The organism is Paenibacillus sp. P3E, from assembly GCF_001909045.1.
In the GTDB taxonomy this organism is placed as follows: domain Bacteria; phylum Bacillota; class Bacilli; order Paenibacillales; family Paenibacillaceae; genus Paenibacillus_AQ; species Paenibacillus_AQ helianthi.
The window spans coordinates 1-83,744 of record NZ_LVWH01000159.1; the positions used below are offsets into that span (position 1 = coordinate 1).

The window sequence follows — 83,744 nt, forward strand, 5'->3', positions numbered from 1 at the left end:
ATTTATATAATTGATTATTATTATTCATATATAAAGGAGGGATTCCCCTGGAACTCACACAATTGGAATACTTCATTACCGTCTCTAAATTTGAGCACATGACCCTGGCCTCCAAGGCCCTTAACCTGACCCAGCCTGCCTTAAGCCACGCCATTTCGAAGCTGGAGGATGAGCTCGGGATGCCGCTGTTTGACCGGAGTGGCCGGAATATCCGGCTCAACCGTTACGGGATACAGTTCGCCAAGCGGGTAGAAGAAGCTCTGCGGAGTATTGAAGGGGGGATTCAGGAGATCAGAGAGTGGGCTGACCCGGATACCGGCCTAATCTCCATTTCCTATCTGAATATTCTGGGCGTTGATTTGGTTCCAAACCTGGTGAAGGAATATAAACAGCACCATCCGAAGGTGCGTTTTGAATTATTTCAAGGCAGCCTTGGGGATCTGGATGAGCATTTTGACAAGGGCAGTTCGGACCTGATGATTACCTCGAAGGAATCCGCAATAATGAAGCACGAATGGCTGACGATTCAGAAGGTGCCGCTGTTTATCGTCGTTTCCACCCAACACCCTTTTGCCCAGCGGACTTCCCTCCGTTTGACCGAGTTGTCTGGTGAACCTTTTGTAGGTCTCAAAAAAAACTGCGGCTTAAAAGCCACGCTCCACGCACGTTTCGAAAATACCGGCTTTCAGTTGACCTCTACCTACGATGCCGAGGATCTGGTTACAGTCGCCGGCTTCATCAAAGCAGGACTCGGTGTATCCGTGCTTCCGCAAACGCCGGGGCTGATGCTGGAAGGGCTCGTATGGGTTCCCATAGCCGAGGAAGGCTGGGAATGGGAAATTGGCCTCAAATGGAGAAAAGACCGCTACCTCCCGGCAGCGGTCAAACCTTTTATTGATTTTATCGAACAGCGGCAGGCTCCATGCTAATTCAGCAGGTTCAGCTCCCGTGCCCGGGCAACAGCCTGCGCACGGCGCTTCACGCCAAGTTTGCCGTATAACCGGAACACATGGCTTTTTACCGTTCCTTCGGTGATCCCAAAGCGGGTGGCGATTTCCTTATTGGAGAGTCCGTCAGATAGCGAGCATAGGATCTCGTGTTCCCGGAGCGTCAGCGGTTCCATCAACGGTTCAGCCTGTGCTGCAGCTAACAGATCCACCGGATGCTCAACAGATAAACCGGGTATTAAACGATCCGCTTGCGGGTCAGGCCCGGTTGCACCTGCTGTGGAAGGACCCGCCGGACGGGAATCTTCAAGGGCCTGCTGATACACCATCCGGGTGATCATAAAGTCAAGCAAGGTTTGCAGCTCATCCGTAAAGGCTCCGGCGATCAGATGATTCTCCAAATATACAACAGACCTCTCCACTCCCCCAGGGAAGAAAACAGGCAGACATAAAACGGATAAAGACTGGTTACCCATGATGTATGGATCAGCTGCATAGGAACTGACTGAAGCATTAGTAAGCAATACCGGCTCTCCCGTCCTCATTACGTAGCGAACCACCGATTCTGCATATCTGTCTTGCGGATTCTCCGCTGAGCCGCTTCGGGCAACAATTATATATTCTTCCTCGCGGCTGCCAAAAATATATCCTTTCACCGCTCCCGAATAGCGGAGCGCCGACTCCAGTAAGCTGTTGAGTCTGTCTCTCCAGTCCGAGCGGCCTGCTCTTTCAGCAGAGCTGGACATTTGCCGGAGCAGCTCTTTTCCGTTGTCTGAATACACCGCCCTTTCAGCGGGTCCTGTGGCCGCACCCACCACCAGCTGTTCCATGGTCCTCCCGGCTACCGGTAACTTCAGATCCGGATATGCCTGTCCAAGCTGAGTTGCCTTGGCGGCAGCCCCCCAGTGCAGATAGGCCATGCAGGCATCCTTTAACAATCCGTCAGCTCCCGTGACCGTTCCGGCCGCCCGGTAAAATGCTGACGCCCTTTCGCAGGATATGCCCTCCAATAGCCCGTTTTTTTCTTGACGCGCAGCTGCAATAGCCTGTTCATAGCCCTTGGCTGCTTCGGTGTGATTCCCGTTCAAATGCTGCATTTCCGCCTTGATCAGCACATAAGCGGAATATCCCTGACCGAAGTAGCCTGTCCATGATTTCATCACATGCCATTGCTTTCGGAGCTTGCTGCGGATATGCCTACGTTTTGCCGGAGGAGACTCTGCATACAGCGCGGCAAGCGCCAAGGACTGGTACACATGCTGCTTGCGCACCTGCATCCGGGTCTGCCGAAAGGTATTGAAGCTCCCCTCTTGTGCCCAGTCCAGCGCATCCCGGAAACGACCTTCGAGATAGGCGATTTCCATTTGACACGTGCAGATGTAGAACACTTCGTTATTCAGCACTTTACTGGAGCGGCTGCCATGGACGGGAACCGGGGATTCATCACCTTCAGCAGCCAGTCCCTGCAAACGGGCCACGTATGCTTTGGAGATTTGGAAGATATTCAGGGTGACCGTATCCACCAGCTTGCCTGCAAGGCCCTCATATTCTGTAATCAACGCAGATAATGCAGCCGGACCTCCGGTATGGTTCGTCACCGAGGTTAGCATGGCAATACTGACAAACGGTAAATTGGCTGCTTCCATTCCATGCTTCACCGACTGCCGGAAATGCTGCAGCCCTGCCTGCGGCTGATGCTTTAATAGGGCCAGCCCCCTGATATAGTCCAGTCTGCATCTTAAGTCCACGCTTTCAAAAGAAGAGGCAAGCTGTACAGCTTCTTCGATATAAAAAGCACCAGTTTGTGCAAAAGATAATTTATTCCGCATGAGCACTAAACCGTAACCGGCCAGAATATAGGCAAATGCTTCATTGTTCCCCCGGCTTAGCCCAAACCGTACAAACCGGGAAAAGAGTACCGCCGCCAAAGACAGGCTTAAGGTAAAGGCGGAGCTCGCAATTGACATTACCAGCTCAGACAATGCTATATAATGAGGGTCCCGGTTGACGGGAAGACGCTGCAGCACATTACGGTGCTGATATAAGACTTTCTGCGCCAATGCCACCTCCGTTACTACAGCAGCGGAGGAGGGTTTCACTGGCAGCTTCCAGCCCCACTCCGCCAGCGCCTGCCGTCCAACCTGCACGGCCTGTTCATCTTTCTTCAAGTAGGCACACATGGCGATCCGGATGCGGTAGATTCGGGATCGCTCAAGCAGATCTGTAGTTGCGGCCAGCAGCCGTTCGAGCCGCACGGCTGCACGCTCGGTGTAGCCGCACATATATTCACATTCAGGCAGTTCCAGCAGCAGCCTGTAAGCAAGCGATCCGGGAACGGCTTCCTCCTCCCCGAGCAGATGTAGTCCCGTCTCCAGAAAATACAGCGCTGATGCAAACGCCGTAGTCGCCTTCGACTTCAGTCCTGCATGCAGGTTCAAAGCGGCAAGCCCGTTTCTTTCGGTCTCATCTTCCATTTTCACAGCGCCCAAATTCAAGTGGTGTACCCGTTCAAAAACAGAATACGCGATCCCGCCCATATCCTTGCTCATGCTGCGTCCAATTGCCAAATGCAGGCCTGCCTGCTCCGTGACCGGTATGATGCTATATACAACTTCCTGCACCCGGTCATGTAGAAAAGTATATATAGAATCATCCGTGCCCCCCCGGTCAGCATCCTTCTCCAGGTTGATCAAACCCTCTGCCTCCGCAATGCGCAGCAGAGATAGCGTATCTTCCACGGTATATCCGCTCATTGCAGAAATCGCCGACACACGGAAACGGTGACCCAAGGCTGCGGCTATCCCCAAAAGGCCGATGGTGTCCCCGGGAAGCTGCCGGATGCGCGCCTCCAGGAAATGTAGGAGTCCCGGCGCTTCAGGCAGCTCTGCAATGGCTTCGGTATCCCAGACCCAAAGGGCCTGCTCCTCGTCATAGTACAGCTTGTGCTCACGGTACAGATTGTCCATCAGCCTGTGAAGGTACAGCGGATCACCTGCGGTCCGGTGATACACGAGCTCTGCGAGCTGCCGGATGCGTGAGGTATTTTCCTTCAATAACTGGGAGAGAAACTGTCTTACATCTTCGTATATCAGGGCTTCCAATTGAATATGCCGGATATGCAGCGGCCTGCCCTGCTGCTTCGGAGATAATACCTCATCCAGCCATATAGCAGAGGCGGGATATCCATCTACACTATCCAACCGTTCCTCAATCGTTTCCGAGCGAAAGGTTCCAATAACCATTAACCCGTACATTGCCAAATCTTCAGCAAGGATATACAGGAAATCGAGTGTATCCGGATCAGCCCACTGCAGATCATCCAGGAATAGTACTAGCGGCCTTTCCTTACTGGCAAAAGCGCCGATAAACATGGGGAGCAGACGGCGGAAACGGACAGCAGCCTCCACTGGCGGCAGCGCTTCTGCCTGAAATACCCCTCCAAACAGCCCGGCAGCATCAGGAAGGAATTCCGTGATAACACCCGCTCCCTGGCCCAAGGTCTCTCTCAACTGAATACCCAGCTCCGCTGCCCTATCCGGTGTTTCGCTCCATACTTGTTGCAGGAGTCCGCGAAGAGCCTGTAAAATCGGGGCAAAAGGCATCTCCCGGTTCATTGGATCGCATTTGCCTGTGACAAAGCGGCCCCCTTCACGGAGTACTGAAATATATAACTCCTCGATCAGCGCCGTCTTCCCGCTCCCTGAGCGGCCAGTCACCAGTACAAATGCCGAGCTTCCGCCGCAAGCCTGCTCATAAGCAGCATGCAACTGATTCGCCTCCAGCTCCCGCCCATACAACAGCTTCGGCAGCCGGAACCGGCTTGCACGGTCGGCCAGCCCAATCTCAAATGGAAGGAGTTGGCCTGTCCCTTCGTACGCGGCAACACACTTCCGCAAATCGGCAAGCAATCCATAAGCGCTCTGGTACCGCATTTCCGGTGACTTGCTCATAAGCCTCGCGATGATGTCCTCCAAAGGACCCGCCAGCTCAGGCCGGTACTCATGCAGCGGTCCGGGGATGGCCGCCATATGCAAATGAACCCAATCTTCCCGGTGCTTCGCCTGAAAGGGCAGGCGACCGGCAAGCATCTCGTAGAATATCACACCAAGCGCATACAGATCACTGCGTTCATCCGGCTTATACTCCATTCTGCCCAACTGTTCAGGGGCCAGATAGGCGTAATCCGCGTTTCTATTCTCGATTAGAAAAGCCTCTCTTAAGTCCAGGGCCAAACGGACCGAGGACGGATTAAGGCGGCCAATCATTCTACTCTGATGATGAATCGTCCGGACCATCTTCGTTAATGCTTCAGCAATATATAGAAAGGAGGATATCTCCATAATAGTACCTTCTATTATTTTCGCCAGCTTGAACCCTTCTTCGATTGGCATTTTGTCATTCCCCCAAGTAGTCCATACGTCGCTCCCGCAATCAAAACAAAGTAAGTAATTATACCTATTCTAGCATTTAATTAAAATTTAACGAGCCTTTTTTAAACAGGAAAGTTGTAGGATAAGCTGCAATGGGGGTATAACGCACAGCAGCGGTTCTCCAGTGAAGGGAGAACCGCTGCTGTGCTGATCTTTTGCATATTCCGTAAGAAGTAGAACTATTTATGCTCCTCCTGCCCGCCCGGCTTCATCTTCAGCTTGCGGTAATCACCCGGAGTCACCCCTACAACCCGTTTGAATACCCGTCCAAAGGTGATGGAATTGGCATAGCCCAGCTTCTGTCCGATATCCTGCAGATTGTCGCTGGTAGTGGCCAGCAAATATTCTGCCCGCTGCATCCGCAGCTGGGTCAGAAAATCCACAAATTTCATGTCAAATTCCTCTTTGAACAGGTGGCTTGCATATTTGCCTGAAATCTGGAACCGGTCGCTCAGATGCTTAAGCGATAAGTCAGGATTGTCAAAATTCTCTTCAATATATACCTTCATCTCGCTGATCATCGCACGGTAGCTTTTGGACTCATTGACCGAAACATAGATGCGGTAAATCTCCGCGAGCCATTTCAGCATGACGGTATGGACCTGTTTCAAAGTCGTTTCCGCTTCGATTTCGCTGTAATATCCCTGCAGGCTCGGCTCGCTGAAGATTCTCTTCAGGCTGTCCGAGAGCTGCCCCAGCTCACGGTCGAGCATCTGGATCAAGGTATGGAGCATCATATGAATCTCTTCGTCCTTTACCTGATCTTCGCTGAACCAGACGAACAGTTCATCCAGCTTCTGCCGCCAATTTTCGTCCGCGATGCGGAATTCCCGCACAATCTCACCCAGCATCTGCAGATATTTATAGGACTGCAGCGTGGAGCGGTCCGGCAGGTTATCACTTAGCACAACCCTGTCCTTACCAAGTGACAGCTTGTGCTGCAGTGCCATATCGGCCGCAGAGGATGACTTGGGAATTGCTGAAAGTTCATCTACCACAGGACCGATCCCGATGGCCAGCGAGAGCCCCAGGTTGTCGCTGACCCATCGAAGGCAGCGCTCCGCAAGGTTCTGCAAACGGGTCTTGTCTATTGTGGAATGATCGCCGGAGCTGACCATCAGCCCAATCCGGTTGCTGCTGACCCATTCGCCCCAGCCTTCGAGCCCTTCTTCTCCCGCAAGCTCCTGGAACAGATTCATAAGTGTCAGCTTGAGCAGATTCTGATCCTTGGCAGGATATTTATGGCGGAAATCATCGTATTGATTGATTTCTGCCGCAATGTAGGCAAATTGCATGGTTGCCCCGCTGAACGGGCTGAAGCGTTCCAGCCTGTCCTCCAGGGAGGCAATCTGTTCCCCCTCCAGCAGATCCAGAAACAGCTGGCGGCGCTGGACCAGCAGATTCTCATCATGCTGTTTTTGATAATCCATGGTCTGATGGATCAGGGTTTCGAGGGCCTGGTCAATCATCACCAATTCGTTCCTTGAGGTGACATCCATCCCCTCTTCCCGGAACTGCAGTGCCTGAATCCGGTTCATCATCGCCTGGATCGGACGATAGTTTTTGCGGGTAATATACAGGATGTATAAGGTCCCCAGCACCACAGTCAGAACGCCGATAATGATCCAGATATATGAAACTACAGACATCCAGGCGAACAGCTCACCGGCAAGGATGCCGCTCTCGAAGGTCCAGCCCACATTGCCGGCAGGTATCCGGGTGAGAACACTGCTGCTCAGGATTTCTTTTTCCCCATGAGCCGTATAGACAAGTTGGCCTTGATCGTTGACCACACGCATGAAAGACACTTTGCTGTTCGTCATATCATCAATCATCCGTTCGATCCGGTACATGCTGAGATTGACGACAATGACACCTTCGGAGCCAAAAGGAAGCGGCAGCTGCTTGTACATACTGATGACTTGTGAGGTTGGATCGGAGCTGAACAGCCGCAGGCTGCGCACATCACTCCACTCGCCGGTGCCCGCCTTGGTCAGTGCCTGGTTCAGATAATCCCGGTCTGCAAAAACATCGCTGTCCACCAGCCCGTTCAGGGTAAGCACCTTCCGGTCGAGCTCCCTGTAAATATAGATGGAGTCAATCAGCTGATTACGGTAAATCATGCCCCGCATATCCTTTACGGTATTATACAGCCGGGTCCGGTCTCCCTGATCGCTCTCCCCGCTTAGATAATAGCCGTAATCATGATTCGTCTCCATCTCTTGCAGCACAGCCAATTCCACTTCGCTTAAGGCATTCTGTACGGAATCGACAACGTAGCCGGTAGAGATACGGTTGGCCTTTTCGGTCTCACTGCGTGAAAGCTCACCTACAATGAGAAAGGAGAGAAAGATGAGAATCGATACTGTCAGCAGAAATATAGGGAAGTAAGAGAACATCATCCTGCTGGACCAATTTCGCTTCATATGAACCCCCCCGCCCCTCTTCACTTGAATACCCGAGAGATGCATCAGGAGCTTGGCCATTTACAAGTTCGGTGACACTCTCGCAATTCTGTTAATCCAATATAACATGCCCGCCCCGATTAGTGCACTGACAGTGCAGGCCAGATACATCACCTGGGGTCCGCCTGTACTATACAAATATCCGTTCAGCAGGTTGCCCACAATTCCCCCAAGACCTGAAAAGACCATATTAAATACGCTTTGCCCGGTAGCCTGCATTTTCTTACCTGCTGCGTTCGCCACATATTCAACCGCAGCGACATAGAACAAGCCGAAGGACAAGCCGTGCAGCACTTGAATGCCGATCATAACCATAGGAATCGGGAACAGCCATTGAATGGCCCACCGCAGTGCGTAGAAAAAAGCGGCCAGGAGCAACGTACGTTCATACCCGATTCGGCGGAGGATTTTGGCAGCAAGCAGCATGGAGGGGATATTGGTCAAGGAAGCCAGCAAGAGCGCGGTGCCGACCATCGAATAGCTGCCTCCGGCATCCTGAAAGGCCAGAACGAAAAAGGAGTTATAGGCGGTAAGCGTCTGATTGACAAAAAAGCAGGCTACCAGAAACATCACGAACAGGCGGTTCCCCAACAGTTCCTTAAGTCCCTGGGACAACGAAATCGTGGTCGCATTGTTCTCCGTGGTGCGGGGTAAGCTCAATACAGTAACAGCACCTGCAAGGCTGAGCACCAGAAATGGCATCCACAACTGTGTAATCCCGAACTTTGACAGATAGAATCCCGCGGCATAGCCGCCCAGCGCTGTACCCAGGCTGCCCATCATGCGGATCGAACCATAGGAGGTCCTCGCCTTGCGCGCTGCCGAAACAGCATAAGAATCGGCAATCGGGCTTTGCGTAGCCTGAAAGACTATGGACAGGATATACACCATTACGATCACTAAAAAATACTTAAAGCTATAAAAAAAAGAAAGGCAGGCCGGTACAGATATGCTGAGAATAAGCACTAGCTTCGTCTGCCGGTAGCGGTCCACCAGCATGCCCCAGACAGGCTGCACCAAAATGGATAACAGCGTTCCTATCGACATTAGTGCGCCAACCACTTCAGCCCCTACCCCCTGATGAACAAACAGGGTTGTCAAATACGGATTGAATAATCCACCCGCGAGGCCTGACAACAAATACACCATACGGAGCTTAATCAGCTCCATTCTGGCTTCCAAAGATATTATCGCCGCGTTCTCCATGTGGCATTCTTCCTTTATTGTTGTATTCGCAAAAGATAGACCTCCCGCCTGGCTTGAGGTCTATCCGGATGGTTTTATGGAGTGAGCGGGTCCAGCTGCAGTGTGAAATTCATCTGTGAGTCCCCGTCTTCTGGACGGTACAAATAGATAATCTCCAGCAGCTTTGCTTCCTGATCCCAGTAAATCACAGGGTCTGGAGCGATTGCAGACACCTTGCAGCCCAGATTAGGCAGCGCCCAGATATCAGGGGTAATCTCCGTCGATGCAGGGGAGAGTCCAGGTCCGCTGATTTCGAAATAAACCTCGATCTCCACGTCTGTATTCAGGTGAACGTCTACCGAAAGCCAATCCTTTTGAACCGCCGCCTCAAAAATCATTCCCCGCAAATGGCTGTTCCAGCCTTTGCCCTTCTCCCGGCGTAGCAGCCGCAGGTAGCATTTCTCCCCGTCAGCATTCAGCCAGTGGATGGTCGCCGGATGCATCTGTCCGTTCGTGTTCCGGCTGCCGGACATCGCTCCGATCATCCGCTTGTTTTCAATCCAGGCAGCTGCGGTGCACAAATTGCGGTTCTCCCCGGGTTTATCCCGTTCACAGAGCTCCCGGAACTGTCTTTCGGTCCGGCGGTCTCCGGCATGCCTCTTGAACTGCGGCAGCAATTCTTCCGGAAGGTCCACACCCACCATTGCAATCAGCGGGTCATGGCTGGTCTCGCAATTCACCGCAGTCATATATTCATAGCCCTTGCCTAGCGCCAGATACAGGAAGACACCGATAGAGCTGTGGCCGACCAGTTCCATCTCATAGGCCCGCCCGAAGGGGCCGGACAGATTCTCCAGAATCGGATTATAGAACTGTGCGATATTCGCCCAGAGTCCATGCTCAAGCTTGCCTCCGGTCTCGCGGATGACAGCAGTCTTGCCGTACACCCTCCACATCCCCAGCACGGTCAGATCGACACCGTAATAGGTAGTCGTATTGAACTCCGCCAGCGAGTTGAATTCCCCGTAAGCAGACAGCATATCTGCCGCTTCCCGGTCCGCATGCCCCATCCAGGCAGCATCTGCAAAGCGGTATCCGTAGTAGTGGGTGATGAAGATATGCATAAGCACAATATTGGAGTTCATGGGAATGGCATCGGAGAACCGGCGGTCAATCGAAGCACCCACGGCTTTCCGCATCGAGTCATCCATACGGCGGACTAGAGCCTTAGGCATCAGGGACTCGAATTCATCCAGAATCACCGCAAAGGTGCAGGCAATGAATTCACGCCAGTTCGGATCATAGCTTTTCCATACCGGCGGCAGCACCTCATCTACCGCGTTCCGCAAGGCTTGTCGGATTGCCTTATCCTCGAGACCGGCTGCCGCCAAATTTCCTTGCCCGGCCAGTTGGCCGGTTAGTTTCTTGCCAACCTTCTCCACCGTCTCACTCAGAAAGAAGGCGAAGCCTGGGGCGAACTTTTTCCAGTCATAGTTGCCCGCAGGGGGTGAACCCGCCTCTGGTGAAGTGCGGAAGGTACCGTGGTAAATTTCATCCGGACAGTCGAACTGCAGATCCATCACCCGTTCCAGTACGCCATATGCCCGCTCTGCATCACCAGACGCATTTCGGATCAGTAAAGCCAGTGCATAATGTCCGCTGCTGCGGGTATTGTGTTTGTCCGGCTCTTCTTCGTCCCGGAGCAGCTCCATCGCTCCGTCGTAGAGCGGGTCCATCATTTCAAGAGATTGAACCAGCAGGAACCGCTGCTGATCACTAAGCCGTTCGATCATGGCCTCAGTCATGTTGTGCTCCTCCTTCGCTTTAGCCTTTGACTGCTCCGACCATCATTCCGCTGATGAAGTAGCGCTGCAGGAACGGATAGACGATTAGAATCGGAAGGGTTGTGAAAATAACGCTTGCTGCCTTCAGGCTCTCCGGCATCAGCTTGTTCATGCCAAGACCTTCCTGCTGCATCAAATCGCTGACCTGATTATTCTGAATCATCTGGTACAGCTTGAGCTGCAGCGGATAAAGGTCCGTATTATTGATGTACATCAAGGCATCCTGGAATCCATTCCAGCGGCCTACGGCGTAGAACAGGCTCAGTGTAGCCAGCGCTGGAAGCGACAAGGGAAGAATAATACGGAACAAGGTCCCCAGATGGGTAGTCCCGTCAATCTCCGCCGCTTCTTCCAAGCTTTTGGGAATGCCGTTCAGGAACGAGATCAGAATAATCATATAGAAGGGACTGATCAGACCCGGCAGCACCAGCGCCCAGACCGTATCCAGCAGATGGAGATTACGGACCAGAATGTAGTCGGGAATAAGACCGCCGCTGAAGAACATCGTAACGACAATAATCAGCATGAACCATTTTCGTCCCCGCAGATCCCTTTTGGAGAGCGAGTACGCAACGGCTATCGTCATGGCCATAGACAGTGCTGTAGCCAGAATGGTCAGAAAGATCGTGAAACCAAGGGAACGGATCATGGACATATCGGAGAACACCTGGGTGTACGCTTCAAAGCTGATTTCCCTGGGGAAAAAGCTGACCAGTCCCGCCATAATCGGACGGCTGGAGCTTAAGGATATCGCAATAATATGAATAAAAGGCATTAGGCATAGGATCACAACGAATGTTATTAGCAGGATATTAAAGACATCGAATATCCGGTTAGCTGCGCGTTCACTCATTTTTTTCTCCCCCTCATTCTCTGTTTATTCCGGCTCTGGACTAGAGTATGCTCTCATCCGCCAGTTTCTTGGATGCATAGTTCGATGCGAGCAGGAAGAACAGCCCTACCAGTGCTTGGAACAGGCCTACGGCTGTTGCCAGTGATATTTGACCGGACTCGATACCGACACGGTATACAAAGGTACTGAGCACCTCGGAATAATCCCGGACAGCGACATTCCCGATAATGAACGGACGGTCGAAGCCGATGGAGATCATGTTGCCCAGATTGATGATGAGCAGCGTAGCTATAGTGGTTTTGATGCCTGGCAAGGAAATATGCAGAATCTTCTTGAACCGGCTGGCTCCGTCTACCTCTGCTGCCTCGAACAGCTCTTTGTTGATTCCGGTCAATGCCGCCAGATACAGGATGGTTCCCCAGCCCGCGCTCTGCCATACGCCGATTAGAAGGTAGGTGACGAGCCAATAGTTCTTGTCTGATAGAAAAGGAATGGCATCTAGACCCATACCGGTCAGCAGATTGTTAATGAACCCCGATTGGGTCCCGAACACCTGCAGTACAATGCCTCCGATAATCACCCAGGAAATAAAGTGGGGGACATACAGGATCGTCTGGGCTAGCTTTTTGAACCAGGTTATTCTGAGCTCATAGAGCATGATAGCCAGAATCAGAGGTGCGGGAAACGAAACGATCAGATCCAGCAGATTGAGCATCAGCGTATTGCGCAGTGCCTTGAAGAAGTTGTTGTTCTGGAACACTTCCCGGAATACATCCAGGCCTACCCACTTACTACCGCCAATCCCCTGAAAGAAGTTAAAGTCCTTAAAAGCGATCTGCACCCCATACATGGGTCCGTATTTAAAGATGATAAAGTAAATGACCGGCAGCAAAAGCAAACTATACAACTGCCAGTGTCTGCGTAAATAAACTGAATTCCTCACAGCCTTCACTCTCCCTCTTCCGTCCTGCGGCAGCGGATGGCAGGGAAGCCGGAAATGGCTCCCTCTACCGATACTTCGCCGTCATTCAGCTTATTTTATTTGGAGCTCATTTCTTTGTAAGCTGCAGTACGTTCGTCCAGAATGGCCTGGCCGCCGCTAGCCATATAATCTTTGATCATTGAATCGTAATTGCTGTCGAACTGATCCGGCTTAATCATAGTCATTTTTACGATAATTTCCTGGAACTTGTCAGCCAGTGCTGTACCGTATTTCGCTTCCGCTTCGATCGGGTGATCGAATTTCACAGGCTGAATGTTGTCTGTATTCGAGATTTCCACCGACTTCTTCATATCTGCCTGATACTTCTCTGGTGTCTGTGCAATATAAGCCGCTTCATTCTTGGCATCGTCTCCGGCATATTTACCATTAACAATGATGGCAAGGTCACCGAAGTTGTAGATCCGGTCCATCGCTTCCTGAGTCGCATCCGGTTTCACTACAGGCACACCGTCTACAAGTGTATAGTTCTCATTCTCTACACCGAACTGCATGTCGAAGAGGTTCGTACCCGAAGCCATCCAATCGAGATATTTCAATGCGGCTTCAGCATTTTTGCTGGATTTCGGGATCATGACGTACATAGCATTTGGCGCATATGCCGGCTTGGCATGTTTGCCCTCCGAGTTAGTGAATGCATCAACAGGTGTGATCACTGCGCCAGGCACATTGGCCTGCAGATTTTCGTACCCGCCATTTGCTGAGAAGTACAATTCACCTGCATCCTCTGTATAGAAACCAAGCAGACCGTTCTGCAAATTCTGCCATAGCTGCTTCTTGTCTTTATCGAGACCGAAGTCTTTGCTTATAAGGCCTTCGTTATACAGCTTGTTCATGAATTTCAGACCCTCCTTGAAGCCCGGAAGCAGCGTTGGATAATCATTGGAGCCAAGCTGCTGGGTCAAGGTATACTTCTGCTCATCGGTGAGCGGCTGGACGAAGGACCAGAGAAGCGGCTCATATTGAGCGGATGCCAGACTTACACCAAATGGAATCACCTTACCTCCGGTATTGCCCGGGTCTTTATCCTTAAATGCTTTGAGTGTCGTGTAGAGTTCATCTGTTGTCTGCGGCACCGGCAATCCAAGCTTGTCCAGCCAATCCTGGCGGATGTAACCGGCATATTTGCCCAGTACAAGTCTTCTGCCCGGAAGCGCGAATTGCTGTCCTTTATATTGTCCGTAGGCTAACGTGTCCTCGCCCAGAAATTTCTTAAGGTTCGGAGCATTCTTATCCAGCAAGTCCGTAAGATCTGTCAAACCGCCCTGCTCGGCATACCGGTTGAAGGTTCCTGAATCGTAGGTGAACACAATGTCCGGCACTTCACTTTGGCTGGCCATCAGTACATTTAGCTTCTGAATTTCTTCCGAACGCGGCACCGGCACGAACTGGACATCAATATTGTTCGGCTTGCCAAAACGTTCCTTCACCAGCTTTGTCAAATAACTGTCGGTGATGGTGTAGCCGGCGGGTGAGTTCCCCCGGTCGAACAACTCTACTTTTAATGTAGTAGGCTTGGATGAATCTGACGCCGCATTCCCGCTGGCTGCATCCTCCTTGGAAGAACATGCGGATAATAGCATAGAGGAGATTAATACGACCGCCACTGTGGGACCTGCCCATTTCTTAGACCATCTTGTTGTCATTCTCTCATCACCTTTCCCCTTTTGATGTTATTTAACATGTCATCGAGTGTTTCACCATTGGTGTTTGACGCCTTCGATGTCACCTAGTATTACATACGAATGCAAATACGCACAATAAACCATTTTCTGTTGATAAATACGGGGATTCATGCGCTATATATGTAGGAAAACATAACAAGTAAACAATAATCGTTAAAGTAAACTGCATTCCGCACACCAAAAGGATGCACATCCCGCCTGCACTTTTCCCTATTGTGTGCCCGCTCTGGAGTACTTATGCCAGTGATGTAAGGTATTTGCCCACCCCATCCCATTAGTTCACACAGTTCAGGCCTTGGGAAGCACAAAAAGCCTGCCCGAAGACAAGCTGCTTGATGATCTTTTAGAATGAAAACTTCTGTCCTACAAAAAAGCCAATGGATACAAACAAAACCGTCCAGACAGCCGCTCCAATACAGCATAATAAAAAATACTTTTTAAACGGCATCGTCGTAATTCCTGATATGTATCCGGCCGCATGTCTTACTCCAGGAATGAAATAAGAAAAAAAGATTGTCCAGACTCCATATTTTGCGAACCATCTTTTTACCTTCCGATATCGTTTGGGAGTCAATCCAACCCACTTACCGCATTTGTGAATAATACTGTAACCCAGCTTTCTTCCAATGGTATAGCTGATGGTCATCCCTGCTACGGACCCGATAAAACTAAACAGTATCACAAGCACATAATTCAACACATGTACAGAAGCTAAATATCCAACAAACACCATTAGTGTCTCATCGGGTATGGGAAGACCTACTATTCCGAGTGCGAGCAAAACTACGATTGCCGCATAACCGAATTGTGAGATGAATTCCGTAACCATCTCCATGAATTCACTTCCTAACCGTTATCTTTTTTAATGATGGAAACCGGATCCGGCTAATCATTAACAAAGAAAGGGCGCCAATTAATGCAATAATCACAGGCGGCTCCATATGATGATTGGGAACCGAAAAGAAAGATAGAATCACTCCGGCCGCTGTAATCGGCAACCCTGTAAATTCCGTACTGGATGCAGATACATTAAATCGGGCTAATCGGAGAGCACCACAAATGATAAATACAATAGCCGCAGCCCCGCCTCCCCCACGCAAATCACCTGACTGGTGCAGCAGGATCAGAAAAACAGGCGCAGCCCCAAATGAAATCAGATCTGCCAATGAATCGAGCTGCTTACCGAATTCACTCGGACAATTCATTAATCTGGCTAACAGACCGTCAAGCACATCAAAAAAGGCTGCCAGCAGAATTAGAAAAAATGCAATCTTATAATAGGCTTCAATCGTAAATATCAACGAAGCTGCTCCAGCTCCTAAATTGAATACAGTGCAAATCGAGGGTATCCATTTCCATATCATGATGATCTACTCCTTCTAAGAACCTTACTTATCTCCAATCTCTTGATGAAACTTATATCCTGCACCGATGACCGTACGAATATAACTCGATTCATACCCAAGCTTCGCTCTCAGTTTCTTAATATGTGTATCCACAACCCGATAATCCCCATCAAAATCTATACCCCACACCCGATTGATGATCGCCTCTCTGGAAATCACCACATTTTCATTATTCATAAGCAGTAATAACAGCTCATATTCTTTCGGTGCCAGCTCAACCTCTCTGCCATCCACCTCCAGTTTGTGGGCTAACGTATTTAACATTGCGGACCCGAATTTCATCATATGCCCTTGCGGCTTATAATTTTCAGTTGCACGTTTCATAAGCGAGTTCGCTCTGGCGATAAGTACCTTGGGACTAAACGGTTTGGTCACATAATCATCTGCTCCAAGCTCAAAGCCATGTACCTTATCATGATCGGCTGATTTAGCTGTGAGTATGATGATGGGCACTCCTGAGCGGCTGCGAACTTTCCGGCATACTTCAAACCCATTCATCTTAGGCATCATTACATCGAGAATGATTAAATCCGGGTAGAACGAATCGAAATTATCTAACGCATCCTTTCCGTTCTCTGCTTCAATAACCTCCCAGCCATCCTGAATGAAATAGTCTGATATAATTTCCCTGATTCGGGTCTCATCTTCAACAATAAGAACTTTCTTGCTCATCGCATTCCCTACTTTCAATCTTGTGACTAGCGTTTAATTGCTGAAATGGATGATAAAACGGACCCCATTCTGCAAATTTTCCACTTCATAGTCGAAGCCGTGCATGCCCAAAATCTGCCCGGCAATCGAAAGGCCCAGCCCTGTCCCACCGGTCTTGCGGCTGCGTGAAGGCTCTACCCGGTAAAACCGTTCCCAAATCAGATGAAGCTGATCTTCTGGTATGGTCTCACCAATATTATCAACATAGAGCTTAGTACTGGTGTCGCTATGAATTTCAATGGTAATCACACTTCCTTCTTCGGCATGACGAATGGCGTTCATAATCAAGTTGATAATGACTTGTTCCATCCACTCCTGATCAGCCAGTACATGCAGTTCATTCACAGGCACAACTATAATCTCCAGTTCCTTCTCCTTGAGTAAATACACCAGCTTGTCAGCAACTTTCTCCACCAGTTCACTGAGCAAAAACATCCGTTTCCTCAGCACTATGGTTCCTGACTCCAACCTCGCCAAATCCAGCATATCCTTAATTAGCATCTCCATCTTACCCGCTTCTTCGATAATGACTGACATATAATGCTCGCGTTTATGTACATTCACTCCATCCTGCAAGCCTTCCGCGAAGCTTTTGACAATACTCAGCGGAGTCTTTAATTCGTGCGAAGCGTTGGCAAAAAAACTCTGCTGGAGCACTTCGAGTCTCTGTTTCTGCTCAATATCCTCTAGCAATTTGACATTGGCGTCTTTCAGTTCACTTAGCGCACTGTCCAGTTTCTGCGACATCAGCAGCATACTGTTCGACAGGCTGCCTAACTCGTCATTTTGACGAATGGGGGATACCGCCGTAAAGTCGAAGTTAAGCATCCGCTTCGCCATCTGATTCAGGGCGATCAGCGGTTTGGTTACTATTTTTGAGAAAAACAGGGATAAGATGAGAATCAGAAAGAAGCCCCCAATTCCCAAATAGATATAGAATTCACGAAGTGCATCATTGGTATCGCTAATTTCCTGGATGGAGGTAACCGAGAACAGGATTTCCAGCTCTCCATTATTTTTTAACAGAGGCTGCAAAATGATAACATTGTTCGTTCCACTCCAGGATTCAAACCATGGGAACTGCTGCATCTCCATATGGTTCAGCCGCTTCTTTAATTCACCGGATAACGGGAATGTCTCGGACAACGCCTGCATGAGCAGACCTTGCCGCTGATTCCAGATTTTAAAGTAAGGCAGTTCAATATTGCTTACCGTCCCTGACACCTGAGAGGAAACCTCTCCCTCCTCCTCACCGATCACTTTAGAATCCGGTATGTACATTTTTTCGGGATAGAGCACGCTGGTATTCTCTTTCCCCCGTTTCTCTACCTCACCCCAGAGCGTGATCCGATCCCCTTTCTGAATATTCGCAGCTCTGAACTGGTCTCCATGCAGAGTCATAAACAGGGATAAAGAGACCATCATTTTCTGACCGTCATCCTGCGTGATAAGCATATGGTAAGGATCATCAACGACCACTTTTCCATCGATATCTATGATTGCCAGTTGGCTTCTGTTCCGGGTCATGAATTTGAGTATTTCACGGGAGAGCTGATCGGAGCTCCACTCCTTACGGGTATAATCAGAGGCAAACTTCGCCAGATGCTGCTCCACCTTATTTAATTTATGATTCTCGTAAAAGTCATTGAAGAGCAGCAGTTGCGAGAGAATGATCATCATATAAAAAAAGGCAAAAAACAAAACAGTTATCATAAAGAGTTTGAACGTAATACTCTTGTTTTTCATAAATTCTCCTTGTACTTCAACTCTATAAATCTATTATACCTAATTGGTTTGTTCGCTATGTGTCCAAAATAAAAAGCCCTTCAGAATCGTTTGAAGGACTTCTTCCCACAATTTCGTACCCTTTTTGGAGCGTTCCACAAGATCGACGTCGGACAATTCAAAGATAGATTTAAGCAGTTACTTTGGCCTACACCACTTTTACCTGAAAGGCTTCAACACTGACTTGATTCCCGTTCATCGTCAAGGCTCCATCGTAATATCCCCGGTCCCCGTTCGGCTTGCATTTATAATCCCCCGAGCATCCGCAGACGAAAAACTTGGTGGTGGCAAATCCAGGGTAGATATGGTCAAGCTTCCGGTAAAATAAATGTCCATGATGCGTAAAAATGGCGAGTACCCTGTTTCTTGCTTTTGGAGGGATGGCCATGAAAAACTTGCTGGTTTCCGACTGGCTCAGCACATGGCTCGGCTCCACAGTAATCCCGGCAATCTTCAAAGGCCAATGAAAATCAATCACATAAAAGTGCTTGTCATCCAGCTTCTTCAGCAGCGCCAGGCTCGCTGGACTGAACTGGCCCAACGCGCAATCGAGCCACACGTACTTCACTTTGCCTTGCGTTCCCGGAAAGTTCATTTGTCCGGACACAGCGCCCAAATATTTGGTGAATAACGGCAGGGTACTCGCCTCCCAATTGCCTATGGATGCTTTGTAAGGAATACTCCCAAGCGTGCTTAATACAGTGTCCTTGAAGTCCTTGTAATACGCATCCGCATGATTCCCATGATCCGCCCCCGCCTGGGCATTGTCGCCGCCGAATATCACAAACCCTGGTTTTACACCACTGACCGCTTTGGGCATAAGGGTTCTTAAATATGCCGGAGCTGTTCCCATATCCCACATGACTGTCCCCGATCACCGCAAAGCGGATAACCTGGGCTTTGGCCGGAGGAGTGGCTGCTGCTCGCTTAACCGCAGTTCTGGAGGGAAGAAGTCTTGCGGGGGCCGGTGAAGCCTTCTTTTTCATCATGTCTCGCCTCTCTCAAATGGTTTAGTCAGATATAATAGTATTTATATTCAATACTGAATTACATATCTTGGACATAAGAGAGGCTTTTCAGCGTTCGGATCAAGGAAGCTTCTGCAAAAAATCTGCAATTTGCTCCATATAGCCTTTGACCGTGATTTGTCTTGGCGCGAACAGGCTGATCATCACGGCCCGCAGCCTGGAATCCGCCGTACGGGTAGTCAGCATGGAGTGCTCTGCACCGGGAAAGACCTTGACCGTGAGCAAGGATGGGCTCACCTCTCTGCGGTACACCTCCTCCGTTTCCCTCCAGTCTACATTCACATCCTCTTCCCCCAGCAGGAGGAGTACAGGAGAGTTGAAGTGCTGCAGATCGTCAGTCGCATCCGCTCTGAAGTTCTTGCCCACGAAGGTCCAGCGGTCCCGGGACATCACATCCTCCTGATTCGCTGCTTTTACATATTCTTCGTACGTTGCATTCTTTGCCAAAAGCTCCTTGATCTGCTGTTCATACGCTATCTGTGCGGAAATTTCATCCCCGGAATAACCGTCCTTCGCCATTTGCATCCGCGTATTGTACTCCCCCTGAGTTAACCAGTTGATCGCTGGAGATACCAGAATACTGAAGGCAAGCGGCTCCTTCCCCGCAAGCTTCGGAATCACCCATCCGGCCTGGCTGGCTCCCCACACACCTATCCGAGATGGATCAATCATCGGCTGTGTTCTCGCCCAGGCCAGCGCCTGGCGTGCTTCTTCCACCCGGTCATCGATGCTCTGATCGAGCCAATTCCCTGCTGATCCGTCAATGCCTCTCTTGTTCAGCGACAGCGAAGCATAGCCCTGTGCAGCAAGCCGCTCCCATAGCGGCTTATATCCATCCCCGTGGGAAGCATTAATCGGCCCGTCACCGTGAATGAACAGCACAAGTCCCAGCTTACCGGAAGCGTTCTTCGGCAGGACAAGCGTACCTGTCAACTTGCCTTGGGGAGAGTCGATCTCAATGGACTGCTCCCTCATGTCAAAGCTGTTTTGCTGGAATACATACAGCACCGCGCCCGTACAGAGCAGCACAATAACCAGGAGTAATCTTCCTATTATTCTTTTCATAAGGACTCCTCTCCGGCTCTATGCTCTGTGGGTTCGAGCGGCAAAATCATATATTCCCATTTCCATTCACGAACAAGAACATACAGCAGCAGACGGTGCTGCTCCTCTTGCGTATGGAAGGAAAATTGTTCATATAGCCGCTTGGCACCTGCATTGCTCCCGGAGACATGGAGGCTCAGGAAAGTCCATTGCGGCTGGCAAACCGCATAAGCGTGCGCCCATTGCAGCAGCAGCTTGCCTGTCCCCTTCCCGCGATGCAGCGGATGGACAGACAGATCGGCAATATAGCATTCTCCGTCCTGCGGCTCATGGCTCAAAACGTGTAACGCTGTCAACAGCTTGAACACCTTCCACCTCCCGAACCGGGCCAGTTCCCGCATCTCTGAAAGTCTTGCAGATGGAGGTGCCGCCGCAGTATCAACGCCTGCACCCGGTTTCCACTTGAGGCACAGCGTTCCAATCACCGTTTCTTCATGTATTGCTACCACACGTTGACTCGACTGTTCTCCCGGAAAGGCATCCAGCAGCTCTTCGAACAAGAGAGCCAGATCGCCTTCCCCCATCCGGGTTAAGGGAGAAAATTTGCCGCTGAACGCGTGCACAAGAAGTTGGCTGACCTGCCGGTTGTACTTGGCCTGCATCGGTTCAATAGTGAAGGAGGATTTCATCATGCGGATACCATCCGCTGCAGCAGCTCGTAATGAAGCTTATCCTGACTGAACAGGGAGAGATACGATTTCTCAATGAGGATCAGAGGTCCTGCGGAAATATAGGCATGCTCTGCCGCATATTCGCCAAACCGGGCGATCTGTTGAGCCAGTTCATCCTCCCGGGACACCTGAAACGGGGAGCACAGATACTCTCCTGCAGCCAGCACCAGATCTACCGTTTCCGTGGCTTCCATGACTTCCGTGCAAAGTACAGCGGAACCGGTGCCTTCATACACATAATGAATGTCTGCTTCAAACAGATTAAGGGCAGGCTTGGCATACTCCGCAAGTTGTCTCGCCTGTAGGGCAGACTGTTCGTTAAGCTCGAACCACCACATCAAATTTACGGATTCCCGCCGCACTACCCGGTAAGCCGTAGTATCCTGGCTGAAATCATCGTGCTCATGCAGTACCTTGCCAATAAAATGCTCAAGCTGCTGAAGCCGGAGAATCTCGGATTGCGTATCTTCCAAAGAGTTCTGGAGCATTTGCCGGACCTCATCCGGCCCAAAGTCTGTCATACATTCCTTGACCGTCTGGACCGGCAGCCCCAGCTTCCGCAGCAGCATAATATGGGCCAGCCGATAGATCTGGTCGATGCTATACCTACGGTACTGGTTGCCGTCAGTATAAGAAGGCAGAAGTACACCCTTTTCTTCAAAATAGCGGATCTGATGCACCGACACATTCATAAGCTTGGCTAGTTCACTGATGGTGATCTCACTCTTCATTAACTTCACTCCCACCGTTCTGGATATCTGTAAAGATACACCTTAGGTCAGACCTAAGGTCAAGAGTGGAACATCCTACAGCCATTCCTCCGTCAAAAGCTTCTTTAGCAGTTCAACCTGCTCCTGCCCTAAGCGATCTATGATCTGCCGCTCCATCTCTACCTTAATCTCCAGCATGCTGCGGCATGCCTCAGACCCTTTTCCGGTTAGAGTGATATGCTTGTCCCGGGCGTTGCCAACGACCTGGGCGATCTTGACGTATTCTTCGGCAAGCAGGCCGTTGATGCATTTCTGTGCGCCCTGCCGGGAAATATGGATTAATCGGCTGACTTCCGAAATAGATAAAACAGTATGCAGGTCAAGCATGGCCAAAATATGAGTTTCGGTCTTATTAAGCGGGTAGCTGCTCCGCCCGTTCACCTCTTCCCGCAAAGCCTTATGCTTTTCGCTGATTAAGTCAATTAAATTCAGGTTTTGTATATAATCCTTCATCTGTTCGGGCCTCCAAATATACAGGTGATTTAAGTGTATCACTTTCAGGGAGTTTTTTGTCAACTTGGTTGACGATTAATTCGGGGTCTGTTACTATGATCGCAGTCACAAAATTATATTTCAAGGGAGTTTGGGCAATGGGAAAGAATAAAAAAGAGGCTTTGATCTTTACGGCAATCATGTGTACGTTAATGGTGCTCTTCATGAGCATTTATAATGTAGTTCTCTCCACTGGCTGGACCAGCAGCGTCATTACAGAGGTAGCCATCGGCTTTGTCCCCGCATTAATTGTCGGCCTGTTCATGGATGTGGTGGTAGTCAGCAGAATAGCCAAAGGAATCGCGTTCAAGCTCGTCAAACCGACAGATCCAACACTCAAAAAAGTACTTACCATCTCCTTCTTCATGGTCTGCGGCATGGTGCTATGCATGTCCTTATACGGTACCCTGGCACACTACGGACTTAGCGGCAACTTCTTCGCCCATTACTTTTCAACGGTGGGACTCAATTTCATCTGCGCGCTGCCCCTTCAGCTCATAGTAGTCGGTCCGCTCACCCGGTTCCTGTTCATGCGGATTTTCCCGGTGCCGGCTCATGCGGCTGCATAACCTGTAAGCTGTAATTAAAAGGTAAGTCAACATTCGAGATTAAGGAAGGAAAGATCTCATTGATTCATGATTACAGTTGAGTACGCCACACGTAAAAAGGACCTGGTTAGGAATTAATTAACCAAGTCCTTTTTTTGCGCCCAGCTCTACCATGCATACCAACTGATCTCTATCGTTCATCTCTGTACACAAGGATTGGGTTTGAATGGTAGATTTATTATTTAGAATAGGGTGTTATCCCCTTTGTATACAGGTTATCCATTAGCCCGAAAAATTCCTCCGGCGATAAATCCTTTTCCCGCTGAAGCCATAGACGAAATAAAGAAAGTGATGTGGAGATGTGAAACTCAATCAAGTAGGGCGTTATGGAATAGTTTGACGGCAAGCTTAAATCCAGTCTGTCAAGGGTCATTTCTCTTTTTAGGCGTTCTAAAAAACGAAGACTTCCATAGTCCCCCAAGAGCGCCTTAAGCACCGAGAGATGTTCCCTGTCTTCCAAACAATGAAGCGCATTCTGAACATTGTAGGTAGATAGCTCATTATTCGCCAATTCTTCTTTGATATAGCTCAATAAATCATTCTCAACAAAGTCTAACAATTCGTAAATATCCGTAAAGTATTGATAAAAGGTGCTGCGGTTATATCCCGCCTTATTCGCAATCTCCTGAATGGATATTTTTTCAATCGGCTTTTGACTATATAACTCACAAAAAACATCTATGAAGTTTCGTCTTGTTTTTTCCGTGATTTCGGGCTGCTTTTTCATTTTACACTCCTATCGAGAACAAGAATATCATCCGACAAATCATAAAAAACTGATGGTTGATCAAAGAATAATAAAGATCTATGATCACATTATACAACATGTTGTCGGATGATTAAAAGAAAATGCTGAAAAATAGGAGTGGTTTTATGTCAGCAAAACAAAATAGAGTTTTAATTTTTGGTGCAGGTGTTATAGGGAGCGCATACGCAATCAAATTCATTGAAGCAGGGATTGACGTTACTCTGTTTGCACGTTCTGACAGGTTCAAAACATTGAAAGAAAATGGCCTGCAATATTATGAAAAAGGTGCGGTTAAGTCTATAAAAGTAAATGTCATTGATACGCTTGAACATGATGATGTATATGATTTTATTTTCGTTACCGTCCGTTACGATCAATCCGAATCAGCGTTGCTGGCACTTAAAGACAATCAAAGCAAAAATATTGTTACAATGACCAACAATTCAATTGGATTTTCTTCGTGGCTGGATATTATTGGAGACCGGCTTTTACCCGCTTTTCCTGGTGCCGGCGGACAGATTAAAGAGGGGATTTTGTATGCCCGGTTCCCGCCAAAGATTCTGATAGCTACTAAGTTTGGAGAAATAAGCGGTGAAGTGACCGAACGTGTAGAAAACCTCGTACAATTATTTAAAACAGCAAAGCTTCCCTGCACAATTCATAAGGACATGAAATCATATCTGATAACTCATTCCGTATCGGACATTGCGTTGCTTAGTGTTCTACATGTAGGAAATAAGATAATCGACGAAAAAACAGTTAGAACCAGAAAAACGGCACACCAAATAACCCTCACTCTAAAAACGTATTTAAGGGCCATCCAAAAAGCTGGCGTTGCCATTCATCCTTCTGTATTTAAAATGGTGCTTATATTCCCAAATTGGGTGTTGGATTTGTTCTTTATGATCTGGCTGCGGACAAAAATGGTGAAGGATATGCTGCTGCCGGATTATGCGAATAGTGCCAATAAGGAAATTGTGCAGCTGAATAACGATTTATTGAAGTTTTTAAATCAAAATGATATCGATCTGGAAATACATGCTTAGTGATTTCCGTTCGTTCCAAATAAGCATAACCGTGCTGAGCTAACGGGAAACATTTTTTCAATAAAACAGCGGCAGTCAGGGACTTCATTTGTCGTCCCTGACTGCCGCTGTTTCTTTTATTAGGGGGCCATCTATTTGCAGGAGATGAATCCCAATCCTACTTACCTGCCAGTCTGCTCCTGACCGCTGCCGCAGCTCCGATGGCACCAGCTTGATTACCCAAGACCGCCTGCCTGATGATTACCGGTTGATGCGGAGTGTAACGGCTTACCCGGCCGGCAATTTCCTGGACATATCCAGCATTCTTCTCCACCACTCCGCCTCCGAGAATGATTAGATGAAGGTCCAGAGTGATCGTTATGTTCTTAATGACAACCGCCATCTGGTCATAAGACTTGTTCAAAATCTGCACAGCAGCTGCATCTTCCTGTGCCGCTGCTGCAAATACATGCTCCGCCCGGACCGGTCCGCTTCCCGCGATTTGCCGGATCAGGGAGAAACGGCTGTCCTCAAGCAGATAATCGGCGGCCTTCTGGCCAATCCCTGTACCGGACACAGCCATTTCAAAAGGCCCAAATTCACTGTTCTCCGAATCGGCAGAAGCAAGGTCTGCTTCCGGTTCAAGAATCAAGTAACCAATCTCACCGGCCGAAAATCCGGCCCCCCGGTACAGCTGCCCGTTCAAAAACATAGCTCCGCCAATCCCCGTTCCTACCGTAATCATCATAAAATCCTCAGAGCCGGCGGCGGCTCCGGCAGCATGCTCTCCAAGCGCCGCCATATTCACATCGTTATCAAGCACAATAATCCCCGGATAATGGGCTGCGATGACCGGACGGATATCTATGGCAGGCCAATTCAGTGCAGGGGCACTGGATAGAATCCCTGTGGATTCATTCATCACCCCGGGAAACCCGATGCCAATTCCGCTGAGTGAGGCAAGACCGCCTCCATTTGCTGCGCAGAACTGCCCCAATTCATCAAACAACCAGGCGAAGAACAGCCGGGGATCACGCGTAAGTTGCGTCTCAAGCTTATGCTGCGCCAGGATATTTCCTTCTTCGTCAACCAGGCATAACAGCGTTTTGGTTCCGCCCACATCGATTCCGGCACTATGAATGTTCATTCCAGCAACCCTCCAGATTCTATTGATTATGTCTAAAGCGTCCATTCTTCACGGAGGCGGCGAAAGGCAGCTTGCACCGCAATCTGAATGGCTCCGGTAACGACATCCCTCTCCCGGTGGCATGAGACTGCCAGGCGCGGTTTGCGGTCCAGCCCGGTTAACCGCGCTTCCAGCCGGTGAAGTAATACGTCTCCGTTGCTGCCAAGTCCTCCACCCAAAACAATTGAATCTGGAGCGATTACAGCGCAAATATTGGTTAATGCCTCTGCCAGCATTCCACTATACGCGTCCATTACGGACTGTGCCACAGGATCACCCTTTCTGACCTCTTCGAACAATCTCTCGGCAGAGATTCCGGGTTCAGAGCTGTAGGAATCCGGCTTCTTGTCCTGCTCCCCTGTTATAGCGGAGGTAAGCCTTAGAAGTCCCTTGGCAGAAAGAACATCCTCCAGCCTCCCGGCACTGAGCCTCATATTGGCTAATTCCCCTGCTCCTCCGCCCAGGCCGCGGTAGATTGCACCATCAATAATGATGCCTCCCCCGGTTCCTTCGCCTAACGAAAAGTATAAGAGTGAGCCCCCTCCTCCTGCGGCATCGCCAGTTAAGGAATGCTCCGCGAGTGCCGCCAGATTCACATCATTTTCAGTGATGACAGGGACGGGAAAAAGCCGGGTTAAGTTGGCAAGCTCCAATGTAGTTTCAAGGCCCTTCAGCGGTGAAACCAGCCTAGACACTTCACCGCCGGCAGGGTCCACGACCCCGGGAATTCCGATCGCGGCAGCCTTAATCCTGTCCCATGCTACACCGTATTCCTTAAGCAGCCCTTCCAGGCTTTCAACCAAAAAGGTCTGGAACTCTATATCTGTCAGGCTTCCTTCAGGCATTGCCAGCTGTTGGTACTGGACGATCTGCCCTCCCATATCAGCCAGCGCCATCCTGATCCGTGTAGCCCCCAGATCAACGCCGGCTACATAAAAGCAATGGGTATTGAATTCAAGCCAGGTTGCCTTTCTCCCCTGGGAGTTGTCGGCCCTGCCCGTCTCCCTGACCAGTCCACGCCCGATGAGATGAGTGATGGCTGAGGATACGGTTGGTTTGCTTAACCCGGTCTGACGGCTGAGATCGGCCCGTGATTGCGGTCCCCCGCCTATAATCTCATTCAGAATCAGCAATTCATTCAGATTGCGCATGGCTCTCGGCGTACCTGCAGATTGGTTTTTCATTGTTCATCCTTTTTGGTATAGTTAGTTAATTTTATTAACTAACTATACCTGCTAGCCCTATATTTTTCTAGCCCCCAAGAAAAGTATTTATTTCTCTTAGCTCCTTGGGGGTTTAGGTTCTTCTAATCTTTCACAAAAATCCCTCTTTCATCAAGCCATATAGAACAATATCACTCATCGCCTTAATGCCGGATTCGAAGCTGACCGGATGATTAGCAATATACTCATAATCCAGCAGCTTTCTCAGGGTTTCATTCAGCATGAGCTTGAGAATGACCGTGTCCACCTTCCGCAGCTCCTGATGGTTCATCCCTTCCTGCACCAGCTCAATGACACCATCCCAAATCGTGTCCAGGTGGTGGTTCACCTTCCCGTAGAGCCGGGGGTAATAACGCTGAAGGTCATCCATATGCCGGATAATGGTGCCTATCGAATAGGCATCAGGTATGTTTTGAAAATAGAGCCTGATCTTCTCCTGAACAGAAAGTTCTGCATCTTCCAGGATATCCGTATCCGATTGGGTAATTTCCGTAAACACAAAATCTATGGTTTTCTCTATCATTTCATCCTTACTTGAAAAATAGGCATATACGGTGCGTTTACTCGTACCCAGCTCTCTTGCCAGGTCCTCTGTCGTAAACCTCGTGCCTTTGGCGCCAAAACATTTTAAAATTTTAAAATAGACGTTATTGTCCATGCCCTTGCCCGTCCCCCCTTCCTCTAGCTTCCCGTTACTACCTTAACACTTAGGTAAGGATACGCGGAAGGGGTTTTACCATACGATATAAATAATACGGTTTTTTCTCTATCGTATCCGTGATCTGGTATCCCAGCCGCTCATATAGCTTGATGGCCCGGAGGTTCTCTTGCTTGACCGTCAGGGAGCATTTCCCGTAGTTGCTCAATCTGGCTTTTTCCTCTGCAAAATGAATTAATTTCGAACCGATTCCGTATCCCCGGCCTTCCGGCAAGGTTGCCAAAGCTCCGATGTGATATTCATCCGCTCTTCCCTCATTCAGGCTCACCATAGACCACAAATCCTGCAAATGCAGCAGCGAATGCTTGACGAGCTTCCATTTCCGCATTTTGATTAGCTCCCGGACCGTGGGCCACACCAGCTTATCCATCACCGATACCGGGTAGCAGGTAATCATCCCTATGGTTGTGTCATCCAGCCTGGCCTCAAAAGCATATTGATGGCTGAAACGGTTTTTTCCGAGACCCCATAATTGTTGTAATGTGCTCTCAATTAAGGTTTGATCTATCGATCCAACCAGCGGATAAGCCATATAATCCAGTGCCATACCCATCAGTCTGCCTCCGGACGCCGATTTGGGGTTGCCATTCATAATTGTAATATTATCCATAATAAACGTTCCTTTCGATTCCTGTATTTCGGTACCCATATGGTTTTTATAGTACCACAATACGTGAACCCATTCCCCTTGTCAAATAGCGCCTGTGTCACGTCCAATCACTCTCACACCAACATACATATTTTATGAATAGAACAAATACGTTACAAGGAGCTGATTACTGTGGCCCAGATTCTCGATTTCAGTAAAAGTGTTGCCGCCAGCTTCAGCCAGTCGATCTCGATCCCCATTCTTGCATCGCCTTCAAGCAATACGCTCGCTCAATTCGGTTTGGCAACAGGGCAGGGAGGCAATGTGTGGCTGAGCGCGTCCGTCGGTGTCCAGAATACGCTGGGAAGTCCGGATTTGCTGTTCACTATTTTACGGGGAAGCACGGCGGTGTTTACGATTACGGCGAGTGCGCTGAATATCAACCAATATGACCCGATCAGCTTCTCTTTTGTTGACAGTAACTTGACCGCTGGCTATTTCGCCTATACCCTTACCGTTTCGCAGATGAATTCCTCTGTTCTGAACAGTGCAAATCTGGTAGGCCCCGTGTTATTTTCGGGCCTGTCCCTGGTGTGACTGTCATGACACAAATTATTGATCTGGGTAAAAGCATCCCGTCCAGCTTCTCTCAGTCCACCTCTTTATCTGTATTAGCTTTGCCAAGCAGCATCATTCTTGGACAATTCGGGTTGAATGTTGCCACAGGAGGATCGGTTCAGCTTGAAGCCACTATCGGTCTGCAGAGCACCGGCACTAATTCCCCGGATGTTATCTTCACTCTCGTACGCAATGCGGTGCAGATCAGCACCTTCCGGTCCAGCGGTACCGCTGTGAATGCCTTTGATGCGGTGAAATTATCTTATGTAGACTCCGGGCTGACTTCGGGTTACTACGCTTATGCAATAACCGCGTCTTCTGTATCGGGTGGAAATATCCCCAACGTCGTCGGGCCGATTGTATTTATGGGTTTATCCATTCTTTAACCCCCCTCACAGAGGGAGTTTTTCCTCTCTCTGTGTTATACATATTTTGGAATTTCGGCATAGGACAAAATGAATCCACATACTTTTTACCAAATGTCTTTAATCAGGCCGGAAGGAGTTCATGCGATGCCTTTCACAACGGGAGCGGTATACAATCCTCCAACAGGCTCCACCCATTTGGACCGGATTCAAATCTCCTGCTTAAACGATTCCATTATTTCCCCCATTAATCTCACCTTGCAGATTTTTCAGTTCCGTGGAGCGAGCTTCACACGTGTTGCTGTCGGAGAAACCCTTTTCCAGCTTAATCCCCAGCAGCTTGTTGCCCAGACCTATTCAGTTACGCTTGCCGATTATTATGAGGTCCAAGTCAATTTCTACAGTGCAGTAGACACCATTATTAACATCTTTGCGCTGGATGCGAGCGGAAACACTCTGGATCGGATTCTGCAGCCTGAACTTACATATATTGACCGGTTATCGATTATTTCTACCTAAAATGAGGTGATCCATTGGCTAACGTGAACATAACTGCCGCTTTGCCGGGGAATCATATCGAGCCCTCGATAGCGGTAAATACGCTGGACCCGAATATTCTGTGTGTGGTCGCGGTGGAAGACAGTACAGGAACCGCATTAACAGGCTTCTACCGTTCGATCGACGGAGGAGCAACTTGGTCAAATACCGTATTGCCGCAAGCACCAGGGTACATGAGCGCAGAAGCCCCGACAATCGATTATACGTTTCCCGACACATTCATCGTGGCGGTTCATTACTTCAATGAATTTATGGATGGAACGATTGCTACCTACACTTCTTTTGATAACGGAATAACGTTTAATCCCCCGGTCATTGTACAGCAAGGGTTTGGATTATATGTTCACAATGATGAACCTTATATCGCTGTTGACCGTTCTCCCTCCAGTCCCTACCGGGGAAATGCATATGTAGGCTATACGCCCATTTACGACCTTTCCCAGAACTCGGCTATCTTTTTCCAACGTTCTCTGGATCAGGGACTCAGTTGGGAACGGCCGCTGCGCATATCCGATCCCAGAGGCGAGCTTGACCGGGCTGCCCTTGCCGTCGGACTCGCCGGAGAGCTGTATGTCGGTTATATTCAGACCCGCTCCAACCTCCCGACGAATGCATATATCAGAGTATCTCTGGATGGGGGTGTTTCCTTCAACCCTCCTGTGATCCTGGGAGCTACGTTCATCGCCAGTACAGTTCCAGTGCCGAGTCCTCTGCCCGTGCCGAATTACGCGTTCCGGGTACAGACGAACCTCAGCTTGGGGACCGACATATCCGCCGGACAGTTCGGGGGGTTTGTGTATGCGGTCTGGAATGATTTCCGTCTGGGCTATGCGGATGTCTTTTTTTCCCGTTCTCCGGATGGATTGCTGTGGTCCTCGCCTATTAGTATCACAGGAGCACCGGCGGGCTCACAGAACTTCTCCCCTTCCATTACCGTCTCCCCCTCGAACGGAACCATACGGGTGATTTATTACACCAACCGGGTGAACGGATTTCTATTGGATGTTTTTGTCGCTGAGTCTTTCAATGCCGGCGTTTCCTTCGCCAATCGGCGGATATCCGATGTTTCCACCAATCCAAACGGCAATTCTCCCACGCCTGTTCCGCTGATTGGCGACTATATTACTGCAGCTACCAAATTCCCGGATACGCTGGCCGCGGTCTGGAACGATTCGAGACTGGGCAAGCAGGATATCATCTACGGAAATTGAGAACTTCACACGAATTTGCGCGTTAATTTGTGGGATCCAGGACATACTATGCCAGTAAGCAGAGACGGAACTGCCGTCTTTTGAAAGAAAAATAAAAGGCATAAAGGAGTATGTGTATGTCAGGGATATTAGGCGGAAATTCAAAAGATGAACCTATGCATTACGGAGAAATATACGGTGTATGGCAAGCTTCAATGGTTGCAAAGGGATCCATCTCCTGTTACCGCGCATATCTGAATCATGCGGGTGACCATGAGCTGAAAAAAATCCTCGGCACCTTGATTGATCAGGCTGAACTGGAAGTAAGCGAATGTGATAAACTATTGACAGATAACGGTATCGGCACTGCTCCGGCACTGCCTGACAGACCGCAGGTCAAGCTCGAAGACATTCCTGTGGGAGCAAGATTTACAGATCCCGAAATTGCAGCCAAAATTGCAGCGGACGTCGCCACTTCATTGGTAGCCTGCAGCCAAGTAATGGGACAAAGTATCCGTGAGGATATTGGGGCTTTATTCGCCAAGTATCACATGACCAAGGCAGCCCTTGGTGTCAAAATTCTGAAGATGACTAAAGAAAAAGGCTGGCTTATTCCTCCGCCGCTACAAGTGAAAAGACATGAAACTGTGAACGCCTAACAGCAGTAGCCCTTTCTATCCAAACCGGATAGAGAGGGCTTTTTAAATTCCACACTTGTAAATCCCCCGTAAAAGAAAGGCTTAATTTCCAATCCGGCGGCTACAATATACATATTCAAATGATTGGGAGGTCTTTTGTGAAGAACAAGGATTGGATTGTGAATTCTGCGGCAGAGCATAAACCTATTCATCTGGAGGGCCTGCATCATGTCCCTCACAGCAACTGGGCATACCTCTATGACAAGGACACCTTCCATTTGCGTGTCCGGACCCAGAAGGAGAATGTGAAGCAGGTCTTTGCCCTCACGGGCGACAAATACGATTGGAAGAACTATCATCATGAGCACAGGATGCAAAAGATAGTAACCGACCAGCTCTTTGATTATTGGGAAACGGCTGTAAAACCCAAAAATAAGCGCTTCTCTTATGCCTTTCGCTTTCATGCCGGAGAAGAGACCGTCTGGATGACAGAAGAAGGAATCTTCACCAGGCAGCCTGAACCGCCGGAGGGATACTTCGAAAGACCTTATATCCATGAAGTGGATCTGTTTAAGGCTCCGGAATGGGCCAAGTCTGCCGTATTCTATCAGATCATGCCCGACCGGTTCGCCAATGGCGACCCCGGAAATGATCCCGAGAGTATTTCAGCATGGGGAGATGCGCCTACGGTTGAAAGTTTCTTCGGAGGAGATCTTCAAGGAATCATAGACCATCTGGATCATTTGGCTGAGCTGGGGATCACGGCTATATATCTGACCCCCATCTTTGAAGCTCCAAGTAACCATAAATATAATACAACCGATTACAGGAAGGTGGACCCGAATTTGGGTGACCTTGCGGTACTGAAGAATCTGGTCCAAAGCGCTCATGCCCGGCAAATCCGTGTTGTGCTTGATGCCGTGTTTAACCATATCAGTGCACAATCATCCCAATTTCAGGATGTGATTGAACATGGACCACACTCCCCCTATGCCGGCTGGTTCCACATTCATGAGTTTCCTGTGAAGGTAACCGATGGGAAGCCCAACTATGAGGCGTTTGGTTTTTTTGCTGAGATGCCCAAGCTGAATACGGCAAATCCTGAGGCCCGGAAATATCTGCTGGATACCGCTGCGTATTGGATGAACGAAGTAGCTATTGACGGCTGGAGACTGGATGTGGCCAACGAAGTTGACCATACCTTCTGGAGGAACTTCCGCAGGCTTGTTAAAACCATCAATCCCGACGCTTTTATCATTGGAGAGGTGTGGAGTGATTCTATGCGCTGGCTGCACGGAGATCAATTCGATTCGGTCATGAACTATCCGCTTGCAAGGCGTTTGATTGAATATCTGAATAACGGTGACATTGACGCTCAACGCTTTGGAGCCCAGATTAGCAACCTCCTGATGCGTTACCCGCAGCAAGCCAATGAGGTATTGTTCAACCTGCTCGCGAGTCACGATACTCCGCGGATTCTCACACAGCTGGGCGGGGATGCAAGAAAGCTTAAGTTGGCTGCAGCCTTCCTGTTCACTTTTACCGGGACTCCCTGCATCTTGTATGGCGATGAAATCGGTCTTGAGGGGACCGGTGATCCGGATTGCCGCAAATGCATGATCTGGGAAAAAGAGTTCCAGAACCGGGAACTGTTCGAGTGCTACCGGTCTCTGATCCGGCTGCGCGTAACGTTCCCGGCTTTGCAGACAGGCTGTTTCCATGTCCTGAGGGCAGACCCGGGGGAACGTGCTTTTGTATATGAACGCATGGATGCGCATGCACATTTCGTCATTTCACTGAACCCCTCGGAACAGCTTGTTTCCCTGTCCCTTCCGCTGGAAGGAGCATTTCAGGATGTAACCAATAAGGAACAAGTGATTTCAACAGGAGGAAGCTTGCAGCTCCATCTTGAACCTTTCAGTTACCAAATTCTGATCAAGAGGTAAAAGCAGCCCCCGTCTGAACCGGAGACAGCGCGTGGGTATGGTCGAGATAAATAAAAGCGTTGTAGCGCTTCGAAAGGATAGAGGGTACGTAATTGCCCCGCTCCCGTTCCGGATGGTAGACCACACCAATAGCCCGGTGTCCGATAACCTTCTGGTCCAGTACGGTCTCTTCCTGACTGAACAAGAGCAGCTTGTCTTCTGCCCCATCCCGGTGCAGCAGCTCCTCCCAGCTGTTCTTCAGCGCTGGCGGAACCTGCATTTCCTCCGCTGGAGCTCCCCAGGCTCTCCCCGCAATGACCGTCCCCCGGTACGTCCCGAAGCCAACGGCATATACGGTGCTTCCATATTTTTCACGCAGCAATTGTCCTACATTGACCATCTGGTCCTGCGCCATATCGGTTGCCCGGGCATCACCAATATGAGTGTTATGCTCCCATACCACTACCCGGGCACCCTTACCATGGAACTCCATCAGCTTCTCCAAGGCTGCAACCATATGGCGGTCCCGGATGTTCCATGAATCGGAGTCATGACGTATCATCGTCCGGTAATAGGATTCCGCCCCCTGTACAGTCATCGCATTGAGCTCAGCGCTTAATGCATTCTCGCGGTCAGCCGGATGGGCCTGCTTCCACTCATCCTGAAGTTTGCTTAACAGCGAAACCACCACCTCCTCGCAGCCCTCTCCGTATAAAGACGCTGATATCCCATACGATTGCCCCTCCCTGCCGTAAGGTTCAAAGCATTCAAAAGCATGCATAGCCGCTTCCAGGTCCGGGCTGCCTTTAGAAGTGAGATATTTCAGGATTTCATCCATTGATTCCCAAAGACTATACATATCTATGCCGTAAAAGCCAACCTTCTCTGATTCCGGCCGCTCTTCATTATAGCTGCGCAGCCATTCCGCCAATTCCAGAATTTCGCGGTTCGCCCACATCCAGGAGGGCCATCGGGTATAATCGCTGAGGGCCTCCCTTGCTTGGTCTGCCGCATCCGGATACCCTTTGATATAGCGGTTAAGCGTATAGCAGGATGGCCAGTCCCCTTCTACCGCAATGAACCGGAAGCCTTCTTCTGCGATAAGACGTTTGGTTAGCCCGGCACGAACGCTGTAGAACTCTGAGGTGCCATGCGATGCTTCTCCGAGCAGAACATAACTTGCGCTTTTGGCCTCAGCGATCAGACTGTCATACGATTCATCGCTGCCCCAAGGCTGAGCGAGCTTCCGTATGGATTGCATAAGGGTTGAATCATTCATTCGCCGTCATCCTCCAGTTGTAATTTCATTTTTGGATTCCATTAGTTTCCGGTTTCCTCCACTCCTGCCCGGACAGGCAGCTGCCTCACATAGCGGTCCGACTGTTTCATCCGCTCCATAATATGGTCATAGTCTGCCTTGTAGGGAGTGATATTATCGATGCGCTTAAGCGTTCTGATGGAGGTCGCTTTCCCATCCTTGAAGCCTTCCTTGCCAGGAACAAAGAGCACCTCATCATTAAGAAACGAGCCTGTGGGCAAATAATAGCGCATGCCGATAATATTATGGTCTGTATTGACCAGATCCTGCCCAAAAGCCGTAAATCCTTCCGCCTTCAGATCAATGCCCATGATATTGGCTACTGTCGGAAGAATGTCGGTCTGGCCTCCGGTCCGGTCTATGATTCTCGCGCTGAGCTGTCCCGGCAGGTGAATCAGCAGCGGCACATTAAAGGTGCTAATGTGCTTATGGTAGGGAATGTTCAGGGCATCGCTGATCTTTTGAGGATTATAATTTTTCTTATTGAGCCCGAAATGATCCCCGTATACAACAACTACGCTGTTATTCCATAACCCGGATTGTTTAAGCTTATCGATAAAGGTCCCAAGGGCATAATCAACATAATGGATGGCTGTAAGATAATTTCCGAGGGTATTGCCGTCTAATGCCGCATTCAGCTTCAGACGTTTCCTGTCTTCCGGGATCGTATAAGGAGAGTGGCTGGAGGCGGTCACCAATTGGGCATAGAATGTTTGATGCTTCAGCGCCAAAGCGTTCAGCTTGTTGAAGGCTACGCGGTAGAGTTCCTCGTCCGAGGCCCCGAAACGGTTAAACTTTTCTTTGCGATAATAAGGCTGGTCATAATAGGGGTCGAAGCCCAGTGCCGGGTACAACTGATTCCGGTCCCAAAAGCTCACATCATTCACATGAAACGTATTCGCGGTATATCCCCGCTTATGCAGCAATCTGGCCAGACTGGGAAACTTCCGGTTCCCATATTTCGAAGACATGGGTGTTCCCCCCACCGGGTAGATGGAGGTATTGGCGGCGAATTCTGCATCCGACGTATTTCCACGGCCAATTTGTTGAAATATATAGGGGAAATATAAGCTTTCAGACGCCAGTTCATTCAGTACAGGAGTCAGAGGCTGTTCTTGAACAGATTGATTCAGCAAGAAGTTCTGGAAGGATTCCAGCTGGATGATAATGAGATTGTATCCTTGTCCCGCTCCAAAATAGGCTTTGTAGCCGTCCCCGCTCCGCATGGCAGCAAGCTGCTCCAGACCGGATTCAGGCTCCGCCCTCTTGTAGGAATGCCAGAAAATAAGCGCAATACTTACAAGAAATACTGTCCCCAGCATAGTTGCTTTCCGGATAGAGAACTTTCCCAAACGATTCGTCTCTCCTCTCCTTCCTGATCAGTTACCGCGCCCGCTGGCGTTGCCATGGATTCTTCATGCCTCTCCCGGATTTGAAAGGATTATTATCCTTAGGGTTTCCGCCTTCACTGGGCTTCACTGCGAACAATGTCAGCAGCCCCCCCAAGGTCCCGACAGCTGCCATCGTTCCGAACAATACCCAATGTCCTCTGGTCATTAGAAGGGAAACAACGGGCGGACCCAGAGCTACCCCGATGAAGCGCATACTGCTGTACAGAGACGTAATGGTCCCCCGGTTCTCCTTTTCGATACTCTCCGTAATCAAAGCGTCCATGCAGGGCAAAGCCACGCCAATGCCGATACCGCTGAGACTCAGGAATCCGACCATGAAATAAATATTGCTGTTGAAGCCTGTGATGACCATAGCTGCTGTCAGCAGCACCATGCCTCCGAATCCCAGCCATTTCATCAGCAGCTTGTTCTGGCCGATAATCTTACCGCTGCCATAAGAAGCCAGACAGAGCAGGGCCAGTGGAATCGCCAGAACGAAACCTTTGGCGGAGCCGTGAAGGTTGTATTTGGCCTCCAGGGTTTCCGATAAGTAGAATAACACTCCAAATGTTACGAACATGCAAATCCCGCCGACTGCAAAAATCGAATACAACCAGCGGCCTTTTTCATGCAGAATCTCCTTGATTCCTTTTAAAAACTGTCCCAGCGCTTTTTTCTCGGCCTGCCCTTCAGATTTTGGCTCCTTCACAAGAAATATCATTAGGACAAAGGAGACCAGACATAGAATCGGGATCGCAATAAATGGAGCATACCAAAGTACCGTTCCCAGATAAGCGCCTAGAATAGGACTAAGCACTTTGCCGAAGGTGTTCGAGGTCTCCACGACACCCAAGCCTCTGCTGACTTCTTTCTCATCCTTGAACAAGTCCCCGACAAAAGGAATAACGATCGGGAAGGCTCCGGCAGCCCCGATTCCCTGGACAAAGCGCCCGCCCAGAATAACCCAGTATGCAGTGGACCCCTCCAAAAACCATGCGGCGGCAACACAGACGGCCCCGCCTAGAGCAGCAATGATCAAGCTTGGCAGAATAACCTTTTTGCGCCCAAATCGGTCGGATAAATATCCCGCAATCGGAATCATCAGGATCGCTATTAGTCCGTAAACGGTGATAATCATACTGACCTGAAAAGCGCTGATCCTGAGCTCCCCGGAAATTTGCGGCAGAATAGGCAGCAGCATGGAGTTGCCTAATGTCATGATCAGCGGGATGGAAGCAAGTGCAACCAGAGCCCCTTTCTTTCCCTTCATGGTAGAACCACCTTTGTTGTTATTCACATGTTGATATTGTGGTTTCTTGCGCAGGAAATCATACGCTTTGCTTCCTTGGGAAATTTCCAACTCTGTGACAAGATGCAGAATAAACATGCGGCATCAGGGGAAGATACCTCACAAGAAAATTACTTTTTAGGGGATTTTCCATTTGTATTTTTATAAAGAAGGTCCAGTTCCGGGACTTGCTCCGTGGCGTGTTCCTGGAATAAATTGCTCATGTCAAACTGCTTTCCAATGATGTGGCTACGGCAAACAAGGCCTTGTCCTTGTAGCAGAGCAGACTCAAAAAGGCCCCCGGTTTTTTCGGCGGGCCTTCATTTGTTGTCCTATAACCAGTCCTTACAGAATATGCTAGCTACAGAATAGAGTAAGGAGGGCGGGCACTATTAATGTATTCATAGGTTATATTTTTTTGGGGCTGTCGCTTTCAGCACCGATTGGACCGATTAACGCTGCACAATTGGACAAGGGTATCCGGGGAGGATTTATGCACGCCTGGTTTGTCGGGCTTGGAGCCATAAGTGCAGATATCATTTACATGCTTCTGGTCTATTTCGGTATTATCCATCTGCTCGATGCTCCATTTGTCAAAGCGTTTTTATGGTTATTCGGATTTTTTGTGCTGGTATACACAGGAGTGGAGAGCATCAAAAATGCAGGCATCATCGAAGCCTCAGAAATGAGAAGCAGTGAGGCCTCCCTTTCCAAATCCTTTCTGGCCGGATTCCTGATGTCTTTATTCAATCCGCTCTCCATCCTGTTTTGGCTGGGCATTTACGGCTCCATCCTGGCAAAAGCCGCCAGCGAGTATCCGATGCATCAGCTGCTGATGTACAGCGGTGCTATTGTACTGGGAATTCTGCTCTGGGATGTGTCCATGGCGGCAGCCTCCAGTGTCTTCCGTAAATTGCTGACTGCCCGTGTGCTTAAGGCGATCTCAGTGCTGTCGGGACTTTCGCTGGTCGGCTTTGGCTTCTATTTTGGGGTACAAGCCATGCGGCTGCTATTTTTTCATTAAAAGCTTACTTTTGCGCATACGCATGCGGATGCCTTTAATTTTGAACTGCGGGCCTCCATCCAGTCTCTGAAACTCTTCTTCCAGTTTCTCCGCAGGACGGTGTCCGGAGGAAGAGGCCTCTCTCTTCTTGCGTACCTTATGCACGATAAGATCACTTGCCGCGATCAGGGCCACCAGCAGCAGACTGATGTAGAAACCGGGCCGGCTGATCTCATGGAAAAGCGTCCCGGCAACTGCCGCACCAATAAGCACCAGACCTGTCCAGCGCTTAAATCCGCTTATTTTGGCTGGCTTGAGCAGCTTCCCTGATGACAGCAAAATAAAAGCCCAGTTGTACAAAAGCATTAATCCGGCAGCTGTAGTGATGTATTCATATACCTTTCCCGGCAGCAGCAGGGACATCACTATCGCTGCGATTAGTCCCACGGAGATCAGACACATGGCCAGCAAAGGATATTTACCTTTTAACTTCCGCGAAAAAAGCTGTGGCGCATCCCCTTCCTGCGCAAGGGTAAGCATCATCGATGTCACCGCATAGAGCGAAGCGGTCATAGTCGAGAATCCGGCGATAATCAGCACACCATTGAACAGATGCGGTATAAAAGCCAGATGATCACTGGCCAAGGCAAGCACAAACGGACTTTCCTTGGGATTAAAAGCATTTAGGGGCACCATGGTCACAACGAGGCCAATCGATACAACATATACCGCAGTCAGCAGCAGCAGCATCACTTTTCCTGCTTTTGGCGCTTCTTCAGGCTTGTTCAACCGGTAAGACATAATACCCAGTACCTCAATACCGCCGTAAGCATAGAAAGCAAAGATAAAAGCAGACCACAGGCCAATACCCCCGGCCGGAAACAATGCCGTATACGTAAGCGGAAGTTTAGGTGTATATTTACCGCCCCCGATCCATCCCGCCAGCAAAGCCGCCGCCAGCACCATAAACATCAGAATGGCGGCCACCTTGATGACAGCCAGCACATTTTCAACACGGTCAAAGCCCTTATTTCCGAAGAAAACAATTAGCAGACCCGTTAAACCAAAACCTGCAGCAAAGATCCACATCGGCACGTCCGGAAACCAGAACCGGGCAAAGATCGACAAAGCCGTAAGCTGGCTCCCCATAATCAGCAGCTCCGAGAACCAGTAGACCCAGCCACTGGCAAAACCCGCCCAGCTTCCAAAGGCTTTTTTGGCATAGGAACGGAATGATCCTTGCTCTGGATGATCTGCCGTCATGCGTGATAACGCATCAAAGACTACATAAGTTCCGGCAGCAGCTAGAAGGTAAGCCAGTAAAACTGCGGGTCCTCCTATGGAGATTGCCAGACCGGAACCCAGAAAGTAACCGGTACCAATGGTACCCGCAACGCCGAGCAGGCTAAGCTGCCACCATTTCAGTTTTTTGTCGTCTTTAGCATGACCGGAAGCTTTGTCCAAATGAATTCAGTCCTCACCTGTTTGGAATTTTGAGACGCTTACCGTCTTTAGGCTACCCACACCTTTTCAATTTCATTAGGTGGACAGGCATTTATCATTCCAAACCATGATGCTATGATGTACGCAGGAGGAATAGCTCTAATGGACACTAGCAAATATGAGAACCTTGTTCCGAAAGTCTTTCTGTTCGTTGACCGGAGATGTTTCCCGGACTGGGAGATTGGCCGCAGCCTCATTGATTTTCATGATCTGACATTCATTCTGGAAGGCCAGGCAGATTATTATATCAACGGAGAGAAATTCACTGTAAAAGCGGGCGACATGCTCTATGCACCTCCCGGCAGTATCCGGGAAGCCCGAACCTGTAAGGAATCTCCGATGCATTCCTATGCCTTTAATTTTTTCTGGGAAGGCCCGGATAATCCTATCCGACTTCCCTTTGAGACGGTAACCAGGAACTGGAGGACCAAAGAGATCCTGGAAGATATCAGGGAATTCTCGCATGTGTGGATGGGCAAACAGCCTTTGTACCGGATGAAAAGCCGGGCCATCTTCCAGTTGATCGTATACCGGCTGCTCAGCATCGCCCACCATCATCAGACGCCAATTCTTGATCCTAGAGTACATAAAGTAATGGCCTATATCATGGATCACTATGCTGAGGATGTGACGATTGCAGATTTGGCTCAGGGGGTCGGCCTCAATCCTGTCTACCTGGGCAAGCTGTTCAAGCAGAACACGGGCTTAACCTGCAAAGAATTTATGAATAAGGTGCGGGTGAATAACGCGGAGATGATATTGTCGGCAGGCGGTTTTAATGTGTCGGAAGTTGCGGAGCATTGCGGATATCATGATGTCGCTTATTTCAGCAATGTCTTCAAGAACATCAAGGGCTATCCTCCGTCATCCGCCTTAAAATAACGGAGGACCCCGGGCCGGCCGGGTATCCTCCCATGGCTCCGGCAGCCCTGCAAGACTAATGTCTGCGCTGTCCTGTATAAAAGCTCTCTTCCGGCCCCAGATACGAATAGGGCAGCGGAGAAGCGCACAACACCAGCTTTTGCAGCACCAGACCGGCATCCAGTCCGTAGAAACGGAGGGTATGCATGCCTTTTGACAAGGTATGACGGGTGGCTGTGGTATGAATGTTATCCATCACGGCGCGGCACCACGGCTCATTATCATGATTGCCGCCCTCATAGCCCACCGGCAGGGTATCTGCAATCACCGGCTTTTCCCCATCAAAGCCTGCCGCATATGTCAGTCCGCTGGTCATGGACAAGTTGTTCGTCGGCGCGGTATAGGCGGTCAGGGTATAATCCCCGTCCTGACCGAGCAGAATCCGGTACTCCAGATAAGGTGCCTGCTCCGGCTGGGCAAAAGATATACCGTCCGGATACATTTTTACCGAAGATAAAGTGCGTCCGTAGTTTCCGATAATCTTCCACTCGGCCCCGGACTTCGACACGCGGCTTATCGCATGCTCCGCTTCTATCGATACGACATGATGGGCTTCAATAAAAGTCATGGGCGGCACATCCTGAATGTCGGTCCACTCCGTGGATGCCTTCACCTTCACGGTTTCTCCGGCACCTGAAAGAGTGATTTCACCGGAGGCTGCCCCGTATACCCTGTCCCAGTCCACAGAAATTCTAAGTGTCTCCCCGGTAACAATCCAACCTTCGGTCTTCTCCAGCCTGATCCAGTCCGCGCTGCTCTTTGCTTCAAAGGCAAAGCCTTCTGCTCCGCCATTACTGATAGTAATGTCATAGCTCTCTTGCAGCAGATTTGTAAATACCGGAAGGCTGGCCATCCCCGAAACATAGGCCCGCTCAGTACCCTCCACATCAACGATCATCTGAGGTCCAGTAGCAGGAACGATGGTGCTCACATCCGGGTACTTCCACCCTTCCGCATCCCAGTTGACATACCCCACATGAGCCGAGCTCATCATCCCCTGCCATTTCCCGCTTGCCATACCGCTGTTATAGGCCCGTTCCAGCTCCTTGTCCCGCCCGGTCGCTTCATGAACGAGCTTCGCATAGATATTGGCAAGCACACTGCCCCGCTCCAGGTAAAGGCTGTTCAGTCCCGCATAAATGTTCATCTTCACCACATTAGCCGATGCTGCAGCAGGATAATAGACAAGCTGATAGTACGCATCCTTATGCGGTTCCGGGATCCGTTCATAAATGGCTTCTGCCGCCTGCTCAAGCTCTATGGCCTGTTTCAGGACCCGCCCGGCCTCATGGTAATGGTGCAGACTAAAGGTTGCAGGGGTTATGATTTCCGGTTTGCGCCGGCCGTTCATCCGGGTGTAATCCGATAATATCTGCGTAATTCCTTCCACCGTTTCTGCTTCCAGGGCATGGCCGAACTGCTGCTTCACCCACCGCCCTGTGTATTCTGCAGTTCGGTTGATTGCCCCGGTTCCCCAAGCGTCGAAGTCATACGCCAAATCCAGAAAGTACGATATCGGCAGCTCCATAGGCTTCAAATCCCCAACATTGACGATCCACACCTCACGGATGCCGTAATCGAATGCCATGGACATTTGCTCCCAGACCTTATCCAGCGGAGTCGTATTCACCCACTCATAGGAATGGGGACCCCCGTGATAGTCGAAATGGTAGTACATGCCCCAGCCTGCACTGCGGTGATGCTCGTGTACCGCAGGGATTTTGCGGAGATTGCCGAAATTATCGTCAGCCAGTAGAATTGTAACATCCTTCAGAACATCCCAGTCCTTCAGGCCTTCCACATCGGGTGTACCGTACCAATATTTTTCCACTTCTTTGTAGACTGCCAGAATTTGCGGGGCATGCTCCAGATGATATTTCTTCAATAATCCTTTCTGCGTACGGATAATATCCTTAAGCAACTCGATATTCTCTGCATCGGAGCCCTCCAGCGCAGAATCACTTTCTCCCCGCATGCCTAGCGTGATCAGGTTATGAAAGTTTTGGTTGCGCTTGATTCCGTCTTCCCAGAAATCTGTGATGGCCTGTCTATTCCGGGCAAAATCCCACAGGTTACTTGTTCCGTACTCCTTGTATACCTTCTGCCATTCACTGCCTGCCCGGAACAGCGGCTCATGATGGGAGGTTCCCATGATAATGCCGTATTCTTCGGCATGCAGGGCACTCGCGATTGGGCTGCTTTTACCATTCAGGCTGAATTCAGCGCTCCACATGGCCGGCCATAGATAATTCCCCTTCAGCCGGAGGATCAGCTCAAATACCTTGTCGTAGAACTCTTCATTAAAGTCGCCAAAAGCCTGAGTCACCCAGGAACCCAGAGACGGCCAGTCGTCATTCAAAAAGATGCCTCTGTATTTTACAGAGGGTTCCTTGGAGGTAGTATGGAGCAGACGGGTTGAAAGCGCCAGCAGCGGCTTCTTCTCCGGGACCACATCTGCCCAGTATACCCAAGGGCTGACACCTATCTTTTCAGAAATCGAGTAGATGCCATAGATCGTCCCCCGCTTATCGCTGCCCGCAATAACGAGCGCCTGCTCCACTCCCTGAACCGGGTGTTCTATCACCTGAATCCGGTAGCATTCCCGCTTGCCCTGAATGGAGGATACATCCAAGGTTCCGTCTGCAATCAACTGGTCAATCAGCCCATTTGTGCCGATCGATCCGGCGATGATGGCGGTTCCATCCAGCTCTCTGATTTCTGTACAGATGTCCGGCTCCAGTCCGCACACCAGTGCAATATCAGCGGCAAAAGACCCGGCCACCCGGCGCAATCCGGCATAATCCTCTCCGCTGGGGTCAAGGTATATCTTGGCTGCGTTCCCCTCCTTCACAAAGGTAAATTCCTCAACAGTTATCATTACAATGTCTCCCCTTTTATCATGAGCTATCGCTTCCATTTTTATATAGGCACATTATATAGGGAAAGCGATTTCAGGCTCCATGGGCAAACTAGCAACTTTTTGTAATTACTAGACAGAAGTTTACACAAAAAAACGGAGAACCCCCACAAGCACATCTCTCTTGTCAGGGTTCTCCGTATAGCTGAGCTTCACGCCTATATATCCATATCTTTGCCTGTATAATCCACGAACATGAAGCGGCCTTGCGGTGCAACGCGCTGCTCGATCAGGCGGATAATCGCCCGGATACGCATGAGTGAGGCTGCCCGCTTCAGATGAAATATTGATAATGGAAGGCTGACATGCCTCAACCCTCCCTGTGTTTGTAATGTTTCCACCATAGTTTGTGACCAGTCTACCATACCCGTACTGTGAAAAGGCTGTAAGCATGGATGGTAACGCTATCAGAGGTATTTATACCTCTCATTCCGACTGGTAGCCCATTTTTGGCCAGATCAGAGGTATTTATACCTCTCATTCCGACTGGTAGCCATTACCATAGCTCGTTATCTATAAATGAATGAATATATTCGTAACGGCAAACTCTATTGCTGCCATGGGCCACCACGGGTCTGAACTTCCCTTTTTCACATAAAGAATTCATGTGTTTTTTGACTGTGCGCGGATTCACTCCAAGTTCATTCACCAAGTCAACGGGTCGCAAGAAACCGTTCCAACGGCTTGCCAACCGCAGAATCTCCCTCTCCAGCCTAGTATACTGGCGGCCTTCCTCATCAGTACTCTTCAATAAACATGGAGTAAGCAACGATTTGAATAAAGAGATAGTCAGCTCCGGCATCGATTCCAAATCATCGTAGGGAACCGCGACTACACGATAACCCGCAATTTGCAGATAAGTCTCTCTATTTATTTCCTGCCGGTATCGGGTACGGTCCGTATTTTGCACATGAGGCCCGTACCCTTTTATCTCAATGGCAAACTTCACCTGCCCCGGCTTCCATACCAGATCAACAAAATAAGGCCGGCCGCGCCAATCCAAGACCTCATACTCCGGATGAAGATTATCCATATGACCAAATAGGGGCCACCATACCCTCTCCACAAACATTTGCTCTCCATGCCGATGCCCGCGCTCCAACCGGTCCAGACGTTCCCCTGTTCTCCGGTTTTTATGGTACTCCAGCCATTTATGATGTTCTTCGGCAAATCCCATTTTCTGACCTCCACCTCTGCACAAAAAAATCCCGCACCCCAATATGCCATGGAGTACGGGACGTTCTTCGTCCGTTTTTTTAGATTATAGCGTTTCGTGTTTTCCCTCGTCAATGACCTCCAACGTTGTGCTATTTTTTATTTTATTTACTTTTTCAGCAAATAGCTCAGCTCTATACTTCGCGGGGTAGTGCGGCATAATAATCCATTAATATTGGAGAGGAGTACCACCTTTTTGAACCCATAGCTTTCATACAATATGTTCTTTATATACTCCGCCGGTTCTTTGGCCATTGTCTGTGAGATCACTATGAATTCGCGGTCAATTTGTGGATGGTGCCGCAAGTTGCCGAGAAGGGTGTCCTCCAGATTACTGGATATTCCATTCTGGATATGGAGCTTGGGTTTGAGCTTCAGCGGACTTATGATCCTGTTAGGCAAACCATATATATTCCCGGTTGGATTGACTTTTTTCATCCGATCCAATATCAGCTCTTCCCTGACTGCAGCGCGGTGTTCGTCCAGCTTCTGCCCGAAGGAAGCCCATGTTCTCACCTTCTTGGCAATCCTGGCTGCCTGCACCATCATCATTGCTGTTCCTGAAGAAAAACATCCGGAATCCACCACAGTGACCTTTCCCTTGGGGAAATGTTTGGCCGCCGCTTCAGCATTTCTATAAGAAGGAGAAATTTCAGCAGACATGCTTATATACACCACCTGATCAATCCCGCCAACGGATGGAGTAAAGAGCTGTATGAAATCTTCTACCGCTGGAGCGGCAATACCCGGCACTTTCCCCGTCTCCATGACGAGACTGAGAATATCTTCGGTCTGAATATCCACAGTATGCCTATAAATCTGAGCGTTGTTAAAAACAACATAAACCGGAGCGATGCCTATATTCAATTGTTCGATCATGCCTGGTGGTAGTGTGGTCAGACTATCCGTGAAAAGATGTAACATGTTTCCCCTGCAATCCCCTTCTCATGTCTATATTTGTCCGCCTTATTGAGCGCGGAGTGAGGTAATCTGTCTCGCTAAATAGGCAGGCGTATACGGCATGTCATTGCGCAGCCAGGCAACGATAGTACCAATTAAGGCAGCTGAGCCATACCAGACGGCGATATCCTTTTGAATCGTTACATTCGTTTGGCTGACACCGATCTCTTTTTCGTTCACACGTGCTGAAATCATTTCGGCCATCAGACTGAACAGGCGGTCCGTAAAAATCGTACTCCGCCTTGATGTAAAGACCACTTTGTAGAATTTTGCATTCTCCGCGATATGCTTCAACAGGCTTTCCAGAACCGGCCAATCCTCCTGGATTCCCGTCTCCGATTTCCTCTTGTAGTTGCTGTGCACTACCTGATTAATGTCCTCGACCATATCATCTGCCAGCTTTTCCAGCATGTCCGGAATATCCCGATAATGCAGATAAAAAGTAACACGATTAATTTTGGCCCGCTCTGCAATGCGGTTTACCGAGATTTTCTGGACATCCATCTCTTCCAGAAGTTCAATAAGGGCATTTCTAAGCAATTCACGGGTGCGGAGTACACGGGGATCTGTCCGGGGGGTTGTATTTTCCATCTGCTAATCTCCATCCTTTACCTTTGAATAGGCAAACTACACTTTTTAATAAACTGTAGTTTTTCATTCCGAAAAGCTACAGTTGGCTCGAAATCGTAAACTAATGAACACTTTTCCGGAAATCGTTGCTTGCTTGCATGAAAATTTCATCTATAATCATCTTTATACACTGTAAACTATACAACACTTTGTAAATTTAGTCTATGACCGGCGATTTGAAAGGATGGAGTAAAATGAGTAGATCGACAGAAGCAATAGGCAGTTCCGTGAAAAAAGGACCCATTTTATTTATTATGATCTTGGGTGCCTTTCTCGCGACACTGAACCAGACGATCATGAGCGTTGCTGTGCCCGAATTGATGCATGATTTCAATATCACAGCTGCAACGGCTCAGTGGCTAACCACCGGTTATATGCTCGTAAATGGTGTTTTGATTCCGATTACGGCCTATTTGATGCAGCGGTTCACGACCCGTGAGCTTTTCCAGGCCTCGATGTTTATATTCTTAGCCGGAACGGTCGTATCCGCCCTCGCGACGAGCTTCCCGGTTCTGCTGACCGGGCGTATGATTCAGGCAGCCGGTGCCGGCATTATAATGCCGCTGCTCACCAATGTTATTTTAGCCCTTTTCCCGCGTGAAAAGCGGGGAGCTGCCATGGGAATGGTAGGATTGGCGATTATTTTCGCTCCAGCGATAGGACCCACTCTGGCCGGATATATCCTGGAGCACTACTCCTGGGAAACCATGTTCTACGGAATGCTGCCGCTAACAGCAATTGTCATCATCTGCGGGTTCATTTATTTGAAGAATGTATCGACACGCTCGTATCCCAAAATTGACATGGTCAGTGTCATTCTCTCCACCATCGGCTTCGGAACCTTACTGTACGGCTTCAGCCGTGCCGCCAGCGCTGGATGGTCAAGCGTGGAAGTCCTCCTGTCTTTAACTGCAGGCGTCATATCGCTGGGCTTGTTCACCTGGCGCCAGCTGGCTTCGAAGGACCCGCTGCTTGATCTGCGGGCTTTCAAATACAACATGTTCTCCTTGACTACGGTTATTAGTATCGCGGTTACTATCATCATGTATGCGGATATGATGCTGCTGCCTCTGTATCTGCAGAATGCACGCGGCTACACAGCGATGGAGTCCGGTTTGCTGCTGCTTCCCGGCGCACTTATCATGGGACTGCTTATGCCGGTCACCGGCAAGCTGTTCGACCGGTTCGGGGCCAAATGGCTTGCCGTCATCGGTCTGCTGATCACCATTCTGACAACCTTGAGCTTTGTGAACCTGACGGATTCGACCAGTTACATGTACCTGGTGTTCATGTCCACCGGACGCCGGATCGGGATGGCGCTGCTGCTCATGCCTATCCAAACTTTAGGGTTGAATCAATTGCCGTCCAAGCTTAACGCGCACGGCACCGCTATCTCCAATACCGTAAGACAAGTGGCCGGCGCCGTCGGAACTTCACTGCTCGTCACCGTGATGACCAGCCGAACCACAACACACATGATGGATATGATGGCCGCTGGTGGTAAAGGCGCCACTAAGGAGCAAATGATTACTGAAGCTTCCATCCAGGGTATCAATGATGCCTATCTCGTCATTGTGGGCATTGGTATCATCGGCTTACTGCTCGCCTTCTTCATCAAACGTGTGGGGCAGGAATCCGGTCAAGAACCTGAAGTACAGCGGAACAAGGCTGTTGCCGGGAAAGCCTGAGCAGAGTTGATATCGATCAAATCTGTACGCCTCAATCTTAAGCGGATTCGATCCGCTCATTCGCAAAAACCCCTTCCGCCATGCTTGGCGGAAGGGGTTTTGCTACAGAATTGTACTGTTAAAAGCCAGAGCTTAATTTCCACTTTTGACGCATTTTATCCGTTTGAAAATCCTCCAATGTAAGTTTAGAGCCATCCTCGGATATAGCCAAAGCCATATTATGTCGGACAGAGAGTATGGCAACTGATCCATCCTCATTCTTGTTGACTATCCAGCGCTGATTATTATAGCCCAGATAAGGATAGAGCTGTAACGTATTATGCTCCGTGTCCAGATCAAGCGCCTGTCCCGAGGACGTACGGATGGAATAGGAGCCTGCTTCATCTCCGGTTGGCACAAATACCCATTTTTGATCCGAGGCTTCATTTGCACCCTGTACATTCACTGCTTCTCCATTCACCAGATTAGCTGTATAAATAGATTTCTGGAATGCTGCGTTCACCAGGCTTGATGTCATCAGGTTCGCCGGTTCTCCACCGTTCATATTCACATTCTGATATGATGCATATCCGCCAAACACATGAAGTCCAAAATGGCCTTCCGCAAATGTTCCGTCCTTCAGATCCATTATTTTCAGCCCTCCCACATATACCACGATATGGGGACCTTCTGCCTGTATCTTTATTTTATAGGTTTGACCCGGCTGGATGAATGTTGGGACTTTCGCCAGTACCTGCCGCTCTTCGAATCGTCCATCGATTTTGTAGAACAGGCGGACAGCTTTCATGTTAGGGTCCAGATTCAAGTAATAGCCACTGCGGCCATCCTCACTGGCACGGAACAGAAGTGAGCCTGCACCACCGGATTCGCCAAGCTTCATGTCGGCTTCATACGTAAAATTACCCGCCTGCTCTTGGGCAATATCATTCGCATCGCTGGAATATTTGCCGCGGATTCCATCCCGGCCTACGATCCATGACGCCATGGACATGTCCTTGCTCCAGCCACTGAGATTGGTATGAAACTCGCCGCCGAAGACTTTTACCACAAGGCTGGCAGATGCCTTTCCATTCGGAGTGGATACCGTAATGACGGCCTCCCCTTCTTTCTTCGCCTGAAGGGTTGCTTGGGAATAGCCTGCTGCATGAATGCCAGCCACCTCTTCATTGCTCGACATCCACTTCAGCGGGTGAACACCGTTGCCCGGCCCGTTCTCTACTGTCGCCTGCAGCATCCTGTTTTGCCCGATCTCCATTTCAAGGTCACCCGTATTCATTGCAATCCGAGTAGCCGAAACGCTGTCTGAATTCCATACCGATCCAAGCTTATTCACTTTCAGCGAAACCACCTTCACCATGCCGCCTTGGGTATAGAAGCTCATTGCCCTGCTGGCCGGATCAGGAAAAATGACTTCAGAGAAAACCACCTTTCCCCCATTAGCAAAAACCTCAATGGAGGATTCATCCACCAAAATCCGCAGCTTGATCCGCTTGTTCTCCGGTGTCATTGCCGCTTGATGCCTTGTACTAAAGAGGCTGGAGAAATCCGTTACCCCGGAGGCCGACCGGTCAACGAATAATTGGCCTTCACCCACCCTATAGCCGACAATCGTCTTCTGATTTGCCCCCTCGCGCACGTTAAAACCAAACTCCGATACTTCACTGCCGTCCGGAATCTCCAGTTCAGCTTCAATTTCATACGCACCTGACACCAAGCCTTTCAGCAGGTTGGGAGAAGAAGAACTGACCGTCTTATCAGCTGTAGTGAACAGACTGCTGCGCAGAAGCTCCATTTCCTTGACCGGACTCTGGGCGAGGCGAAGCCCCTCATGAGTCATGACCAGGGTAACCTCTCTTGGAACCGTCAGCTCTCCCTTCCAGCCTGAAGTCGGGAAAGCGAACGGATAATCCCAGTTGGACATCCACGCCAGCATCACTCTGCGTCCATCCGGCATGTCCGAGAAAGACATGGATGCATAATACTCTTTGCCAAAGTCTGTCCTCAGCACTTTTCCTGCCGGGTTATCATTCACGAATTTACCCTCAGCAGTCAGATTCCCTACAAAATATTCCGAATCCGAACCTCCTGTTGCCGGATTTGCACCTGTACTGATCATGAGAACCCATTTCTTCTCTGATGTTCCCTGTACGGTCAGCGGGAATAAGTCAGGGCATTCCCATACACCGCCGCGAACATAATTCCCATAACCCCAATTATCGGTCAAGGTCCAGTCCAGCAGGTTGGTTGATGTGAAAAAACGGATATGATCGCCACCGGACACCACCATCACCCAGCGATTATTCCCGTCATCTCGGATCACCTTGGGATCGCGGAAATCCCAGCCTCCCGGGTCCTCTCCGTTCTTGCCGGGGTTCTCAATCACAATCGGCCGATCCTTGGCATATTCCCACGTGCGTCCCTGATCCATGCTGTAGGCAAGACCAATACGCTGGTTGCCATTCGGGCCATCCGGATTATAGGAGGTATAAAAGGCAATCAAGCCTTTACCGCCCGAATTCGTGAACAAGCCTGATGCATTGGTTACATCCGCTATTGCAGCTCCCGACCAGATATGCCCGTAATCATTCCATGGAAGTGCAACCGGCAGGCGTTTCCAGTTCAGCATATCCTTGCTGACGGCGTGAGCCCATGTGCCTCCATCCTGATGGAAAAGATGGTATTCCCCTTCGAAGTAGACCAGCCCGTTCGGGTCGCTGGCGGAACCGCGGTTCGGCGAATAATGATATTGGGGACGGTAGGTTTCATTATAATAACTGTTAGCCTCCGTAAGATACGTATTCTGAAAGTAAGCGCTTCCCATTTGTACAGCAAGTCCGGCGTTTCCGGTTGAATACGAATTATCCGATACATCGATTGCTGCCGGAGTATATCCGTCCAGGAAAATTTGAATCCGGCTGCCCTTTGCCTTGACTTCCACTTCATGCTTCGCGCCCGTTTGGCTCGAATAAGCTCGCTCTGAGCTTGCAATTGCAGTTCCGTCAGCTTTCGTCAGCTTTACACGGACCTGATTCCCTTCCTTCACAAGTGTGGCTTCATAGCCACGGGTTCCATCGGCAGAGGAGCGGAAAGCAAGCGCTGCAACCGCATCAGAACCCAAAGAGATTGTTCCTTCGTATACAAAATCAGCGGCTTGGTTGCTATAGATTCGCTGTGCCTTACCTTGTTCCACAGACGTTCCTTTTAAGCCTCTAAGGTCAGGCTGCCACTGTCCTTTATTTACAAGCACTGTACCCAGGTTTCCTTTCAGATCGCTAACGGTTATATTTTGGAACAAGGCAGACCCATTCCGGACGTGCAGTCCAAGACGGCCTGTATGGTATGCACTGTCCTGAATATCAATCACAGGCTTGTACTGATCCCCCCAATACACCTTCAGCGAGGTCCCTTCGGCCTTTACCTTGAGATGATAAATCTCTCCTTCCTTGAGGGAAACCTGATGTTCTTCATTTAATCTGCCTGCCCCACCCGCCGCATCTTTTATACGGATCGTACCGGACTCTGGTGCAATTTGCAGCATATATGAATTCGATCCATCTTCATTCGAACGGAAGATCAAACTAGCCTCCGCTTTCATATCCTTGATCATGACGTCGGCCTCATACAGAAAATCATCTACCACCGTTTCAGAGATGGCCATCACGTTTTCCTGCGGATCAGATGTCAGCAGAAGTCCATCTGCGGGTTCTTCCCACTTGCCGGTTCCTTTTACTTGCCAACCCGTCAGATTTGTATTTACATTGGTAGCGTTCTCAAAAATAGAAAGACCCTCCTTTTCCGCTTTTCCTGTGCCACTCTCTGCCAGTGCAGCCCCGCCTGTATCAGGACTAGCAGCGTAAACTCCTGAGGAAGCCATAATGATTCCTATAACCATCAGAATGCATAGAAATGCTCTGGGTTTCTTCTTCATCTTTTGCCCTCCATTTCTACTCTACGTATTCTTCCACCTTCCATTCATAAGTAAAAAGCTGGCCAGCTACAGAGCATAACTGGCCAGGATACCTATTGAGTTGTTATAAAGTGGAAGCCTCATTATTCCATGCTGCAAGCCCCAAGGCCAGAGCCCCGCATAATCCCGCCTGCTGGCCAAGACCCGGTGACACAATATACTCATCGATGTGTTGCAGAATAGCACTTGAACTGACATAACCGTTCAGATTGCGGAGCACAGCCTGCCGGATCAGCGGGAGCAGCTGCAGCTGCTGCATCACGCCGCCACCCAAAATAATTTTGTGGGGAGACAGAAGTAAAATGGCATTGGTTATCGACTGGGCGATATAGAAGGCTTCCATTTCCCAAGCGATATGGCCGGGAGGCAGCTCGTGGCCCTTTTTCCCCCATCTGGCTTCTATGGCAGGACCTGCCGCCATCCCTTCGAGGCAGTCCCCATGGTAAGGGCACACGCCTGCGAATTCATCTTCAGGATGCCGTCTGGTCAGTACATGCCCTCCCTCAGGATGTACAAGACCATGTATGGTTTTACCTTCCGAATACACGCCGACACCGACACCCGTGCCCACGGTATAGTACAAACAGCTGGATAATCCTTGCGCAGCACCCCATTTAGCCTCACCATATGCGGCTGCATTGACATCGGTATCCCAGCCGTACGGAACTGGAAAGGCCCGCCGTAAAGTCCCCAGCATATCGTAATTCTCCCAACCCGGCTTAGGGGTTGTCGTAACGTAGCCGTAAGTCGGACTCTCCGGGTTGATATCGATCGGACCAAAGGACCCCACTCCGATCGCCTCTACCTGTTTGTCTTGAAAATATTGAATCACCTGAGGGAGAGTTTGATCTGGATGCCCGGTCGGAAGGCTGAGCCGGTTCAGAATTTTCCCGCTTTCATCCCCAATCCCGCAGACGAATTTGGTTCCACCTGCTTCAATTGCTCCTATACGCATCCTGTTAACCCTCCGATTGCTGGTTATCGCCATCCGCGGCAGGCAGATTCAACTTGTAGATTTCCAGTGAAAGGAACGGGGTCTCTTCATTTTCTGCAAATGCAGCAACGCCCGCTGATTCAGGCTTAGGAAAAATAAGATCCGTAATGACCGCCTGACCTCCATTGCTGAACACTTCAACCGAAGTACGGTCCACAAAAATGCGCAGATCATTGATCTCACCCGGTGCCTGTAGTTCCGCCGAATGACGTCCGGGGAACCACTCATGGAAATCTAGCCGTCCTGAAGTCTGACGGTCTACATATAGCTCTTCTGCCTTCGCATCAATTCCGATTACGGTTTGTTCTCCAGCCCCGGCTCTTACCTTGAAGCCTGCAGACATACCGCGGGTGAACCTCGCAGCGATCTCGTAAGCATCAAGCTGGAGATCGGCTAATGAAGCGTTGATTTCCTGCACAGTAACATCTTTGAGTGAAAGAACAGGGGTGCGGACCACCTCCAGTTCTTTGACCGGCTTCTGAACGAGCAGGATTTTTCCTTCTCTGGATTCAAGGTACAGCTCTCTTGGAAGGGTCATCGCCCCACGGAACTCTTCTGCGGGTGTCTGTCTGGCATACATCCAGTTGCTCATCCAGCCGATAAACAGACGTCTTCCGTCTTCTTCAGGCACATCCGACCAGCTTACCCCTGCGTAATTGTCCCTTCCATAATCAAGCCAGCGGACGTGCTCGGAATCCTCATCCGGAGTAAACACTGCTCCATCGAAATCGCCGGTGAAGTATTGTGTTCTTGAGCCTTCCACAAAAGCGGGGTCTGCTCCAATACTCACAAGCATCACCCATTTGGTGTTCGCTGTGTCTCCATCCACGTGCAGCGGGAACAAGTCAGGGCATTCCCACACACCGTCATGTGACCCCGTGCCCTCACCAAATTCACTGGCAAAGGTCCAATGGATCAGATCTGGAGAATGATACAGGCAGACCGTTTGACCGCAAGCGACGATCATTACCCATTGCTTAGTCTCCTGGTGCCAGAACACTTTTGGATCACGGAAATCAATGAAAGTATCATGTTCAAGCACCGGATTGCCTTCGTATTTGGTCCAGGTTCTGCCGTTGTCATGGCTGTAAGCGAGGCTTTGACGCTGAACGGCCGGTTTCCCTTCCGGCATGTCAAGGTGATGCGTAAAGATGGCTACCAGCCCTGGCTTATCTTCAAAAAATCCGGTCGTATTGTTCCAGTCCACAACAGCACTTCCCGAGAAAATCATGCCCAGCTCATCCGGAAAGAGTGCGATAGGCAGCTCCTCCCAAGTAATAAGGTCCTTGCTGACGGCATGGCCCCAGTGCATGCTACCCATGGTCATTCCACCCGGATGGTGCTGGAAGAACAAATGATATTCTCCTTCAAAAAAGACCATTCCGTTCGGGTCGTTCATCCATTTGGCTTGGGGCGAGAAATGATAGACACCCCGGTATTTTTGTTTTGTAATAGCTGACATTATGGCTCTCTCCTCTACTCCACTATCTATTTTTTATTTCTTCGTTGCTCTGTCATAACCGCCTTGTTTAATTTTCAGCCATTCCTGCAGGCCAAGTCGGTCCAATTCCTTCAGATAATCATCCCACTGTTCATCCACTTTGCCGTTCTGGTACCACTCTGTACGCATTCTGAGAACGTAGGCGAACAGATCCGTTTCAATCGTCGTCAGGCGGTCCAGCTCTTCAATCGAATTAAATACGCTTGGCATTACGTTCTCTGCCTTCATCTTCGGCGCCATGATGTTTTTGATAATATCTAATCTGCCCTTGGCATCATCCGGCATGGTTGTATATTTGCCATAGTAGGAATCAAGAACGGCCAGAGGCCCGCCGATACTTGTTTTCTCGCGAAGCTCAACAGGAGCGGCACCTTCGAGCGGCAGATGCGTCAGCATGCCTTTGGCTTCATCAAATTTGAAGATGTTCTGCTGTGTTTTATCCCCATAGGTGCCCCAGTTGTCCTGCACGGACTGGACCGGATCATACAGCTGATCCACCCATTTCGCCGTCGTTTCCAGGTTTTTATTGGAGCTCGTAAGGACCATTTTACCGCGGCCAAGGCCAAGACCATTGGTTCTCGTTACATTCACTTCGCCATCCGGGCCAGCGAGCGGCGGCATCACTTCATAGGTATCGTTGGCCCCAGAGATGTTAGCCTTATCCCAGGAGAAGTACAATCCGTATCGTTGATCCTTCCCTTTGGCTAGATACGTACTCCAGTCCTGCGTATAAGCCTCAATATCAATAAGTCCATCCTTATACAGCTCATTGATAAAAGAAACAGCCTTCTTGTAGCCTTCATCCGCCGCTGTAAATATCACTTTTCCTTCATTGCTTACCACCGCATGATCGGGATTCTCCCCCAGTCCGAAGGAAGCAAAGAGGAAGGCCAGATCTTCCGCGCCCGGCTTGTTAATAAAGGACAGCGGGATTTCATCCGCTTGGCCGTTACCATTCGGGTCCTGCGTCTTGAACGCGATCAGCACTTTTTTCAGCTCATCCGTCGTTTTTGGCATCTCAAGGCCCAGCTTTTTCAGCCATTTGACATTGATCCAGGGCATGCTGTCTACAGCCTGAATTCTTTCTTTTCCGTTACCAAGCTCTTCAATCCAGGGAAAGGCATAAATATTGCCGTCCGGCGCCGTGATCATGCTCTTGTATTCAGGAGCTTGTTCCAACACCTTTTTAAAATTGGGCATATTCTTCTCGATCAGATCGTTCAATGGAATAATGGTACCGTCTTTAGCAAGTTTGAGCAGCTCATAATCACTATAGTCAGCATTGAAGATAGCATCAGGGAGATCACCGCTTGCAACAGCCAGGTTTCTTTTTTCCACAAACACGTCTTTGGTGAAGTTTTTCCAGTTGATATGAACATTTGTTTTTTCTTCGAGACGTTTATTGATCAGCTTTTCGTTCGGGTCGGCCGGTGCCAGGGGGGAGCTTTGCGTAATAAAGTTCAGGGTAACTTTGCCGCTTGGGTCCTGTTCTTTACTAGCCGCATTTCCTCCGCCGCCACCGCTGCATGCCGTAAGCAACAGGATAGAGGCAAGTACAGAGGCAGAAGCTGCTTGGGTTACCACTTTTGATTTTGTCAGTTTTTTCATGGGAACATGACCTCCTGAGTAGGATGAATGCAAATCTGTATCTATGTTCAAGTCCATCCCCTATTTCAGGGAACCGAGCATGACACCTTTTTCAAAGTACTTCTGGAAGAAAGGATACATAATGATGAGCGGCAAACTGGAAACAACGATTGCAGCATATTTGATGATTTCAGACAACCGTTTCATTTCTGCCATCGCCAGCTGATCACTGATCATACCAGGATCTACCTGGTTCTGAATCAGGATGGAACGCAGAACGAGCTGCAGCGGATGAAGGTTCGGATTATCCAGATAAATCATGGCATCAAAGTAGGAATTCCACTGGCCCACAAAGGCATAAAGAGCAAGCACAAAGATAATGGGTTTCGAGAGCGGCAATACAATCCCGATGAAAATTCTCATTTCCGATGCCCCGTCCACATTGGCCGCCTCCCTCAATTCATTGGGTACGCTCTTGAAAAAGGTTCTGGAAAGGATAATGTTCCATACGTTGACTGCTCCGGGAATGATCACTGCCCATACCGTGTCAAGCAGCCCCAGGTTTTTGACCAGCAGATAAGTTGGAATAAGTCCCCCGCCAAAAAACATCGTGATAATGAACAAGGTCATAAAAAACCCTCTACCTTTCAGCCTGTCATCCGACAGGGCATAGCCTGCACAGATCGAGACCAGAACGGTAAGTGTGGCAAATGCCACGGAGTAAAAAACAGCGTTTCCAAACCCGCGGATCATAGCCGGATTTGTAAGGATCATTTTGTAGCCGTCTAATGACCAGTCCGAAACTTTGAATGATAATCCATGACTGAGCAATACCGATGGGTCCATGAAGGATGCAATCACCACATAAACGAGCGGAAGCACCACTACCAATACAGCGAGCGTCAAGAACGTGGCATTCAGCGCGAGAATAAAGCGGTCCAGCCGGGAATGTCTTATGAACATGAACAGGTACTCCTTTCTTAGTAAAGGCCGTCGCCCTCATTCAGCTTCTTCACAATAAAGTTCACCGTAATGAGCAAAACAACGTTGATGAGAGAGTTGAACAAACCCACTGCGGCTGAGTATGCGTAATCGCCTGACTGCAAGCCTATTTTGTAAACATAAGTCGGAATGATCTCGGAGGACGGCAGGTTGGTTGCCGTTTGCATGAGATAAGCCTTTTCAAATCCGATCGACATGATGCCCCCCGCCGCAAGAATAAACACAATAGCCATTATCGGGCGAATGGTTGGAAGATCAATATGGCGTATTCTTTGCAGAAGATTGGCTCCATCCAGATTCGCAGCATTATGTAACTCAGGGTCAACGTTGGCAAGAGCCGCCACATAGATAATTGAAGCCCAGCCTGCACTTGTCCAGATATCCGAAAGAATGTAGATCCAGCGGAAATACTCAGGACGGGACATGAACATTACAGGTTCACCTGTAGCCCAGGTAAAGATCTGGTTGATTGGCCCTGTCGGAGACAAGAAGATAAACAGCATACCCACCACAACCACTACGGAAATGAAGTTAGGCGCGTACAGAAACAACTGTATATTCTTTTTGACAGCAGACCTCCTGATCTGATTCAGCATCAAGGCCAGCAGAATGGGAACGGGAAAGCTCAAAATCAGACCGAAAAAACTTAATTTAAGCGTATTCATAAAAATCTCTTCAAAATTGGGGGAAGAAAGAAACTTGTTGAAGTTGTAAAAACCTACCCATTCACTGCCCATGATTCCTTTGATCGGGCTGAAATCCTTAAAGGCGATGATCGCGCCATACATTGGACCATATTTAAAAATCAGGGTCAGGATTAGCGCCGGTGCGAGCATTAAATAAAGAAAGTAATGTTTCTTCATAAAATTTAATAAGGAGCTCGAAGATTTGGGCACCGTACTTCTAGCATCCGCTTTCATTGTGTTTTGCAATGCCTTTGCCTCCATTCTTTTACACATTTAATTTGTGATGCACATATGAGCCCAACGTTTCAGCTGAACTTAAGTCCTGCTGCATTTACAATTTATCAGAGAGTTCACCATGCGTCAATACAATATGTAAAATTATTTTTGTTCATTTGACAATAAAAGGACTCCAAAAAGGTCCATTTCGCATTAAAAAATTATATAAAGAGGAATTCAGGCAGTAAAAATGCAGTTTTAATCACGATATACTCATAACTAGTTATTATTTTCACGTTATTTTTGAACATGGATTAGTTTACATATGTAAAATTATTTGTTCATTTGTAAATTTGAATATTGCTATTTTTAGAAAACTATTATACATTTAAGGAAGTTAAGACGATGAAAAGAACACGACATAGAGGTGAATGTACAATACATGGCTAGAGATAGGGTAACCATACAAGACATCGCTGATGCTTTGGGAATCTCCAGAAACACGGCCTCCAAAGCCTTAAACGGAACGATAGGCATTCCCGATGAAACCAGAAATAAAGTCATTAAACAAGCGAGAGAAATGAAATACAAGCAGTTTTCCTTTATGGAGGACGAAAGCAAGTTGTCCAAGAGCTCCAGAAACATCGCTTTATTAACAGAGAACTTGCCAAACACTTCCCATTTTGGATCGACCCTGATCAGCGGTTTGGAAAAATGCATCAGCGACGAAGGGTATAATTTATCCATTCACATCATCCGGGATATCGATCAGCAATCGCTATCCCTTCCCAATAATTTTGATGTGTCCAATGTGGACGGGATCATCTGTATTGAGCTGTTCAATCTGGAATACAGCAAGCTGATTACAAGCCTTGAACTTCCAACCATCTTCATCGATTGTTCTGCTCATGTCTGCTACCCTGAATTTCAAGCGGATGTGCTGTTGATGGAGAACGAGCACAGTACTTATCTGCTTACGAGGAAGTTAATTGATGGAGGTTACAAAACGTTCGGGTTTGTCGGGGACTTTAATCATTGCCGGAGCTTTAACGAAAGATGGGTGGGGTTCAATCGCGCTTTAACGGAGGCCGGCATCCAGTTGGATCTCTCACAGTGTGTTCTGGATGAGGATCGGTACTTTTTCTCCACCCCCGGTTGGGCGGATGAAAGGCTGCAGGGTATTACCCAGCTTCCATCAGCTTTTATATGTGCCAACGATTTCATCGCCGTCAGCTTTATGAAAGCACTTAAAAATCAAAACCATTCCATTCCCGGGGATATTGTTGTCTGCGGTTTTGATAACAGTCCAGAATCAAAGATCATCGAGCCTCATCTGACCACCGTCCATATTTACAGTAACGAGATGGGGGGCACCGCTGCCCAAATGCTGCTGTCACGGATCAGCCATCCCGAACAGCCTTATCAGGTCTCTCATATCTATACAACCCCCATATTTAGAGACTCTACACCAGATATGATATAGAATGGACCGAACCCTATTTCAGGTTGAATCCCATTCTTCGCTCACTAAGCAGTAGATTACAATCAAAAAGCAGCGACTCCCATAACGGCAGAGTCGCTGCTTTTCCTGACTTTTTGGTGGCTTCTTAGATCAAAAGGTGCGGTTTAGTTACAGGCAGGCGTACACGATATTTCTCAAGCGTGGATGTACAAAAGGCTCCTGGTTGTTCAGCAGATGCTGCGCATACATGACCGTCAGCTGTGAAGCCGGATCAATAATGGCCAGGCATCCTGCCGCACCGCTCCAGCCGAATTCACCGAGGGGGCTGAGTGAACCGCTTTCTGCTTGCGAGATGTGGGTTCTCACACCCAGCCCATAGCCGTAACCCTTCAACTGCTCCCAGCAAAAATCCCCGCGCATATTGCCCGCCAAATGATCGGTCCGCATCAGATCCACCGTCGCCGGCGACAGAATACGCACGCCGTCCGGGCTTGTGCCCCGATTCGTCAGCGCGTTCAAAAACAGAGCATAGTCGCTAACGGTAGACAGCAGTCCCGCCCCGCCGCTCTCATATTCGCTTCCGAGCCGGTACCCGTTCCCGTCCTTACGTATGGGCTTGCCAAGCGCATCACTATATTCGTACTGCGGGGCCAGACGGACCCGCTGCTCATCCGAGAGATCGAAGCCCGTGTCCGTCATGCCCAGCGGTCCGGTAATTTCATCCCGGATATATGTGCCGAACCGTCTGCCGTCCACAGCCTCGACGAGAGCGGCAAGGACATCATGACACAAACTGTAATTCCACCGGGTACCCGGCTCGAACTGCAGGGGCTCCTTGGCGATCGCCTCCGCGAAGGTGCGTGTCGGCATCTTCCCATCCGTGCTTCTCACTGCATCCCGGATAGACGGTGCTTCGAGATCATAGGAGAAGCCAGCCGACATCGTGAACAGATCGCGCACGGTGATAGGCTTCACCGCCTTCTCGAATGCAAGTTCACCGTCCGGCTGTCTCTTCTTCACGGTCATATCAGCGAATTCCGGCAGGTAGTCTGACAGCGGATCATTCAGATGAACGGCTCCCTTTTCAACGAGCTGAAGGGCTGCCGTACATGTCATAATCTTCGTTAGTGAGTAGAGGTTGATCAACTGCCGGTCAGTGACAGGCGTCTTCTCTTCCAGATTGGCGTAGCCCTGACGGTAACGGAAAACTGTTTCATTCCGGTGCATAACGAGCACCTCCGCCCAAGGAATACGCCAGGAAGTGATGCGGTCCATAAATGAAGCTAGAGGTTCAAAGTTCATCATTTGCCATCCTTTCAATTCAATCCGATTCATAATCGAGGACCACCATTTGATGGCACTCCAGCACGGGTACTGTGTAACGAACAGTCCGGCCCTCACAGCTAAAGGGGAGCGGTGTCATCTGAGGTGCCAGATACACCTTGGTGACGAGGCCCTCCGTCTGAACGGAAACCTCGACATTGCATACAGGGATAATGTCCTCAATCACTTCGATGCTCTCGCCTCTGCGGACTGGTGCCGCGTACAGCAGGTGATTGACCAGGCGGTTCTCGGCCCTCTGCTCCTGCAGCGTAACAATGCCCTGCGCCGGCAGATTCGTATGCAGCGTCTTGCCAGGAAGCAGCCGATTCAGCGCGTAAAGAACCGTTTCCTTCACAATGAGGCTCCCTTTAGCAGCGTAATCTTCAAATACGTTCCACGCGATATAGATTCCATTGCCGTTCTCCACCATTCCCGGTCCTCCGCTAACGTAGCTGCTAGGCGTATGCTGATGGGAGCAGAACGTAAAGCCATCGCGGTTAAAATAAGGATCTTCGCGGCGTCCAAGCTCAGTTCCGCCGTTAAGCCCGATCTTCTGTCCCTCCCCATAAAACACAAAGGAGGCCTCCTGCAGGCTTCCGGGCTTGAACAGAGGACGGAAATAATCGGGGCGGAATGGATTAACTCCCGAATACTGTACTCCGAGATCCATCATGAACCGCGTCCCTTCAGGATCCAGATTGGACCAGCCCGTCGCGAGAATTTTACCGCCGCTTTGCAGGAACTGCAATAATTTGCCGCACAGCCCGTCATCCACCGCCACATAATCGGGCATAATCAACACTTTATAAGCCGTAAAATCATGCTCTTTATCGATAACATCGAACAGGATTTTCCCCTCCAGCAGAATGCGAACGGCTCCGGCATCCGATGGCGGCCTGCGGCCCTCCGTCTTAGCCTTGGGATGCACACCGGTCGACTCAAGCGACAAAAGTGCCACATCCGCTACATTCTTCGCCAGAGTACACCAGGCTTCCTTGTCCGCAACCTCGCGGTAAGCTTCTCCGATCAGGGCATAGGTGGCTTCATCCATATGGCCGTCGGGATGCAGCTGATCGCCGATTGAACATCCCGCACCATTGGCGATGCTGAGCGCAGTTTCATAACGGAGCGCATTCGGGTGCTTATACCCGCCGAATTCCCCCCAGGACGTATGGAATTTCCCGGTCATCCCGAGAAAATCGAGACCCAGCGTCTGCGCATACCTGGCCGACAGCGGGAAATGATCATAGCCCCAGCCGCCTGTAGGCAACGATTCCAGCTCTAAATGGTCGTTCATGAATGCCAAATCGCGGCGGCCGCGCGCGATGTGTCCGCCGTTATGGAAGATCGGCAGCCCCGGCTTGATCGCCTCAACCGCTTCTTTCACTCTTGCCGTATAATTCGCGTAGGTTTTCTCCCAGAGTGTACGCATCACCTTTTCATCCCGGGGATCACCGCCTTCCCGCCGCACGCTCTCTATACAGCTATGGCAGTAGCATTTGCGCACACCGACAATATCGAAAAACAGGCCGTCCAGATCATAGCGGGACACGACTTCACGGGTTTGTGCAATCAGGATATCCAGGTATGGCGTGTTCATGCAGAACTGGTGATAGCCCGGTTCCATGAAGCCTTTTACCCAGTTCGTTTGGTCATTCTCATCGCGGATCAGCCACTCCGGGTGCAGTCTGGCCAGTCTTTCATCCAGTCCGGCTGACAGATATACGGGCGTCTTCACATGGATCTCATGTGCAGCCTCGATCTGGGCTCCAAGTAAATCAAAGCTCAGCCCGGGATGAATCACCCCTGCCTCCGACGGATGATAAGTCCAGCCGTGATGGCATTTAGAGAACACTGTAACGGAATCTACGCAGCCCAGCATTAGCATCTCCTGAAACTGCTGTTGGTCAAAACGGGCTCCGATCGGCGTTATCGCTTCGGAGGTGTGATAATCGAGATGGACCTGGCGGAATCGCATATATACCCTTCCTTTCCGAATTCATATACGTTAAGTATATAAATATTCCTCTGGATCAGACAGGTTCTGTATCGACTTAAAGTAGCACATTTTCTACCTTATCGGTTTCCGGCGTGATACAATGAGGCAACGATATCAAAGGGAAAGGTGAAACCTGTGATGAACTGTCTGGAGCTTACCATCCCCCCGCTGCCGCAGCTGGTAACTATCGGCCATACCTTCTGGCCCCCGGGACAAAAGCATGAAACCCGTTCGTTCGATGTATACGACCTGTTGTTTGTCTTGAAAGGCACCTTGTATATGATGGAAGATGACGTCCCCTACGAAATCAAAGAAGGCTCCATGCTTGTGCTGGAACCCAACCGTATGCATACGGGGTATCGTCCTTGCGAAGAAATCACCGAAATTTACTGGATTCACTTTGTCCATCCGGCGCCTGTCCGGACGATCGAAAGCGGGAAAATCCCCTGGTCCTTTCCATACGTCAAAGGAACCAATCTGGATGTGGAGCCGAACCTGCAAGTGATGTATCTCCCGAAATTCGCCACCTTGCATGTCCCTGACATCCTTCCATTCCTGGAGCGGATGATGGAGCTCCATCACAGTTTATCGCCTGCGCACTCCTTGCCGCTGCAGATGCAGCTGGCCGGCTTGCTGGTACAATTGCAGGCTGCGGCACGGCTGCAGAATGCCTCCCGCGCAAGACAGCTCTGCGATCACACCATCGCCTATCTTCAGCAGCATCTAACCCGGCCCTTCGACGCAAAGCATATGGAACAGACGCTTCATTACCGGTTCGACTATCTCGCCCGGTGCCTCAAAACGTACACGGGCATGAGTCCGCTTCAATATCTGCATGATCTGCAAATCAAGACAGCCAAATCACTGCTGGAGAACATGGAGCTGTCCGTATCCGAAGTCGGCCAGCAGGTCGGTATTGATAATCCCAATTATTTTATACGCCTGTTCCGCAAACAAACGGGAATAACGCCTGGAAAGTACCGCAATATCAGAATTGGCAAAGCCTAAAAAACAGCAGGGCATGAAATCATTCGTAGCCTGCTGTCTAAGGTTTTATAAGACCTGAGGAACGCACATGCCCGTTATTTGGCCGTATGATGAAGCGCCGAGCGGTAGTCCAGAGGTGTCATACCTTTGTGTTTTTTGAACAGCTTGCAAAAATATGGGGGGCTTAGCCTTCCGATCTCATGGGCGATTCGCTGCACCGGTTTACCGGAATTCGCGAGCAGCACGCAGGCTTCACGGATTCTTCTGGCCGTGACGTAATCCGTTAGTGTTACTCCAGTGTATTGCTTGAACAAATGGGATACATAGTAGGAAGACAGATGCAGCTCCCCGGCCAGCAGTTCCAGGCTGAAGGGCTGTCTGAAATGACTTTCGATCCAATCCATAATCGATTCAATATGGGCGGTTTTTTTGACAGACCAGCCTTCCGGTGATAGCTCCTCATATGTAATAACCGCCAGCTGGAGATGGCGCAGCAAGGAAATCAGAAACAAAATACGGGCCTCTTCCTGATCCTCCCCTGCTTCCGTCACCGCCTGAACATGGCTCTCCATCACTCCCGTCAGCTGGCTTTCTGTGAATGTGAACTTGGGTGAAGTCAGAGCTCCTTTGGACAAAAAGCGGAGAAACGCCTGAAGCTTGGGATACGGCTCCAGAAACGGCTCCAGATACCTTGGATCGAAAGTCAGATTCGTCCGGACATACCGGGTATCCCTACGGCCGGGAACCTCCACCTTGTGCAGCTGGTAAGGCTGGAAGCAGAAGAGCGATCCTCCTTCCAGTTCGTAGGATGCGCCCTCCACCTCCACAAGCCCATCCCCTTCATGGATAAATAACAATTCCAGACCTTGATGCGCATGAAATTTAAGAAAATGATCATCCAGCCACTTATCCCGGTAAGCCAGAAAAAAGCTGCTGTGACCCGGATCTACATGTTCAATATGTCCCGTCAACACGTCCACCCCCATATCTCCATAACCGCAATCTGGTTATATTTTAGCACAACAAGGAATTACTGTTCCGGATATATAATAGAGGCAGCCTTTCTATCAAAGAATGGAGGATGCCGCCATGTGGGCACAAGCCATAGAGGACGCCTTAAGTGTGATTTCACAAAATATTGACCGATTTGGAGAGAAGTTCCCCCTCACAAGCACCCAAGGAAACCGGATCTACCGGTTAACGCCTAATAATGATTGGACCGAAGGTTTTTGGTCCGGACTTCTCTGGCTGTCTTACGAGTATACTCAGGATAGCCGTTATCGGGATGCTGCTATGAGAGCGTTGGACAACTTCCGGGAGCGTCTGGAGCAACGGGTGAACCTGGATCATCATGACATCGGATTCCTATATTCCCTCTCCACCAAAGCCCATTGGATTCTGGAAAGGGACGAAACCTCCCGGTCTGCCACTTTGCAGGCTGCGGATGTTTTGCTGGAGAGATGGCGCGACACTCCAGGAATTCTGCAAGCTTGGGGTCCTAAGGACGATCCGGAGAACGGCGGGCGTATTATCATAGATTGTCTGATGAATTTGCCTTTACTGCATTGGGCTTATCAGCAGACCGGCAGCGAATGCTACCGCCAGGCCGCCGAGAAGCAGACGGCTATCAGCCGCCGTTTTCTGGTCCGCGGAGATGACTCCACGTACCACACTTTCTATTTCGATCCGGTGACCGGGGACTCGATCCGCGGCGGCACCCACCAGGGCAGCCGGGATGGCTCGACCTGGACCCGGGGGCAAGCCTGGGGCATTTACGGATTTGCCCTTGCCTACCGTTATCTGCGGCAGCCTGAACTACTGGAAACCTCTAAGCGGTTAGCCCGCTATTTTGTGGACCGGCTCCCTGAGGATGGGGTGGTGTACTGGGACTTTGATGTACCGCAGGTGCCGGAGACTCAGCGGGACAGCTCCGCAGCAGCCATTGCCGCATCGGGAATGCTCGAGCTGGCCTCACTGCTGCCGGAACGGGATGTTGACCGGGAATGGCTGTCAGCCGCAGCCGAGCGAATCGTTGCCTCCCTGGCCGTTAACTACTCCACGAAGGATGAGCCCGCGGCCCAAGGACTCCTGAACCGTGGCTCCTACGCCGTGCGGCTCGATATTTCACCCGATGATTATGTCATCTGGGGGGATTATTTCTATCTCGAGGCCCTGATGCGGCTAGAGCGCGGAGTACCCGGCTATTGGTATGAGCGGCAATGACATATGCCCGAAAATGAAAGGATCGATGCCCCGATGAACAGCCATACGGCACAAAACCAGCTTCTGCACGTTGCAAATGAAGGGATGTCGGTCAGCTGTCACGCTGTTCCTTCATGGCATATCCCCGGCTTCTATTTCGATACGACCGGCCATCAGACAGCCAAACGGCTGATGGAGGCGGATGCCCAGTCCGCCTGCACGGCAGCGTTAGCCTACCGGTTCACGGGCGAATCCATTTATGCGGATAAGGCAGCCGAACTGATTGATGGCTGGGCAACCGTCAATAAGGAGCTGGCCGGGGACGACGGCCCCCTTGTCTCCGCCTACCTGGGAACCGGCTTGATTCAAGCGGCTGAGCTCATCAAGCACTATCCGGGGTGGCCCAAGGAGAATAAAGATCAATTCATCTCCTGGATGAGCGAGGTTTTCTTACCGGCATGGGTGACAATCCCGCTTAGAAACAACTGGTGGAGCTGGAGTCTTTATGCCCGGTTGTCCCTCTTCCGCTTCATGGATGACCAAGCCCGTTTTGCGGAAGCAGCGGCCCATCTCAAAGAACATATCGATAACTCTCTTGCACCTTCGGGATTGATTCCGGAAGAAACCATGCGGGGATCGAATTCAATCTGGTACCATTATTTCTCTCTCGCTCCCATCACCGCAGCCATGAAGCTGATCCATGACACAACCGGCGAAAATTTGTTCCACTGGACCTCTCCCGGCGGAGCAAACATCAAGACGGCACTCGATAAGTTATTCTATTATGCCGATGGGCACATCGAGGAGTGGCCGTACGATAAAGATCAGAAATTCCCGGAGCCGCTGGCTTCCGATTCGTGGCCGCTGGACCTATTTGAAGCCATGTCCAAGGTTTACAAGGAACCCGAATATGAACGTTTCGTCGCCCTTTATCGTCCGATAACCGGCAATAAAAATCTGAACAGCGGGTATTATCAGTCCTATGCCTGGATTTTCCCCGAGCTGCAATTCATGGATGAATAGGCAGGTGCTCCTGAGGAGCGAAGTGGAATTAGTGAACTTAATTGTGCCGGGAAGCGTTCTCACAGAGCTGTTAGGTGGAATCAGTAGACTTAAACTAGGCATATTCAGCTGTAAATAGACGAATGTGCCGAATGAAGTCTACTTTTTCCAACAAGCGCTTGCGAGGAGTGGGAACGGTAGATTTAAGTTCACTTTTTCCACTTGAGCCTGCCGCCAACTAGGGTTCTCCGAGGAAGAAGAGACAGAGGAAGCAAAGGTTTATCGGCAAGCAGAGGCAGTACCTTTCCCCCACGTCTCAACCAAAACGGCTGTACTGTCCAGTGAAGGACGGCACAGCCGTTTTGCTTATTCCAATTCATCCGCAGATCCAAATATGAGTTAGCCCTGCGTCCCCGCCCTTGCCAGAATATCAACTGCATCCCGCTGCAGGTAGGCCGCAGCTTCAGCCCGGATATGCTTGCCGCTTTGGGCCTGCACCTGTTGAAGGAATGCTTCCACTTGGCCGTGATCAAGTTTGGTGCTCAGACTGTTTGCAATGCCATGATTGTCTATCCATGACATCTCTCTGAACAGGCTGACCAGCGCTTTCAGCGAGTTAACGTCGGCATAGGTCGTGAACGTTACTGTGCGCTCCTGGGTATTCCCCGCCTTATCGCTGGCGGATACAATGAAGGTGTGGGTGCCAAGACCCAGCGTGTACAGCGGAACCGCAGCCCCCTGAACTACGGTCTGGTCATCCAGCAGCGCAGCGGTCTTGCTGTCATCCACTCCGGACATAACATCGGCAGCGGTCCACGACAGGGTGAGGGTTTCCGTACCTGCGTAAGCTCTCACAGCTGGCTCTGCGACGGATACCTCAGGGGCGCTGCTGTCCAGCTTGAAGCTCAAGGTTTTCGCATCCTCGCTGTTTCCGGCCTTGTCCGCTGACCGGTAGGCCACCGAATAATGGCCATCCTGGCTAAAAATCAGCGGCCCCTGGTAGGGCAGCCAGGTCCCTCCGCCATTCATGCTGTATACGGTATCTGTTACGCCGGAGCCTATATCCGCAGCATTCAACTGAACCGTTACGGGGCTTACATACCAGCCGTCCGGGCCATCTGGCAGCGACGGGGTAGTGACGGCCGTGGTTACCGGGGCAGTCCGGTCAATCATTGTAAACTTGACGTCATCAAACCACAATTCGCTGAAGCCGCCTACATAAAAGCCTACCGTTCCCGTCAGATTATGTTTGGGATCGGAGCCATCCAGCCTCAGCTCACCGTTCACATACACGCGGATGCTGGCGCCGTCAACCAGAATACGAAGGCTGTATTCCGTATTTGGCTGCAAGTCCATGGTTGGAACATTCTTCGTTTGAAGCACCGTCCATGTCGGGCTGTAGAGAATCCACTGGGAGGTCCCGTCCGCCAATTTCTTGTAGGCGATCTTCCCGGAATTGCCTGCGGCAGAACGGTCATACACGTACAATGTCCCCGTATCGGGAATTTCCGCAGGTGTTTTCAGCTTGAAGGTCAGGTCATAATCCGTGAAAAGCTTCGGATGAAGTGCGGAAGCCCCCTTCAATATTTTGTACATTTTGTTTCCGTTCACCGTTACGATACTGCGATTGGGGTCCACCGGCCAACCATTCGCTCCTGAATCGTAATCCGTGAAGTGAAGGGTATCCGAAACCACAATCCGGACAGAGGCTGACGCTGCCGGGTTGGCAACCGAGGAAACAGTGACCACAGTCTCCCCTAAGCCCTGGGCAGTGACCACCCCGTTCTCACCGACAGAGGCCACCTCCGGATGGCTGGACTGCCAGACAACGGAACGATTCTCAGCGTCCGACGGATCGAACTGGACCTGTAGCTGCAGTTCTTCATCCATCACCATGTTAATGCTGCTCTTATCGACCAGCAGTCCGGCCACACCCTTCGTTGGTACCCTAAATTTGATATCGTCGAACAAAAGGTAATCGAAGCCGCCGGCATAGAATCCGACTTTACCGGAAGGATTAAAGGTCGGGTCGTTGGCCTTCAGCTTGAGCTTGCCATCGGCATAGACACTGATCTCCTGTCCCTTGACGATAATCTTCATATTGTAGATTGTATCCGGCTTCAGATCCTGAGCGGCCAGCACATTCTGCTTCACCGTACCCCAGGCCGCATTATACAGAATCCAGGCAGAGGTTCCGTCGGCATACTTCTTGTACCCGATTCTACCTCCACTGCCGTTCGGATTCAGTCTGTCGAACACGTAGAACGTGGCCGACTCCGGAATCGCCGGAGGTGTCTTCAGCTTGAAGGTCAGTTCATAATTGCTGAAGTCGTTCTCATTCAGCGTCGTCGCACCTTTTAGCAGCTTATACATATGGTTGCCGCCATCGACTTCTACGATGTTCCGGTTCGAATCGCTCGGCCAGCTGTTGCGGCCGTTCTCGAAATTCGTATCATCCATAATCCCGTCACCGACTTCAACAGTCACCTGGACCTCGTCTTTGAGCAGCGGGTTGTCTTCAGAGACGGCTGTTACAACCGCACTTCCCAGATTTACACCCTTCAGCTTACCCGTCGCATCCACCTTTACCACGGAAGGATCGCTGGAGCTATACTGTAGTTTATTGTTGGTGGCATTCCAGGGAAGAACCGCCGAATTCAGGGTGTACGATTTCCCGATGCCCATGGTGAGGGTATCATCATACAATACAACACCTCGTACAGGGACCCTGTCGGGAGTCAGGTATGGGCCTATCTTGCCTACGGTGCCCATTTCGCTGAAAGGCACCGTTTGGAAGCCCGGAATCTGCTGGAACACCTCAGCGTTCGCCTTCAGATTCAGATCGCCTCCCGCCAGATTCACGAAGCCCGGATCATGGTCGGTTACCCAGTTGTTCGCATATTGGACCAGATTGAGTTTATCGTACGCTCCGTTCGCATTCGTGCCGCTTCTTGGTTTGGTTGGATTGTAGATGACATTATTCTGGAATGTGTTCGTGTCAGGATAATAGCGGTTCTCTGTGAAGAAATCCGCCAGCTCCGGATACTTGACCAGATGCGGCATGCCGGTAAAATTGTTGTATTTTTCGAACAAAGCATGCCATGGCTGCATATAGTTTTTGGAGATTTGCTGCTCGGGTCCGTCACCCAAATACATATCGGAGTAGTCATACGGAACCTTGGCATCAATAAAAAGGTTGTTCCGGGTGCGGATATGGGCACCGCCGTTATTCAAAATGGCAGAGTTGCCCATCCGGTAGAAAATATTTTTTTCGATCGTAATCCCCATAGTGAAGTTGTCAGGGTACACGCCCTGAACCCCGGCCTTGCCTTCCCCTATATTGTGAAAGTAATTCCCACGGATGACCGATCCCCGTTCCTGCGGCGCAGCCCCCAGATTCATGTAGATGGCACCGAGATCTGCGAATGTTTTGCAGACATCATAGATGTTGTTGTAATCCACGACATGGTCGTTGCCAAAGATCAGGATACCGGGATGAGGGGCATCGTGAATTTCATTATGGGAGATACGGTTGCCTGCTCCGGTCAGAATCACAGCCGGGTTATACGCTTTATGGTAATAGGCAAAATCATGGATGTGGCTGTTCTCGACCACATTATTGCCTGGCGCAAGCGTCAGGCGGTCTCCGCCGTTCAGAATCACTCCTGTTCCCCCGACATGATGAATATGCGTGCTGACGACAGCATGGTTAACCCCAGTACCCTTCGCAAAGTCATTGTACAGCCAGCGGCTCTGGGTATTGATCCGTACACCACCTTCGGTGAAATTGCGGATTTCGCAATGCACGAGCCGGACACTATTACCGCCCATGATAACCGCTCCTGAATCCCGGCCATTCTCCAGAATCAGGTCCTCAAAGGTGACATGAGATGTATTGACGGTACTGATCATAGGGGTCTTAAGCATGGATACGGTAATTTCGGGATTGTTCCCCCCGAAGGCGGCTGTAGGCATGAAGTACAGAATACCTTGGGTCCGGTCAATATAATACTCCCCGGGCATATCGATCTCTTCCAGCAGATTCTGGGCGAAATGGAAGTCAGGATACCAGGTCTTCATAAGACCGCTCATTTCCCCGTAAGCTAATGTGATGGTCTTGTTCACCTTATCAATAGAGGCGATTTTGTTGTACGACCATTCCCAGCTATAGCCGAAGATCCCGTCGAGCCAAATATCATCCGCCTGGGTCCAAAGCTCAGGCCGCTCATAGGTGTAGGTGAAGGTGCCTCCCCGCGTCTGCAGGTCGGCGTCCTTGCGGGTCGGTCCCGGGTCAAGGATATCACCCATCTGAACTGTACCTTTGTTAGGCCATCTGGCCAGGGTCATCCCTTCACCTTCGATGTACAGCTCCATCGGCGGAGTCTTGCTTACATCATTTGCTTTGTAGTAGCCATGACGGCTCATGACTCCATAATCAGAGATGCCATGGCCCATCAGATCTACCTTAAGAACCTTCGATCTTGCATCGGTGCTGATAATCCGGTTCAGAACCTTCGGGTCCGTCACCGGGGTGAACCACCCCTTCTTCAGCTCTTGGCCACCGCTTAACCGGACCGATTCGCCCGGATAAGCCTTGTAGGTAACCGGTTTGTCTGCCGTCCCTGAATCCTGCTCTTCCAGCAGGAAGCTTCCGGTCCGGTTGTATATCCCGCCCCTCAGATATACGGTAACACCGCCTTCCGGCAATCCTCCGCCCTGCTTAAGCTGGCGTATGGTATCTCTGGCCTTTTCCAGGGTAAGGAAGGGACTTCCCTCTGATCCCGGATTGGAATCGCTTCCATTTTCAGATACATAATAGACTGCTTCAGAACTGTGTGACTCCTCTGCCTGAATCGCCGCGGCCGGGAAACATCCTACTATTAATGCAATGATCGATAAGACAATAAACGTTCTTCTTCCCATGTTATATGAAGCCTCCTTATCGATTGGAGTATCTGAAAGGGAACCGTGGAGTCCCCCGAAGCGAATCTTACCCTTTCACTGAACCAATCATCGTTCCTTTCTCAAAGTATTTAAGCAAAAACGGGTACAGCACAAGCACGGGCAAGGAGCATACGATCACTGACGCCATCTTCAGACTCTCCGGTGCAGGAGGGATCAAATTGGTTGCCGTAGTGAACGGGTCCAGCTTATTCTCGATAAGAATCTGCCGGACGACTTGCTGGAGTACGAACTTCGACTGGTCGGTGACATACAACAGATTATCCATAAAGGCATTGATATGGTGTACCAGCGACCAGAGTCCGATCGTCACCAGGGACGGAATAGAGAGAGGCAGTACGATGCGGAACAGAATCCGCATGTCCCTGGCCCCATCGATGCGGGCCGCTTCGATCAGCGCATCCGGAATGGACCGGAAGAATGAGAGCATCACCAGAACCTGGAAGGCATTAGCTGCTGTTGGCAGCACATAGACCCAGCGCGAGTCCAGCAGATGCAGCTCTTTGATTAGCAGATAATTCGGTACGATGCCCCCGTCGAAGATCATGGTGAACAGTATAAGCATGATCAGAACGCGCTTCATAGGAAAATCCGGACGTGACAGAGGATAGGCGGCACAGACGGTAACGAGCAGCGTCAAAAGCGTTCCCACCACCATGCGGAACACTGTATTTGCATAACCCGACCAGATGAATGGATATTCCAGCAGCTCCCGGTATGCCCTCCATTCGAAGTCCCGCGGGAAAAAGTGAAATCCGCTCCGGAGCGCCTCTCCGCGTCCGCTGAAAGAAACCGCCGTAACATGGATGAACGGATACACGACGATCAGCGCGAGCAAAGATAGCACAAAATAGATGACAGCGGGTGTAATAAGATCCTGCCATTTTCTCGTCTTCATGACTGACTTCCTCCTACTCCTACCATAATCCATTTTCCCCCTTGCTCAGCTTCCTCACGGTCAGATTGGCACCCAGAATGAGCACAAGTCCCACGAGTGACTTGAACAAGCCGATAGCTGCTGTGTAGCTATACTGGAACTGCTGCAGACCGACACGGTAGACATAAGTATCGATGACGTCGCCTGTTTCAAAGGTGACCGGATTAAGCAGATTGATGATTTGTTCAAAATTTGCGCTTAAGAACCCGCCGAGACTGAGAATGAACATAATCGATATGGTCGGCATGATCGAGGGAACATTGATCCGGATGATCCGCTGCCAGCGGTTCGCTCCGTCTATGATGGCCGATTCCTGAATCTCCGGGTTAATCCCCGACAAAGCGGCGAAATAGATGATGGAACCCCAGCCCAGATCCTTCAGAATGGAGGAACCTACGACTATGGACCGGAAATATTCCTTTTTGCCCATGAAGAAGATAGGCTCCTTTCCGAACCAGCCCATGATGTCAGCCATAATCCCTGTAGTCGGCGACAGAAAATAGATGATAAGACCCGACATGATTACCCAGGATACGAAATGGGGCAAATACATCGTCGTCTGAATGAATCTCTGGAAGTACCGGGAGCGGACCTCGTTCAGCAGAATCGCCAGAATAATCGGAGCCGGAAATGCAAAGAGCAGCTGATAAAAGTTCAAAAGCAGGGTGTTTTTAAGAAGACGGTAAAAGTCGCTGCTCTGAAACAAATCCTGAAAATGCTGAAATCCCACCCACGGACTTCCCCAAATTCCATCCACAACCTTGAAATCCTTAAATGCAATGACCACGCCATACAGCGGACCATATTTAAAAACAATGAAAAACGCAAAGGCAAACAGAAACAGCGCCAATAATTCTCCATGCTTTCGTATGGTTTTCATCTTACACTCCCCTGAAACCCTTATTTATTTTTTGAATTGAGCCTGATACATCTCGTTGGCTTCCTTGGTCAATTCATCGCCGCCTCTGGATTTCCATTCTGCAACGAACTTATCAAAATCTTCGAGTGGAATTTCTCCGCTGATGATTTGAGCGAAATATTTCTGCATCAGTGAAGTCAGGTCGTTTTTGTATTTCCCGTCGGAGGGCAGTGCCGAGAACAACAGCGCATCCGTCTGCCTTGGAGCGGATGAATAGGTTTTGATTGCTTCATTCAGAGCCGGATTGGAATATTTCTCGCGGTATGCCTGAGTCGTGATATTGCCAAGCGAGAAGAGCCGGATGCCAGCCTGATCGCGTTCTTCCGCTTTCTCAAATCCAGCCAGGAACTTGGTGGCTCCTGCGGTTGCCCCGCTCTCCGTAAAGTCCCAATGAGTCCCCTTCACTCCGAGATTGGTCATATTGATGGTTTCCTCATCGCTGCTCTCTGCCTTCAGGATCTCGAACAGCTTGTTGAGCTTCTCCGGCTGATCCTTCACTTTGTTGCTGATGACGACAAAGTTGCTCTTTACTCCCCAATCCCACGAGCCGTCACCGCCTGGACCCTTCGGATTCTTGGCAAACACCAGCTCCGAATTGGGATTCAAGGACTTCATTTCCGTCACAGTTGCCGCATCCGGGAGTGCTCCCTTGGCAATCTGTTCCTCGATGACCCCGATCCGGTTATTATAGAGTTTTTTACGATAGGAATCCTGGGTATCGGTGATGAATTCAGGGTCGATCACTCCGTCTGCGTACCACTGCCGCAGCTTCGCCAGTGCTTCCTTCGTCTCCGGCATGACAGAGCCGTTCATAATCTCCCCGTTCTTCTCATGCCACATGGTCGGTTCCACGCCGTACGCACCAAAGATCGAATAGAAGCCGGATGACCAGGTGGAGGTCGCTGTACCCGTCAGGCCGAAGGTATCTTTTTTGCCATTTCCGTCCGGATCCTTCTGTGCGAAGGCATAGACGGCCTTCTCGAATTCATCCAGCGTCTCCGGAGCCTTGGTTATGCCTACTTTATCAAGCCAATCCTTGCGCCAGAGCATCCCCAGATCATAAGGCTTCAGGTCGATAAACATAGGAATGGCCCAGAGCTTATCATCAATAGTAACGGTTTGGAACAGTGCTTTATTTTTCTCAATATCCTTGGAATACTCGGGCATCTTTTCCTTCAGCATGTTCGGATCCAGGCTCATCAGGACACCCTGGTTCTGGTACGCCGCTACATTCGCGGGATCACCCAGCATGAAGATGTCCGGAACTTCACCGGAAGCAATGCTGGCATCGGTCACTTTCACCGGCTTAATCTTTACATTGAACTTCTCTTCCAGCCACTTCTGGACCTGGGAGTTTTCCACCACTCCAGGAGCCTGGAAATGGATGCCCCATGTAATTTCCACCGGGCTTGGTGCTGCTGATTCCTTTGTATTTGCGCTTGCACTGGCATCAGGTGCTGCCGCATTATTCCCGCCGTTACCGCTGTTGCCGCAGCCAGCCAGCAGACCAGCTGCCAGCATGGCCGGCAGAACCGCATTGCCTAATTTCTTAAGCTTCATCTGCACATGTACTCCCCCTATATGAAAGAAATATGTTGACCGCTTTCTGCTTCGGCTCCCGACGTTGCCCACAGCCATAAATGATAGCGGTTACAACTTTTACGATAGCCTCCTCTGCTGCGGGATACAATCCTCTCTTTCGATTCTTTTTATGTTTTGGCCACTTCTGTGGTTTGGAACGCGTTATGTTTTTCTGTTTTTTTAATGTTTTTCGGGCTTCCGCTTACCAAAATACTCATTTGTGATATAATTCCTCTATTAATGAATGTGTATCACGCACAATTATGTAAGCGTAACCATTCTGAAAAGTGGAGTGAGACCTTTGCAGGGATACCGTTCGATCAAACATAATACGATGTTCGTCAAGCTGCTGCTTTCCTTGACCGCCATTGCCGTGATCACCGTCATTCTCATCTCCACGGTCACTTACTCGATTTCGGCGGACAACAGTATCCAGAACGCCATCGCATACAACGAATCAATCCTGACGCAGCAGCAGGAGCTGATTCACAAGGAACTGACCGCCATCAAATATGCTGCCACCGGCATGATCACGACCCAATCGTACCTGTACCATACGAAGGGCAGCAAGTTAAGCGTCAGCTCCCTGATTGATTTATCCAGCTTTGTGGAGCAGCAGAAAAAGATCAGTCCCTACATCGATTCCATCTATTTATATTACGACCCTCTGGAGCTTATCCTGACATCGCGTCCCGAGATCAAGACCTCTCCCATCTCGACCTTTGCGGACAGCTCCTGGCTGAACGTATGGAAGCAGCAGTCCGACAGCCGCACGATTTGGATTACCGGAAGACAAGATGCCTTTGCACCGGACCACCCTGCAACCAGCCTGCTTCAAAAGATGCCATTAATCGGTCATGTGAACGGCGCCATCGTCATGAATCTGAAGCTCCAGCTGCTTTTTGACGACTATTTAAGTCATTACCATAATAAAAAAGGCACCACCCTTGTATTGGGGCCGGATTCTGAATTGCTCTATTCCGATTCGGAGGCCGGAGCTTCCCTGCTGAAACAGTTAGACTTCTCTAAGCTGACCGGCGGAAACGGCTTCTATATGGATGACTCCGACCGGATCGTCTCCTATACCGTCTCAGATCTGACAGGATGGAGATTTGTTGACATTACTGAGCGCTCGGTGCTCCTGCAAGGAATGGACCGGATCAAGTTCATTGTCATTATTGTAGCGGCGGTATACCTGTCTGCGGCAATCGCCACCTCCTTTTATTTGTCCAGAAGATTGTACCGGCCTCTCCAGAGTGTGATCACCTATATCGGCGGTTCATCAGCCGGTCAGCGGGACGGAACAGGCAGCCCTCTGCCTGAAGGTGATGAAGCCGGCTTCATTCGTCATATCTTTGATCAGCTGGGCCGAAACTGGGAGACACTGATGACAGAGAAGCGGAAGGTAGATTCCCTTCTCCTTGATAACCGTACAGCCATTAAGGAGAAGTATCTGAACGACCTCATCCAGGGCGGCAGTACGGATCAGGCGGCGGAGCTGCTGGGGCTCCGTCTGGATTTTAACCGGTTTGCCGTGCTGACTCTGGAACTGGATGAGCCTTATCCAGTGAAAGGGCCGGACAGCAGCCTTCAATTCCACCTGTTGCGTTACGGCCTTATGGAGGAGCTGGGAGCCGATATCGACGGCGAGATTTTCGCCAAGGATGACAAGAGAACGGTGATTCTCTTTTCGGTTCCTCCGGAGGAGGACGATTTCCCGCTGGAGCAAGCCAAGAAGCTGAAGCAGCTTTTGCTGACCCGCTACAGTATGAATGCGACCATTGCGGTCAGCCGGATCTACAGCGGTGCAGAAGGGGTTCGTTCGGCTTATGAGGATACCCTGGAAGCTCTGAGTCTGAAGATGTATATCGGCAAAGGCGAGATCCTGCCTTACGACATCCTCGGCGAATGGAAGTCAGAGGAGGAGGCTTATTATTATCCGTATGAACTGGAAACGAAGCTGCTGCAGGCACTGCTGCAGACGGACAAGGAGGAATGCTTCAGTGTCGTCCGGCAGATCACCCGGACCGCGTTGGTTAAGAAGCTGAGCAAAGCGAATATCCAGCAGCAGTTCTTCCAGCTGAGCGGGGAGATCATGAAGACTCTTGTCCAGTCACGGGGCGATATACACGCCGTGTTCGGGGACAGACCCTCTTACGCGGATGTGCTGGCGGGTGCGGAGACACTGCCGGATATGGAGGAGTGCCTGCTGGATATGTGCGATAAGATCATCGCCTACCACAAGGAGAAGCGTTCCAGGATAACGGATGTGACCCTGCAGCTGGCAACGGATTATATGGATGAGAACTTCAATAAAAATATTTCCGTGGACACGGTTGCTGAGTATGTGCAGCGCAGCTCCTCTTACTTAAGCCGCATCTTCAAGGAGTCAACGGGGATGACCGTCAACGATTATTTGATCCAGCTGCGAATCAAACGTGCCATGGAGCTATTGAAACAGCTAGACCTTTCCATTGAGGTGATCTGCAAGGAGATCGGATATGCAAATGTAAGCTACTTCAATAAGATCTTTAAAGCCCGGACAGGGCTGACTCCCGGACAATACCGGCAGCAGGAGGCGGCAGACAGGCTGCTTGCCCAGGGAAAAGAACAGGCGGAATAATAGCGGGTCCAAGCACGCAGGAGGGGTGTTCCAAATCAAAAAAGAGCCGCCCTTCCGTCAATAATGACAGGAGGACAGCTCCCAGTTGAAATCAGTATTACCCTTTCAGATGGAGCACCAGTACATTTACCGAGTTGGCCGGCAAATTCAGGACGATGCCATTGTTGTCTAAGGAGACCTTGCGCTCGCCAGGTATCACCCGTTCATCGTCTCTTTTGTTGACATTAGGCAGATGCACAAGCGAAGCATCCCCTGTTAGGCTAACCAGCTTCGCAGCCCTCTCCACATGCACATCATGCAAGTTAAGCTGCGTTGTCTTGTCCACATTGTCGGCGTTAACAAGCTTCACATAGATATGCTCTGCGTCTTTCGTCACCGAGCTGAATATCTCTCTATTATAGGCTTCCAGCTTATAATCCAATATTTTGCTGGTCACCTTGCCATCCGAGTAGGAGCAAATCAGCCGGTCACCGGTGCCGCCGCCATAATTCAGCGTAATGGTATACTCGGTGTTGTCTGCAAGCTTTTCATATTGAGCCGCTCTTAAATTGCCTGCCGCCGTGCTGGAAGAATAATCACCCAAGGTGTAGCCTTCTATCCCTTGCTTGTACACCTTGACGCCGGTGGCGTCGCCCCCATAACCGATTGCATATTCAATGACATCTTTGTTTCCCGAAGCGATATCCGTCAGGCCGGCCCCCACATAGAAGCCATCTTCGCCCGCAAGCCTTGAAGCAACAACCTCCACTTTGTAGTCGGTCCATTCATCATTCAGGATGTATAATCCGTTCAGCCCGCCCGTTTGAGCTTTCAATACAAGTCCCTCGCCCGCCCGGATAACAGAGCCCGCAGAACCGGGAATGACCTGCCATGCCGGGTCCAGCTGCTGCGTAAAATCCTGGTTCAATAGCACGCTGCCGTCCTTATTGGAGGTTACAGTCACACGTTTTACGACGATTTCGGCGTTACCTGCTGCAATCTCGATTCCACCGCGGGGAACAAGCTCTGTAGGCTTCCCGTTTTTGTATGTGGAAAAGGAGGTTTTCAGCACCTTGTCGCCCAAATATTTGGCAAATAGCTGCTGTACATAGTAGTTCGGAGTAAACCATACGGTCTCATCGTCGAACCAGATACAGTCTGGAGTCCATCTGTACGTTCCATCGGTCAGCACCTTATTGAACAGCGGCGCATAGGCAGAGAGCAATACAACGTCGGCGTTGTTCTCAAATCCGGTCATGAGCGCCGCCTCTGCTACAGCACCGGCCAATGTATTTTTATCAGTAGATGCATATTCCCCTACAAATACCTTTGAAGTTTCTTTCCAGTCCGTGTTTCCGTCCGCATGGCTGGCTCTGTAGTAGTAATTGTACCGGTCTACATTGTTCAGCAAATACTCGTTGGAACGGTAGTAGTGCTCATCTGCGATGGTATCCATATAGTTCTGTTGTTGTTCATACCAGGTGACGGTTTCTTCAATCACTTCATAACCATCGGCAAAAGCTACCTTGGGCGATCCTTCCAGATTACCGCTCAAAAATTTCCAGCCCTGCTGATAGGCATCATCATCCGCCTGAGCGCCCACTGTCGAGATGATGTGCAGCTTATGGCCCGGATAGTTCTGCTCCATATATTCGTCGATAGAGGTTTTGAACACTTCAAAGTTGGCAAAAAACTCTGTGCCCCAGTTTTCGTTGCCCACGCCCAGATAGCGCAGATCAAACGGCGCCTCATGGCCCATTTTTTGGCGCATGGCGGCCCATTCGTTGCCCGCAAAATCCATACTGATAGCAAAATCGATCAAATCCGTAAAGTTCTTAATGAAATACTCCCGCAACTTACCACCGGCCGGATGGGCATAATCCGAGCGGGCTTGACACAGCACGCCGCAAGCCATGACCGGGAGCGGAGTTGCATTCAGGTCTTCAGCCAATTGAAAATATTCCATATAGCCCAGCCCCATAGTCATCATGTAACCCCAGACGTTATAATTCTCTTTGCGAAGCTCGATGTCTCCCACGGAATCCTTCCAGTCATACACGTTCTCCCAAATGAAGGAGCCTTCCGAGATACAGCCGCCCGGAAAGCGCAGGAATTTCGGATGCATCTCAACCAGCGCGTGGACCAGATCTTTTCTTAACCGGTAATTCGGGTTGCCCAGATAATTCGCATGTGCCGAAGCAGACTCCGCCTCTTCCCCCGCGCCCCATACATCCTGCGGCATCAAAGAGACCATATCAATGGAGATTTCACCGGCAAAAGTAAGGGCCAGCTGACCCAGAACTGTAGCCGATCCCGTCAGCACCAGCTTGGTCTTCACTCCATATTTCTTCCATATGCCGCCGCCTTCCACTTGCACGGTTACAGTGTCACTGACAGCCGCCCCGTCCGGTGCCTGCAATTGTACCGTTATTGCACCTGCAGATTCAGCCTTGGCCCATAGGGTGAATTCATATTTGGCATCCGTCCGGATAGCCATCGCACAGTGCTGATTGGAATCGGCAAAACCTTTGTTCCGAATGGTCGCCCCGTCAGCCACCTTCACATAATAGGAATTGACATCCTTGTCCGTAACCTTCAGGAATTCATTGAGACCGCCGCTGCTCTTAGGAATCATCTGCTCTACGTCTCCGGACCAGGCGAATAAAGGCTCCCGGTTCCGGCCGGTAGAGCAGCCGCACTCGCCCGAAGCATGGGAATAGGTATCAAAAGCAAAAGACTCGAAGGATCGGTTCTGCACCAGCTCCGCGTAAATCCCGCCATCAGCTGCATTGTTGATGTCCTCATAGAACAAGCCGTACAGCACTTCGCTGACATCCAATATTTCCTGGTTGCCGTGCACATTCAAGGTGTAAGGCGGCAGATTCGGCGGAATAACGGATACCTCAAATGTCTTCCGGACAGAGCTTGAGCCTTTGCTTAATGTGGCGGTAAGCGTTACTCCATAGGCAGAGTTAATATTCTGTATACGGCCCTGGTTAGAGAGCACCTCCGGGTGGCTGGACTCCCACGCCGCTTCTACCGTTCCACCCAGCAAGCGCGAGGGTAGAGCAAGGTCGTGGGACACAATGGCTGTCGGCAAGAACAAGTACTTCCCGGCGGCTAGCTTCACGATCTCTTCATCCGTTAATGAATCGCACATCACTTCGATCACTTTGTCTGCGGACAAACCGGCCTTATAGATTCTGAAATCCGTCAGGGAACCGGCAAAATCGTCATCTGCAGCATACTGGGAACGGCCGATAAAATTGCTGCTGTAATTGGACGAATCGCTTAGCGTCCCGAACCAGCGGCGAAGCTGAGCATAATTGCGGCTGGTGGTCTGGCTAATCGAGCCGTCGGCGACCGTTTCACCGTTCACATATACAATGGGTCCTGCACTGCTTAACTTGCCGTCCTCCGTACCTGTTATGGACAGTGCGATATGGATCCACTCACCTCCGGCAAACCCCCGGCCCGGATCAGCGACCAGGTCCATGCCCGCAGACAACGTTCCGCGCAATTGGCGGGTCAGGAATACAGACGGTCCCGTCTCCCCTTTACCAAAGTCAAAAATCCGTTCCCACACGCTCGTGCCCTTGCCGAAGTTCACCCAGGCCGCAACCGTTATACCAGTGTTGTCGTTCACTCCTTCAAGCAGATCGGATGGCAACTGGATAAAAGATGAACCATTCCGTCCTCCTGCAAAGGTCACAGCACTTCTTCCGCCAACTGTAGACACCACTGGCGGTAGCGTGCCGCTAACCATCCCGTGATTATCGTGACCCGAGCTGTCATTGCTGACGTTATCTGCATCCTCAAATCTGTAATGGGCAATTAATTGCTCATGAAAAGCAGTCATATTATGCATTCTCCTATTCCTTTAATTAATAAAAACATAAATAATTTAATATAAACATAAACTATACTTATCCTACCTTGTCTGCCCTCTATTTATCAAGTCTTTCTTGCAAATAGAAAATGTTGCAACCGTAACAACGCCAATAAGGCTGCCGAGATGTTCTCGACAGCCTTACCGGCCCTGCGGGCATATTGATGCGGTTTGCTCATTCTGCCTTGAAGCCGATAGGCGTTATCTCCTGTTATCCTTCACAGGCACCTCAAAATCAGGTGTGCCGTCTTCATTCCACCGGAATTGCTGTACCCGTGTATGGCGGTTCGGATCATATAACGGATCGCCCGTGATTTCCTTGTAATTCCGCGCGTGGTAGACAATAACATCCCGGCCTTCCTCATCTACCGTAAAACTGTTATGCCCCGGTCCATATTGTCCGTTCTCCTCCGTAGTATGGAATACCGGTTCAGGATGCTTCGTCCATGAAGCAGCATCCAGCAGATCCCCGTCCTCGTCTGCCTCCAGCAGCCCCATACAATAATTGTGATCGGTGGCACTGGCCGAGAAGCTGATGAAAATCCGGCCGTTCCGCTTGAGAACGGCTGCTCCTTCGTTGACTCTGAAGCCGATAATCTCCCACGGATGCTCAGGAGTTGATATCATGGTCTGCTTGCCTCGTAGTGTCCAGGGATTGCTCATTTCAGAGATATACAGGTTGGAGTTGCCTTCAATTCCGGGATCCTTCTGCGCCCACACATAATACAATGCACCCTTGTGCTGGAACGTTGTAGCATCCAGGGCAAAGGATTCCCAGGCTGTCTTCACCTGCCCTTTCTCCACCCAATCCCCTTCCAGCGGACTTACGGATGCATTCTCCAGCACGTACATGCGGTGGTCGAACAGACCTTCGTTGGTTTCTGTTGTATGAGCCGCCGCGAAATAAATGTACCACTTGCCGGCAATGTAATGAATTTCCGGCGCCCAGATATTGGCGCTGAGTGATCCTGAAGCATACTTGCGCCAGGCCACAACCGGCTGCGCTTCAGTCAGGCCTTCCAATGTCCGTGAACCTCTCACTTCGATCCGGTCATATTCAGGAACCGAAGCTGTGAAATAATACCATCCGTCGGTATGCTTATACACCCAAGGATCGGCACGCTGCTCCACCAGCGGATTGGTAAACGTTCTGTTTGCAGGCATATGATCTCTCCTCTTTGCTATGAGCTAGCCGCTGCAGTTATAACTGTCTTACCCCTGACCTCTTCGGCGGGGCGTTCCTGTGTAGCGTACTGCCATTTATGCAATTACCAAATTAGCACAGCAATACTTTTATGTAAATATGAATTTATTTAGTTTTATAT

Annotated in this window: 62 protein-coding genes; 17 read left to right on the forward strand and 45 right to left on the reverse strand. The window is 50.0% G+C overall.

What is annotated here, in order from left to right:
• Positions 1-62: 62 nt before the first annotated feature.
• Entirely contained in the window at positions 63-929 is an 867-nt protein-coding gene (locus tag A3842_RS13020) for a LysR family transcriptional regulator (protein ID WP_256701685.1), read from the forward strand.
• Here A3842_RS13020 and A3842_RS13025 read toward each other — a convergent pair.
• From A3842_RS13025 to A3842_RS13100, 16 genes are all read right to left on the reverse strand, one after another.
• Positions 926-5,338 carry an AAA family ATPase gene (locus tag A3842_RS13025; protein ID WP_074101690.1) on the reverse strand — a complete coding sequence of 1,471 codons (4,413 nt, stop codon included), beginning with the start codon at positions 5,336-5,338 and terminating at the stop codon, positions 926-928. The two genes, A3842_RS13020 and A3842_RS13025, sit on opposite strands and share 4 nt — an antisense overlap.
• A gap of 218 nt (positions 5,339-5,556) precedes the next feature.
• Entirely contained in the window at positions 5,557-7,803 is a 2,247-nt protein-coding gene (locus A3842_RS13030) for a helix-turn-helix transcriptional regulator (protein WP_074101691.1), read from the reverse strand.
• Between the two features lie 60 nt (positions 7,804-7,863).
• A complete protein-coding gene (locus A3842_RS13035; RefSeq protein ID WP_074101692.1) occupies positions 7,864-9,048 on the reverse strand; it encodes an MFS transporter in 1,185 nt (394 codons plus the stop codon).
• 74 nt (positions 9,049-9,122) lie between these two features.
• Complete coding sequence (locus A3842_RS13040) at positions 9,123-10,832, reverse strand: hypothetical protein (RefSeq protein ID WP_074101693.1); 1,710 nt, start codon at positions 10,830-10,832, stop codon at positions 9,123-9,125.
• A gap of 19 nt (positions 10,833-10,851) precedes the next feature.
• Positions 10,852-11,724, reverse strand: coding sequence for a carbohydrate ABC transporter permease (locus tag A3842_RS13045; protein WP_074087085.1), 873 nt, complete (start codon positions 11,722-11,724; stop codon positions 10,852-10,854).
• A 40-nt stretch (positions 11,725-11,764) separates the two neighbouring features.
• The gene (locus A3842_RS13050) at positions 11,765-12,667 is read right to left on the reverse strand and encodes an ABC transporter permease (RefSeq protein WP_074101694.1); all 903 of its coding nucleotides are present in this window, start codon (positions 12,665-12,667) and stop codon (positions 11,765-11,767) included.
• A 95-nt stretch (positions 12,668-12,762) separates the two neighbouring features.
• Positions 12,763-14,370, reverse strand: a complete 1,608-nt coding sequence (locus A3842_RS13055) for an extracellular solute-binding protein (RefSeq protein WP_074101695.1) — start codon at positions 14,368-14,370, stop codon at positions 12,763-12,765.
• A 382-nt stretch (positions 14,371-14,752) separates the two neighbouring features.
• The gene (locus A3842_RS13060) at positions 14,753-15,244 is read right to left on the reverse strand and encodes a DedA family protein (RefSeq protein WP_074101696.1); all 492 of its coding nucleotides are present in this window, start codon (positions 15,242-15,244) and stop codon (positions 14,753-14,755) included.
• A 4-nt stretch (positions 15,245-15,248) separates the two neighbouring features.
• Entirely contained in the window at positions 15,249-15,773 is a 525-nt protein-coding gene (pssA, locus tag A3842_RS13065; protein WP_074087093.1) for a CDP-diacylglycerol--serine O-phosphatidyltransferase, read from the reverse strand.
• Positions 15,774-15,797: 24 nt separating this feature from the next.
• Positions 15,798-16,487: a response regulator transcription factor gene (locus A3842_RS13070; RefSeq protein ID WP_074087094.1), complete on the reverse strand. Its 690-nt coding sequence runs from the start codon at positions 16,485-16,487 to the stop codon at positions 15,798-15,800.
• Positions 16,488-16,520: 33 nt separating this feature from the next.
• Positions 16,521-18,272, reverse strand: a complete 1,752-nt coding sequence (locus A3842_RS13075) for a sensor histidine kinase (protein WP_074087095.1) — start codon at positions 18,270-18,272, stop codon at positions 16,521-16,523.
• Between the two features lie 187 nt (positions 18,273-18,459).
• Positions 18,460-19,131 (reverse strand): metallophosphoesterase, encoded by a 672-nt coding sequence (locus A3842_RS13080; protein ID WP_178382347.1) that lies wholly within the window; start codon positions 19,129-19,131, stop codon positions 18,460-18,462.
• Positions 19,132-19,399: 268 nt separating this feature from the next.
• Positions 19,400-20,404, reverse strand: a complete 1,005-nt coding sequence (locus A3842_RS13085; RefSeq protein WP_074087097.1) for an alpha/beta hydrolase family protein — start codon at positions 20,402-20,404, stop codon at positions 19,400-19,402.
• Positions 20,401-21,072, reverse strand: coding sequence for a GNAT family N-acetyltransferase (locus A3842_RS13090; protein ID WP_256701686.1), 672 nt, complete (start codon positions 21,070-21,072; stop codon positions 20,401-20,403). The genes A3842_RS13085 and A3842_RS13090 overlap by 4 nt, the downstream gene beginning before the upstream one ends.
• The gene (locus A3842_RS13095) at positions 21,072-21,845 is read right to left on the reverse strand and encodes a MerR family transcriptional regulator (protein WP_074101699.1); all 774 of its coding nucleotides are present in this window, start codon (positions 21,843-21,845) and stop codon (positions 21,072-21,074) included. Before A3842_RS13095 ends, A3842_RS13090 begins: the two co-directional genes overlap by 1 nt.
• Positions 21,846-21,920: 75 nt before the next feature.
• Complete coding sequence (locus tag A3842_RS13100; protein WP_074101700.1) at positions 21,921-22,337, reverse strand: MarR family winged helix-turn-helix transcriptional regulator; 417 nt, start codon at positions 22,335-22,337, stop codon at positions 21,921-21,923.
• Positions 22,338-22,474: 137 nt separating this feature from the next.
• Here A3842_RS13100 and A3842_RS13105 point away from each other — a divergent pair, with 137 nt between their 5' ends.
• A complete protein-coding gene (locus A3842_RS13105; protein WP_074101701.1) occupies positions 22,475-22,945 on the forward strand; it encodes a DUF2798 domain-containing protein in 471 nt (156 codons plus the stop codon).
• A gap of 217 nt (positions 22,946-23,162) precedes the next feature.
• Here the strand turns inward: A3842_RS13105 and A3842_RS13110 are convergent, their stop codons facing one another.
• Entirely contained in the window at positions 23,163-23,711 is a 549-nt protein-coding gene (locus A3842_RS13110; RefSeq protein WP_074101702.1) for a TetR/AcrR family transcriptional regulator, read from the reverse strand.
• Positions 23,712-23,857: 146 nt separating this feature from the next.
• Between A3842_RS13110 and A3842_RS13115 the strand changes: the two genes are divergently transcribed.
• Positions 23,858-24,778, forward strand: coding sequence for a ketopantoate reductase family protein (locus tag A3842_RS13115; protein WP_074087106.1), 921 nt, complete (start codon positions 23,858-23,860; stop codon positions 24,776-24,778).
• A 157-nt stretch (positions 24,779-24,935) separates the two neighbouring features.
• Here the strand turns inward: A3842_RS13115 and A3842_RS13120 are convergent, their stop codons facing one another.
• The 4 genes from A3842_RS13120 to A3842_RS13135 form a co-directional block, all read right to left on the reverse strand.
• Positions 24,936-25,904, reverse strand: coding sequence for an ROK family protein (locus A3842_RS13120; RefSeq protein WP_074101703.1), 969 nt, complete (start codon positions 25,902-25,904; stop codon positions 24,936-24,938).
• A 32-nt stretch (positions 25,905-25,936) separates the two neighbouring features.
• Positions 25,937-27,127 (reverse strand): ROK family transcriptional regulator, encoded by a 1,191-nt coding sequence (locus A3842_RS13125; RefSeq protein WP_074101704.1) that lies wholly within the window; start codon positions 27,125-27,127, stop codon positions 25,937-25,939.
• A gap of 130 nt (positions 27,128-27,257) precedes the next feature.
• Positions 27,258-27,824 (reverse strand): TetR/AcrR family transcriptional regulator, encoded by a 567-nt coding sequence (locus A3842_RS13130; protein WP_074101705.1) that lies wholly within the window; start codon positions 27,822-27,824, stop codon positions 27,258-27,260.
• A 49-nt stretch (positions 27,825-27,873) separates the two neighbouring features.
• On the reverse strand, positions 27,874-28,494 hold the full coding sequence (locus tag A3842_RS13135; RefSeq protein ID WP_074101737.1) for a GNAT family N-acetyltransferase: 621 nt from the start codon (positions 28,492-28,494) through the stop codon (positions 27,874-27,876).
• A 171-nt stretch (positions 28,495-28,665) separates the two neighbouring features.
• Here A3842_RS13135 and A3842_RS13140 point away from each other — a divergent pair, with 171 nt between their 5' ends.
• From A3842_RS13140 to A3842_RS13165, 6 genes are all read left to right on the forward strand, one after another.
• Positions 28,666-29,070: a hypothetical protein gene (locus A3842_RS13140; RefSeq protein WP_074101706.1), complete on the forward strand. Its 405-nt coding sequence runs from the start codon at positions 28,666-28,668 to the stop codon at positions 29,068-29,070.
• 5 nt (positions 29,071-29,075) lie between these two features.
• Entirely contained in the window at positions 29,076-29,477 is a 402-nt protein-coding gene (locus tag A3842_RS13145) for a hypothetical protein (protein WP_074101707.1), read from the forward strand.
• A 126-nt stretch (positions 29,478-29,603) separates the two neighbouring features.
• On the forward strand, positions 29,604-29,975 hold the full coding sequence (locus tag A3842_RS13150) for a hypothetical protein (protein ID WP_074101708.1): 372 nt from the start codon (positions 29,604-29,606) through the stop codon (positions 29,973-29,975).
• A 14-nt stretch (positions 29,976-29,989) separates the two neighbouring features.
• Complete coding sequence (locus tag A3842_RS13155) at positions 29,990-31,225, forward strand: sialidase family protein (protein ID WP_074101709.1); 1,236 nt, start codon at positions 29,990-29,992, stop codon at positions 31,223-31,225.
• A 116-nt stretch (positions 31,226-31,341) separates the two neighbouring features.
• Complete coding sequence (locus A3842_RS13160; RefSeq protein WP_074101710.1) at positions 31,342-31,863, forward strand: DUF3231 family protein; 522 nt, start codon at positions 31,342-31,344, stop codon at positions 31,861-31,863.
• Between the two features lie 137 nt (positions 31,864-32,000).
• Positions 32,001-33,788, forward strand: coding sequence for a glycoside hydrolase family 13 protein (locus A3842_RS13165; protein WP_305953389.1), 1,788 nt, complete (start codon positions 32,001-32,003; stop codon positions 33,786-33,788).
• Here A3842_RS13165 and A3842_RS13170 read toward each other — a convergent pair.
• Genes A3842_RS13170 through bcbE form a run of 3 tightly spaced genes read right to left on the reverse strand, consistent with a single transcriptional unit; the run spans position 33,778 to position 37,746 of the window.
• Positions 33,778-35,046: an erythromycin esterase family protein gene (locus A3842_RS13170; protein WP_074101711.1), complete on the reverse strand. Its 1,269-nt coding sequence runs from the start codon at positions 35,044-35,046 to the stop codon at positions 33,778-33,780. The two genes, A3842_RS13165 and A3842_RS13170, sit on opposite strands and share 11 nt — an antisense overlap.
• A 41-nt stretch (positions 35,047-35,087) precedes the next feature.
• Complete coding sequence (locus A3842_RS13175) at positions 35,088-36,437, reverse strand: LTA synthase family protein (protein WP_074101712.1); 1,350 nt, start codon at positions 36,435-36,437, stop codon at positions 35,088-35,090.
• A 31-nt stretch (positions 36,438-36,468) separates the two neighbouring features.
• Positions 36,469-37,746 (reverse strand): bacillibactin exporter BcbE, encoded by a 1,278-nt coding sequence (bcbE, locus tag A3842_RS13180; RefSeq protein WP_083609579.1) that lies wholly within the window; start codon positions 37,744-37,746, stop codon positions 36,469-36,471.
• A gap of 409 nt (positions 37,747-38,155) precedes the next feature.
• Here bcbE and A3842_RS13185 point away from each other — a divergent pair, with 409 nt between their 5' ends.
• Complete coding sequence (locus tag A3842_RS13185; RefSeq protein ID WP_074086427.1) at positions 38,156-38,788, forward strand: LysE family transporter; 633 nt, start codon at positions 38,156-38,158, stop codon at positions 38,786-38,788.
• Here A3842_RS13185 and A3842_RS13190 read toward each other — a convergent pair.
• A complete protein-coding gene (locus A3842_RS13190) occupies positions 38,774-40,231 on the reverse strand; it encodes an amino acid permease (protein ID WP_074101714.1) in 1,458 nt (485 codons plus the stop codon). The genes A3842_RS13185 and A3842_RS13190 overlap by 15 nt on opposite strands.
• Positions 40,232-40,372: 141 nt before the next feature.
• Between A3842_RS13190 and A3842_RS13195 the strand changes: the two genes are divergently transcribed.
• A complete protein-coding gene (locus A3842_RS13195) occupies positions 40,373-41,152 on the forward strand; it encodes an AraC family transcriptional regulator (protein ID WP_074101715.1) in 780 nt (259 codons plus the stop codon).
• A gap of 55 nt (positions 41,153-41,207) precedes the next feature.
• Here the strand turns inward: A3842_RS13195 and A3842_RS13200 are convergent, their stop codons facing one another.
• From A3842_RS13200 to A3842_RS13215, 5 genes are all read right to left on the reverse strand, one after another.
• A complete protein-coding gene (locus A3842_RS13200) occupies positions 41,208-44,069 on the reverse strand; it encodes a glycosyl hydrolase 115 family protein (RefSeq protein ID WP_074101716.1) in 2,862 nt (953 codons plus the stop codon).
• Positions 44,070-44,266: 197 nt separating this feature from the next.
• Positions 44,267-44,449, reverse strand: a complete 183-nt coding sequence (locus A3842_RS32515) for a hypothetical protein (protein WP_218618683.1) — start codon at positions 44,447-44,449, stop codon at positions 44,267-44,269.
• 155 nt (positions 44,450-44,604) lie between these two features.
• Entirely contained in the window at positions 44,605-45,285 is a 681-nt protein-coding gene (locus A3842_RS13205; RefSeq protein WP_074101717.1) for a helix-turn-helix domain-containing protein, read from the reverse strand.
• A gap of 146 nt (positions 45,286-45,431) precedes the next feature.
• On the reverse strand, positions 45,432-46,247 hold the full coding sequence (locus A3842_RS13210) for a DegV family protein (protein WP_074101718.1): 816 nt from the start codon (positions 46,245-46,247) through the stop codon (positions 45,432-45,434).
• 42 nt (positions 46,248-46,289) lie between these two features.
• On the reverse strand, positions 46,290-46,874 hold the full coding sequence (locus A3842_RS13215) for a TetR/AcrR family transcriptional regulator (protein ID WP_074086421.1): 585 nt from the start codon (positions 46,872-46,874) through the stop codon (positions 46,290-46,292).
• A gap of 233 nt (positions 46,875-47,107) precedes the next feature.
• Between A3842_RS13215 and A3842_RS13220 the strand changes: the two genes are divergently transcribed.
• The gene (locus tag A3842_RS13220; RefSeq protein WP_074101719.1) at positions 47,108-48,601 is read left to right on the forward strand and encodes a DHA2 family efflux MFS transporter permease subunit; all 1,494 of its coding nucleotides are present in this window, start codon (positions 47,108-47,110) and stop codon (positions 48,599-48,601) included.
• A gap of 118 nt (positions 48,602-48,719) precedes the next feature.
• Here A3842_RS13220 and A3842_RS13225 read toward each other — a convergent pair whose 3' ends face one another.
• The 6 genes from A3842_RS13225 to A3842_RS13250 all read right to left on the reverse strand — a co-directional run bounded on the left by A3842_RS13225 (position 48,720) and on the right by A3842_RS13250 (position 58,572).
• On the reverse strand, positions 48,720-52,529 hold the full coding sequence (locus tag A3842_RS13225) for a GH32 C-terminal domain-containing protein (RefSeq protein WP_074101720.1): 3,810 nt from the start codon (positions 52,527-52,529) through the stop codon (positions 48,720-48,722).
• Positions 52,530-52,632: 103 nt separating this feature from the next.
• On the reverse strand, positions 52,633-53,523 hold the full coding sequence (locus A3842_RS13230) for an ROK family protein (protein WP_074101721.1): 891 nt from the start codon (positions 53,521-53,523) through the stop codon (positions 52,633-52,635).
• Positions 53,524-53,527: 4 nt separating this feature from the next.
• Positions 53,528-55,024: a glycoside hydrolase family 32 protein gene (locus A3842_RS13235; RefSeq protein ID WP_074101722.1), complete on the reverse strand. Its 1,497-nt coding sequence runs from the start codon at positions 55,022-55,024 to the stop codon at positions 53,528-53,530.
• A 33-nt stretch (positions 55,025-55,057) separates the two neighbouring features.
• Entirely contained in the window at positions 55,058-56,671 is a 1,614-nt protein-coding gene (locus A3842_RS13240; RefSeq protein WP_074101723.1) for an ABC transporter substrate-binding protein, read from the reverse strand.
• Positions 56,672-56,731: 60 nt separating this feature from the next.
• The gene (locus tag A3842_RS13245; RefSeq protein ID WP_074086415.1) at positions 56,732-57,613 is read right to left on the reverse strand and encodes a carbohydrate ABC transporter permease; all 882 of its coding nucleotides are present in this window, start codon (positions 57,611-57,613) and stop codon (positions 56,732-56,734) included.
• A gap of 17 nt (positions 57,614-57,630) precedes the next feature.
• Entirely contained in the window at positions 57,631-58,572 is a 942-nt protein-coding gene (locus A3842_RS13250) for an ABC transporter permease (RefSeq protein WP_143186272.1), read from the reverse strand.
• Positions 58,573-58,996: 424 nt separating this feature from the next.
• Between A3842_RS13250 and A3842_RS13255 the strand changes: the two genes are divergently transcribed.
• Positions 58,997-60,037 (forward strand): LacI family DNA-binding transcriptional regulator, encoded by a 1,041-nt coding sequence (locus A3842_RS13255; protein ID WP_074101724.1) that lies wholly within the window; start codon positions 58,997-58,999, stop codon positions 60,035-60,037.
• A 147-nt stretch (positions 60,038-60,184) separates the two neighbouring features.
• Here A3842_RS13255 and A3842_RS13260 read toward each other — a convergent pair whose 3' ends face one another.
• Together A3842_RS13260 and A3842_RS13265 are read right to left on the reverse strand one after the other, a co-directional pair.
• The gene (locus A3842_RS13260; RefSeq protein WP_074101739.1) at positions 60,185-61,318 is read right to left on the reverse strand and encodes a serine hydrolase domain-containing protein; all 1,134 of its coding nucleotides are present in this window, start codon (positions 61,316-61,318) and stop codon (positions 60,185-60,187) included.
• A 19-nt stretch (positions 61,319-61,337) separates the two neighbouring features.
• Positions 61,338-63,317 (reverse strand): alpha-amylase family protein, encoded by a 1,980-nt coding sequence (locus tag A3842_RS13265; protein WP_074101725.1) that lies wholly within the window; start codon positions 63,315-63,317, stop codon positions 61,338-61,340.
• Positions 63,318-63,476: 159 nt separating this feature from the next.
• On the opposite strand from A3842_RS13265, the gene A3842_RS13270 reads away from it, so the two are divergent.
• The gene (locus A3842_RS13270; protein WP_074101726.1) at positions 63,477-64,346 is read left to right on the forward strand and encodes an AraC family transcriptional regulator; all 870 of its coding nucleotides are present in this window, start codon (positions 63,477-63,479) and stop codon (positions 64,344-64,346) included.
• Positions 64,347-64,420: 74 nt separating this feature from the next.
• Here A3842_RS13270 and A3842_RS13275 read toward each other — a convergent pair whose 3' ends face one another.
• The gene (locus A3842_RS13275; RefSeq protein WP_074101727.1) at positions 64,421-65,305 is read right to left on the reverse strand and encodes a helix-turn-helix transcriptional regulator; all 885 of its coding nucleotides are present in this window, start codon (positions 65,303-65,305) and stop codon (positions 64,421-64,423) included.
• Between the two features lie 109 nt (positions 65,306-65,414).
• Between A3842_RS13275 and A3842_RS13280 the strand changes: the two genes are divergently transcribed.
• Positions 65,415-66,548: a glycoside hydrolase family 88 protein gene (locus A3842_RS13280; RefSeq protein ID WP_074101728.1), complete on the forward strand. Its 1,134-nt coding sequence runs from the start codon at positions 65,415-65,417 to the stop codon at positions 66,546-66,548.
• A 3-nt stretch (positions 66,549-66,551) separates the two neighbouring features.
• Positions 66,552-67,550: an alginate lyase family protein gene (locus A3842_RS13285; protein ID WP_074101729.1), complete on the forward strand. Its 999-nt coding sequence runs from the start codon at positions 66,552-66,554 to the stop codon at positions 67,548-67,550.
• Between the two features lie 378 nt (positions 67,551-67,928).
• Here A3842_RS13285 and A3842_RS13290 read toward each other — a convergent pair whose 3' ends face one another.
• The 4 genes from A3842_RS13290 to A3842_RS13305 form a co-directional block, all read right to left on the reverse strand.
• Positions 67,929-72,452, reverse strand: a complete 4,524-nt coding sequence (locus A3842_RS13290; RefSeq protein WP_074101730.1) for an OmpL47-type beta-barrel domain-containing protein — start codon at positions 72,450-72,452, stop codon at positions 67,929-67,931.
• 67 nt (positions 72,453-72,519) lie between these two features.
• On the reverse strand, positions 72,520-73,389 hold the full coding sequence (locus A3842_RS13295; RefSeq protein WP_074101731.1) for a carbohydrate ABC transporter permease: 870 nt from the start codon (positions 73,387-73,389) through the stop codon (positions 72,520-72,522).
• A gap of 19 nt (positions 73,390-73,408) precedes the next feature.
• A complete protein-coding gene (locus A3842_RS13300) occupies positions 73,409-74,308 on the reverse strand; it encodes an ABC transporter permease (protein ID WP_074101732.1) in 900 nt (299 codons plus the stop codon).
• Between the two features lie 24 nt (positions 74,309-74,332).
• Entirely contained in the window at positions 74,333-75,913 is a 1,581-nt protein-coding gene (locus tag A3842_RS13305; protein ID WP_143186270.1) for an extracellular solute-binding protein, read from the reverse strand.
• A gap of 316 nt (positions 75,914-76,229) precedes the next feature.
• Here A3842_RS13305 and A3842_RS13310 point away from each other — a divergent pair, with 316 nt between their 5' ends.
• Positions 76,230-78,551, forward strand: a complete 2,322-nt coding sequence (locus A3842_RS13310) for a helix-turn-helix domain-containing protein (RefSeq protein WP_074101734.1) — start codon at positions 76,230-76,232, stop codon at positions 78,549-78,551.
• Positions 78,552-78,648: 97 nt separating this feature from the next.
• Here A3842_RS13310 and A3842_RS13315 read toward each other — a convergent pair whose 3' ends face one another.
• Both A3842_RS13315 and A3842_RS13320 read right to left on the reverse strand, forming a co-directional pair.
• Positions 78,649-82,389 (reverse strand): alpha-L-arabinofuranosidase C-terminal domain-containing protein, encoded by a 3,741-nt coding sequence (locus A3842_RS13315; RefSeq protein ID WP_074101735.1) that lies wholly within the window; start codon positions 82,387-82,389, stop codon positions 78,649-78,651.
• A gap of 231 nt (positions 82,390-82,620) precedes the next feature.
• The gene (locus tag A3842_RS13320; protein WP_074101736.1) at positions 82,621-83,583 is read right to left on the reverse strand and encodes a glycoside hydrolase family 43 protein; all 963 of its coding nucleotides are present in this window, start codon (positions 83,581-83,583) and stop codon (positions 82,621-82,623) included.
• Positions 83,584-83,744 lie beyond the last annotated feature (161 nt).

Excerpts from the sequence above, each read along its gene's own strand:
- A3842_RS13075 (WP_074087095.1), bottom strand. The coding sequence starts at position 18,272 with ATGAAAAACAAGAGTATTACGTTCAAACTCTTTATGATAACTGTTTTG.
- A3842_RS13055 (WP_074101695.1), bottom strand. The coding sequence starts at position 14,370 with ATGACAACAAGATGGTCTAAGAAATGGGCAGGTCCCACAGTGGCGGTC.
- A3842_RS13250 (WP_143186272.1), bottom strand. The coding sequence starts at position 58,572 with ATGAAAGCGGATGCTAGAAGTACGGTGCCCAAATCTTCGAGCTCCTTA.
- A3842_RS13320 (WP_074101736.1), bottom strand. The coding sequence starts at position 83,583 with ATGCCTGCAAACAGAACGTTTACCAATCCGCTGGTGGAGCAGCGTGCC.
- A3842_RS13145 (WP_074101707.1), top strand. The coding sequence starts at position 29,076 with ATGACACAAATTATTGATCTGGGTAAAAGCATCCCGTCCAGCTTCTCT.
- A3842_RS13230 (WP_074101721.1), bottom strand. The coding sequence starts at position 53,523 with ATGCGTATAGGAGCAATTGAAGCAGGTGGAACCAAATTCGTCTGCGGG.
- A3842_RS13035 (WP_074101692.1), bottom strand. The coding sequence starts at position 9,048 with ATGGAGAACGCGGCGATAATATCTTTGGAAGCCAGAATGGAGCTGATT.
- A3842_RS13260 (WP_074101739.1), bottom strand. The coding sequence starts at position 61,318 with ATGAACTTTGAACCTCTAGCTTCATTTATGGACCGCATCACTTCCTGG.
- A3842_RS13270 (WP_074101726.1), top strand. The coding sequence starts at position 63,477 with ATGAACTGTCTGGAGCTTACCATCCCCCCGCTGCCGCAGCTGGTAACT.
- A3842_RS13150 (WP_074101708.1), top strand. The coding sequence starts at position 29,604 with ATGCCTTTCACAACGGGAGCGGTATACAATCCTCCAACAGGCTCCACC.
- A3842_RS13240 (WP_074101723.1), bottom strand. The coding sequence starts at position 56,671 with ATGAAAAAACTGACAAAATCAAAAGTGGTAACCCAAGCAGCTTCTGCC.
- A3842_RS13025 (WP_074101690.1), bottom strand. The coding sequence starts at position 5,338 with ATGCCAATCGAAGAAGGGTTCAAGCTGGCGAAAATAATAGAAGGTACT.
- A3842_RS13170 (WP_074101711.1), bottom strand. The coding sequence starts at position 35,046 with ATGAATGATTCAACCCTTATGCAATCCATACGGAAGCTCGCTCAGCCT.
- A3842_RS13265 (WP_074101725.1), bottom strand. The coding sequence starts at position 63,317 with ATGCGATTCCGCCAGGTCCATCTCGATTATCACACCTCCGAAGCGATA.
- A3842_RS13280 (WP_074101728.1), top strand. The coding sequence starts at position 65,415 with ATGTGGGCACAAGCCATAGAGGACGCCTTAAGTGTGATTTCACAAAAT.
- pssA (WP_074087093.1), bottom strand. The coding sequence starts at position 15,773 with ATGATATGGAAATGGATACCCTCGATTTGCACTGTATTCAATTTAGGA.
- A3842_RS13295 (WP_074101731.1), bottom strand. The coding sequence starts at position 73,389 with ATGAAGACGAGAAAATGGCAGGATCTTATTACACCCGCTGTCATCTAT.
- A3842_RS13085 (WP_074087097.1), bottom strand. The coding sequence starts at position 20,404 with ATGAAAAGAATAATAGGAAGATTACTCCTGGTTATTGTGCTGCTCTGT.
- A3842_RS13205 (WP_074101717.1), bottom strand. The coding sequence starts at position 45,285 with ATGGGATTTGCCGAAGAACATCATAAATGGCTGGAGTACCATAAAAAC.
- A3842_RS13080 (WP_178382347.1), bottom strand. The coding sequence starts at position 19,131 with ATGCCCAAAGCGGTCAGTGGTGTAAAACCAGGGTTTGTGATATTCGGC.
- A3842_RS13100 (WP_074101700.1), bottom strand. The coding sequence starts at position 22,337 with ATGAAGGATTATATACAAAACCTGAATTTAATTGACTTAATCAGCGAA.
- A3842_RS13285 (WP_074101729.1), top strand. The coding sequence starts at position 66,552 with ATGCCCGAAAATGAAAGGATCGATGCCCCGATGAACAGCCATACGGCA.
- A3842_RS13300 (WP_074101732.1), bottom strand. The coding sequence starts at position 74,308 with ATGAAAACCATACGAAAGCATGGAGAATTATTGGCGCTGTTTCTGTTT.
- A3842_RS13220 (WP_074101719.1), top strand. The coding sequence starts at position 47,108 with ATGAGTAGATCGACAGAAGCAATAGGCAGTTCCGTGAAAAAAGGACCC.
- A3842_RS13255 (WP_074101724.1), top strand. The coding sequence starts at position 58,997 with ATGGCTAGAGATAGGGTAACCATACAAGACATCGCTGATGCTTTGGGA.
- A3842_RS13195 (WP_074101715.1), top strand. The coding sequence starts at position 40,373 with ATGGACACTAGCAAATATGAGAACCTTGTTCCGAAAGTCTTTCTGTTC.
- A3842_RS13160 (WP_074101710.1), top strand. The coding sequence starts at position 31,342 with ATGTCAGGGATATTAGGCGGAAATTCAAAAGATGAACCTATGCATTAC.
- bcbE (WP_083609579.1), bottom strand. The coding sequence starts at position 37,746 with ATGAAGGGAAAGAAAGGGGCTCTGGTTGCACTTGCTTCCATCCCGCTG.
- A3842_RS13210 (WP_074101718.1), bottom strand. The coding sequence starts at position 46,247 with ATGTTACATCTTTTCACGGATAGTCTGACCACACTACCACCAGGCATG.
- A3842_RS13095 (WP_074101699.1), bottom strand. The coding sequence starts at position 21,845 with ATGAAGAGTGAGATCACCATCAGTGAACTAGCCAAGCTTATGAATGTG.
- A3842_RS13115 (WP_074087106.1), top strand. The coding sequence starts at position 23,858 with ATGTCAGCAAAACAAAATAGAGTTTTAATTTTTGGTGCAGGTGTTATA.
- A3842_RS13120 (WP_074101703.1), bottom strand. The coding sequence starts at position 25,904 with ATGAACATTCATAGTGCCGGAATCGATGTGGGCGGAACCAAAACGCTG.
- A3842_RS13245 (WP_074086415.1), bottom strand. The coding sequence starts at position 57,613 with ATGTTCATAAGACATTCCCGGCTGGACCGCTTTATTCTCGCGCTGAAT.
- A3842_RS13135 (WP_074101737.1), bottom strand. The coding sequence starts at position 28,494 with ATGGATAATATTACAATTATGAATGGCAACCCCAAATCGGCGTCCGGA.
- A3842_RS13040 (WP_074101693.1), bottom strand. The coding sequence starts at position 10,832 with ATGACTGAGGCCATGATCGAACGGCTTAGTGATCAGCAGCGGTTCCTG.
- A3842_RS13030 (WP_074101691.1), bottom strand. The coding sequence starts at position 7,803 with ATGAAGCGAAATTGGTCCAGCAGGATGATGTTCTCTTACTTCCCTATA.
- A3842_RS13045 (WP_074087085.1), bottom strand. The coding sequence starts at position 11,724 with ATGAGTGAACGCGCAGCTAACCGGATATTCGATGTCTTTAATATCCTG.
- A3842_RS13125 (WP_074101704.1), bottom strand. The coding sequence starts at position 27,127 with ATGAAAAACCAATCTGCAGGTACGCCGAGAGCCATGCGCAATCTGAAT.
- A3842_RS13090 (WP_256701686.1), bottom strand. The coding sequence starts at position 21,072 with ATGAAATCCTCCTTCACTATTGAACCGATGCAGGCCAAGTACAACCGG.
- A3842_RS13225 (WP_074101720.1), bottom strand. The coding sequence starts at position 52,529 with ATGAAGAAGAAACCCAGAGCATTTCTATGCATTCTGATGGTTATAGGA.
- A3842_RS13110 (WP_074101702.1), bottom strand. The coding sequence starts at position 23,711 with ATGAAAAAGCAGCCCGAAATCACGGAAAAAACAAGACGAAACTTCATA.
- A3842_RS13215 (WP_074086421.1), bottom strand. The coding sequence starts at position 46,874 with ATGGAAAATACAACCCCCCGGACAGATCCCCGTGTACTCCGCACCCGT.
- A3842_RS13060 (WP_074101696.1), bottom strand. The coding sequence starts at position 15,244 with ATGGAGATGGTTACGGAATTCATCTCACAATTCGGTTATGCGGCAATC.
- A3842_RS13070 (WP_074087094.1), bottom strand. The coding sequence starts at position 16,487 with ATGAGCAAGAAAGTTCTTATTGTTGAAGATGAGACCCGAATCAGGGAA.
- A3842_RS13290 (WP_074101730.1), bottom strand. The coding sequence starts at position 72,452 with ATGGGAAGAAGAACGTTTATTGTCTTATCGATCATTGCATTAATAGTA.
- A3842_RS13200 (WP_074101716.1), bottom strand. The coding sequence starts at position 44,069 with ATGATAACTGTTGAGGAATTTACCTTTGTGAAGGAGGGGAACGCAGCC.
- A3842_RS13105 (WP_074101701.1), top strand. The coding sequence starts at position 22,475 with ATGGGAAAGAATAAAAAAGAGGCTTTGATCTTTACGGCAATCATGTGT.
- A3842_RS13315 (WP_074101735.1), bottom strand. The coding sequence starts at position 82,389 with ATGACTGCTTTTCATGAGCAATTAATTGCCCATTACAGATTTGAGGAT.
- A3842_RS13235 (WP_074101722.1), bottom strand. The coding sequence starts at position 55,024 with ATGTCAGCTATTACAAAACAAAAATACCGGGGTGTCTATCATTTCTCG.
- A3842_RS13130 (WP_074101705.1), bottom strand. The coding sequence starts at position 27,824 with ATGGACAATAACGTCTATTTTAAAATTTTAAAATGTTTTGGCGCCAAA.